This window comes from Pseudoalteromonas sp. 20-MNA-CIBAN-0454 (assembly GCF_040308685.1).
Lineage (GTDB): Bacteria > Pseudomonadota > Gammaproteobacteria > Enterobacterales > Alteromonadaceae > Pseudoalteromonas > Pseudoalteromonas nigrifaciens.
In genome coordinates, this window is the sequence record NZ_JBEOOB010000002.1 from 57,672 (window position 1) to 173,014 (window position 115,343).

Consider the following 115,343-nt stretch of genomic DNA (forward strand, 5'->3'; position numbering starts at 1 on the left):
ACCGCTTGCAACTGCACATACTTAGCTGTACCTAACCCTTTTTGCGCACAAAACTCTTCCATACTGGCATTAAATAAATTGTGTAGCGTTTTGTTTTCATTAAGTAAATGTTGGGCAAGCTCAATCACATTCATACCCGGCAAACCGGTGCGTAAAAATATGGCAAGCAATTCAGCATCACTGAGCGCTTTTGCGCCTTTTTCGATTAGCTTTTCGCGGGGACGCTGCGAATTAGGAAGTGAGGTTAGTTGCATTATTCATCCTTGATAAATCGGCTTATATATTAACTGTAATGCAAATTTGAAAATTAGCCTGTTATTTTCATCTTAAAAGCTTAGCTGTACGGGTCAAGATTTGTTATTTTAGCCCTAATATTAAATAAGGCTGATGGACAACCATGATTAATTTAACTAATAAAAAAATAGTGCTGGGAATTAGCGGCGGTATAGCGGCCTATAAATGCGCAGAACTGGTTAGACGCTTAAAAGAGCATGGTTGTAGTGTTAAAGTAGTTATGACTGAATCAGCAAAACATTTTATAACCCCCTTAACTATGCAAGCTGTGAGCGGTGAAATGGTTGCAGACTCCTTACTCGACCCTTCAGCAGAAGCTGCTATGGGCCATATTGAGTTTGCCAAGTGGGCCGATTTAATTTTAGTTGCCCCAGCCACCAGCAACATTATTGCTAAAATGGCGGCGGGCATTGCTGATGACTTACTCACTACCTTATTACTTGCAACTCCGGCTAAAGTCGCTATCGCACCGGCTATGAATCAGCAAATGTATGCTCACCCTGCTACACAAGCTAATTTAGCCACACTTAAGGCACGTAACGTGCTTATTTGGGGCCCAGGAAAGGGTGAGCAAGCTTGTGGCGATGTAGGCGCTGGGCGCATGCTAGAGCCTCATGAGCTAGTTGCTTTATGTATTGCAAAAGAGCAACCTCAGTTACTTGCAGGTAAAACCATTACCATAACCGCAGGCCCGACCCGAGAAGCCATTGACCCAGTACGTTTTATATCTAATCACAGCTCAGGTAAAATGGGCTACGCACTTGCTGAGGCCGCTTTATTACTTGGCGCTAAAGTTAATTTAATTTCAGGCCCGGTGACTATAAAAGCCCCTGCTGGCGTAAATTTGATCAACATAGAAAGCGCCGAGCAGCTATTAAACGAATCACTCAACTACGCACCGCGCTCAGATGCGTTTATTGGCTGCGCCGCTGTTGCCGACTACCGCGCAGCAACGGTTGCAGCACAAAAAATGAAAAAGCAAGGCGACGAGCTTACCCTTACTTTAGTTAAAAACCCGGATGTAATTGCACACGTAGCTAATTTACAGCAAAACCGCCCTTACACTGTTGGTTTTGCCGCAGAAACACAAAATGTAGCAAACTACGCAAAAGGCAAACTAAAAAATAAAAACCTGGATATGATTTGCGCTAACGATGTATCACAAAGTGATCTTGGGTTTAACGCTGACAATAATGCGCTAACCCTGTACTGGCATAATGAACAGCTTGAATTACCAACAAATAGCAAAACAGCAATTGCGCTAACAGTGATCCAACAGCTCGCTCAGAGAATATAAAAGAGCTGGAAACAAACTGAATAAAACATTAACATGCTAAACACGCGTTTACTTTTAAGAGTTTAAATTTGTTTAATTCTAAATATAAACGCGCCTTAAACATTTGAATCAAAATGACTAGCTCCTGCTAAAAGATAACTAATAAAAAAGGAATGTTCATGCCTGCGACAAAAAGAAGTAATCGCAAAGAGCAAATACTGCAAGCACTTGCACAAATGTTAGAAACCAGTCCCGGCCAGCGTATTACCACAGCAAAGCTAGCCGCTGAGGTTGGTGTATCGGAAGCAGCGTTGTATCGTCATTTTCCTAGTAAAGCACGTATGTTTGAGGGCTTAATAGAATTTATTGAAGACACGCTTTTATCTCGTATAAATCTTATTTTAGAAAACGAAAAAGAAAGCCAAGCCCGCGTTTATAATATTTTACATTTACTGCTAACGTTTGCTGAAAAGAACCCTGGTATTACCCGTATTTTAACCGGCGACGCATTGCAAGGTGAGCAAGAGCGGTTACGTGAACGAGTGCAAAGTTTCTTTGAAAAACTTGAGACCCAATTTAAACAAGTACTACGTGAGAGAAAGCTGCGTGAAGGTAAAAACTTTCAAAGTGACGAGCTAACCCTAGCCAACTTTTTACTTGCCTATGTTGAAGGTAAAATGAATCAGTTTGTACGCAGTAATTTTAGTACTAAGCCAAGCGCACAATTTGAAAAACAATGGCCGGAACTACAAAAAATTTGGTTATAAATTCCAAATTCAACACACGTAACCTTGTGAGCCACGCTTGCAAGGTTTTTAAATTTTCACCTTCAGCCTTTCAACTCTGCTTTACTACCACTTGTCGTATATACTCGAATTATAGACAAAACTCGTTACAATAAAATAACGCTAAAAAACGAGAACCTATAATGAAAACAAAGCTCACCCTTTTAAGCTCTGCGCTTATTGTCAGCGTAGCTAGCACCACAGTTTACGCTAAAGAGTCGCTACAATTTAACGATGTGTTTGATTTTAAATCAGCCAAAGCAACACAACTTTCTGAAGATGGCCGTATTTTATCGCTCAGTGCAACCCCGTATCGTGGTGATGCCACTGGCCAAGTTTACTCGCTAAGCGGTAATAGCTTAATTGCAGAAGTACCGCGTGGTACTAAGCCTGTTATTAATAAAGCTGCTAACTGGGTCGCATTTATCCAAGTACCCACGCTACTAGAACAAGAAACCACGAATAAAAAAGATGCTCTAAAAAACAACCTGGTACTAGTAAATACCCAAACAGGCGAGCAACAAAGTTTTAGTAATGTGAAAGACTATAAGTTATCAAACGATGGAACTTGGCTTGCCTATCGCTTAGATCAAAAAGCAGCTAAAGGCGATGATGAAAAAGCCGAGGATGAAAGTACCAGCACTCATGCTAATAAAAACGATAGCGCCATCACACCAGACAAAGAAGATAAAACCTATCCGCTGGTTATTGTAAATTTAAGCAATAAACGCAGCCACACAATTGCAGATGTATTTAACTACAGTGTTAGCGCAACTAACCAGCAACTATTAGTTAGCCAGAGTTACAGCGATGGTAACAACAATCAAATAGCACTGCTTAATTTAAATGACTTTGTAAGCAGCATACTCATAGATGAGCCTGGTGTTGTGGCCAATAAAATAGCCTGGCACCCGACTGAGGCAAGCGTAGTATTTACGTTAGGTAACTATGTTAACGACGACATGCGCCGTCGTAACTACAGCTTACAACTTTGGCAAAATGAGCAGCTAACAACGATTAACTCCCCCAACAAAGATTGGGGAATAGGTAAAACCGCCGCGTTAATATGGTCTGAAAATGGCGAGCGTTTATATTTTGAAAATCGCCCTAAACTAGCCGCTAAAGTAAAAGCTAAAGAGTATAGCGACGAAGCCTCACTATACGACTTTGACACTATACGAGAGCATAAAGGCTTAAAAGTATGGCATAACAACGACGCGCAAATAAAACCGCGTGAACAGCAGCAGTGGAACGAAAAAAACAAAAACCGCCATTACAGCGCGGTGTACCACATAAATTCGCAAAAAGTTACCCAGCTAAGTACTGTGAGCATGCCAGAGGTTGCGCTTAATCCGCAGCGCGATACATCACTGCTTGGTTATACTGATACCCCATACCTTGAGAAAATAATGTATGGCGGCTTTTTTGCTGACTACTTTGCTGTAAATATTAATACAGGTAAACACACTCCCATTGTTAGTAACTACCCGTTTAAACCAAGTTTGGCACCTAATGGCGAGTTTGCCGCCTACTTTAGCGATAACCATATACAGCTAAAAGATTTAAAAAATAATAAAGTCACTACGCTTACACGTGCAATTCAAGCTACTTTTGCTGATGACAAGCACGACTACCCTTCTGCCCAACCAGGTTATGGTTTTGCCGGTTGGAATCAAGATAGCAGCCAACTACTTGCTTACAGTAAGTACGATATTTGGGCGTTTGATGTAAATAGCCAGCAGGCAAAACGTTTAACTAATGGTAAACAAACCAATACTCAATATCGCGTTATTAAACTTGATAAAAGCCAAGTTGGCTTTAAAAAAGACGAAACATTGCTTATATCGGCTATTAACTTACAAACTAAGCAAAGTGAAATAGCCAAGCTTGATTTAACCACCAACACAGTAACTAAAGTGCTCAGTGGTAATAAACGTTTTGATTTAGTTAAAAAAGCAAAAAATGCCGATAAATACCTATTTACTGAGCAAGCGTATCATCAGTTTCCAGACTTTTATCAAACTGACTTTAGTTTCAGTGCTCCGCAACAAGTGACTACACTTAACCCACAAATAAGTAACTTTGCCTGGGGCGAAAAACCAGAACTCATAAGCTACAAAGGCTTTGATGGCGAAGACTTACAAGGCGTACTAATTAAACCTGCGGGTTACAAAAAAGGCGATAAAGTACCAGTAATGGTGTATTTTTACCGTTATATGAGCCAGCGCATGTACGACTTTCCTAAAATGGAATTAAACCACCGCCCTAACTTCCCTATGTTTACCTCAAACGGTTACGCGGTATTTTTACCCGACATTCGTTTTGAAATAGGCCACCCAGGTAAATCATCAACGCAAACCATGATCAACGCCACGCAAAAGCTCATTGATTTAGGCATTGCTGATAAAAATAAAATTGGTTTACAAGGTCATTCGTGGGCAGGCTATCAAAGTGCCTTTATGATCACTCAAACCGATATGTTTAAAGCGGTTGTATCGGGTGCTCCCGTGTCTAACATGACCAGCGCCTATAGTGGCATTCGTTTAAAATCGGGCTTAGCGCGTCAGTTTCAGTACGAAACAGGACAAAGCCGCATTGGTAAAAACCTTTTTGAAGCGCCAGAATTATACATAGAAAACTCACCGGTATTTTTTGCCGATAAAGTAAACACTCCTATTTTAATTATGTTTGGCGATAAAGACGACGCTGTACCTTGGCACGAAGGGGTACAATATTACTTAGCCCTGCGCCGTGCGGGTAAAGATGCCACTTTTTTACAGTATGAAGGCGAACCTCATCACTTGAAAAAGTTTCCTAATCAAGTCGATTTTTCGATTCGTATGATGCAGTACTTTGATCATTACTTAAAAGGCAAACCCGCCGCAAAGTGGATGAAAGAAGGCGAAGCATTTATACAAGAGTAAAAATAAATGATAAGAACCCCGATAGATTTAAGTCTATCGGGGTTTTATAATTTATTACTACCCACTTTATAATAAATAGACAATACTGAATTAACTAATAATTATTAAGTCGTTATTTGATGCTACATTTTTGGTATAAAGAATTTCCGCAATACCCTAGAGATCATAAGGATTACTGGCGAACACGCTTAATTGCACATTCTTTATTAATCTGCTGCTGCTACTTTTTAATTTTAACCTTACTAAATGTTTTTTATTTTTCGAGTTACGATATTGCACTTATTGATGCCTTAGGACTTATAGCCTCATTAAGTATTTGTATATGGTTTAATAAAACAGCCCAGGTTAGTAAAGCTGCTTGGGTTGTTGCATTAATGATAGTTGGCTTAATAATGCTCTTTATAGTATCGGCAAAGGGTCATGCTCATTCATTATTTTGGGCAACACTTATTCCGCCTTTTACTTTTTTTTTAGTTGGGCGTAATTGGGGAAGTATATTAAGTAGCATTGCTTTTGGTATTTGTGCCTATCTAGTTTACTTACAGCAACAACTATCAATTACCATAGGTTTATCTGCATTATTTAATTTTATTGAAGTGTCTATTGCGCATGTTTTATTATTTAGGTTTTATGAAAAAACGCGTTTTTCGGCTTACTCTCATCTTTCGAAGCGCAATGCCGAAATAAAACAGCTAGCCGAAACCGATAAGCTCACCGGGCTATATAACAGGCAAAAATTTGATTTTGAATTGTCGCAATTACTGAGTGAAAATAATAATGAGCGAAAATCAAATATAGTGATGATTTGCGACATAGATCACTTTAAAAAAGTAAACGATACTTATGGCCATTTAGCGGGTGATAACGTGCTTAGTGAGTTTGCCAATATTTTACAAAACAAGCTTACAAATAGTGCATTAATTGCACGCTGGGGCGGAGAAGAGTTTACTATTATTCTTCGAGATAGCAGCCTAGATAACGCAATTAACGAAGCTGAAGAGCTCAGAGCGTTTATTGCCACTCATTTAATCGATAATAGAGCGTTAACTATCAGTATTGGTATAGCTAAAGCGCATGTTGACGACACTGCTTTGCATCTTTTAGAGCGCGCCGATAAAGCGCTTTATAAAGCAAAATTACAAGGGCGAGATCAGGTCTGTGTTGCTAGCGACAACTTAACCAAAACTCACTATGAAAACACATTAAGTAAATCCGCTGCTATTTAAAAGTTAGCTCTAAAGTATCAGCGGTTAAACCCAATAAACTAAATTAACCTTGTAACTGCTAACTTATTGTTCCTAAAATATTAAGCATACTGCCCAGCAGCAAAACCACAGCTCCACGCATACTGAAAATTATAGCCCCCTAGCCAACCGGTTACATCGGTTACTTCGCCAATAAAATATAAGCCTTGTACTTTTTTTGCTTCGAAGGTTTTTGAGCTAAGTTCATCGGTATCTACACCACCTAACGTTACTTCCGCTGTTCTGTAACCTTCTGTGCCATTTGGTTTAATTTGCCATGCATGTATATAGTTAACTAACTCGTCAATTTGGCTATGTGTTAGCTGGTTAATATTACAATCAGGAATTGCTTTCCCCTCATGAAGAACTTCAATAAAACGTTTAGGTAAAATAGTGGCTAAGCTATTTTTTAACGACTTTTGGGATTGCGTTTCACGCCAATCGGCTAGCTGTTGTCTTAAATCTGTTTCGGGTAATAAATTAATAGTTACCGCCTGTCCGGCGCGCCAAAATGAGCTTATTTGTAATATAGCAGGGCCCGATAATCCTCTATGGGTAAATAAAATGTTTTCTTTAAATGCAGTGCCATCTTCACTAGTAACATCGCATAAAATACTTATACCTGAAAGCGCTTCAAAACGTTCTTTATCGTGCTGATGCAAAGTAAATGGTACAAGTGCCGCCATGGTCGGTAATACTTTTAAGCCAAACTGCTCAGCAATTTTATAGCCAATGGGTGTTGCGCCAAGCTTAGGCATAGTTAAGCCACCTGAAGCAATCACTAACGACTCACAATAAAATGTTTCATGCTCGGTTACTACGCTATAACCAGTTTCAGTTTTTGAAACGCTGATTACTTCGTTACGCAACTTTATAGATACCCCCGCCCACTCACACTCAGTAAGTAAAATATCAACAATGTCTTGAGCATTATTATCACAAAAAAGCTGACCTAGTGTTTTGTGGTGATAGGCTAAACCATGACGATCTACCAGTTCAATAAAGTCATGTTGGGTATAACGACTTAAACATGATTTAACAAAATGAGGGTTGCCACACAAATAATTACTAGGGCTGGCATTTTCGTTGGTGAAGTTACAGCGCCCACCGCCACTAATGAGTATTTTTCGACCTGGCTTTTTGCCCATATCAAGTACTGTAACACTACGGCCACGATATCCTGCTTGCGCTGCACACATTAAGCCTGCTGCTCCCGCACCTATTACTATCACATCTACTTGGGTCATTTATTTATCTCATTAATTTTTTTTGATTATAACAAAATTTATGCACCGGCTGGACATCGAATTGATTATTTTCAATTGCACAACAAATAAAAATAAAAGTATTAATACTCAAATTTAAAACTAGTTACTTATGCTTATATTTATAAATATAAAAAGCACAAAGTAACTACAAACCCGCTAATAACAAGGTTATAACCAAATGAAAGAAGCTAATAAGTAATTAATCTTTCAATTAATTTAACAGATCATTTACCTTTGTACCCACTTCGTGGATTTGTGCTACGAAATAATAAATAAAAACTAAGGATAATCATGACAACAGGTAAATCATTTAAAAAGTGTGCAATAGCCTTTACTATCAGCTCACTATTTGCTGCAACATCGAGTATTGCAACTCCTGCACAAGCAATTGCACCATCAATGGCAGAAACAACAGCTAAATTACAAAATCAAACTGGTTTTGAAACACAATTCATTATTAAATATAAAAATAACACTAATGATTTAGCTAGCTTTGCAGCTACAGACACAGATGTAAGCCAATCGAATATGCAAAATAAAGCGCAGAGCTTTGTTAAAAATTACACCTCTAAAAAAGGCAAAGTAAAAGCGAAGTATATTCGTGCCATGGCACTTAATAATCACCATGTAATGCGTGCAAGTAAAAAGCTAAATGCACAAGAAGCACAGCAATTTATGCAAGAAATGCTTGAATCTGGCAATGTTGAATACATTGAAGTCGATCAAATGCTGCAACCATTTGCAACGCCTAATGATCCACGATTTGACGACCAATGGCATTATTATGAACAAGCTGGCGGCTTAAACTTACCTACAGCGTGGGATACAGCCACTGGTAGCGGTGTTGTTGTTGCTGTACTCGATACAGGCTATCGCCCTCATGTTGATTTAAACGCTAATATTTTACCCGGTTACGATATGATCTCGAATTTATCGGTGGCTAATGATGGCAATGGTCGCGATAGCGATGCCCGCGATCCGGGTGATGCGGTTGCTGCCAATGAATGTGGTACTAACGGTGCACAAAACTCTAGCTGGCACGGTACACATGTAGCGGGTACTGTTGCTGCAGTTACTAATAATGGTGAGGGTGTTGCTGGGGTTGCTTACGGCGCCAAAGTAGTGCCTGTACGTGTACTAGGTAAGTGCGGTGGTTTAACCTCTGATATTGCTGATGGTATTATTTGGGCTTCTGGTGGCAATGTATCTGGGCTACCGGCAAATGCCAATCCTGCAGATGTAATAAATATGAGCTTAGGGGGTAGTGGCTCATGTAGCTCTACAACACAAAGTGCTATTAACACCGCACGTAATAACGGCACAGTAGTGGTAATTGCTGCTGGTAACGATAACGATAACTCAGCAAACTATAACCCAGGCAACTGTAATGGCGTGGTAAATGTAGCCTCGGTTGGCCGTAATGGCGGTCGTGCTTATTACTCTAATTACGGTAGTAATATTGATGTTGCCGCACCGGGTGGTGCGCAAAGTTTTGCTAACGATTCTGAAGGTGTTTTATCCACTTATAACGCCGGTTCGTCAACCCCTTCTAGTGATAGCTACGGTTTTTCGCAGGGTACATCAATGGCAGCCCCCCATGTTGCTGGCGTAGCGGCACTGATAAAACAAGCAAAGCCGAATGCTACTCCCGATGAAATCGAAAATATTTTAAAAACAACCACCCGCTCGTTCCCAGCCACATGTACTAGCTGTGGTACCGGTATTGTTGATGCAGCAGCTGCCGTAGCTGCTGCAAGTGGTGGCACTGCACCACCACCAAGTGGTAATGAACTTCTTGATGGCGAAACTCAAACAGGTTTAAGCGGCGCAACTAACTCAGAAACATTTTATACAATGACAGTGCCCAGTGGCGCAACTAATGTCACTTTCACTATGAGTGGAGGCACTGGTGATGCCGATTTATACGTGCGCTCTGGCAGTAAGCCAACAACCTCTACATACGATTGCCGCCCTTACAAAAGTGGTAACAACGAAGAGTGTTCAATCGATAACCCTACATCAGGTACGTATCATGTGATGCTACGAGGTTATTCTGCCTATTCTGGGATCAGCTTAACTGGTAATATTACAGCAGCTTCGGGCGGGGGCTCAGGCACACCTCAAGCTGGTGGTGGCACTGTAAGCGATGTGAGTGCTAATGCAGGTCAATGGAAGCATTACACACTAGACGTGCCAGCAGGTATGGCTACATTTACAGTAACAACAAGCGGTGGCACAGGCGATGCTGATTTGTTTGTTAAGTTTGGCAGTCAGCCCACGACATCGAGTTACGATTGTCGTCCATATAAAAATGGTAATGCCGAAACCTGTACTTTCTCAAGCCCACAAGCGGGTACGTGGCACTTAAGTGTTAACGCGTATAAAACCTTCTCGGGCTTAACAATTAGCGGGCAATATCAGCCTTAATAAGCAATAATTGCAAAAAGCCGATGTTGCATCAACATCGGCTTTTGTATTTTCAAATCGCTAATTTATTCTATAGCTTTTCTAAAACAGCAGCAGCACGACTAACCACAAATTCTTTTTCTTGCTCTACAAATAAACCGGTTACTACACTATTTTCCACGATCATTGCGTAACGCTTTGAACGCACACCGCCAAACCCTGCCGTATTCATATCAAGGCCTAATGCTTTGGTAAAGCTCGCATCGCCGTCTGCCAGCATGGCTATTTTTTGTGCATTTTGTGATGCCCCCCATGCTTTCATAACAAACGCATCGTTTACCGATACACAATAAATTGCATCAACGCCCTTTGCTTTTATTTTATCTGCCAGAGTAATAAACTCAGGTAAGTGTGCATTTGAACAGGTAGGTGTAAACGCACCGGGGACTGCAAACAATACAACTTTTTTATCTGCAAATAATTCACTGTTAGTCAGTGTTTGCATACCATCGTCGGTTAACTGGCTTAGCGTAACCGAGGGAATAGTTTGACCTTGTACAATCATTATAAATCCTTCATTTTATAAAATAAAACCAGCATACAGCTTAGCACATAGAATTTAGAGCATGATATAAGATGAGCGCTAAAGCTAATTTATTACAACCCCAGGCCCCCTTTAATCGAATGAATTTGTTGTTGTAGCTGATGTCGTATATCATCCACCAACGAGCTCGACTCACTTACTTGCCCCTTCATTTCAGCCATTGACTGACTAAAGTTATCTAATAAATTGCTTTGCTGCTTAGCAAGCTTCATCGCCTCAAACGCTACTTTATTAGCATTTTTTGCATTACTTGCCACCGCTTCCGAATTTAACTTAAGTTCTTGGGCATTTTGCGTTTGCGATTGAGCACCTTGGGTTAATGCTGTTATTTGCGTAGCAACTAGCCGTGAGTTTTCACTCAGTATGGTGAGCTGCCCATTTATCTCGCTCAGCGAGCCTTGCGTTTGCAGTGCCAATTGCCTAACTTCATCAGCCACTACTGCAAAGCCGCGACCATGCTCACCTGCCCTAGCTGATTCTATTGCTGCATTTAGCGCAAGTAAGTTGGTTTGATCTGCAATATTACGTATTACTTCTATAATTTTACTTACGCCTTCAACACCATTAAGTAGCTCTTGTAAGCTTTGTATACTGCGTTCAACCCGTGCCTGTGTATCGGCACTCGCACTTAACATACTTTGCGCAAATCCTAAGCTTTGTTCCATGGCACTAAAGGTACTTTGTGCGTTATCAGCTACTTGTGTATTAATATCATTAACTTGCTCTCCAATCTGCTGAATATCGGTTAGTAAATACTGATTCTGTTCCACTTGCCCATAACTCGTAGTAGTTTGTTGCTCAATCGTCTGTAAGTGTTTACTCATTTGCTGCATAAAAGCATTCACTACTTTTAGCATTTGCGCTCGCTCTTGTGCTTCTATGCGCTGGCGTTCAATTAACTGATTAAAGTATTGGGCTATTTCCCCTACCTCTGTTTTTGGATTGCTACTGACAATATTTTTAAACTCATTCGTTTCAATTAAAAATGCAAACCCGTCGCGCAATCGTCGAAGAGGATTAAGTACCAGATTACGCTGAACAATATAAACACCGCCAGCAAGTATAACTAGCCCACTAATAGCAACACAAAACACCCAAAATACTTGCTGCTTTAAATTATCTTGTTGTGTTTTTAGTGCTTGCTCTGCATTTATCACTGTTTTAGATAAATTACTAAGCTGCGTGCGCAATTCATCGGCCCCCGTCTGTCGTTGTTGTGCCTGAGTTAATGTACTGGTTAAATCCCGAGGATAGCGATTTGGCCAACTACTTAATTCTGATTTAATATCAGTAGCTAAATCTTCACTTTGCTCGTCAATAAATAAACTATACTCATCTACTTTATCCATCACACCTAAGTTTGGTAGCTGCTCTATTTTTGCTGCTAATACATTTAAATTTTTCACGCTTTGTTGCAAACTCTGCTCTACACTCTGCTGATAATCTAGCACCAGTTGATAACTAAATAATGATAAGTTAATCACTTCACTATAATACTCATTGGCCAATTTATAATAACTAAGCGTGTTGTTACTATTATCCGAAGCTGAGCGCGCATAATTAATTAACGAGGATGCCGAACCAGCCATTTGCCTTAGCGCATTATCAAGTAAAGCCGTTTCGTTACCAGAGAGCTTACCCAAGGCTCTATATTTACCGTTTATATCATTATTTAGAGTAATTAACTGCTCAGTAAGTTGTGATTTAAGAGCTGCTGGTAATAGCGTTAACTGTTTTTGCTCTACTTGCGAGATTAAACTTGAGGCTTGTGTTAAGTATTGGCTATCGCCTTGTGCTAAGTAATTACTTAGATAGCTCGCTAGATCAACCATAATCGTATTTTTAAGCTGTCTATATGCACTGTCTTGCTGCTCTAGTTTTAGAAAAGTTTGACTGGCCCAAAGTAGAGTCATAGCTAATAAAACACTTGCGAGAGTTAACAAAACAGCCAGTAAGCGGGTAAATGTAGAGGCGCGCATAAATAAATCCCTAAAATCATATGCGCGTAGAATATTGACTATTTATGACAGTTTAATGGCAAATACGACTAATCGTATTAAATTCATGAGCTGTCAAAGCAACAACAAGAATGTTAACCCAAATAAAAACAATGAGTTATTTTGTGTGGCTATTCCTAGATTCCTTTAACTTCAGCACCTATAGAGTCGGCTATAAGTTCATTTCAACACAATAAGTAAGTTAATAAGTAAGTTAATAAGTAAAAAGGGTTATGTTTTTAATAAGGTTGGCGTTTGTGTTAAAAGGGGGGGATTACAATACTAAAATAGTGCTGTGTTATATAAAATTATTTATAAAAATATAGGCATAAAAAAACCACGTATAAAACGTGGTTTAATCGTATTTATTGTAAAATTAAAGACCTGCGCGCTCTTTAATTATAGTAATTAAGGGCGATCCTGAATGACCGTTCGATTCAGCCCATGATATATCAGCACCATCTTCTAGCGAGCTTTTAGATAAGTTTTTAACTATATATTCACCGCTGTCTAATGCATTACTTGCCACTGCATGACGCAATAAATTATTGCCGTTACAAAATACTGCGTCGTATATATTACGAACTTTCACTCGTGAGCTTTTAAGCTTACTACGTAAACGATTTTTATCATCCGCTGCAATATACTCACAGATAGAAATCGCTAACTGATCATCTGCTTGTGCAGGGGCAGTATATACAAACGAACCGGCTGCAAGCGCAGTAATAACAACTAGCTTTGATAACTTAATCATGGAAAACCCTTTTTATAATACTTTATTCCTATTGGATTAGTTAATATTGTACCAATATGCTCAGTATTTCGCAATAATGTTAAGGGTTTTTATATAAAGTTACAAACTTATGACTATATTGATTTTTTTCATCCGCAGCCATTTGTATTTCATCTTTAACCTGCCAGGTTGCCACTTTTTCGTAATCAGGAAACTGAGTGTCACCTTCAACATCTAAGTCTATAAAGGTTAAATAAAGTCTTTGTGCACTTTCTAAAAATTGTTGATAAATATTTCCACCACCAATGATCATCACCTCTTCCACATCAGCAACTAAATTTAACGCGGCCTCTGGCGTTGTAACAATTTCTATTCCAGTTGCTTGATACTGGCTATTACGGGTAATAATAATATTACGACGCCCAGGTAAAGGCCGTCCAATAGACTCAAATGTTTTGCGCCCCATAATCACAGGTTTACCTGTGGTTACTTTTTTAAAATGCTGTAAGTCTCCAGGTAAATGCCAAGGCATTGTATTATTAAGGCCAATTACACGGTTATTTGCCATTGCAGCAATCATTGAAATTATCACACTAATTATCCAGTATTTATTATTAAACAAAGAAAAAGGAGCATAAGCTCCTTTTATATGTAATTAATTATAATTAACGCTCGTACACAACTTCTACGTCGTAATCATCTTCATTCCACTCATCCCAATCATCATCATCGTCGCTCTTTTTAGCGGCTTTTTGATGATAGGTGTCCCACTTAAACTCAACCTCTTCGTCTGTAGTTTCAACGAATTTCTCTTTTGGCATGCTTTCAAGCAATGTCATTACGTCATGAATTAGTGGTTGAGTATTTGATTTATTAATAGCAGAAATACTGTAAATATTTTCAGTTTCGCCTAGCTCTTGTGCAATTTTTTCACATAAAGCTTTTGCTTCGTCAGCTGGTAATAAATCTATTTTATTAAATACCAACCAGCGCGGTTTTTCTGCTAATTTAGGGCTGTACTGATGTAACTCATTAACAATCGCAAATGCATTATCAACTGGATTTGAGCCATCAACTGGCATTACATCAATAATATGCAGTAATATTCTACAGCGCTCTAGGTGCTTCAAAAATTGAATACCTAAACCAGCACCATCCGATGCACCCTCAATTAAGCCTGGTATATCAGCGATAACAAATGATTTATTCGCTTCAGGACGTACCACACCTAAATTTGGAATAAGCGTCGTAAATGGGTAATCTGCTACTTTTGGTTTTGCTGCCGATACACTACGGATAAAGGTAGACTTACCTGCATTTGGCAAACCTAATAAGCCTACATCTGCTAGTAACAATAACTCTAGTTTAAGGTTGCGTACTTCGCCTTCTGTCCCTAAGGTTTTTTGACGCGGAGCACGGTTTGTACTTGATTTAAAACGCGCATTTCCTAAGCCATGGAAACCGCCTTTTGCCACCAAAATCTTTTGGCCATGTTGGGTTAAATCCCCTAATCCCTCTTGCGTATCAACGTCCATAATACGTGTACCTACAGGCACCATAATAATTAAATCGTCAGACTTTTTACCCGTACAGTTACGGCTGCGGCCATTAGTACCGCGATCTGCTCTATGGAAGCGTTCAAATTGGTAATCAATTAAGGTATTTAAGTTTTCATCCGCTTGTAGATAAACACTACCACCGTCACCACCGTCACCACCGTCAGGCCCACCTTCTGGGATATATTTTTCACGACGGAAAGACACGATACCGGCGCCACCGTCTCCAGCTTCTACGCGAATTTCTACTTCATCTACAAACTTCATGATTACTCACTTTAGGGATTGGCTTGTTAATAACACTATTATATACCCAAGCCAACTTAATACCAATTGGCATAAATATTTGAACCATTTTACGAATTAGATCGCTCTATAACTTCGTTAAAGAGCCCGCTACTTAAACCCATAGGTATAATTGCAGGCTTGGGTATATATTGTAAAATAATGAAAACAAAAAACCCCGCAAAGGCGGGGTTTTTTAACTATCTTACTGATTACTCAGTTACGATAGTTACGTATTTACGGTTTAAAGGACCTTTTTGTTCAAACTGAACTTTACCATCTGCTTTTGCGAAGATAGTGTGGTCTTTACCGATACCTACGTTTGTACCAGGGTGGAAACGAGTTCCACGCTGACGAACAATGATGCTACCCGCTAGAACTGATTCGCCACCAAAACGCTTAACACCTAGGCGTTTGCTTTCTGAATCGCGACCGTTACGAGTACTACCAGCTGCTTTTTTATGTGCCATTTCTAAGTACCTCTAATTAAGCGCTAATGCCAGTGATTTTAACTTCTGTGAACCATTGACGATGGCCCATTTGCTTACGAGAATGCTTACGGCGTCTAAATTTAACAACCTTAATCTTCTCACCGCGACCATGTGAAACAACCTCAGCTGTTATCTTACCACCGTTTACGAACGGTACACCAATCTCGATTTTCTCACCATCAGCAACTAAAAGTACTGAATCAAATTCTACTGCTGCACCAGTTTCAACGTCTAATTTTTCAAGACGAATCGTTTGACCTTCAGTCACACGATGCTGTTTACCACCACTTTGGAAAACCGCGTACATAATTAACTCCGTCTGTGCGCCCTCAAATCGACGCAACTAAAATATTCTTCGATAGGGCGCGAAGTTTACGCTACGGCGTAATAACTAGCAAGCCTATTTTGTAATTAAAATGAATAAAAAGTAGCTGCATTGAGAGCAATTCAATATTTCCCCTATTTTATATTAAATAGCCCTTTTGCCAAGCGCTTTTTCACGATTAGTGAAAATAATTTGCCTTAGCTAAACACACACTACAACGGATAATAAATAAACATAAATTACAGCACACTTTGTACACTAATCAATCAGCTATCTCTCGTATTTAAGTGCTAATTAGCGATGTTAACCGTGTTTTTTCAGGGAATCGTCACAAAATATCGAGCTAGTGCTTTTTTTGTTGTACAATCTGCGCCGTTCACACATAAAAATTGGCTCGGAGATCAATGGATATAAAAGCTATCCAGGCGTTAATCGAAAACGATATGAATGACGTCAATCAACTTATACATGCGCAAATGCGCTCAGATGTGGCGTTAGTTAACCAACTTGGCTTGTATATTGTAAACAGTGGCGGCAAGCGCGTGCGCCCAATGTTGGCAATACTAGCGGCCAGAGCATTGGGTTATCAGGGTAAAGATCATATTACACTTGCAACTATTGTTGAGTTTATTCATACCGCAACACTATTACATGATGATGTTGTTGACGAATCTAACTTACGCCGAGGCACGCCTACAGCAAATGCTGAGTTTGGTAATGCTGCCAGCGTATTAGTGGGCGACTTTATTTACACTCGTTCATTTCAGCTCATGGTTGGCCTTGGTAAAATGCAGGTAATGCAAGTGCTTGCAGATGCAACTAACATTATTGCTGAAGGTGAAGTATTACAGTTAATGAACTGTAATGACCCCGACACCACTGAAGCCAGCTATATGCAGGTTATTTACTCTAAAACCGCTAAGCTATTTGAAGCCGCTACAGGCCTTGCGGCCATTATTACTGAGCAAAACCAAGCCACGCTTGATGCGCTTAACCTATACGGCATGCATTTAGGTACTGCGTTTCAGCTCGTTGATGACGTACTTGATTACAACGCAGATGCAGATCAATTAGGTAAAAATATTGGTGATGATTTAGCCGAAGGGAAACCAACTCTGCCGCTTATTTATGCAATGCAACATGGTAATGAGCAGCAAACACAGCTGATCCGTGACGCTATAGAGCACAGTAATGGCATGGATCATCTTGAAGAAATTTTAGCGGCACTTAAACAAACCAATGCGCTTGAATTTACGATGCAAAAGGCCGAACTTGAAGCCGACAAAGCCATTGCTTGCTTAGACTTTTTAGCTGAGTCTGAATATAAACAAGCACTTGTGAGCCTTGCCCGTATTGCAGTTGATCGCGATCACTAACTTTACTGCCTTTATGTGTAGCTAACCTGGGTGCAGGTTAATTAAATTCCGAGCAATAAAAAAGCCTGCAAACGCAGGCTTTTTTGTTGCTTGATTTTGGCTATTACGCCATGAAATCAACACCTTCTTTGATGTCTTTTTTCAGTGTTTCAAGCATGTCATTTTTTGCTTTTGTTTCAAATGCGCTTAGTTCGCCGTAAGAAAGAATTTCTTCTACGCCGTTTTTACCTAAACGTACTGGGTGTGCAAAGTACTCCGCATCGCCATTTTCAACAGCAACGTACGCGTAATCTACAACGTCTTCACCTTGTAGGCCTTTAACTAAAGACATACAAAAACGAGCTGCAGCTGCACCCATTGATAAAGTAGCAGAACCGCCACCCGCTTTAGCATTTACAACTTCAGTACCCGCATTTTGGATACGTGGAGTAAGTGCTGCAACTTCTTCATCTGTAAAGCTCACGCCTTCAACTTGAGAAAGTAGAGGTAAAATAGTAGTACCTGAGTGGCCACCGATTACAGGAACTTTAACAGTTGCTACGTCTACGCCTTTAAGTTCAGCAACAAATGCTTCTGAACGAATAACGTCAAGCGTAGTAATACCGAATACGCGTTTAGCGTCGTAAGTACCAGCTTTTTTAAATACTTCAGCAACAATTGGTACAGTGCCGTTTACTGGGTTAGTAATAATACCTACTAACGCTTTAGGACAACTTGCAACTATGCCTTCTGCTAACGTTTTGATGATGCCAGCATTTACATTAAATAAATCTGCACGATCCATACCTGGCTTACGTGGCATGCCAGCAGGAATAAGTACGATATCAGCATCTTTAAGCGCTTCATTTAACGCATCAGCGCCAAAGCCAGCTACTTTAACCGCTGTAGGGATATGAGATAGATCAACCGCAACACCTGGAACTACTGGTGCAACATCATATAGTGATAATTCAGAACCAGCTGGTAAGCCTGTTTTTAATAATAAAGACAACGCTTGACCGATACCGCCTGCAGCACCTAATACAGCAACTTTCATTGGAATTCTCCGTGATTTGAGGTAGGAAATATTTATGGCTCTAAGATAAAGAAATTAGCGACTAAAAACAAATTTATCCTGCCTATTTTCGTAATATTTTAGACCATAGTTGTAAAAACATTTGGCCTGAATACAGTAAACTGGCAAGTTAAATAAACAACTGCTGCATAATTATTCGTTTTTGTGTAGAATTTGCGGCATGGATAATAAAAAGCAAATAAAAACTATGCAACCACAAGACAAACAGGAAGCGTTAGTAAAAGCATTTAAAGCGCTTTTAAAAGAAGAAAACTTTGGTTCTCAAGGCGATATAGTAGATTCGTTAAAAGAGCAAGGTTTTGACAATATAAGCCAAAGTAAAGTGTCGCGCATGCTTAGTAAGTTTGGCGCGGTACGAACGCGCAATGCCAAACAAGAAATGGTGTATTGCTTGCCAGCAGAAATGGGCGTACCCACAGCAAAAAGCCCGCTGCGCCAGCTTGTTATTGATATAATGCATAACGAAATGATGATTATTATCCGTACCAGTCCAGGCGCGGCTCAGCTTATTGCGCGTTTACTTGACTCATTAGGTAAAGCCGATGGCGTGTTAGGTACTATAGCTGGCGACGACACTATTTTTATTGCCCCAGCTAAAATATCTGAAATAGACTTAACCCTAGAGCGGGTACGTATTTTATTTGATACGGTTTAGTATTTAAAACATGCGTTATAACTGTTTTAAAAACCCAACTGACGGTGCAAAAAACGCAGACCCCATATCGGCTTGAGTAAAATCAAGCCAATGATCATAGCACTCCCCCTCACCTAAACGACTTTTTAATACCTGTTCAAATGCGGTTCCACTGGCCGAGCAAGTAATTGACAGCATTCCTTGCTCGTAAACATCGCCATAAGGCATGCCTTGATTAAGTAATATTGGCTGGCCTTGCTCATCTTTTAATCCACTGCGTTGTGCATGGCTGGTTTCAAGCGCTGGGGCTATAAGAGTGTTGTCTAAGCGAGTGCGGCCTATTATTTGCTCTTGCTCATCTAGCGATAGATGCTGCCATACGCTTAGATCGTGCTTATAACGTTGCACATGAATATAACTGCCTTGATCCTCAAAGCTACCTGGTTTATTTATTAACGCCGTTGCCCGCTTTTGTCGGCCATGCGGCATTTTGCCACCATAAATAAAACCATTGAAATCGCGACCATCTAAAAATCTAAAATTACGAATTTGTTCCACCAGCTCTACGTCTGGTGCAAATAACTTTAAAATTTGCAGTGCAAATAAATGATTGACGTCTTCGCGGTCTGAACGTATTTGCACAAACAAATCACACGGCTGCACGCTCATTGCGTGTTCATTATGATTTATATTAGGAAAGCTTTGTAGTTCACTGGGGATATACTCTGGCAAAATATGCGGCCAATACTGTGCACCAATAGCCACCATACAAGAAAGCATAGATTCAGAAAACTGATCGCTAAACTCTTCCTCAATAGCGCTTACTTGCTTGAGCTTTGTACGTAATGACTCATCTTGGCCATCAAACACATTAAAAAATAAATGCAAACCGTGTAAGTTTGCTTCAGCACAAATCCCTGATTGCGCTTGTGCCATTGTTATTCCTTAGCTTATAAATAGATAAACACAGCGAATAACAAATTAATTTATGATTCGAAAAAATTCACCGTGTGGGGTTTTATTTTTATTATAGCCTGCTCATTTTGAACAAATGACTGGCCATATTGCGCTGCAACTTCTATTTCTTGTTGTGCAATAACTACAGTGTAAACATAAGCCGAACCAATAAAACGACTGCTTAATATGGTGGCGCGTTCACTATGGCTATCTTTTTTATTGTCGCTCATTAGCTCTATTTGATGAGGACGCACATATATTTTTCCTATATTAGCCTGATGCTGGTGCGCAATAACCGACTCAACTAGGCCAAAAGCGGTTTTATATTCAGTTGCTGTTAACACTTCTGCGCTTAAGTATATGCCCTGACCCAGAAACTCTGCAACCTCCTTTGAGCTTGGTTTAGCAAAAAGCTGTTCTGGGGTGCCCTGTTGAGCTATTTTCCCCTGGTGCATAATAGCCAGCGTGTCTGCAAATGCAAAAGCCTCTTCCTTTGAGTGGGTAACAAATACTGCCGACACTTGTTGAGTTTTAATTATGCGGCGAATATCGGCAATTAATTCAAAGCGTACTTGAGTGTCTATATTCGAAAACGGCTCATCAAGTAATAGTAAACTTGGTTTGTAAGCAAGTGCACGCGCAATCGCCACGCGCTGTTGTTGCCCACCCGATAACTGATGCGGATACCTGTCGGCGCAGCCAACTAAATGCACCAGCTTAAGCATTTCATCAACGCGCTGTTGCTTTTGCTCTTTACTCATTTTACTTAAGCCAAAAGCAATATTATGTGCCACGGTTAAATGCGGGAATAACGCATAATCTTGAAACATCATGCCAATATTACGATGCTCTGGCGAGATAAATGTATTGGCGTTACTCACCAGCTTACCATCGATAAACACGCTTCCTTGTTGCGTTTCTATTAGCCCTGCAATTGCTTTTAAGGTGGTGGTTTTACCACAACCACTGGCACCTAACAAACACACTATTTCGTTTTTACCTATGGTTAAATTTAGCTCGTGAATAACCTTAGTACCGTTATATTGATAGCTCACGCCTTGTAAAATCAAACTACTCATTTAACTACGTTGCTCCATAGAACGGTTAATAAAATACAGAGGGATAAATCCAACCAGCACAATAAATAATGCCGATATAGAAGCCAGCTCTAATTGCTCATCACTCACATACTGAAACACATGCGTAGCTAAGCTTTCAAAATTAAACGGCCTAAGTAACAAAGCCGTAGGTAGCTCTTTCATGCATTCAATAAACACCAGCAAAGCCGCAGTAAGCAACCCGCGTCTAAGTAGGGGTAAATGCACCAAACGTAACGTATGGCCTTGGCTTTTGCCCATAGATTGGCTAGCCATGTCGAGAGAGGGGCTAATGCGTAAAAAGCTCGACTCAATCGCGCCATGTGCTACTGCGTAAAAACGCACTACATAAGCAAAAATAATGGTAAATACACTGCCAGTGAGTAACAAGCCTATATTTAAGTCGTATGGCTCAAGCACACGGTTTACCGTATTTTCTAACAGCGTAAGCGGTAATAGCACCGCAATAGCCAGTACTGTTCCTGGTAAAGCGTAGCCGGTGCTAGCTAATCGCCCCGGAATAAGTGGATAATTTTGCTTGGCTATACGTTGATAAAACACCACTAATACACTAAGTAACAGCGTTACTACGCTTACTACTATAGCTACCTTTAAACTTTGCCACGCATAGCTAAAAAACTCACTACTCCATGCTTGATCAAAATAAACAATCGCGTACTTTATTAACACAGCGATAGGTATAACAAAGGCAACAATTAAAATCACACTGCAAAATAGCGTTGCCAGCCAAGCCGACTTGCCTTTTAATATATAAAGCGCTTCACTATTTATACCCGACTGACGCTCAAACACCGCTTGATTACGGCGACTAAAGCGCTCCGCCATTAAGGCTAAAAACAATAGTAATAACATCACGCCCGATATTTTAGCTGCAGCGGTTAACGAGTAATAACCAAACCAAGTATCGTATACGGCAGTGGTTAAGGTGCTTACAGCAAAGTAGCTTACTGTGGCAAAGTCAGCCATGGTTTCCATACTAATTAGCGCTAGCGCAGCTACAATTGCGCCGCGCGATAACACTAAGCTCACCCTAAAAAAGCTCTGCCACGACGACAGCCCCATTAACTGGCTAGCCTGTACTAACTTAAAAGACTGCTCACGCAAGGCTGTTTTAAAAATTAAATATAAATAGGGATAAAGCACCAGTGCAAGCATTACAATAGCGCCGGGCAAAGTGCGTATATCAAAAAACCAGTAATCATCCGGCGATTGCCACCCAAACCAGTCTCTGAGAGTATTTTGTACTGGGCCTGCGTAATCAAGCAAGTCGGTATAAACATAGGCAATAATATAGGTAGGCATAGCCAGTGGCAGCATTAACGCCCATTCAAACTGTTTTTTACCCGGGAACTGGCAATAAGCGGTTAGCCAGCCAAGTGGTAAGGCAATAGCACAGCTTAGTACACACACACCTAAAATAAGTAATACGGTATTAGAAATGTAATCCCACAGCACTGTATCCCAAAGATGCGAAAACACCTCTGAGTTACCTTGTAGAGATTCAAATAGCAGAAAAAACAATGGGGTCGACAGTAATAATCCTGTCGACCATGCAAAAAGCTGCCATTTAGACAGCTGAAATTTATAAGTCATTTAAAGATCGAATTTCACCTCATCAATTAGCCTTAACGCTAACGGACGATATTTACTAATTTCATCAAGTGGTAAGCTATCTTCTTTAAAGCTTCCCCAAGATGCAACTAAACTTGATAATTCTACGCCTGGCTTAACCGGGTATTCCATATTAATTGAAGCGTACATGTTTTGCGCTTTATTGTCGGTCATATACTCTAGGAGTTTCAAGGCATTTTCAGGGTTTTTAGCGTATTTTGTAATAACTGCACCCGACACATTTATATGCGAGCCGCGATTGATTTGGTTCGGAAAGTTAATATTTACCGCTTGTGCCCATTCTTTTTGGGTTTCATCTTGCAGCATTTTACCTAAATAGTAACTATTGCCAAATGCAAGATCGCACAAACCTTCTTTTACTGCTTTTACTTGCGCTCTATCGTTACCTTGTGGTTTACGCGCTAAATTTGCTTTAACCCCCTCAAGCCATACTTTGGTATCTGCTTCACCATGGTGTGCAATCATGGATGCAACTAAACCCAAATTATACGGATGTTTACCAGAGCGAGTACATATTTGCCCTTTATATTTTGGATCGGCCAAATCTTCATAAGTCAGCTCAGGTAGCGCGCCCACACGCTCTTTTGACGAGTAAACATTACGTACTCGCTTAGTAAGTGCCACCCACTGGCCGTCGCCATCACGAAATGCCGCAGGCACATTGTTATTAATTGCTTCGCTACTAATAGTTTGCGTTAAATCTAAATCTTCAAGTTGGATTAAGGCGCTAAAATTAGACGTTAATACTAAATCGGCTTTGCTGTGTTTACCTTCGCGCTTAACGCGCTCTATTAAGCCTTTATTAGCAAACACTACATTTGTTTTAATTCCAGTTTGTTTGGTAAAGTCATCTAAAATTGGTTTTATTAAAAAAGGCTGTCGAAAAGAATAAATATTAACGGACTCAGTTGCAAAAACGGGTGCCGACACAGCCAAACCAACTACAATTGCGAATACTTTTTTCATATTTCCCACCTGAATAATAACTATTATCAATAATTCTACCGTGCCTTACCCAAAAGTGCACACTTTATATAATCTGATCCTGTTAAAATCGCTAAAATAGAAAACCAACGTAAGACATATCCTACAAACGTGACAGCCAATGATGAAAACACAACATGAAAAACCATAACAAACAAAGTAACCAATTGTTTTAATTAAAGTAAGTTATTTTAACTATTACGACTATAGCAATTAATTAGCAACCTATACTTCTTTAAAATATCGTACCGCCTATAATTAACTTAACAACCAAGCAGTGATGCTTAACGAGTAAATGGAAACGGACAACTTACTCGACCAACCAATGATTTAGGTTACTAATACAAAACGGATTTTAGGACAGGCTCTAGGAGAGCAGCACAATGGAATGTCTTAAAGGATAGCATCTGGATGATGCGTAAAGGATAGCAACAAAGGATTTACGTTGTTTTACAGGATGTTGAGGAAATAAAGGATACAGGCAGGAGCGCCTACATTACATAGAACTAAAAAGTAATATTGTAATAACAAGGATTTGTAAGAATTTGGAGTTGATTAAGTTCAATTGCAGGATGCAGAAAATTAGAAGATTCCGCAAGCGCGCCTAGAGATAGAGCGCGCTTTTCTTTGCCTAAAATAAATTGCTCAATGTATTTGTACAGCGCCTTGAAGTTGTTTTACTGCAAGCCGCCAAGAGCATATAAACGGTTTAAATTTTAATACACACGTATTTTTCTTCTAGGTACTCATTTAACCCTTGGTGCCCCCCTTCACGGCCAAGGCCCGATTGCTTAACACCACCAAATGGCGCTACAGGGTTAGAAATAACGCCTTCGTTTACACCAATCATGCCAAACTCAAGACCTTCGCTAATGCGATAAACCTGCTTAATATTTTGGCTGTAAAAATAAGCGGCTAAGCCGTAAGGTACGTCGTTTGCTAGAGTAAGTACTTCGCTTTCATCATCAAAAGGAATAATTGTTAATACTGGACCAAATACTTCTTCATGGTAAATATCCATGTCGGTAGTGACGTTATTTACAATCAACGGGTTTTGAAAGCTGCCACCTAAATCACTGTTATCACCAATCAATACTGCCCCTTTATCTAGTGCGTCTTGTACTAGCTGCTGTACTTTTTCTTTTGCCTTAGGGTAAATAAGCGGGCCGATATCAACATCTGCTGTAAAGCCATTACCGACTTTTAAAGCAGCCACCTTAGGGGTTAGTTTATTTAGTACCGCATCAATAATATTACGCTGAATAAAGATACGGTTTGCAGCAACACAAGCTTGCCCACTATTTCTAAACTTAGCAGCCATTAACCCCTCAATAGCTGCATCGAGGTCTGCATTATCAAAAATAATGAAAGGTGCGTTTCCTCCAAGCTCCATAGAAGTGCGCTTAATAGTACCTGCGCATTGCGCTAATAACTGCTTGCCTACCCCCGTTGATCCGGTAAAAGTAAACTTACGCACTATCTCAGAGTCGGTTAGTATTTTTCCTACTTTTTTAGCATTTTGCGATACTAAGACGTTAAATGCCCCTTTTTCAAACCCTGCTTGATCGGCTAAATAGGCAAGTGCAATAGCGCATAATGGGGTGTGCTCTGAAGGTTTTAATATAAAACTACAACCGGCTGCATAGGCGGGGGCAACTTTACGCGTAATCATAGCAACAGGAAAATTCCATGGCGTGATCCCTGCAACAACTCCTACAGCCTGCTTAAAGCTGGTTAACCTATGGGTGTTGTCGGTAGCAGGTATAACATCGCCATAGCTGCGCTTAGCTTCCTCGGCAAACCATTTTATAAAGCCTGCGCCGTAATCTATTTCGCCCAATGCTTCTTTAAGTGGTTTACCTTGCTCTTTGGTCATTAACTCTGCAAGCGTTTGCTTGTGTTTTATAACTAGCTCATACCAGCGCATCAAGGTTTCGCTTCGCTGCGTAGCATTGGTTGCTTTTAATTTAACAAATGCGCTTTGAGCTGCAACAATTGCATTATTCACACCCTGCTCATCAATATCGCTTACATCAACAATGCTTTTTTCGGTAGCAGGATCATCAACACTAAAGTGTGTGTCTGTTTTATAAAATTCACCATTAATAAACGAGTCAGAAAAAATAAGATTACTCAAAATAAACCTCCAAATTACGTTTAAGGTGTTAGCTTTTAATGCGTGCCATAGAGCCAAGGCTAACTTTTTAGATAAATCTGCGCGAGGTAAACTCCCGCCTACCCTGCGGTGTACAAACAAAAAAGCCGCTGTATTAAACAGCGGCTTTTATTATATTAATCGTTAAAAGCTAGTGCTCTTCATTAACTATATTAACGTTATACTTAGGTATTTCAACCACTAGGTCTTCATCTCTAATAATTGCTTGGCAACCTAAGCGCGACTCTGGCTCTAAGCCCCATGCTTTATCAAGCATATCGTCTTCTAACTCGTCGCTTTCTTCTAGCGAATCAAAGCCTTCGCGGATCACTAAGTGGCACGTGGTACACGCACATGACTTTTCACATGCGTGAGCAATGCTAATGCCATTTTTAAGGGCGACATCAAGAACCGTTTGACCACTAGGTGCTTCAATTGCAGCGCCATCTGGACACAATTCTGGATGGGGAAGAAAAATAATTTGTGGCATTCTAATCTCTCTTAAATATTGTCTACTGACTGCCCAGTAAGAACTTTTTTAATTGATGCATCCATTCTGCGTGCGGCAAAATCGCTGCTGGCGTTATCCATTTTTTCAATCGCGGTTTTAATCTCGTTTGGTTGCTGCGCATTCTCACGCACTTTTACCAACTCTGCAATTTCAGCTCGTAAATATGCTAGTTGCGCTTCGTCAAGTAAACCACTGTCACTCGCAAGTGATGCCTCTAGTGCTTCAATTACACGTAGTGCTTCTACTTGTTGCTCTTTGAGCATACGCGCTTGCATATCGCCTTTAGCGTTGCTCATTGACTCTTTTAGCATATTAGATACTTGGTCGTCTGATAAACCAAATGACGGTTTAACTTGAATATCTGCTTGTACGCCTGTCGATTTTTCCATTGCCGATACGCTAAGTAAACCATCGGCGTCTACTTTAAACGTAACCCGAATATGTGCAGCACCCGCAGTCATTGGCGGAATACCTTTTAAACTAAACTTAGCAAGAGAGCGACAATCGTCTACCAATTCGCGCTCACCTTGTAGTACGTGCAACGACATGGCTGTTTGGCCATCTTTAAAAGTAGTAAACTCTTGGGCACGTGCTACTGGAATAGTGGTATTACGTGGAATAATTTTTTCCACCAAGCCACCCATAGTTTCAAGACCTAGCGATAGCGGTAATACATCAAGTAACAACATATCTGAATCAGGTTTATTACCTATTAACACGTCTGCTTGCAACGCAGCGCCTAGCGCTACAACGCGATCGGGATCAATTGACGTTAGTGCTTCTTTATTAAAAAACTCACTAACTTGGCTGCGTACTAATGGCATGCGAGTAGAGCCACCCACCATAATTACTTGCAGCACTTCTTCGTTCTCAATACCAGCATCTTTTACAGCACGGCGACAAGAACGAAGCGTTTTTTTAACGAGTGATATCGCAAGCTCGTCAAGTTTTTCGCGGGTCACTTCAACCATGTGTTTCTCATCATCAAACTCAAGCCCAACATTAACAGTTGAGTATTGGCTTAATGCTTCTTTACAGGCTTTAGCTTTATTAATAAATAAGCGCAGTACCGCTGGAGATAAAGTGGTTACACCCGTTTGCTGCTTTAAGTAATCAACAATCAGTGAGTCAAAGTCATCGCCGCCTAGGCTTGAGTCGCCACCAGTAGCTAATACTTCAAATACACCTTGGTGCAAGCGCAAAATTGATATATCGAAGGTGCCACCGCCTAAATCGTAAACAGCAATAATACCTTCTTGACCCGAGTCTAAACCATAAGCAACAGCGGCTGCCGTTGGCTCGTTTAATAATCGCAGTACGTTAATACCTGCAAGTTCAGCGGCATCTTTTGTACTTTGGCGCTGAGCGTCATCAAAGTATGCCGGTACAGTAATAACTGCACCTAATATTTCTTGATTACCAAAGCTTTGTTCTGCACGGGCTTTTAATGCAGCTAAAATATGGCTAGATGCTTTAACTGGGCTGATTTTTCCAGCAGCTGTTTCTATGGCAAGTGCACCATCGTGCTGACAAAATTGATACGGTAGTTGCCCATAGCTTTGTTCTATTTCTGCTTGGGTTTTACCTAAAAAGCGCTTAACTGAAATTAGCGTATTAACGGGATCTTGCGTTGCTGATTTTACAGCTTCGCTGCCTACAGTGATCCCACCCGCCTGATAGCGCACTACCGAAGGAAGCATTGCTTCACCTAAGTCATCTGTTAAGGTGCGTGCTTCGCCACTTTGTACCGTGGCTACCAATGAGTTAGTTGTACCTAGGTCAATACCTATGGCTAGTTTATGTTCATGTGGTGCCGCGCTCTGCCCCGGCTCAGCAATTTGCAATAATGCCATAATATTTTTTAAACTCGCTTTACCTTGCTTTATAAATTAGCAAGTTAGGTGATTAGTCATCAAATAAACTGTCTTCAATACGCTCTAGTTCGTCACGTAGTTTATAAACAAATTTTAGTTTACGAACATTATCTGCAGCAGCTTGGTATTGCTGCTCGTCGTTACTTGCTAATTGCTGTGCAAGTTGTGCACTGTATTGTTCGTTAAGTTGCTTGATTTGCTTTTCAAAATTAGCGATTGCAGTGTCAGGATTGCTCGCTGACGTTAGCTCTTCTAACTCTTCGCGAAGTTCCATTTGCTGCATTAAAAATGCCGGATCTTGCAAGGTTTGTTGCTCAGCACGAATATCGACACCCAACTCACTTAACATATATTCGGCACGCTTTACTGGGTGCTTTAATATTTGTAGTCCGTCGTTAATTTCTGCGGCGCTTTGCACGGCCATTAATTTATCGCGACTGCTGGCGTTGGCATGGCGATCGGGGTGCACTGCACGCTGTAGCTCTAAGTAGTGCTTGTTAACTATTACTAAATCAATATTGTAGTCAACTGGTATTGCAAATAATTCAAAATAGCGCATAACTTCAACCAATAATATTCAGAAATTAATTTCAAAAATAACAAAGCCCTACGTTTATTGGCAGGGCTTGTTTTATACCCAAGTAACTTAGGTATTCAAAACACGTTTAAATTTAAACGGTAAAGCTTTCGCCACAACCACACTCGTCAGCTTGATTAGGGTTAGTAAATTTAAACCCTTCATTCAAGCCTTCTTTAGTGTAATCGAGCTGCGTGCCGTCAATGTAAACTAAGCTTTTAGCATCAACAATTAAGGTAACGCCTTTTGCTACAAATGTTTCGTCGTCGTCGTTTAGCTCGTCAACAAACTCAAGTACATAGGCAAGACCTGAACAGCCCGTCGTTTTAATGCCAACGCGCAGGCCTAAACCTTTACCGCGATTTGCTAAAAATGATTGTACGCGGTTTGCTGCCGCATCTGTCAATGTCACTGCCATGGAACTCTCTTACTTCGCTTGTTTACTTTTATAATTTGCAATTGCTGCTTGAATTGCATCTTCGGCTAAAATTGAACAGTGAATTTTCACTGGTGGTAACTCTAGCTCTGCACTTATATCAGTATTTTTAATAGTCGCTGCTTGCTCTAGTGTTTTGCCTTTAACCCACTCTGTTACCAGTGAAGATGAAGCAATTGCACTACCACAACCATACGTTTTAAATTTTGCATCTTCGATAATACCATCGGCAGATACTTTAATTTGTAACTTCATTACGTCACCACATGCTGGTGCGCCTACCATACCCGTTGCCACTGACGGATCATTTTTGTCTAAAACACCTACGTTACGTGGGTTTTCTACGTGGTCGATTACTTTATCACTGTAAGCCATAATTCTATCCTCACTACCTGCTAGGTATGTACTCGCACTATTATTAGTGGTGAGCCCATTCAACTGAATCTAAATCAATACCTTCTTGATGCATCTCCCAAAGTGGAGACATTTCACGTAGGCGACCGATAGAGTTTTTCATTAACTCAACGGTGTAATCAATCTCTTCTTCGGTGGTAAAACGACCAATACTAAAACGAATTGAGCTATGTGCTAATTCGTCGTTACGGCCAAGTGCACGTAAAACATAAGAAGGCTCTAAGCTTGCTGACGTACAGGCTGAACCTGACGATACTGCAATGTCTTTTACTGCCATTAGTAACGACTCACCTTCAACAAAGTTAAAGCTGATATTTACAATGCCTGGTACTGATTGGTCTTGTGTACCGTTAAAGTACACTTCTTCCATATCACTCATAATACCGTCAATTAAGCGCTTACGTAGGGCGCTTATATGTGCATGGTCTTTTTCGAAATCTTGCTTAGCAACTCTAAACGCTGTACCCATACCCACTAACTGATGCGTAGCAAGTGTGCCAGAGCGCATACCACGTTCGTGGCCGCCACCGTGCATTTGTGCTTCTAGGCGAGCGCGCGGTTTACGACGAACGTAAAGTGCACCAACACCTTTAGGACCATATACTTTGTGGCCTGAGAACGACATAAAATCAACTTTAAGCTGTTGTACGTCAATTAATACTTTACCTGCGCTTTGCGCTGCATCTACGTGGAACATAATTTTACGTTCGCGACACATTTCGCCAATAGTAGCGATATCTTGAATTACACCTAGCTCGTTATTAACATGCATGATGCTTACAAGTACGGTGTCGTCACGCATAGTGTCGGCAAGTTTTTGTAAATCAAGTAGGCCGTTTTCTTCAACGTCCATATAGGTTACTTCAAAACCTTGACGCTCAAGCTCACGACACGTGTCGATTACAGCTTTGTGCTCAGTTTTAGCGGTAATAATATGCTTACCTTTCTTTTTGTAAAACTGTGCTGCGCCTTTTATTGCTAGGTTATTTGATTCAGTTGCACCCGAAGTGAAAACAATTTCACGTGGGTCTGCATTAATTAAATCAGCAACATCGGTACGTGCTTGATCAACCACTTCTTCAGCTTGCCAACCAAACCTATGTGAACGTGACGCAGGATTACCAAAATTACCGTCCATTGTCAGGCATTGCATCATTTCTTTGGCAACACGTTCGTCAACAGGCGTGGTTGCTGCGTAATCTAAATAAATCGGTAACTTCATTTCTCTCTCCGCTGCAGGTCAACCTTAAAGTTGACAGCTTACTTGAATATTTTCCAACTGCTTAATTGCATCATTAACACTGTTATCTTGGCGTAATGCGATTTCTTTCACATCAGATTTCTCTACCAATTCAGCAAGGGTAATATTATCTAAAAATTCTTCTATTCGTGCGCTTAATTCTGACCACAAATTGTGAGTTAAACAGCGCATACCACTTTGGCAACCTATATCACTTTTTTGGCAACGTGTTGCATCAACTGACTCATCTACTGCATTTATCACATCACCAACAGAAATAGCGTCCGCTTTACGCCCCAATAAATAACCACCGCCAGGGCCGCGAACAGAGCTTACCAAACCGTTTTTACGTAAACGGGCAAACAACTGTTCAAGGTAAGACAAAGAAATTTCTTGTCGCTGTGAAATATCAGCAAGGGCAACAGGACCTACACCTGTGTGCAGTGCAACATCCAGCATAGCTGTAACGGCATACCTGCCTTTTGATGTTAACTTCATAACGCCCTCCGCACAAAAGAGTGCAAATTTTAATTACCAGAGTAAATTAGTCAAGTATTAAAACTTAAAACCAGTTCTTAGCTAAACACGTAATACCTGAGTGTTTTACTCAAGTATTACGTCCTATTGTAATTACCTGAGTAATTTAGTCAAGTATTAGCGCGTTATTTAATCGTAGCTTGTTATAACTAATTGCTATAACCATTATTATTTAGGTATCGACTTATTTATAGAGGTTAAAATTCCACGTAAAATGTTCATTTCAGCATCTTCAGGGCGAGCACGATTAAACATACGACGTAACTTGGTCATAACCATGCCTGGGTGCTGCTTAATGATAAACCCAGTATTAAACAGTGTCTCTTCAAGATGCCCGTAAAATAACTCAGTTTGTTTTGAGCTAGGGTAAACGGTGTCATCTTCTTCGGCTATTTTAGGTTGCTGATTTAAAAACGCCATTCGCGTTTCGTAGCATAATGTTTGCACTGCCATAGCTAAATTAAGCGAGCTGTACTCTGGATTTGCCGGAATACATACATGATAATTGCAAAGCTGTAATTCATCGTTGCTCAAGCCGCTATTTTCACGACCAAACACCAAAGCAACCGGGCCATTAACTGCTTCGCTTACTAGCTTTTCACCACATTCACGTGGTTCAACCATAGGCCAAGATAGTGTGCGAGAGCGCGCACTCGTGCCAATAGTTAACGCGCAATCGGCAATTGCATCAGCAACAGTATCAACAATCACAGCATTACCTAAAACATCACTTGCTCCAGCGGCTAATGCACTGGCATGGCTGTCGATTTCACACGCTGGGTCGACTAAATAAAGCTTTGATAAGCCCATGGTTTTCATGGCGCGAGCCGCCGAGCCAATATTACCTGAGTGTGATGTGTTAACTAAAACAACGCGAATATCATCTAAGATCATTGCTGTGCTACTTTGTTTGCTGCAAAAAATTGCGCAAATTCTACCATGTAATTAAAAACACGGCTACGATAAGCGCAGCCGTGAATAGGGTTCAGCTCAAAAGACAAACCATGTTTAGGTTTATATACCAGCTTATTTAAAGCACACACTTAGTGATCGCAAGCCAACACCCTTTACTTATGTCCAAACACTGCGCTGCTTTTATCTTTTATTAAATCAAATAGCAGTAATTAAGCTGTTCCGCCTACTGTTAACTTGTCTATTTTCAAACTAGGTTGACCCACCCCAACAGGGACGCTTTGGCCGTCTTTACCGCACACGCCAACGCCTTTATCAAGCGCAAGGTCGTTACCTACCATAGATATTTGCTGCATTACTTCTGGGCCGTTACCTATTAAGGTTGCGCCTTTAATTGGTTGGGTAATTTTACCGTTTTCGATTAAATAGGCTTCTGATGCGCTAAATACAAATTTACCTGACGTTATATCAACTTGTCCGCCACCAAAATTAGGCGCAAACACGCCTTTTTTAACACTACTGATAATATCTGCTTGGCTGTGCTCACCGCCTAACATGTAAGTATTGGTCATGCGTGGCATAGGTAAATGTGCGTACGATTCACGGCGTGCGTTACCCGTTGGGCTAACGCCCATTAGGCGCGCGTTCATTTTATCTTGCATGTAGCCTTTTAAAATACCGTTTTCGATAAGTACGTTATAGGCCGCAGGTGTGCCTTCGTCGTCTACGTTAAGTGAGCCACGACGATCAGCCATAGTGCCATCATCAACCACAGTACATAGCTCAGACGCTACTTTTTGCCCTACTTTTCCGCTAAACGCCGAGGCGCCTTTACGGTTAAAGTCGCCCTCTAGGCCGTGGCCTACGGCTTCGTGTAATAATACACCTGGCCAGCCATTTCCTAGCACCACTTCCATGGTTCCGGCTGGTGCATCAATGGCTTCTAGGTTCACCTTTGCTTGGCGTACTGCCTCTTCTGCAAACTCCATCCAACGTGGTTTACCCTCTACTAACTCTTTAAAATAACCATAATCTAAACGCGCACCACCACCGGCTCCACCGCGTTCACGACGACCATTTTTTTCAAGTAGTACTGAACAATTTAAACGAATAAGTGGGCGAATATCGGTGGCAAAAGTACCGTCGCTAGCGGCAATAAGTACTTCTTCGTACACGGCCGACATTGAACTTATTACTTGCTCTGCGTCGGGTGCTAGTTCACGAATATAGTTTTCAAGCTCTCGTAACAAATTTACTTTATCGGTATCGCTCATACTTGAAATTGGCTGATGCGGGGCAAACTGCTGCTTTGCAGTTACATCGCTAAATACTTGAATTGATTTATTTTCACCGGCCTCGGCAATACTACGCGCTGCAGTTGCGGCTTTATTAAGTGCTTCAAGGGTGATTGCATCTGAGTACGAAAAACCGGTTTTTTCGCCGCTTACTGCGCGTACACCTACGCCTCGTTCAACATTGTATGAACCTTCTTTTATTAAGCCGTCTTCAAGTACCCATGATTCATGGTGACTTGATTGAAAGTATAAATCAGCGTAATCCACCTTATGTTGATGAATGTAGGCGAGCGTTTTTTCGAGTTCTTCTCGATTTAGCTGGCTGTCGTGTAATAAATGCTGTTCAACCGTATTCATAATAAATGCTCTCTAAATCGTTGATGAGATTGCACTGGCATATCTCGTCGAATTTTGTGTAATTGCTTTAAATCTAACGTGGCGCTTATAAAGCCTGTGCCCGTGGGCAACTCACTTAATGTATCTCCCCAAGGAGACAGAACTATACTGTGGCCATAGGTTTGGCGGCCATTTTCATGTGCTCCATATTGCGCTGCAGCAATCACATAACATTGTGTTTCTATTGCACGAGCCGCCAATAAAGGTTGCCAATGGGCTTGTCCGGTCACTACCGTAAAGGCGCTAGGGACTAATATAACTTCTGCACCTTGGCGTACAAGTTGAGTATATAAAGTACTAAAACGCAGATCATAACATACTGTTAAGCCTATTTTACCAAAGGGAGAGTCGACAACAACAACTTCATTTCCTGCTTGAGTAAAGTCTGATTCTCGATAGCTGGCTGTTGAATCGTCAACTGTTACATCAAATAAATGCATTTTATTGTAGCTGGCAACGAGCTCACCTTGGGCATTAAATAAGTGCGACGCGGCGTAATATTTATTGTCGTTATAAGGTTCTGGCATAGTACCAGCGCTTAACCAAATATTATGCAATTGGCACAGCTCGCTTAACTGCTGCTTATAACGCTCTGCATGCTTAGCCACTTTTAAGGTATCGTTACCCGATTTACTAAACACTAAAAAGGCTTCAGGCAAGCACACTAATAGTGGCCTTGTAGTGGGTAATTGTTGTAACTGATTAACTAGCGTTTGTATGTTTTGCTCAGGATCAACCCCTGAGCACATTTGCAGAGCAATAATTGTCGGAATTGCTTCACTCATAAGGTAGCACTCATTGGCTATTTCTCATTGACTATTTTTCATTGGGTAACGCTCACCTCAGCGTCTTTTAGTTTAAGCTTTGTTGCTGCTTGAGGCTGATTTTGCGCCGCTTGTGGTAGCGTTACTTCACGACTTTTACGGTCAAGTTCTTGTACTTGCGGGTCATTCATTTTACCGGTTACTTTAAAGTTTATTTCGGAAATAACGCGCGCCGAGTGAATCACTTTATCTATAGCAAGCGCAGCAAGGCCGGTAACGGGGTTAACCATCCAAGCTACTATTATAGGTATGCTGGAGGTTACTTGCGGCGCAACCGCTAGGTCGTAGTCTATTTCTAGGGTATTTAAATTAGCATAACCTTTAATGGTTAAGTCGGCTGGTACGCCATCCATTTTAGTATCTTGAGTGTAGGCAATGCCTTTATCAAGCTGCATTGTGCCTTGCATGCTGTTATAAAAAAAGCCTTTGGAAAACACATCTCTAAAATCGAGTTTTAATTTACGCACTAGTGAATCTAGGCTCAGTAACGAGAACACCCGCGCGCCACCATCACTAACCTCGGTTAAATGTCCTTCGCCTAAACGCCAATCAATATTGCCCGACAGACTTGCTACATCAAGGTTATACGGGGCTGCTTGCCATGCAAGATTATAGTTAATGGTTGCGTTTGAATCTTTAATTGCAGTGGTTAAGTCAAACTCATTAAATAATGCGCCTATATCCTCACTTTTAAGCTCACCGCTGAGTTGCGTTTGGCCATTTTGCCACTGCCCATGGGTGCGTAAAATATGATCGTTCTTATCAACCACTAACTCAGAAATAACAAGCCGCTTACCATCCCCCAATAAAGACGCGCTTACTTTACCTAACTGATACTGACTCACCTTACAGTCGCCACATTCAAATTCTATTGCGGGTAGCTGAGTAAGCCAGCTTACGTCATCGGCTGTTTCTGTGCTTGCAACTGGCTTAACGTTTGCAGGTTCAATAAAGTTAACCCTTAAATAATCGCTATTAATTCGAATCGGCTGGCTGGCTTGCGAGATAGGAATTAGCACCCCTGCACGCAACTCTTTAGCATTTAACTTTAGGTATAAATCGTTTTGGGTAGGTGCTAAGCGCATTTCAAAGTCATTAAATTGCACGTCACTAATATTAAGTTTTTCTATATTAGCAAGTACTTCATGCAGTGGTGGCATAACACTAGCTGATGCTTGCTCTGAGCCTTGCTTAGATACATTTATAATTTGCTCAATTAACTCTAGCCACGGAAGAAAATCGGTTTGTGGTAAATTAATACTAACCGCTAAATCTTTTTTATTAAGCCCTAAATCATTTTTACCGATAACAAAATGAGCATTGTTAAAGTGGGTGTTGGCGTTATCTAAAATGGCGTTAAAATAAAATAACTGCTTTATATTAGCGGTAATTAAGTTAGATATATTATCGCCTTGAATAACTGCATTGAGTGGCCATGGTTGCTCGCTGCTTTTAGCATAGTCACCCGGTAAAGTACTGCTTAAACCAATTAATGACGAGGTTACTTGCGCACGATAATCAAACCCTTGTTCGGTAAAGTTAAGCACTAAACCAATATCTGCTGCACTTTTCCCGCTAAGGTAGTTTTTTAATAACCCTTGGCCGCTCGCAATAAGAGTCTCGGCATCTAGCTGTGCTTTTATGTTTATATTGGCGCGATAATCTTGCTCAATACTTTTGCTGTCATAGTTAATATTGAGTGGCATGCCCAACCATGTTGCAGTGGCATTAGTGAGGGTTATTTCATTGTTTTTAAAATGCAGCTCGCCGTTTAAGTTATCCAGTTCAATGCCTGGAGTCGCAATATAAACAGGTAAGTCTATTAAATTTACTTTGCCGCTCACACTTGCACCATTAGCAAATTTAGAACCAATTAACAGCTCTATACCTGCACTAGCTTCGCCTTTACCTTGCACAATTTTAAAAATTTCAGCAAGCGGGCTGGCAAGTGGCGTGGCCGCAAAAAAGTCGTGCATTTTTTCAAGCTCAGCTTGCTTATCTATTTTAACTACTAGCTCATCGGCATGCATTAAATCGCTAATGCTAACGCGTACACTACTGCCCACAGCTAAATTTACTAACTTGCCTTGCTGGCTATAAATATCCATGCGCTCGTTGGCAAAATGTAACTGGGCGCTGGCGTTAGTAACTGCAGGCCAGTCGGGATCAAACTGATAAGTGGCGTTATCTATTTGTGCTAACACATCAAACTGCCCAGAGCCGTCACTAAATGGAAAGCCTGTTAGCGGGCCTGCAAAAAGCACTTGTGCTTTTGACACTTCACCGCCTTTTATAGCGCCATTTAAATAGCTAACTAATTCAGGGCTCATCGCTTTTAAAGGAAAATAATGCCCAGCAATACTCGCGTCGGGTGCAAATGCTTCGGCGTATAAATCTAAACGCGGTTCGTCGCCTAAGCTAAGCTGCATTTCTGCAGCAAAGGTTACTTCATCATTATTAAACCAAATATTGTCACTACTAATGTGCCAAGCATTACTGCGCTTGGCTAAATTGAGCTCTATATTTAATTGCTCATAATCTATATTTTTGCTAAAACTATCACCGGTAATTAGGCTGTTATTTTCACCAAACAGGGTAATTCGCCCGTATTGCTGATTAACCAGAGCACTAACTCGCAGTTCTTGTGCGGCAGGTATTGCGTGCTGCTCTTGCCAGCCAATATTATCGGCTTCAAACCACAGCTGCCATTGCTCACTATGGGTATAGTCTAAGTAAGCTTGCTTTATTTGCCCACTAGGTTGGCGCTGTAAAAATGGCGTTAGGTTATTAAAGTTAGTCAGCTCGGCTAAATCGCTAAGTAGCGCTATATCAACTTGCTGTAACCAAATTTTATTTTGCTTACCCAGCAGTGCCTCAAACTCTAAACTCGGCCAGCTTTTATCATTACTATTAAACGCTAACCCCGTGCTTTTCAACCGCCAGCTTTTTTGTTCAGGAAATAAATGAAATCCCCCTTCGCTTAGGCTCAGCTGTTGTTTTTCTCCAGCCAACTCCCAACGTGCAAAACTAGGTAACCACTGTACTTTAACATCACTCACTAAACCTTGATTAAGCTCTAACCAAGCTTGTAAGTTTATGTTGCTGTGCAGTTGCTGTTTTTCGGTATTAATATATTGCGCTAACCAGTTAGATACATCTACCTCATTAGCTTGCACATACATGTCGCCTGCCATTTTTTCAATAGTATCGCCTTTGAGTGCAATTCGCGCATCAAAACTTCCCACCGAAATACCCGGTAATGCTAAGCTACCGCTACCTAAATGTTGCTTATTTTGATTTTGCCAAACAATATTCTCTAACAGTAACTTGCGCTCAGTACCGTCTTCTAAAATAAAGTTAATGCTGGAGTTTTCTATTGCGAAGTGGCCTGTGTCACCCAAAAATAGCTCTTCTATTAACTCTTTTTGTTCAAACGACACTTCGCCTTCATTTTTGGCAAATAAATTAGCTACTTTAATACTGGTATGAAAGCCATTTATTACAAAGTAGTTTGACTTTAATTGCAGCGTTTTTAAGCTTTCCCACAAGTTAAGCTCTAAGCTGGTTTTAGCTATAGTGAGTGCAATAGGTGCAGTTTGGTTGTCTTTAAATGATAGATTTTCGAGCACTAAAGCAGGCCCGCTACCTTGCCAACTTGCTGAAATAGAGCCGATTGATAAACTAATATCAAACTTGGTATGTAGGTAGTTCTCTATATTATCTTTATAGTCGTTTGCATAAGGTAGGGTATATTTTAAAATAGAAACAGTCACGGCCAGTAACACTAAAATTATGGCACACGTTTGCCATAACTTTCTAAAACAAAAAAAACAGACCGCTTTTGCTTTCATTACATCATTACCACATCAAACTGCTCTTGGCTGTATAAACTCTCAACTTGAATATTGACCTGCTTGCCAATAAATAGTTCTAACTCGGCTAAGTTATGATATTCATCGTTAAGTAATGCTTCACATACCGCTGGCGCGGCATAAACCACAAACTTATCTGCATCGTAAGCACGATTAACCCTCACTATTTCGCGCAGTAATTCGTAGCACACTGTTTCTACTGTTTTTTGTGAACCACGACCAGAACACGCAGGACAAACATCACATAATATATGTTCTAAGCTTTCGCGGGTGCGCTTACGGGTCATTTCTACTAAACCTAATGCCGACAAGCCATTAATATTAGCTTTAGCACGATCTTTTGCTAACGCCGATTCGAGCGAATGCATTACGCGGCGTTTATGATCTTCACTTACCATATCGATAAAATCGATAATAATAATACCGCCTAAATTACGCAGCCTAAGCTGGCGCGCAATAGCAGAAGTTGCTTCAACATTGGTATTAAAAATGGTTTCTTCTAAATTACGATGACCAACAAATGCACCAGTATTAACATCAACCGTGGTCATCGCTTCGGTTTGATCGATAATTAAATAGCCACCCGATTTAAGGGTTACTTTACGATGCAGCGCTTTTTGTATTTCGTTTTCAACATCAAACAAATCAAAAATGGGGCGCTCACCCGGATAATATTCAAGCACTTGCGACAAAATTGGCACAAACTCTTCGGTAAATAATTTAAGCTCTTGGTAGGTTAGTTTAGAGTCAACCCTAATGCGTTCCATGTCTTCGCCCACATAGTCACGTAGCGTTCTAAAAGCAAGGGTTAAGTCTTCATGTAAGATACTGGCTTTACTGGTTTTTTTACGGCGTGACACCACTTTTTGCCACAATTTTTGTAAAAATGCAGCATCGTGCCTTAATTCGGCTTCGCTTGCGCCTTCTGCGGCGGTTCGCACAATAAAGCTGCCGTTTTCATCGCTGTATTCAGCAACGATTTTCTTTAATCTGCCACGCTCTTCTTCTGTTTCTATACGCTGGCTTACGCCAACGTGGGTGGCGTCGGGCATAAACACTAAATAGCGAGAAGGTATGGTAATGTCGGTAGTTAAACGCGCGCCTTTAGTGCCCAGTGGATCCTTTACCACTTGCACCATAATATATTGCCCTTGGCGAACTAACTCACGAATATCTTGTACTTTTTTTATCGGGGTATCGTCAACACCTTCAACAATAGAGGCGCTATTTACAATATCTGAGGCGTGTAAGAATGCAGCTTTTTCAAGGCCTATATCAACAAAGGCGGCTTGCATGCCGGGTAAAACACGGCTAATTTTTCCTAAGTAAATATTACCAACAATCCCTAAATTGCCAATTCGCTCTAATTGTATTTCTTGTAGAACACCGTTTTCTATTAGGGCAACACGGCTTTCACTTGGCGTGACATTAATTAGTAATTCTATACTCATGCTAGCCTCTTAAGAATGTTTGTAATAATTGTTCGGTCTCGTATAAAGGTAAGCCTACTACAGCAAAATAGCTACCCGAAATATGAGTAACAAATCGACCGCCTAAGCCTTGAATGCCATATCCTCCTGCTTTATCTTGTGGCTCGCCACTTTGCCAGTAGGTATGTATTTCATCATCGCTGAGGGTTTTAAAAGTAACATTAGTACTTACTACGCAGCTAAGCACCTTATCTGTTGTTGCAAAAGCAACCGCGGTTAATACCTGGTGAGTATTGCCCGACAAGCGCTTTAATGTATGGGTAAAGTCATTTTCATCACAAGGCTTACCTAGCGATTGATTGTCAATAACCACTACGGTATCGCTGCCTAGCACTGGGCGATCGGTATAACCAAGTGCTACACCCGACTGCGCCTTTAAACGCGCTAAGCGCTCTACATAATCATAAGGTAGTTCATTGGGGAGTTGGCTCTCGTCGGCATCAACACTAAACTGTGTAAATTCGATTCCTAGTTGCGTTAAAAGCTCTTTACGGCGAGGCGAGGCAGATGCCAAATATACGGCGTTGGTCATTATCTGATCCTAAAATGTCTACGGTATTTACGCAGTAATAAAAACACCCATACCCAACTCAACATACCTGTAAGCACAGGCCATAAGTATTGCGGGCTAAAGTACACACCCAATAAAAAGTGATTTAGCCAAAACTGCATTAAGTGATAGAGAGTTAAAAATAAGCCAATTAATAAGCTTTGTTGCCATAGCGAAAAGTTACGGATTTTTTGAAAATTACTGGCGGTAACAAAAATACAGATTGAATAAGTAAGTGAATTAACCCCTAGCGGCGAACCAGAAGCTAAATCTATTAATAAGCCTACAATCCATGCGGTTCCTATATTTAAACGATGTGGCACAGCAAGTGACCAATACATTAATACCAATAGCACCCAGTCAGGACGAAAGGGTTCAAACGAAAACGGTAACGGCATCAAAGCCATTACTAACGCAAAAAAAATGCTCAGTGCAATTAACAACGAATAACGATTAATCATCGCTAACCTGCTCCTGTTGATTTCGCCACAGCACTACTAATAATCTAATACGATCTAGCTGCGCTATGGGTTCTGCATAAACTTGTGCAAACGGCTGGCCTTCATCGCGATTTATTTCAGTAACTACGGCAACTGGGTAGCCCTCCGGAAAGATGCCTCCAAGACCTGAGGTCACTAATACATCGCCAATACGTACATCTAGGCTATGCGGTACATGAGAGAGCTTAACAACATTAATTTTACCTATGCCTTCAACCACTGTACGCACATCGTTACGTAAAATACGTACCGGCGTAGCGTGGGTAGTGTCGGTCATTAATAACACGCGTGAGGTGGTTGAGCCTACTTTGGTAAGCTGCCCTACTACACCCATATCATCAATTACGGCTTGGCTTTCGCTAAGTCCATTGGTGGTTCCTCGGTTTATAACAACTTGATGACTATACGGGTTTGAATGAACTGACAGTACTTGCGCAATAATTTTACGATTTGACGGTTTAGCCGATGAGCCTAATAAGGCGCGCAATTTTTGATTCTCTCTGCTCAAAAACTGGTATTGCTGTAGCTGCTCGCTTTGCAGCATTTGCTTTTTTTTCAGCGCTTCATTTTCGGTAAGTAATTGATCGCGGGTATGTAAGCTTTTTGCACCAAAGCTAAATACTTCGTAGGGTAAATTAGCCACATAAATTAATGGGCTAACCAGTGTATTTAAACTAGTACGAACGTTTGTTCCACCTTCGGTGTACTTATCGCCAATAATCAGTATGACACTCAAAAGCACTGCGACAAAGAGTCGCAGTTGCAAGGAGACGGTTTGTGCAAACATTGATTTCATTAGTCGTAACTAAATACATCACCGCCGTGCACGTCTATCATTTCAAGCGCTTTACCACCACCACGGGCAACACATGTAAGCGGATCATCAGCAACCACAACCGGAATACCAGTCTCTTCCATTAATAAACGATCTAAATCTTTTAGTAATGCACCACCACCGGTTAACACCATACCGTGCGCTGAAATATCTGACGCTAGCTCTGGCGGTGATTGCTCAAGGGCAACCATTACAGCACTAACAATTCCCATTAATGGCTCTTGTAGCGCTTCAAGAATTTCGTGCGAGTTTAATATAAATGAGCGCGGTACGCCTTCGGCTAAATTACGGCCACGCACTTCAATTTCGATTGGTTCATCGGTTTTAAAAGCAGAACCAATTTGATGCTTAATATTTTCAGCAGTAGCTTCGCCTATCAGGCTACCAAAGTTACGACGCACATAATTAATAATTGCCTCGTCAAACTTATCGCCACCAATACGTACCGACGAGGAGTAAACTACGCCGTTTAACGAAATAATAGCCACTTCGGTAGTACCGCCACCAATATCAACAACCATAGAACCTGTGGCTTCTGATACCGGTAAACCTGCACCAATTGCCGCAGCCATTGGCTCTTCAATTAAATACACTTCGCGAGCACCCGCTCCCATTGCAGATTCACGTATTGCACGTTTTTCTACTTGGGTTGCACCACAAGGCACACATATAAGTACACGTGGACTTGGACGCATAAAGTTATTGTTATGCACTTGCTTAATAAAATGCTGTAACATTTTTTCGGTAACATAAAAATCGGCAATTACGCCGTCTTTCATTGGTCGAATAGCTTTAATGTTACCAGGCGTACGGCCTAACATCTGCTTTGCTTCAGTACCTACTGAAGCAACGCTTTTAGGCCCACCAGCACGCTCTTGACGAATAGCAACCACTGATGGTTCGTTAAGTACTATGCCTTCTTCTTTTACATAAATGAGGGTATTGGCTGTACCCAAGTCGATCGATAGATCGTTTGAAAAAATACCACGGAGTTTTTTAAACATGAGGCTGGATGACCTTTGAAATACGTTCTTATTTAAGCTGCTTTCACTTTAATACGCTAATATAATGAGCGATATTAAGCACAGCTGCCTTTGTAATTTAGTTAAAAAAGGAAGCAAAGCTTCCTATTTATCGTTCGCGAACTAAGCGAAAACCTATGTAGTTAGCTCTAAAGTCGGGCGCTAATATTAATCGCGTTGAGGCACGTGCAAGGCTAGGCGCAAAATTCCACGCTCCACCTCTAACCGCAACATCCGACTCACCCGAGTTTTTGTTAGTCCATTCCCATACATTGCCTACGGTATCGTATAAACCAAATGCATTAGGAGAAAATGATCCTACCGGTGCAGCACTCTTGTTTGACCATTGACTACCACACCAGCCACAATTCGCTAAATTTTTACCAATATCGTTACCCCAAGGGTATTCTGTTTGACTACCTGCGCGTGCAGCGTATTCCCACTCAACCTCATTAGGTAAACGAAACTGTTGACCTGTTTGCCCTGACAACCAATCAGCATACGCTTTAGCGTCGCTATAAGTTAAACAAACAGCCGGAAAATCACTTGTTTGCTCAAACCCAGGATTACGCCAATTTAAATTAGCTTCCCATACGGGTTCGCCATTTAAATAATAGGCGCAGCCTTTACCTTGCTCAGCTTGTGTTTTGTAGCCTGTATTAGCAGCAAACTGCTCATACTCACCTACTGTCACTTCTTTGCTTTGCATAGCAAAAGAGTTGGCAATTACTTTTTCAATAACTGGGCGCTCATTGGCTAAACCATTGCCATTAATATCGCCCATTTTAAATTTACCTGCCGGAATAACAACTACCGAAGTTTTTACATTAGCGTTTAATACACTAATGTTGTCGCTAACTTTACGAGTTGTTTGCTCTGGTTGCTCACGCGTGTATGTCGGTGCAGCAATCGACTCTGACTTTTTTACTAAATTGGCATGCACGGTTTGTGCTTTATTTAAATCAACACGTACCTGATAAGGTTTATAACCAAGCTTGCGCACTTCAATATTGTGCACACCTCGCGGTAAGCGGGTTACTAAGCGGGTTGAGCCAAAGCTAACCCCATCAATAAACACTTCGTCGTCGTATACGTTTGAGCGTAGCGTTAATTCTACTGCTTGGTTTTTATCGTTATTAGCAATAACCGAGTTGTTTGTTACCATAGGCTTTACTGCATAACCACGCACTGGTTGCTCGTTTAAACGAGCCGCCGAAACGTTGCCATTATCCGCGTGCTTACTGAATGTTAACTGACTATCTGAAAAAGTTGTGCTGTAAGTAGGCTGATATGTTGCCGCCATGGGCGTGCCGTATTCAGAGCAGTAGCGGTTATCAATGCTTAATAAGTTACATAAACGGCTACTGTTAACTTCACCACGCATAGTAACGCTTAAATTAACGTTATAATTGCCTTGGCCACTAAATGCACTTTTTACCACATGACTACTTAAAATTTGTACCTGAGCACCGGCCAAATTACGTTTGGGTTCAACTAAACGCTCTTCAGTTAAGTTAGCAAATATTTGGTCAACAAAACGCTTAGTCGCTTTTTGTAACCCCATTTGCTGTCCGCGTTGCTCACACGCTGCAAGTGTTTCGGTACGCTTACAATTAATTGTGTGATTAACCTCTAACGTGCCTTCGCGGGTAAATTCGTTACGTAAACGCTCTACTCTGGCGGTAGTTAACTGCTCTTTTAAGCTCTCTAAAGTGTTTAAAAGCGTGTGTTTAGCCACACGAATTTGCTCAATGTCTTTACGGTGGGATGCAATTGCCGCCAACTGCATAGAAATATCATCTTTATTTTGCTTGTGATCGGCCACAGCTTTTTGATAACGCGCCTGAGCAGCGGTTATATCAATGCTAGGATCATCAATTAAACGACGGTACATTTCATTCATCGCGTCGAGTGCTTGGTTTTTTTCTTTATCTAACTCGGTTGAACGTGAACGCAAAAGTTGCAACTGGGTTTGCAGTTGGCTTTCTTCTTTTAAATGTTTATCAAGTATTGTTGTAGATTTGTCATAGTCGATCTGTTTTGTACTAATCTCAGATTCAATTCCAGTTACTGTTGCTGTGTCTTGTGCAAATGCACTACTAGCCAACAAACTAGCTGAAATTAACAGAGATAAAGGAGTAATTCGCATATATTCAGTCCCAAAAAGCGGCAATTATTTGGTCGTTATTATTTTTCTAAAATAAAGCCTTATGCTATGTACTTGAAGCACAAAACACAAGCTTTGTTCAATTATTATCTAAGTTTACAACTATTCACGTGTTTCACGCCAGTAAATAACCCGATCATTCCCTCGAAAGTGGCCAAATTGTCACGGCTAGCGCATTTTAATCCCAGACTCTAGCAGGGTTGAGCGGTAATCATCGTCTAGCCCTGCCATTTTCTTTTTCCTCGCCATACTTGCTGACTTAGATGCATCTTGTTTAAAAAGCGCCATGGCTATCTTTCGCATTACATTAAACATTAATGGCCCTTGAAGTTTGCGTATTCTCGATTCATCTTCTCTGAAGTTCATATCAAGCATCCAATGCATGCTTTCAACCTGCCAGTGACTGCGTACTGCATTGAGTGCTTGCGCTGCATTTAAGTCTAATGAACTTATATACCAGCGTGTTTCAGTGGTATCCGACCCTGCCGACTTATCATGAACTTCAGCCCTGACCTTAATAATACTCGTTAAGCCAGGCCAACGATAATCCTTGCCTAGCCAGCTTTTATCTATAAGTAACTGCTGGCATGTACGTGTTTCAACACGCCCATGTCCTGAGCTTATTTCGGTATGTTCATCACAATTATGCTTAGTTAACCTTTCACGCTCGCACTTGTGCCACCACGCTTCTAGTTCCTTTTGCTGCCTGAATGATTTCCTTTAAGTGCAAGAATATAATCTGCTTTTTGTTGGATGATTTGTTTTGCTATTTCTTGTTGGCATCCCATCGCATCTAACGTAATGATACTGTTTTCAATATCGAGCAGGGTGAGTAATTCTGGTATTGCGGTGATTTCATTTGTTTTATTATCAACAGCCGTCTGCCCAAGCACTAACTGGTGTTGGCAACTCCATGCACTGACCGTGTGTAAGGCACTTTTTCTGTCTTTTGTGGTAAATGAACGCCGTGCGGTTTTGCCATCGATAGCGATGATATCTGCACCTGTAGTTTCAATCAGTGATGATATCCAAGATTGAAATGCCCTTTCTATTTCATTTGCTTTTAACCGACACATGACGCGACTCGAATTCAAGTATTAAGTGCAATAATTAACGCGCCACAGCATTAGCATATTTTGCAGTAATACTGGATCACGCCTTACACGTAAGGACTTTTGATAAAAGTTAATCCGGGTTTTCATATCACAGACTCCGGCTCAGTTAATTGATAAGCCGCACCCAATGCGTAGTAATATTGCGTTTCTAATTGCTGTGCTAGGTCTAGGGTTGGTTTAAAATCAATCACTTTAACTTGTAAAAACTCAGCCAACTCTGCTCTAAGTGTTAGTGACGTCAAATCGTCACACTGTAGCTGAATACTGCGAATAGGTGGCTGCTTCAACTGGCTCTCAAAAAAGTCCATAGAACGCTGAATTTCAAGTCCAAATGCCTCTACCAACTCTTGGCTTTGATCTTTATCTGACATACCCAGTAAGCCATTTAAACGCCGAGTAAGTAATAGCTGCCCATCGCGAATAATTAAAATACGTGGCTCAAAGCTGGCATGCTGCAAATGAGCATGTGGGCGTCTTTACTCGTGCCGAGTAGAGTTACAAGAGTCATTTCCTCTGATGTCATAGTCCGTAAAAGAGGCTTTACCTGCTTAAAACTATCTATAAACGGCAATAACTGCAGCTTACTGGTAATAAACACGTTCATTTTTTTACTTTGCATCGGCAATGTAATTGGATAATCAATAAAATCAGCAACAATATTTTCAGGATCAATATCGACTAGATCTTTCGTTGTCCACGGTAGCGATTGAATGATCTCTTCATCACTTAGTGCGGGTTTTTCTATTTGTACAATTTGATAAAGAGAATGAGGAATAACTAAGTTCACTGCGCACACATCACTACTAACCTGTTGCGTACATAGCGTAATTGCAGCAGTATAGTCATGTTTTTCAGTGATCTCTACACTGTGATATTTGTGTATTTTCCAGTGTCCATACTGTTTTTTTAAACAGACTGCATTAACGGTATTAGCATATGTTGCTACACCCACAACTGTATTTTTATCTAAACTACGCTTGAACAAGGAAAACAGTGAAAACAGTTTTCTTTTCATATAGCTACTATTATTATTAGTCGATGTACTAACTGCCGTACATTTTCATTACTTTGCCAAGTGATTATCATAAACAATGTTAAATAAACTTAAAATAAATGAAAACAACCAAATACAACAAATAGATAGTGATTTATTAAAGCGCAAAAATATATTTTTAGGCGTTAAGCGCGATGATCTACTCCACCCCCTCATAAGTGGAAATAAATGGCGAAAGCTTAAATACAATTTAGCCCAGATGCAGGCGCTTAAAAAAACTGAATTACTCACTTTTGGTGGTGCTTTTTCTAATCATATTCATGCGTGTGCGGCGGCTGGCAAGTTTTTTAATATAAAAACGCACGGGATTATTCGCGGCCCAGAACTAGACCCTAACAATCCTACACTTTTGTTCGCACAGCAATGTGGTATGCAGCTACACCCAATCACACGTATAGAGTACAAACAACGTAGCCAAAGCGATTATTTAACGCAGTTGCAATCGCGTTTCCCTAATGCCTATATTTTACCTGAAGGTGGGACAAATAAACTGGCGCTTGAGGGTTGTAAAGAGCTTGCCCTGAGCTTACCTAAGCACGACTACTTAGTTTGCCCCACAGGAAGCGGTGGCACCTTAGCGGGGCTTATTGAAGGCAGTTCAGTTAATACAACGGTACTGGGAATTGCGGTACTAAAACAAGCTGACTATTTACGCGATGAAATTAAAGCGCTTAGCCCTAAAGCCGCTTCACAAACTAATTGGCAATTATTATGTGATTTTCATGGTGGTGGTTATGGTAAGTTTTCTGCCGAACTTTGGCAGTTTTGCCAATACATGAAAACTGAGCACCAACTGCCATTAGAGCCTATTTATACTGGTAAAATGATGCATGCTTTGTGGCAATTAATTGCGCAGGACTACTTTGCGCCAGGCAGTAAAATTATTGCGGTTCATACGGGTGGGTTACAAGGATTAGATGGTTTAAAATACAGAGGACTTATTTAAAATTAATGAAATACGGTTTGTGTAAAATCAGGCAACAACTGCGTAAAATAAAACCCCTGCGCGGCATCTACCCCTAAAATAGTAAGCATTTGTAGCTCTTGTTTGGTTTCTACGTCACTAGCAAATACCGCTATATTTAATAACTGGCAAGCATTTACAATGTTTTTTACACAACTTTGTTGATGCGTGCTTGCCTCTATTGAGTGCACTAAATCGTAGGCTAATTTAACTCCTAAAACTTGTGGATAATTAACCAGTTGAATAATATGGTCGCTACTTTTAATACCATCAATAATAATCTGATAATTTAGCTTAGTTATTATTTTTAATACGCCTTGTAAACGTATTTGATATTTAAAAAAGTCTGCTGCATTTATTTCAAATTGTAGTTTATGCTCTATTTTAAAATCGCTTACTTGCGTTATTAGCCATTGCCAAAACGCTTTGTTAAACCAATTTTTAGGATGTAAGCTAATGCTAATAATTGCGGCTGAAGTATCTGCTAGTAATAGCTTTTTAACTTTGATGATAATTGCTTGATCAAATAAAAATGCGTCTTGATCATTATCTAGCTGATTAATGCCAGCATTAGCTAGCAGCAACTCATTAGCGCCACCGCGTACTCTAATCAACACTTCATGTTGCAAAATACGCCCACTATCGAGTTCAAATAAAGGCTGAAAATAAATTACAAATTTATTTTTTTTAATGCTTTTTATTATTTGGTTATTCGAAAATATATTTACTCGGCTATGGCTTATTCCCAAGCGATGACAATGCTGTAATGGGCTTTGCTGCGATAAAGTTAACGCAGACTTTGCTTGTTGATAAACCAGTGTTTGATTAGCACTTGCTCTGTAATTACACAGGCCTATTTTTACATTTTTTGCCGTTAAGTGTTTTTGATGCTTTTTACATATTGTTAGTGCACAAAAATTTAAGCGCTCAATGTACAGCTCTAACTTAATGATTGGAATATGCTTTATGGTTACCGCTAAGTTACCCGCACTTAATAATTTAACTGAAATATAGTTTAACGCAGGTAAGTTTTTTGCAAGTAGAATTTTAAAACTAGCTTCTAGATCAGTACTGGGATCAAAATGACAATGACACTCGATCAGGGCAAATATATTATAAGCTGCAGCCGTACTCTCACTCAAAGGGCGATCATTATCTAAAGTATTAGTAGGCGCTGTTTCTGCCTCTATTTTATGCTTTACATTAAACTTTGATTTCAATGACGCTACTCGGGTTGCTAAATGAGCAACCCAGCGAGTTGCCGCTAATATAATTAAATTTAGCAACACAACAAGATGAGCCTTAAAGCGGTTAATAAACTTAAGCTTACCCTTTTGCATAACGCACTCGCTAGTTAAATTACTAGCTAAAGTGTTGTCTAAGATCCCAAGAAGCACAAGGTAATAGTAAAAGTTTAGTATTGCATTTATAGCTAAGAAATAATGTTTATAAACTTCTCTAAATAACTTAAAACGTTATACCTCATTTAGCTCTTGTACTATAAACGTTTTGTGCGGACCCGCAGCCGGAGCGCTAGTAATAGAGTGTAAAAATGCCTCAAGAGCTTTTTTTTCTTTGCTCGTTAACGATAAAGGCTGCAGTATTTTAGATGTTTGTGGTGACAAAGGATCGTTAGGATCTTTATTAAAAACAAAGCCACCAGCATTATAAATATTTAAAACACCCGCAATAGAAGGAAACACACCATTATGCATCCACGGCTTACTATTCATCACATTTCTTAAGCTGGGAGTTTTAAATTTGCCTATATCGTCAGGGTTTTTGGTCACACTATAACGACCAAGATCTTCACGCTTTCGTTTATAGTAAGTTAACCCCAAATTATGAAATTTATTGTCTGAAAAAAGCGCTCCAGAATGGCAATTAATACACCGTGCTTTAGTTCTAAATAAGTGCAGCCCCCACAACGCTTGATCACTGAGTTTTTGTTGTAGCTGTTGCTTTAATTTTTTATCTTGAGTTTCACCAGCCTTTACAAAGTAATCAAAGGCCGAATTGCGCGACACTATAGTGCGTTGGTAGGTAGCAAGAGCTTGGGCAATGCGTGTAGCGGTTATTTCGCTTTGCCCAAATACCTGGCTAAACTTTTTTTGATAAGCTTGATCTTGATTGATCCGCGCTTCTAGCTCTGCAATAGTAAAGTTCATTTCAACGGGATCTTCAACGGGCATTAACGACTGCTGCTCTAAAGTTTGCGCGCGTCCATCCCAAAATAAAGACTGCCAAAATGCTGCATTTTCTATACTTGGTGCGTTACGCTTGCCATTTAACCTATCGTGTCCAAAAGAAAGTTTGCGGCCATCAGCCCAACCTAAATCTCGATCGTGACAACTCGCACAAGCCACTTGCCCAGAGCGAGATAGTTTAGGGTCGTTAAACAACTGCTCGCCTAAACGCATTTTTGCGGCACTAAATGGATTGTTTTTAGGAAATGTTACCTCTGGTAAAAGTGTAATTTCAGCATGGGTAATATCTGCATCTAAATTGGGCTTAGGCCACTGTTCTTGCGGCTTTAAATATTGCTCACGTAACTGAGTAAAATCGATTGAATCTGCATTGGCTAAGTTAAACCAAGTAGCAACAAAAAATAAGATATTAATAAATAATAAGCGCATAAGTTTTTATCGTGTTTTAAGTAAATGTGTGTCAAGTTACGGGGCTAAACCACAGCTATAACAGTAAATAACCAGATCTCTGGATAATAAGTCTATCTCTAGTAGCTACTTTCACCGTTAATTGCACCTGACTAGAGAAATAAAAAAACCTTACAGTTCAATCTGTTAGTAATTAATATTGGCCCCTAGCCAAAACCGACGTCCTAACTCAATGCCTGTATTATACGGGCTAATTTGATAGGTACGTTTATTTAAGATGTTTTCCGCCTCAAAGCTCAAAGTTATTTGGTAGTTATTAGCTACCGCCACAGTGTATTTAACACTGGTATTTAACAGCCAAAATGCAGGGCGTTTTTCAATACGGTACACAGGGTACTCACGGCGATTTGGCGCACATCCATCACAAATATTACTGGCTTCTTTAATTGATTGCGTTTTGCTCGTGGCGTAAATGGCATCTTGCCCACCGTTGTAACGTGCGTAGGCCGATAGCGTCCAATTATCCCACTGCCCACCCCAACTTAAATTGGCAATAACAGGGCGGTTAAAGTCTTGTTTTTCTAACTCCATATCATGTCGAGTTACTAAATAATAATTAGCTTTATTAGTACTTCCGGCAATATCGTGATGATCAGAACGTAAAAAAACCAACTCATTATCATCATACGAAAAATCTAAAAAAGCGTCCCCATCGCCATTAAAAGAGCGCGGTTCACCATCAAATTGCTCGCGACTGGTGGTATTAGTTGCATGCGATACATTAAATTCAACATGTTGATTATTGTAAGTTGCCATCCAAGACAAGGTATAGCGCTGATACCGGCTACTGCCCGAGTTAGCACCAAATAAAGTGGCTTCGCCTACATCGTTAGTGCCTTTTACACGGTTAACCGCATCTTGCTGCTCTCGATACAGCCATTTTAACTCCAGCGTTCCGCCTAGTAATTGATGACGATAAGCAGCCGATAGCTCATCACTAAACGGCGTTTTTAAATCAGAGTAAACATAACGATAGCCGCGGTTGCTTAACTGCGCTTGCCATTGCTGTGGCTGTTGCTGATAAATAGCCCGCACTTCGGTATAGCTAGGCTGCATGGCTTGGTTTAGCTTATAACTAATTGAGTCGTCTGCATAATACCGATTAGCACCGAGCACTATTTTACCTTGATCATTAAATACCGATACGCTGCCACGTAGTCGTGGGGCAAAATTATGGTTTTTAAGAAAATCGTTATAATCGTAACGCACTCCTAAATTTAAACTGTAATTTTGCCATTCAAATTCATTTTCTACATAAGCCGACAATTGATTAAGCTTTACACTAGCTGTTGATTTAGGTGTAATTTGGCGATATTGAAAATACTGCCCTGTTGTAGCGAAGTTATTTTGATAAATTAAAAAGTCATCGGGATTTGATAAATCAAGTGCGTGTCCAAGTTTTGCTTCTATATCTGCCACTGATTGATATAAACGCGTTTCAATACAGTCAAGTGTATAACCTGCACAATCTATTTGCGGCGACACAATAGCGCCATTATATACAATTGCATCTTCTAGGCGGTCAAATACTGAGTTTTGCTGAGCTAACTCATAACCAAACGATAAATTACTATAAGCGCCCAGCCATGTCTTACTGGCAAGCTCGAAATCTTGTTTTAAACTGACCGTTTGTTGTCGCTTTTCTATATCGCCAAAGCCGCCTTCTAAACTGGTAATAGAGCCATCAATATTACCCCAATCTGTACCCGGTATATTTAGCCAAGCATAACGTATCGAACTGGTGTTTTTACTGTTACGGCTGTCGCTATAACCAAGCTGGGTTTTAATATAAGCCCAACTCCTATCTGCTTGCCAAGTAAGTGATGCGTTATTGCCTCCCCCTTCAATGTTGTAATCACTGTTTTTAGCATTTACATCAAAGTAATCACCTTTATAAGGAGCAAATAAAAAGCTAAATGAAAAGTCATCGTTAGCGGTTGCTGCATAATCTAGTTTTACTAAACCGTTATAATTAGTTTGCTGCTGTAGTCGTGTTTGCCCTAATTGCTGTAGGCTCTCTTGTGATTGCGTATATTGAAATTGGCCAATAAACCCCAGCTTATCGGTTAGTGGGGTAGCAATGTAGGTACTTAAATCACGCTTATTAAAAATAGCACTGTTAAGTTCGTTATCGCCACTAAAGTCGGGGGCATAAAGCTTATGATACTCAACCCAATCGTCACTCGTTTGCCGATAACTAATGCCAAATTGCAGTTTATCGCCCGCTTTTCGGGTTTCGGCTTTAACTAGTCCACCAGTAAAATTACCGTATTTTGCCGGTATGTTACTGTCGTATACTTCTAAATGGTCAATTAAATCTAAATTTAAAAAAACAGCTTGAGTGTGACCACTTACATCTTGCGCTAAGTTTTTGTCAAAATTGGCGCTGTCATTATTAAGGTTTGAGTTATTAGATAATCCATCAATTAAATACCCTGTAGCATTACCTTGTGCACCTGCAAGCGACACTTCCGATGGCTTAATATTACTAACCTGATCCGCAGCATAAGCAGTTTCACCATACTGCACACCAGGTAAAACCCCTAAAACATCGTTTAAGTTACCATTACCAAAGCGATAGTCTCGCAGCATTTTTCTGTCAAGGGTATACACCCCTTGGCTACTTACCGAAATAGGGTTTGGTCGCTGCCCTGTTACCTCTATAATTTCGATATTTTCGCTGCAAGTATCAGTATTTTTTTTACATTGTTGATAGTGACTTGTAGCAATTACTTTAGCCGGTGTTTTCTCTGCTGCACTTGCTTCATCTAGCACTGTGCTTTGCGCTGCAGCTGCAACATGCGTGAGCGAAGTACAAGCTAGCGCTATAAATGTTAAATATTGCATTTAATATCGATTCGGATTTAATGGAAACGCATCACTGTCATCGTTGACACCGTCGTTGTCGCTATCTAAGTCTAATTCTATCCCTGAATTAGCAATCATTTGTGCGCTTGCGTGGGCGGTAAAAAAGTTCGCCTTGCCATCGTTATCAGTGTCAACACTGGCAACCTCTGAGCCTATAAAGGCGTCAAAACGGCTCAAACGGCCTATAACATTTGTTGCTATAGCGTCTTTTTCTACTACACCTAAAACTTCTTTTTCTGTTAATTTATAAGCACTTTTAAACATAGTAAGCTGGGCGTATTGATCTGCAAATACAGGCAAATAACGCACTTGTAACTGCAATGAAGCATTTTCTAAGCGCGCCAAATTCCAATCAATAAGCTCTGCCCACATACTTTTAGCTGCAGTAATTAATGAGGCATATTCTGCTTTTGTGCCCGCTACATACAACAGCTGATTTAAGTACTGCTTAAAGTTAATTTTTGATTTGCTAGAGCCATCAAAAAATTTCTCACTAAGAGCAAAACGCTCAGCGAGAGCGACCTTTTCTTCACCCTGTATTACCAGCTGTATATATTGCGCATAATACTGGTTTGCTAAAGCAAACTGACCATTTAAGCCAAGCGCACTACCCAACTTACCAATATCCGTAATTTTTTGTATTAGCGCTTGCTCAGTGTAAGTTGCAATATACTGCTGCACTTTATTAACTAATGGCGCGGCTTTGGCGGTTTGACTTAAAGCTTGGTGATAAGGAATAAGATCGATATTGGCATCAACAACATCCTCTTTAAATACGTTAATACCATCTACTTGGCTGTATTTTGTTAATGCTATTTCGCGGCATGTTTGTAGTGTGTTGGCCGCTTGAGTTTGGTACTTTTCGTCATGTGTAATATTTATAATGGTGAGTAGTTGCTCTAACGCAAGCTGACACCCTGTAGCACCAGTAACAAATACGTGGTTTTTAATATTCTGTGCTAAATATGCTTCAGAGCTAAGTAACTCAATGCCTGTGGCAATAAACTTAGCTGCCGCGTCATAATTCCCTAACTCAATATAAATTCCCGAGGCACCTAGTTTACTCGCATTAAATGCGACTAGCTGAGTAAACAGTGGGCGTAAATTATTAGCATCACGTGTTGCTAAAATTAATTGCAAGCTACTATCTATATCGGCCGAATTACGTACATGTGCTAGCAATTGTGCATCTGCTGCCTTATTTTTAGCTAACTGGTAATGACTACTGTCTTTTTCAAAGGCGCTTAAAAACTTGCTTTCAACATCAAGTGCCGGATAAAGCTGCACAAAGTATGCTGCGGTGTTAATTAAGCCATACGGGTATTCCATGCTGGTTACGTTTGCATATTGATTAGCTGTACGCGGATAATCTGCGTCTATATTAACAACCCCATATAAAGCAAATATATCGGCCAGTACTGACTTGGCTTTTTGTGTTGCATTTAACGCCAGGTAGTTTGCCATAACATTACTCAGCGCTGCTTGGCGTGAGCTAAAATAGGGTTTTCCTTGATTGCCATTTTTATTATTTTTTACATAACTGTAGCCAATCATATTGGCATAACGATACAACCTATCGGCCATACTAAGTGCATAATCGTAGTCGGCTTGGTTTCGAGATTGACGCCAATTATTAACCACATCTTCTACTCGGTCGCGATAACCAAAAAAAAGTAACAAGGCTTGCGTTGTTTGCTCCTCTCCAAGCACTGAGCTAAATAAAATATCGAGAACATTAAAACTAACACTTGCCAATTCAGACTCACCCGCCTGTAAGTAAGACAAAGCTAAATCATTATAAAAACGCTGATCCTCACTATTAAAGGCACTAATTCCTTTGGCTGCAACGTACTCTGCATAAAGGTTTTTTGCTGTTAAACGCAGTTCATTACCCTGCTCGTTATTGCCTTGCTTACTATATAAGGTAGCTACCTCTAACAAGGCAATAGCGCGTATATTATTACGCGCTATTTTATCAACCGAGGTTAAACGTGTAACTTCACTATTTAATCCAGCTTGTGCATAACCTACTGCAAGCGATGCATTTATTGCGCTTAGATTAATATCATTTTGTAACTCGCTTGCAAGTAACTCCGCCTGCTTTAAATGCGATTCATCACTGGCATAGTAGTAATAAGCGCGATCAGCATTAGTCGACAAATTAGTGGTTATAATTAAGCTTTTACTCACCACAGCGCCATTGCCATCTGCAACCGTTAGCTCAAAACTATCCTCTTGATTTTCTAGGCGTGTAGTTTGGTAACTAATTTCGCCATTGCTAGCATTAATAAGCAAAGTGCCATGCTCTGCTGGGCGTGAAATACTATAGCTGAGGGGGTCGTTATCTACATCGGATACATTAACTTTGCCGCGCTTAATTTCACCACCGCTCACAATCACTTTATCGGTATGAATAACTGGTGCATCATTAATTGCTGTAACAACTACCAGCACACGACTAGTAGTTAGGTTTCCACCATCAGATACTGCAACCTGAAAGCTATCTTCGCCATTAAAATTGGCTTTGGGGGTATAGCTAATATGACCACTATTAGCATTAACAGCAACTGCGCCGTTAGCCGCAGCATTTGCTAAATAAAATGTCAGAAGGTCGTTTTCTGCATCGGTTGCGGCAACTATTAAGCTTGCAACACTGTCTTCGTTTAGTTGGATTTGATAATTGGCTTGTGAAAAAATAGGCGCTGAGTTAGCTCCACTACCAGAGCCGCAACCAGTGAGCGCTAATGCTGCAAAGATTATTACTAAAGCTAAACGTTTAAGAGACATGCCTATTTCTCAGATAAAAACCGAAGACGCATGTTAATGCAAACTATTATCAATATCAATCGCTTTAATAATATTAATCTACCCTGAACTCTATTTAAAACCTCATTTTAAAAACAAAAAACCCAGCAGTTACGCTGGGTTTAGATAATATTAAATGCCTAAATTGACACTCTATATTCTATTTATGTATTCGTCAAAAAGGTATGTCGTCGTCAAAATCAATGGTTGGTTCCATTGGGTTAGACGCGCCGCCTTGTGGAGCATTTTGCGGTTTAGGAGCAAAGCCACCTTGCTGTTGTGGTGCACTGCTTTGCTGTGGTGCAAAACCACCTTGTGGCTGCTGATATTGGTTATTTTGTTGTGGTGTAGGAGCCGACTGTGGCTGTGCTGCTGGTGCAGACTGCTGTTGTGGAGTATAACCGCCTTGCTGTTGGTTATTTTGCCCCTGGTTGCTTTGGTAACCACCACTTTGTTGGCCGCCTTGTGATTGGTTATTTTGATAACCACCACTTTGCTGTCCGCCTTGTGATTGATTACCTTGGTAACCACCACTTTGTTGCCCACCTTGCTGGTCGCCACCACGGCTCCCTAACATTTGCATTTGGCCGGTAAAACCGTCAACTACAATTTCAGTCGTGTATTTTTCTTGGCCTTGTGGGTCAGTCCATTTACGTGTTTGAAGTTTACCTTCAACATAAATTTGTGAACCTTTACGGCAATATTCACCAACAATTTCTGCTAACTTGCCAAAAAATACCACACGGTGCCACTCAGTTTTATCAACCATTTGGCCAGTGTTTTTGTCTTTGTAGCTATCTGAAGTTGCTAAGGTGATATTTGCTACACCGTTGCCATTAGGCATATAACGTACTTCAGGATCTTGTCCTAAATTACCAACCAAAATTACTTTGTTCACACCGCGTGCCATGGAACTATCTCCTATAAACGTTAGATTAAACCAGCTACTTTACGTGCTTGGTCTAGGTCAAATTCTTTATCATTAATCTTTAAGTAGCTGCGGCTTTCGTCGCGCACTACAGTTGCTTCTATTACGCCAGGTAAAGCAACTAACAGAGAAGCAAGCGACTGTGCCTGCTCTTCTGAGTCTAATTTGGTCATTAAGCTAATAACTTTACTTTTGGGTGGGACTTGCATTTTCCACGCAATAATAAGCCATATTAACCCAACAAGTGCCGCTGCCGCAAACACCGCTTGCGTTGTTGTGGTTTGTGCTACATAACCGCCAAGCATACCGCCTAAAAAGGCACCTAAAAACTGGCTAGTAGAATACCCACCCATGGCAGAACCTTTTTGGCTTGCTGGTGCAATACGCGATACTAGCGCTGGCATGGTGGCTTCTAAAAAGTTAAATGCAACAAAATACAACAGCATACAAACAGCAATACCTACAATACTGTTAACCCATACCGACATAGCCAGCATGCTCAACATTAACAGTATAACGGAGCCAATAAATGCCTGCTTTTCTTTCTCTTTTTTAATGGCGATTATCATAATAGGCACCATTAATAAAAAAGCTAAAAATAATACTGGGATATATAAATGCCAGTGATTATCGGCCACTAAGCCATCTTTAATAAGCTGACTCGGTAACACTACAAAAATAGTAGTGAGGGTTAAATGTAATAGTAATACGCCCGCATTTAAGCGCGCTAGCTGCGGGTGTTTAATCAATTTTTTAATATCGCTAAAGCTGGCGAGCGTATCGCCTTTAGGAGCTTTATTAACCGCATTAGGTACTAGCATAGTCACTATAAATATGCCGACCATAGCTAATATTGCGGTTAACCAAAATACCCCCGAAATACCCCACGAGGCAGCGACGATTGGCCCAAGTAACATAGCAAACGCAAAGCTCATGCCTATGCTCATACCAATAACAGCCATTACTTTGGGGCGTTGTTCATCGCGGCTTAAATCGGAAGCAAACGCCAGTAATGCACTGGCTATAGCGCCCATACCTTGTAACGCACGTCCAACTGTAACCATTTGAATTGAATCGGCTAATGCCGCTATTACCGAGCCCAGCGCAAACATTAGTAAGCCGCCAACAATAACCTTTTTACGGCCAATTTTATCAGACAATCGACCCATAGGTATTTGCAATACCGCTTGGGTTAAACCATATGCGCCAATAGCAAAGCCTATCCAGATAGGCGAAAAGCCCTCCAATGATTGGCCATAAATAGCTAATACAGGCATCAGCATAAATAAGCCGAGCATTCTAAATGCAAACACACTAGCTAGCGATATAGCAGCGCGTTTTTCTCGTGAATTAAGTGAAGATGCGGTCATTATTTGCGTGATCTTACTGTGTGGAAAATTTAGGCTGAGATTCTACCATAAGCTTACTAATAATTAATCGTCATAAGTAAGGATTTTTCATTGATCATAGATTAATAATGTTACGTATTATGCGATACTGGACAAATAATTTTGGTAATAGACGAGATAGCATGGAAAACATTGAAGTCCGAGGCGCCCGCACGCACAATTTAAAAGACATCAGCCTAACCATCCCACGTGATAAGCTAATTGTTATTACTGGCCTATCTGGTTCGGGTAAGTCTTCGCTTGCATTTGATACTTTGTATGCAGAGGGGCAGCGTCGTTATGTTGAATCACTTTCTGCGTATGCAAGGCAGTTTTTGTCACTGATGGAAAAACCCGATGTAGATCATATTGAAGGTCTTTCTCCGGCTATTTCTATTGAGCAAAAGTCAACATCGCACAACCCGCGATCGACTGTGGGTACAATTACCGAAATTTATGACTATTTACGTTTAATGTTTGCCCGCGTGGGCGAACCGCGTTGCCCAACTCACGACTTACCGTTAGCCGCACAAACTATTAGCCAAATGGTTGATACTGTTTTAGCTCTGCCTGAGGGCAGTAAACTCATGTTGCTTGCACCGGTAATAAAAGAGCGTAAAGGTGAGCATGTTAAGCTCCTTGAGCAATTGGCGAGCCAAGGCTACATTCGTGCCCGTATTGATGGCGAAGTATGTGACCTATCGGATCCACCGCCACTTGATCTACATAAAAAACATACTATAGAAGTAGTTGTAGACCGCTTTAAAGTAAAAGATGGCCAACAACAGCGTTTAGCTGAGTCATTTGAAGCTGCATTAGAAATGTCGGGTGGCGTGGCTAACATAGCTTATATGGATGACAGCAGCGCAGAAGAAATGCTGTTTTCGGCTAATTTTGCCTGCCCTACTTGTGGCTATGCCATGACCGAGTTAGAGCCAAGATTGTTTTCGTTTAACAATCCAGCCGGAGCATGCCAAAGCTGTGACGGCCTAGGCGTACGCCAATATTTTGATCCAAACCGCGTAGTACAAAACCCTGAACTAAGCTTGGCCGGTGGCGCAATTAAAGGCTGGGATAAACGTAGTTTTTATTATTACCAAATGCTACAAGCCGTTGCGCAGCATTATAATTTTGATTTAGATGTGCCATATCAGGATTTAGATAAAACCTCGCAAAAAATCATTTTAGAAGGCTCAGACACTACTAAAATAGCCTTTAGCTACCGTAACGACCGCGGCGATTTGATTACCCGTAATCACGAGTTTGAAGGGGTACTTAATAATATGTACCGTCGCTACCGTGAAACTGAATCAAACTCGGTACGTGAAGAACTAGCAAAGTATCAAACCAGCCAGGCTTGCCCTAGCTGTCATGGCTCGCGTTTACGCCAAGAGTCACGCCATGTATTCATTGGCCAAACTAACTTACCCACTATTACTCATATGAGTATTGGTGAAGCAATGGACTTTTTTGAAGGGTTAAAACTAACCGGACAAAGAGGCCAAATAGCTGAAAAAATATTAAAAGAAATTCGCGACCGTTTATCGTTTTTAATTAACGTGGGTTTAAACTACCTCTCACTCGATAGAAGTGCCGATACGCTTTCGGGCGGTGAAGCACAACGTATTCGCCTTGCAAGCCAAATTGGCGCAGGCCTAGTGGGTGTTATGTATGTACTGGATGAGCCATCAATTGGTTTGCATCAGCGCGATAACGACCGATTATTAAAAACATTGGTGCATTTACGCGATTTAGGTAACACGGTCATTGTGGTTGAGCACGACGAAGATGCCATTCGCGCAGCCGATCACATTATTGATATTGGCCCAGGTGCTGGTGTGCATGGCGGGCATATAATTGCCCAAGGTACTCGCGACGATATTTTAGCCTGTAAAGAGTCGGTTACTGGGCAGTTTTTATCCGGTGTACGTAGAATAGAAATACCTAAATTACGCCACCCCACTAACGATAAATGGCTGGAGTTATTTGGCGCTACTGGTAACAACTTAAAAAATGTTGATTTAAAAATTCCATTTGGCTTAATGACCTGTGTAACAGGTGTGTCTGGCTCGGGCAAGTCTACGCTCATAAACGACACCTTATTTAAGCTTGCGCATACTGAATTAAATGGCGCAACAACTGCCGAAGCTGCTGCGTATAAATCAATTTCAGGGCTTGAGCATTTTGATAAAGTGATCGACATTGATCAGAGCCCCATTGGCCGCACACCACGCTCTAACCCGGCTACTTATACTGGTATTTTTACTGGTATTCGTGAATTATTTGCCGGTACGCAAGAGTCGCGCTCTCGTGGTTATAAAGTAGGTCGCTTTAGCTTTAACGTTAAAGGCGGACGCTGTGAAGCTTGCCAAGGCGATGGCGTAATTAAGGTAGAAATGCACTTTTTACCTGATGTGTACGTGCCGTGCGACGTGTGTAAGGGTAAACGATATAATCGCGAAACCCTTGAAGTACTGTATAAGGGTAAAAATATTCATCAAGTACTCGACATGACAGTGGAAGATGCCCACGACTACTTTGATAAAATACCGGCCATTGCACGCAAACTTAAAACCCTGATGGACGTAGGTTTATCGTACATTCGTTTAGGCCAAGCAGCTACAACGCTTTCGGGCGGTGAAGCACAGCGAGTTAAATTAGCCCGCGAGCTGTCAAAACGCGATACCGGTAAAACGCTATACATACTTGATGAACCAACAACAGGCTTACACTTTGCCGATATTGAACAGCTGCTTGTTGTACTTCATCGCTTGCGCGATCACGGTAATACTATTGTTGTTATTGAGCATAACCTCGATGTTATTAAAACCGCAGATTGGGTTATCGATTTAGGCCCTGAAGGCGGAGCTGGCGGTGGTGAAATACTCATTGCAGGTACACCTGAGCAAGTAGCCGAGTGTGAGCGCTCGCATACTGGCCGTTATTTAAAAGAACTGCTTAAATAACGAGTGCAGCTTAGCTGGGTAGCTGGGTAGCTGGGTAGCTATTCATTTTTTTGTGTATTTGGTGGTTAACTTCTTTTATTAACCGCCAAATACACTAATAAAACAAAAATGCCGCTTTATAAATAAAGCGGCATTTTTATTGATCATTTTAACTAGCAAGGTTTAGCCGCGAGGAATAAAACCGAGTGCATCGTACACAGCTTTTAACGTACCTTCGGCTTGGCTGCTGGCTTTTTCTGCGCCACGCTTCATGATGTTATTAAGGAGTGTTTGATCTTCTCTGATCTCTTTAAAACGCGCTTGAATTGGCTCAATCATTGCCACTACAGCATCTGCAGTGTCTTTTTTCAGATGGCCGTACATTTTGTCTTCGTACTCTGGCACTAAATCTTCAATTGAACGTTTAGTTGCCACACTTAACAAGGTAAGTAAATTTGACACTCCAGGCTTTTCAGCTCGGTCAAAGTAAATACGCGCTTGTTCGTCTGAATCGGTAACTGCTTTTTTCAGTTTTTTCTCAATCTTTTTTGGCTCATCTAACATCATAATAAAACCATTTAGATTTTCATCCGACTTAGACATTTTTTTCAGCGGATCTTGCAAACTCATTACTCGCGCACCAAACTCTGGAATATACGCTTGAGGTATTTTAAATACCTCGCCATACAGGTTGTTAAAACGTGTTGCGATATCGCGGGTTAGTTCAAGATGTTGCTTTTGATCTTCCCCTACCGGCACTTGCTCTGCTTGGTATAATAAAATATCGGCCGCTTGTAATACTGGGTAAGCAAATAAGCCCACGTTAATATTGTGCGCGTGCGTTGCCGACTTATCTTTAAACTGGGTCATACGATTAAGTTCGCCCATTTGTGCATAACAATTTAATACCCAAGCAAGTTGTGCATGCTCTGGTACTTGCGATTGCACAAATAACGCGGCTTTTTCTGGGTTAATACCACAAGCAGTATAAAGCGCTACACCATCTAAAACGCGCGAGCGAAGTAATTCAGGGTCTTGACGCACAGTTACTGCGTGAAGATCTGCAAGCATAAAGTAGCTATCATAGTCTTCCTGTAACTTTAGCCACTGGTTAATAGCGCCAACATAGTTGCCTATTGTCATACCACCGGTTGGCTGCACGCCACTTAAAACTACTGGTTTACTCATGATTTTCCTTTATTTTGCTTAATTAACAGCACTTAGCGCTGTGTAAGAACAGGTATTATATCTAAGAAGTTATCGCATAGGTACTGTGGATTATAGTCCTTAAGGTTTTCACCTTGATTATAACCATAGCTCAGTGCAATAACGTCAATTTTAGCTGCATTGGCAGCTAGTATATCGCTTTTAGAGTCGCCAATCATAATCGCTTTACTGGGCTCAACATTTAGTTTATTACAGGCAAATAACAACGGCTCTGCTGATGGCTTTTTAGCCATGTCATCACCACAAATTATTAGCTCAAAATGACTCGTTAAGGCTAACTTATCCAGTAATTTTTCGGTAAATAAACGATCTTTATTAGTGATCAATGCCTTGGGCATACCACGTAGGGCAGCAAGCCCAGTTTCAACATGTTGGTAAAGTACGCTATATTCACCTACTTGCTGTTCGTAATGTTGGTAAAATAATGTAAATGCTTTATCGCTAAGTGCTTTATCTAAATGCTCACTTATTTGCATTTCGCCACTCAGTGCGCGTTTTACTAATACTTCTATACCATTGCCAACCCAGCTTTCTACTAAGCGCTGGCTAACAATCGGAAATGCTAAGTCGCTCAAAGTAAGATTAAGTGCTATGTATAAATCGTATACACTATCTACTAAGGTACCATCTAAATCAAACAGGGCTAGGTCGTACTTCATTATTTAACACTTCCTAATTGCTCACGCATTTGATCGATAACTTCTTGGTAATTTGGCTGGTTAAAAATGGCTGAACCCGCTACAAACATATCAGCACCCGCCTCTGCAGCAGCGGCAATGTTATCGACTTTTATTCCGCCATCAACTTCTAAGCGTATATTGCGACCCGATTCTACAATACGTTGTTTTGCTTGGCGTAGTTTTTCTAAAGTATGCGCAATAAAGCTTTGCCCACCAAACCCTGGATTAACCGACATTATTAAAATAACATCAATTTTATCCATCACATGATCAAGAAAGCTCAAGCTAGTACCTGGATTAAATACTAAACCAGCTTGGCAGCCATGATCTTTTATTAATTGTAATGTGCGGTCAATATGCTCACTGGCTTCTGGATGAAAAGTAATAATTGAAGCGCCGGCCTCGGCAAACTGAGGAATAAGGCTATCAACTGGTTTAACCATTAAATGCACATCAATAGGCGCTTTAATACCGTAATTTCTAAGCGCTTTACACACCATAGGGCCAATGGTTAAGTTAGGCACATAGTGATTATCCATCACGTCAAAGTGAACCACATCGGCACCCGCAGTAAGTACGCTATCAACATCTTCGCCTAGTTTAGCGAAATCAGCAGATAAAATAGAAGGGGCTATTAAGTATTTTTTTTCTGGGTTCAACATAGTTAATCCGACAATGAATAATATATTGCGTTAATGTAACTTAATTAATGATGTTACCCAAGTAATCGCGACAAATATAATGGCTTAATAAAAATAAAGATTATTGATAAGCCTTTATTTTTATTCGACTTTAGAAGCTAATGCTAAAATTTAAGTTTGTTATTTAAGCAATTTTTGTTATGCTTAAAAAAGGATCAAATTATTAGGTTTAAATCATGCGTGCTTTTAAAACAGGGATATTAATGGCGTCAGCATTTTTGTTTGTTGGAGCGTTAAATTTTATCTCAAGTTCTGAGCAAGATTTAACGGCAATTAACAATTGCCAGCAAAAACAAACAACTTCTACAGATACAGCTGTAAGTGCTTGCCTTAAAATAGTAGATGAATCGTCTTGGTCTTCATGGATAACAGGCGATAGCCGCAGTGCACAGTTTCATTATTTAGATTTATTAGAGTTACTTACAAGCTCTGGTGATTCTAAAAAGCTTCCCTCTTTAAAACCATCATTTTAAACATGCGACAATTTTTTAGCGCCTTACAAAGTGTACTTGCTGCATTTTTTGGGGTGCAATCTAACCATAAACGCCACGCAGATTTTAAACACCACTCGCCAGTTAGCATTATCATAATAGCTATTATGCTTTTTATTGTTTTTATTATTTCGATTTACGCGATTGTTGTTTCGGTGCTAAGTACATAGCCATTAGTTCGCTCACTTTATTACGCGATCCGCCTTTAGGGCTAATAGTACGCTTTACCTGAATTTGATCTAATGTTGCTTGGCTATAAATTTTACGCGTCCATACCGTATCATGGTTAGAGATAAGCACTGGAGTATCGTTTTCAAACGCCGCTTGCTCGGCTAAATTTGCTAAATTTGCTTGATCATCTAAATTAAAACCGCCCTTAGCATACGAGGTAAACGAGGCTGTTTTACTTAAAGGCACATACGGTGGATCACAATAAATAACTGCATTTTTAGGTACTAGTTTAAAAATGTCATCGTAATCAAGGCAGGTAAACGTAGCCTGTTGCGCTTTTTTAGCAAAAAAGTACATTTCTTTTTCGGGAAAATAAGGCTTTTTGTATTTACCAAAAGGTACATTAAAAATACCCTTTAAGTTATACCTACAAAGCCCGTTATAACCGTGTCTATTCATATATAAAAACAGCATTGCGCGTTCGTATATATCGCTACTTTGATTAAATTGCACGCGGTATTCGTAGTAAGCGTCGGGATGATTATTTAAATCCACAAACAGCTTTTTAGCATCACTTATAAACTCATCGGGCGAGTTTTTAAGTTCTTTGTATAAATTAATTAAATCGGCATTAATATCATTAAGAATATAGTGTTTAAAGTCGCTATTTAAAAACACTGAGCCGGCACCAACAAAAGGTTCAACCAAAGTATCAGCCTGCTGGCTAGCTTGCTTTAGTCGCGCGTTAATATCTTCAACTAGACTGTATTTTCCGCCAGCCCATTTAAGGAAGGCTCTACTCTTTTGCTGCATTGGCTCTTTACTTCAATCTGGTGTTGCGCGATTTTACACTAAAGTTGCTTAGTTTACTGATCAACTAATACAATTTCTTGTTTTATTTTGCTTATTTTTTTATAGAAAGGCTTATTTATTTTAACCTCTGCAGACAAAGCGCTCATAGCTAACTTTGCAGCATTCATATCAGTAAAACTACCCACTGTTACCACCCACCAAGTTTTATTGTTTCTTTTAGTTTGATAGGTATGCGCTACTTTTTGTAGTTTATGCTGGCTAATAAATTCAGCACTGACTTGTTGCTGAGTAATCGCTAATAATTGAATAACTGTATTTGTGTCTGGCTGTTGTAAGTACCATGCATTACCTGTGAGTATTTTGCTCTCAACCTGAGCTGAAATATTACTGTGTGGCTGCGTTGCTAATACCTTTGGCTCTACCGATGGTGTATTTTTAGAGCTGGGAATTGTTTGCTTCGCAGTCAGACTTTGCATAATTGCAGGCACATCATTATGCGCTGTTTGTAGCTCAACTATGCTTGCAGGTAAGTTAGGTGACGCTGCAATAACGCTATTGTCGCTAGCTATCGCTAATGGCTGCTGTATTTGCTTAACCGAAATTGCCGTTGTGAGCACTTCAGGCTCAGCTTGCTGATAATATTGTTGCCACCATTGAGTCATGTCTGATTTATATAACAAGCCTATTATTAAAAACAGAATAATTAACATCAAAATTAATAAGTGTAAACGCCAAGATACTTTATCTTTTACAACAACATCCGCTATATGTTCTGTTGCTTGCCAGCTCAGTAATAAATTAGGATTACCCTGAGCCGCAACTATAAAAGCTTGGTAAACTGGGTCTTCATCATAAGGCAGGTCGCTAAAATACCAACGCATTAACTGCTTACTTTCGCCCTGGTTTAATGGCTCTAAGTGAATGTTTATTGCCGCTGCAAAGGCCAGTTTTGACTGCGCAGCAAGCATAATATACAGCGTACTGGGGGAGTTTTTAGCCAGTAGTTCTAACTCTACCTGCAATTCTTCTGATAAGTGCCTGGCGTTATCTAGCACCCATAAACAAGGGCCACAAGCTTGCTGTTGTAATAATTGATAAAAGTTTTCGGATAGGCTCAAGCTATGATCAATTAAAGGTGCATTAAAGCTTTGCTCTAATAGCTCGCTCATTAATTGAATGTCTGTCATTTGCGCTGTTACTTGCACAAATGCTTTATTAAAATCGTTATATTTATCAGTAATAAAAGTTTCGAGTAGGTAGCTTTTACCTAGGCCAGAGGTGCCTAGTAAAACAATCAGGTTTTGTCCGTACTCAAATTGCAGTGCGATTCTATCCACCAATGCCGCACGGCTTGGTAAAATTTGTGGCTGCATTATTGCTCGATTAACGCTCGAACTTGGTCATCTGAAACATCATCCACTAATGCACATTGTCCAAATTGGGTGGGCAGAATAAAGCGGATAGTACCCTTTTTATTCTTTTTGTCTTTACGCATATGCTGCAAAAAATGCTCGCTGGTCATTACCGCCGGGATCTGCGTGGGTAAGCTATATTGCGCAATTAAACCAGAGATACGCGTAACGTCCTCAGCGGTTAAATCTTGGCGTGTATATGCTAGTTTTGCAGCAAGTACCATACCTGTTGCTACTGCTTCGCCATGTAGCCAAACACCGTACCCCATTTGCGCTTCAATTGCGTGCGCAAAGGTATGACCTAAGTTTAATAGTGCTCTTAGGCCTTGCTCTTTTTCGTCTTGAGCTACAATTAGCGCTTTAATTTCACAGCACCTATAAATTATATGCTGTAAACAGGCTTCATCTAATTGCTGTAAACGCTCAACATTTTGCTCTAAGTAAGCAAATAGCTCAGTATCGTAAATCAAACCGTATTTAATCACTTCAGCCATACCGGCTGCAAACTCGCGCGCAGGTAAAGTATGTAATGATTGTGTGTCGATAAAAACGGCTTGTGGCTGATAAAATGCCCCAATCATATTTTTACCTAGTGGATGATTTACCGCTGTTTTTCCACCTACCGACGAATCAACTTGTGATAATAGTGTCGTTGGCATTTGAATAAAGGGAATGCCACGCTGATAACATGCAGCAACAAAACCAGTTAAATCACCAACAACGCCGCCACCTAATGCAATTAAGCAGGTGTCACGACCACAGTTATTTTCGAGTAAAAATGCCGATATTTTTTCAAACCAAGTAAGCGATTTATATTGCTCGCCATCAGGAATAATAAAGTGCAGTGGATTCAATGTTGCTAACTGCGCTAATAAGCCTTGTAAATACAAAGGCGCAATAGTGTCGTTAGTAATGATGATAGGCCGACAATCACCAATGTGATGAACTAGGCGGCCATTATCTTGAAGTGTAGATTGACCAATATAAATAGGGTAACTTCGCTCGTCTAAATTAACAGATAATTCAAGCATGCTTAGCTATTTCCTTTAATATTAGTAATTAAAAATCCAGTTTCTCGATGATTTGGTTAGCAACAACTTTAGCGCTTTGCTCATCAGTGCGTACAACAAAATCAGCCACTTCTTTATATAACGGTTCGCGTTCTTCTGCTAAACGTTCTAATACATCACGAGGTGCTTCTTCTGTTTGCAGTAATGGGCGACGCTTGTCGCGTTGTGTGCGTGCAACTTGTTTTTCAATCGGTGTCTCTAGGTATACTACAATACCGCGAGCCGAAAGCTTGTTTCTAACTTCTTTACTCATTACTGAACCACCACCGGTTGCAAGTACAATACCCTGCATTTCGGTTAGATCGCCAATAACAGATTCTTCACGAAGTCTAAAGCCTTCTTCACCTTCAAGATCAAACACCCAGGCAATATCTGCACCGGTACGGCGTTCGATTTCTTGATCAGAATCAACAAATTCAAGGTGTAATTGGTCAGCGATGTGACGACCAATCGTACTTTTGCCAGCCCCCATGGGGCCAACTAGAAATATATTACGTTTCTCAGCCATATCTTTTAGTACAAACGAACTCTAAAATTTGAAATAAAACCCCGCCTAACGACCTGGCCCCAAAATTAAGGAGAGGATTATCTCAGTAATCGGTTGGGTATTTCAAGTCAATTAGCATAAAAAGCCATATAACGAGCAATTAATCTAAATAATCATCCATTAGTTAACAAAACATTAGCTTATTTTAGGGAGTATTTATTTTTCATGGTTAAAATTTGTGCAATCCAAAGTTGTATTTATCAAATTACTGATAACTTTACTACGTAATGTTATGTAAAACTCACACAGTAAAGCGCAAAATAACACTAGAGTGCACCCGAAGGGCAGCGCATGTTGGTTTTATGCTGCTATCGCATATTTTGGGAAGTAACCACACTGCATATTCTCTACTTAGTAAACTAAGTAGAGTGCTGCAAAATCAATATTCAAATATAATCACGTCCTAATCAACTTGTATCTTAGGAGTGACGAAAATCAGTAGTTCACGCTTTTCGTTAAACTCACTGGTACTTTTAAACAGTCTTCCAATGTATGGAATGTCGCCCAATAAAGGAACTTTTTTGGTCGAATTAATAATTTGCTGTTGAAAAATACCACCCAAAACAACTGTTTGGCCATTTTCTACCAGTACCTGCGTTTCAATTTGTTGCGTATCAATTGCAACCGCAGGGCCTGTTCCGGTCTGTACTGTATCACCTCGGGTATCTTGAGTGATAATTAAATTCAAAATAACTTTGTTATCAGGTGTTATATGCGGTGTTACTTCTAAGCTAAGTACTGCTTTTTTAAAGCTTACTGTTGTCGCACCACTAGAGGCTGATTCAACATAAGGTATTTCGGTACCTTGTTCAATCCTCGCCTTTTGCTGGTTAGCCGCAGTAATTCGCGGACTGGCAATAATTTCACCTTTATTTTCTTCTTCAAGCGCAGTTAGCTCTAAATCAATTAACGTACCATTAGCTAGTTTAGCAATATGCATACCTATGCTAGCTGAAGGATTGGCAACCGGCAGGTTTACATTTAATCTATCAGACAAGCTTGGAATATTACCATTAGAGATGTTTTCAGCCCCCTCTAGGGTGCCTGAAATACCATCGGTTCCTTGCTGATCACTAAAGCCCCAACGTACCCCTAAATCTTCTGTAACGTTGTCGCGTACGGTTACCATGCGCGCTTCAATTACAACCTGCTTTACGGGTATATCTAGCGTTTCGACCATGCGGCGTACGCTTTCGATACTTTTTGCCGTATCTTTCATTAATAATGTATTGGTACGCTGATCAACCGACACACTCCCTCTTGGGGTTATAATGCTGTTAGTGTCCGTTTTTAGTAAATCTGCAAAATCTTCGGCCTTTGCATAATTTAAGCGAATGTACTCGCTGTACAAAGGCTCTAAATCTTCTACTTGTTGCTTTGCTTTTAAATCTTTTGCTTCACGTGCTGCAAGCTCTTCTGATGGGGCTACCATTAAAATAGAGCCATCCATACGCTTATCAAGGCCTTTTATTCTGAGTACCACATCAAGCGCTTGATCCCAAGGCACGCCATCTAAACGTAGCGTTATATTGCCCGTTACAGAATCACTGGTTACTAAGTTAAAGTCGTTGTATCCGGCTATAATTTGCAAGACTGCACGTACCGAAATGTCTTGAAAGTTCAGGGTCATTGGTCGACCTTGATATTCTTTACCACCATCAAGGTAAGCATTTTGGGTTTCGTCTTTCTCAACATTTAAGGTAAAAATATTATCTATTTGCTGATAAGTAAACGTAAATGCTGCGTTTGGCTCAATAACAATTCGGCTCAGGTTATCTTCTTTAAAGGTTTCTATATTGCTTACGATAGTACCAAAATCAAGTACATCTAATTCGTATAATAAATCATCTAAAATATCAGTGTGATGAAACTCTGCAATAATTTTACCGCCACTTTCATGTACTTCTATTGCGGCTTGAGTATCTTGCAAAAATACCAATACTTTAGCTTCGCCCTTTTCACCACGGCGAAAATCAATAGATTGAATACGATTAATGTAACTACCGCCAATGCTATCTGCAGCATCATCAGTCGTTAGCGCTTGCTCGGTTAATGGATTATCAGAGATACGCAGCGAGACCAGATTATTATTAACCTGGGTTTCATAAATTTTCAAACGCTCAAGATGTACCGTTACTTTTAAACCGTTACTTGTCATTACGCTGGTTACATTATTTATTCCAGCCAAATTAACAGCAACATCGGCTAACCCTTGATCTAACTGTGCATTGGTAAACAGCATTTCTATACGCGCTGGGCTATTGAACACTTGAATACTTGGTTGCTGGGTTAATTCTTCATCAAATACCAGCTGTAATTCGGTTTCGCCTTTTAATAATGGATTATAGCGCACGTCATAAAGTAGCGGCTCAGCTACCGCAGTTTTGGCTATTAATAGTGCAAAAATCACTAATAAAGCTGACAATACACGATGAAGCGAACCTACATCCTTATACATATTTGTATGACCTTTTTTGTTATTAATTTGCGCCATCAATTGTCGCCTCTAACATTTCTAATTTAGTCTGACGCTCTTTCCAACAGCCAGATCCATCAGGGATTAATTCTATTAACTCAATATAGTCACTACTCACTTTTTTTACTTTTCCGTCGTAAGCGCCCAAGTAACTCCCTACGGTTACTCTATGCAGCGTTGCATCAGCAGCAGTAATAAGTGCCCATGTTTGGCTATTAGAGCCTAATGTGCCTTTCATCGCTAGGTTATCTAGCGGATATTTTTCTAATGGCTCACGAATTCTATCTGGATCTGGGTGCAAACAGTTTTTAATTTGCGTTAACTTATTTTGTATAATTTCAGGTTGTGGAGCTACAAATGGGCTACGCAATTGACCTGCATTGTATTCAAAATACTCAAACTGAATGAGCTCTGGTATTTTTTCCACTCTGGGGGTTGTACTTGCTTTTACCTGATCAATAAATTCTTTTTGTTCAGAAGTGTCACTATTACAGCCACTCAATAACATTGTAAAAATAGCCACTAAAGGGAGTTTATTCATTATTTAGTCCCCTCTTCGTAGCGATAAGTTTTTGCAATCACACTAAATGTTAACTGCTTTTCTCCAGATGATAAAATAGAAAAGTCATGTAAACTAACAATTCGCGGTAATTGAGCCACTTTACCTACAAACTGACCAAATTCATGGTAGGTCCCTACCACTTCTATTTTTATTGGCAGTTCGGTATAAAATTCTTTTTCAACTTCAGGCAACCAACCAATTTTTAAAAAGGTTAAGCCACTGGTAGTACCCACATAAGATAAGTCATCTAATAAGCCTGGGGTTTCATTAGAGGTTGGTAGGCGTTTTAATAGCTGAGAAAACTTATCTTCCATTTCAATCATTTGCAGCCGATAAATATCTAGTTTACTGGCTACCGCATATTTGGTGCGATAAGTAGTGCGCAGCTCCACCTCTTTGGCTACCGCGTTGTGATAACTGTCTATTTCATCCGAAACTAATAAGCTATAGCTAAAAAACAACACTAAACCCGCAATAAAAGCACCGCAAATAACTTTAACAATAACCGGCCATTCACCTATATTATCAAGTTCTATTTCATTCCAATCTATATCTTTAAAAGCTTTAAAATCAAGGTTCATCATGTACCTCGCCAATTTTATCGAATGGTTTTACATAAAATTCCATATTAAAATCACTCAACAAACGCGACGATTTATCGCCAGCAACAATACCTTGCATTACTGGGCGCTCTAATAAATAAGAACCTTGCACTTCACGTAACAAGGTTGAAAGGCGATTATTTGATTCGCTTTTTCCAAGTACATGAATTTGATTACCGCGTCGCTCTAGCTTAGTTAAATAAACCCCTGCAGGTACTATTTTTGCGACTTCATCCATAATTTGCGTGCCTAAATTACGACTCCTTTGCAGGTTTTCAATTAAGCGCATACGCTGCTGCAGGTTTTCTTTTTTCTTATCTAGCTCTCTAATGTCTCTTATTTCTTTATCTAGCATACTTATTTCTGCACTAAGGTAATTGTTTTTTAGATTTTGACCCTCTTTTAAAGCGCCATAAAATGAGCTCAATAAATACATACTCAAAAAACACAAAACAACAACTGCAATTAATGAAGTAATAAACTTCTTTTTTGAGTCTTCACGCTGTAGTTCACGCCAAGGCAGTAAATTTATATGTGGCATGATGAAAAGCTCCTCAAAGCGAGTCCTGTTGCAATAGCAAATTGCGTGCGATGACGCTGTAATACATTACGGTCAACTCTAGGAGATATTTCCATATTTACAAATGGCTCGGCTACAATTGTGTGTATACCTAACTCTTCGACTAATAAGCGCTCAAAACCGCTAATCATAGCTGTACCACCGGTTAATACAATATAATCTAGCTGATCTTTACCCGTGGTGGTTAAAAACATTTGCACCGCGCGGCGCACTTGTTGTAGCAAGGCTGTTTGAAAAGGTGCAAGTACTTCAAAGGTATAATTTGGCGGTAAGTCGCCGGTTGCTTTACCAATTTCAGCTTCATCAAAGCCTTTATTATAATAAGTAACAATACTATTAGTGTATTGATCGCCACCAAACACTTGGTCGCGGGTATAAATTGTATCGCCCGCTTGCACTACACTTACGAGTGTTAATACCGCGCCAATATCGACAATTGCAACGCACTTATTAAATGCATCACTTGGTAACTGTTGATAGTACACATCCATTGCTCGGCTTAATGCGTAGCTTTCTACGTCAACCACTTTAGCAACTAAGTTAGCCGCTTCTAACGCGCCAACACGTGCTTCAACGCTTTCAGTACGCGCAGCCGAAAGCAATACATTCATTTTACTAGGATCGGCGGCATTGGTTGATAGCTTTTCAAAATCAAGATTAACTTCATCTAATGGATAAGGAATTAAGCTGTCTGCTTCAATTTCAATTTGCGATTCTAATTCAGCGTCACTTAAGGTGACATCCATGAAAATCACCTTGGTGATCACGGTCTGGCCTGAAACAGCCACCGCAGCTTCTTTTAGTGATTTAGGTAATTTTCGTTTTAATTTAGTTATTACATTACCAATTGCTTCAATATCTTGAATAGTACGCTCACTCATGGCGCCTTTTGGCATAGGTTCAATTGCAAGTGCTTCTAATCGAAGCCCAGTGTCTGTTTCACTTAACAGTACAGCTTTGATAGAGTGCGATCCTATATCAATGCCTACCATCATCGGCGATGGCTTTTTAAATAGTTGACTTAGCATGTTTGCAACTTTGCCTTTGTTTTAATAATAAACAAGTTATAATTCTTATCTGAAAAAATACTATTCATTTTTTAATCAATATATACTAGCAGCCTCAACTTGTAATTGGGAGTCCATTTAGGGAAATATCAGTGATTTTATTAAAAAGAACTTTACAATTTTTTATCATTTGCACATTATTTGGACTGATCACTTTGTTCAGCCTTTATTATTACGTTAAACCTGATATCCCAAGTGTGCAAGTTTTAAAAGACGTGCAATTACAAACTCCTATGCAAGTATTCACTAAAGATGGTCTGTTGATCAATCAATTTGGTGAAAAACGACGAATTCCGGTCACAATAGACCAAATACCACAACCCCTCATTAATGCATTTTTAGCCACCGAAGACAGCCGCTTTTATGATCACCTTGGTATTGACCCAATAGGTATAGTCCGCTCTGCGCTTGTACTTATATCTACCGGAGAGAAAAAACAAGGCGCTAGTACTATTACTATGCAGCTAGCACGTAATTTTTTCTTAACCCGCGAAAAAGCCTACATTCGTAAAGTAAAAGAAATTTTTATCGCGATACATATTGAAAACTTATTAAGCAAAAACGAAATTCTTGAGCTGTATTTAAATAAAATTGAATTAGGTAATAGGGCGTTTGGTATTGGTGCAGCAGCGCAAGTTTATTACGGTAAAGAACTAAAAGACTTAACCCTTGCGCAAATGGCAATGATTGCCGGCCTGCCAAAAGCACCTTCAGCGCTTAATCCTATTCGCAATCCAGTGCGTGCTAAAGCGCGTCGTAATGTCGTACTTGGTAGAATGTTGTCTGAACGTTATATAACCCAAAGCGAATATGAAGAGACTATTAATCAACCTATAACGGCCGTTTTTCATGGCGCTGAAATAGATTTATACGCACCTTATATATCTGAAATGGTGCGTGCAGAAATGGTTGCTAAATACGGTATTGATAAAGCGTACAACTCTGGCTTTAAAATATTTACCTCGGTAGAATCCCACGTTCAACAAGCTGCGCAAACGGCTTTAGTAAATAACTTACATAGTTACGATATGCGCCACGGTTTTAGAGGTCCAGAGCGTTTATTATGGGATGCGCAAACACAACCAGCATTAAGCCAAGCACAAATTCTTAACCAGCTAAAAGACGTAAAACAGCTTGGCGACTTACAAGCAGCAGTGGTATTGGCGGTTAACGAAAAAACAGCCGACGTTTTACTAAAAAATGGTGAACTGGCAACACTTACATGGGATAACTTAAAGTGGGCACGTAAATATATTACGCGTTACCGCCAAAGTTTTGCTCCTAAAGCTGCAACTGAAATATTAGTACCAGGTGCACAAATATGGCTACGTAAAAACGACGATAATAATTATTTATTGAGTCAAATTCCTGAAGCCTCTAGTGCCATTGTGTCTTTAGACCCTCAAGATGGCCGTATTAAAGCAATTGTTGGTGGTTATAGTTTTGAGCAAAGCCAGTACAACCGTGCAGTGCAAGCTAAACGCCAAGTCGGCTCAAACATTAAACCCTTTATTTACTCTGCAGCTCTGGAAAAAGGCTACACTTTAGCATCCATTTTAAACGACGCTCCAATTAATCAATGGGATAAAAGCCAAGGTATTGCATGGCGCCCAAAAAACAGCCCTGCAGTTTATAATGGCCCAATTCGTATTCGCCGCGCATTGGCGCAATCTAAAAACGTTATTTCGGTTCGTCTTCTACGTGGTGTAGGCTTGCAACGTACTGCTGATCATTTACTTAAATTTGGTTTTGATAATAAAGACATTAACCGCAGTGAATCTTTAGCGCTTGGTAGTGCTTCCATTTCTCCATTAGAACTTGCTCGTGGTATGAGCGCGTTTGCTAATGGCGGGCATTTAATAGAACCGTATTTTATATCTGAAATTCAAGATGCCTTTGGTACAGTGTTATTTAAAGCAAACCCAGCCCTAGCCTGCGATGAGAACACGCAGCCCCTCGCTATCGAAAATAACAGCAGCCTAACGATAGAAAATACTGAGCAAGGTGAAAAAGCGCAGCAAACAGTGCAATGTGCCCCACGTATTATTTCTAAACAAAATGCTTTTTTAATTGCAGACGCTATGAACAGCGCAATTTGGGGCGGCGGAAGCTGGAGCAATAAAACAGGCTGGACGGGGACTGCATGGCGAGCACAGCGTTTAGGGCGTCGTGATTTATCGGGTAAAACAGGTACCACAAACGATTCTGTTGACACTTGGTTTAGTGGTTTTAACCGCAATGTACTCACCTCAGTATGGGTTGGCTTTGACAACCCTGGCAATACTCTAGGTCGTTCTGCTTATAACAACAACCTTGATAGTGGTCAAATAACAGGGGCTGAATCGGGCGCTAAAACAGCTCAACCGGCATGGAATGAATTTATGAGGGCAGCTCTTGATGGGCAACCAGAAGCGCCAATTGAACCACCTGAAGGATTAGTTTCTATTCGTATTGATTTAGCGACTGGCTTATTAAGCCACAAAAATGATTACACTAGCCGCTTTGAATACTTTGAAAAAGGCACTACCCCAACTAGTTATGTGCTTTCGCAGCCAAGCGATATTTTTGAAGAAAACACCAAAACAGAAGAAGAGCTATTTTAACCATAAGCACATCTCTCATTAGCTAAATGGTTAATTACGCTAAAAGAACGGCAACCTCTTTAGGTTGCCGTTTTTTGTTTTATTTAATTATTACTTTAAGTTTTTTATCAGCCAATATAAGTCAGAATGAACGCCTGCTGCAGTCACTTCCTTACCAGCACCTGGGCCTTGTATAATCAAGGCATTATTGCTGTACCACTGGCTGTTAATAACAAAAATATTATCACCCGGGGTTAAGTTTGCTAATGCGTCATTGGGCGTAACATACGCTAACCCTACTTTGGCCGTTACGCTATCGTGCCCAATACTCAGTAAACCTGTATAACGAAGTACCGCGTTTTGTAATTTTGCATTGCGTGCATGCTCTTCAATAAAAGTGTCGAGCTTATGTTTATTAGCTAAAAAGTCATCCCAGCTACCTAGTGCTAGCTCATCGGGCATTAACGGCGCTAAGGCAATGTCGTTAAGGTCTAATTCAACCCCTAACTCTCGCGCTAAAATAAGTAGCTTACGCTGCATATCTCGCCCCGATAAATCTTCGCGCGGATCGGGTTCAGTAAAACCCATTTGTTGCGCTTCAAGTAATAACTCAGAAAATGCAGTTGCGCCATTATACATACTACATAACCACGATAACGTACCCGAAAAAACACCTTCTATACGTGTTATTTTATCGCCACTGTTTTGTAAATCTGCAAGGGCAAAATTAATTGGTAAACCGGCACCCACACTAGCGTTATAGCGCCAATATAAATTGCGCTGCGCAATATTGTGCTGCAACGCTTTATACCAAGGAGTTGGCGCGGTACCAGCATACTTATTAGCACTAATTAAATGACAATCAAGCGCAACAAAATCTGGGTATAACTGACTAAATTGCTCGCTGGCGGTTATATCTATAACCACTTTATGCTCGTAATCAAGCTGGCCAATAGCGGTTAATAAATCTTGGCTGCTATAGTCAACAGCCTCTAACTGCCATTGGTTCTTCCAGTGCTGTACATTTATGCCGCTGGGATTAAATAGCAGTTTTTGCGAACGTGCTAATCCCACTAACTTAATATTAAAGTCGGTTGATAAGCGTGCTAGCTGCGCCGATAGTTGGCTAACAAATACATCCCCTACGTTACCAAGCCCTGCCACTATTAAGGCAATTTCTTGGCCTTTAGTGATCAGTTTATCGTGCAGCACATTAAGCACATCACTATCAATAAGCTGATCCGTCAGTAGCAATACATAACCACTATCTTGATGCACAAAGCGAGGTTCAATATTATGCAAATTGAGCAACTCGCGTGCCTGAGTACTCAATGAGTTTATATCTTGCTCAGGAGCAACTAGCGCGCAACCATGTAGGTTAGACTCGCTAATATTGGCTCTTCCTGCAAAGTAACTAACTACTTGATGGGTCGCTACTGCCGGTACTATTAGGTAAGTTTCACCCGCGCTACTAAAATGATGCAAACTATGTTGAATAAGCTGGCTAACCTGAGTTACCTCACCCTCAACTAGCCCTTCAACACTAAGTAAATCTATATTTTCTAATGTAGTAATAAAGCGTTTTTGTTTTACACAGCCCTCTTTCACTACATTTGTAGAGCTTGCTTGCACGTCAAAACTACTGCGCACCGCAAGCTTTATATCGGTATTTTTAAGTGGCGATAATGTTTTAGCGTGTAAAACGGGGTTACCTAATCTTGCCAATAAGTTAGCTTGCGCTCTACATACCTTAGCGTATTTAATGGCCTTGTTAACTTTACGTGGGTCGGTACTAAATATCCCTTGTGTATCGGTCCAAATATATACTTGTTTAGCATTGCAATAACTTGCCAATAAGGTTGCACTGTAATCACTACCATTGCGACCAAGAGTGACCGTATCGCCTTGGGTATTAGCCGCAATAAACCCTGTTACCACGTTAATTTTGTGCTGGCTAATAAGCTCACTACACTGCTGTGTATTTTGGCTATGCAATAATTGTCCATCACTTAGCGTAAACAAGCCTCTTGCGTCTTGCATGCATGCAGCAACATTAAGTTGCTGCAAATACGCTGCGAGCAAACGAGCTGACCACAACTCACCATAGGCGAGTAGCGCCGCTTCTTGCAACTGATCAGTACTCGCTAATTTAGCAACTAAACTTAGCTCTTCATTTAGAGTGGTTAAAGCGCTGCGCTTTAAATCGCCCTGCAGTAGCTGCGTTATTAAATCACTTTGATGATTGTTTAATTGCAATACAATATCAGCGAGCGCTTGAGTATCGTGCTGCTGATAACTTTGCCACAGTTTTACTAATGTATCTGTGGTTTTTCCTGCAGCCGATACCACTACACAATCACCGGGCTGAGCTTGCCCTATAATTATTTTTGCAACGCTTTTATAGCGCTCGGCTGAGCTTAAACTCGAACCACCAAACTTATGAATATTATTAGTCATATTAATTACCACAACGCCGGGTGAGCAGCGCTCAATTTAACATTACTACTTGCGCTAGCGCCTGCTTTACCTGCGTTATTGTGCTGACCTGGTTGCACTAAATTAAATACCCGATCAAAGTCTGCTAATAAATCTGCTACATCTTCAATACCTACCGACACACGAATAAGCGTATCGCCAACGCCAGCGGCTAAACGAGCCTCGGCTTCCATTCCTGCATGCGTCATTGTTGCTGGGTGGCATATTAAGCTCTCTACGCCACCTAAAGATTCAGCTAAGCTAAATGTTTTAAGGTTTGTTAAAAATGCAGCTGCGTCATTTACATCACCTTTAATGTCAAAACTAACCATGCCACCAAAACCAAGTTGCTGTGCTTTAGCCAATTCATGTTGTGGATGCGACTCTAGCCCCGGGTAATATACTTGGCTAACAAATTTTGAGCTTTCAAGGTACTTAGCAATAGCTAAGGCATTTTCTTGATGCTGTCGTAAGCGTACATTTAAAGTACGCAAGCCACGCAAAGTTAAGTAACTATCAAACGGTGCCCCCGTTATACCAATATTATTTGCCCACCAAGCCAGTTCTTCACCTAGTTCGTCAGTTGCAGCAATAACCGCACCGCCAACCACGTCTGAGTGGCCATTTATGTACTTAGTGGTTGAGTGCACCACAATATCAACGCCAAATTTAATCGGGTTTTGTAATGCAGGCGATAAAAAAGTGTTATCTGCGGCTACCAAAGCACCGCATTGTTTCGCAATATCGGTTACTGCTTTAATATCAGTTAAACGTAAAATAGGGTTACTAGGGGTTTCTATCCAAATTAACTTAGGTTTGATTACTAAAATTTGCTGCAAACTTTCTGGTTTAGTTAAATCTAACACTTCGAGTTTTAATAGGCCGCGCTTTTGTAATGAGGTAAATAAGCGATAGCTGCCGCCATAACAATCATGGGGGATCACTAACGTATCGTCACTATTAAGCAGCTGAGTGGCTAAGTGTACGGCAGCCATTCCTGTTGCAGTAATAATGCCGCGAGCACCACCTTCGAGTTCGCTGAGTGCTTGGGCTAAAGTATCACGATTTGGATTACCACTGCGGCCATAGTCATATTGACGTTTTGTATCAAAGTCGGCAAACGAATAAGTGGTTGATAAATACAGCGGAGGCACAACCGCGCCATGGTGCTTATCAGCATCGACACCACTGCGAACTGCAATTGTCGCTTTATTTTTTTCACTCATATTTATTACCTGCTTTATTTAGATGTTTAGACGTCTAAAACAGTAATTCATTCAACTTAAGAAGTCAAAACATTTAAACACCTAGCCATCTGTGCAACAAGTATTTGACTAATTTGTTTAAATCGATAGAATTTCACGCATATTCGCGCTATTTTTTAGTAGGGTGAGCAATTAATAATCTGAGGCAACGATACATCTTATGGCAAAATGGAATGGCGAGTATATTCACCCATACGCAGAACACGGGAAAAAATCAGAGCAAGTTAAAAAGATCACCGTTTCGATCCCGCTAAATGTATTAAAAGTACTAACCGATGAACGAACCCGTAGGCAAATTAATAACTTACGCCATGCAACTAATAGCGAGCTATTATGTGAAGCATTTTTGCATGCGTTTACTGGGCAACCGTTACCTAACGATGATGATTTACGTAAAGATAACGCCGAAAAAGTGCCTGAAGAAGTGAAAAAAATAATGCAAGAAATGGGCTTAGAAGTTCCTGTTTTAAACGAAGACTAAACAGCGGCTTTTAAACAAAAAAACCTCAGCCATGCTGAGGTTTTTTTATGGCTATAAATTACACTGAAGTAACTTAATACCGAGCAACATAATGCTGCTTATTCCATATAGTTTGCTGGCAGCTCTATTTGCGCTACGCCTGAAGCAATGGCTGCTAATGCAACTGCTTTAGCAATACGCGGCAATAAACGCGGGTCCATAGGCTTAGGAATAATATACTCTGCACCAAACGCTAGCTTATCGACACCGGCAGCTTTTAGTACTTCTGGCGGAACCGGCTCTTTGGCAATACTACGAATAGCTTCAACTGCTGCAATTTTCATTTCATCGTTAATTTCACTAGCACGCACATCAAGTGCACCACGGAAAATAAACGGAAAACACAACACGTTATTAACTTGGTTAGGGTAATCTGAGCGCCCTGTTGCCATAATTAAATCGCTTCGTGCGCCGTGTGCCAGTGCCGGATCAATCTCAGGGTCTGGGTTCGAACAAGCAAATACGACTGGCTTTGCTGCCATTAATTTTAAATCATCGGCCGATAATAAGTTAGGGCCCGACACACCAACAAATACGTCAGCATCTTCAATTACATCTTGTAATGTACGCTTATCGGTATTGTTAGCAAATAACTGTTTGTACTCGTTTAAATCATCACGGCGAGTGTGAATAACACCTTTACGATCAAGCATATAAATATGTTCACGCAGTGCACCACACTTAATTAATAACTCCATACAAGCAATCGCTGCAGCGCCGGCACCTAAACATACAATAACTGCATCTTCAATATCTTTGCCTTGCACTTCCAGCGCATTTATCATACCTGCAGCCGTTACAATAGCCGTGCCGTGCTGATCATCATGAAAAACAGGAATACTACAGCGTTCAATAAGCGCCTTTTCAATTTCAAAACACTCTGGTGCTTTAATATCTTCAAGGTTAATACCGCCAAAAGTATCAGCAATATTAGCCACAGTATTTATAAAGTCTTCGGTAGTGCGGTGTTTTACTTCAATATCAATTGAGTCAATGCCTGCAAAACGCTTAAACAACAACGCCTTGCCTTCCATTACCGGTTTTGACGCTAAAGGCCCTAAATTTCCTAAACCTAAAATAGCAGTACCATTGGTGATCACTGCAACCAAATTACCTTTACCTGTGTACTTATAGGCATTTACAGGGTCAGCAGCAATTTCACGCACCGGCTCAGCTACACCGGGGCTATAAGCTAAAGCGAGATCATGAGCCGTTTCTGCAGGCTTGGTTAGCTCAATGCTGATTTTACCTGGAACGGGGTGAGAGTGATAATGTAGTGCTTGTTCACGAAAGTCCGACATAACGCGATTATATCCTGCAATTTAAGTTAAAGTGAGAGGGAGTAAAGCGACACTTAACATGCCTTAAAGTACGATACCCTTATTATTTTTAAATTCCAAGCAATATCAGGTCTATCCTGTTATATGCTAGATCTGTTAATTTTAAGCGAATTTTCAGCAACTTCGATAAAAACATCGCTACTTTTCATAAATATAAATTGTGCTAAAAGGCACTTTTCAAGCTTATTTTAGTTAAAAGTATTATTCACAAAACAGCGTTTTTAAAATGTGAATAAAATCAGCTAAAAGCGATTATTTATTCTGCTTTAACAACACATAGCTTCATGTTGGCTACTTTTAGAAACCGAGTTTAAAATTTAGCTATTAAAAATATAGAGAATATTAGGTCATTTGTCTGCAAAGGTTTATGCATACCGAGAATAAGAACAGGAAATAGTTATGCAAAAGCAATAAACTTAAAACTAGCGAGGTTAGGGGGAAGTTAAGGATTTTTAGGCATAAAAAAAGCATCCTAAGATGCTTTTTTTAACTAAATAGCAATAATTACTTTTTGCTACCAAGTGCACCGAAACGCTTGTTGAAACGATCAACACGTCCGCCAGTGTCTAAAATCTTTTGCTTACCAGTGTAAAACGGGTGACACGCAGAACAAACGTCTAGGTGAATATTTTTACACAGAGTAGAGCTAGTTTCGAATTCGTTTCCACATGAACAAGTTGCAGAAATTACTTCGTACTTAGGGTGAATACCTTCTTTCATAGAAACCTCTAGTTAAGGCCGCATCGCTCTCCAAACCCGGAGTCTGGCACCATACGTCGTTAAAACAAATTTATTGGTGGCGGATTTTATCCAACAACCATCAAGCACACAAGCATTAATTAGTATTTTTGCTAAAAAAATAACCATTTTGAGTAAACAAGGTTATTTGGTAGTAGGTTTTTAGCTGTATTTTTAGTACATTAGGGCCAAGTATTAGCACGCCCTCCCCCATTATTTTTTTAACAGTTGAGTTACTATGTATTTTGTTGAAGTTGCTATAAAAGTTCCACTACCGCGCACCTTTGATTATAAAGTAGATAGCCAGCTTGGTGAAGCTTCTGCGCCATTAAAACCCGGAATGCGGGTGTTAGTACCCTTTGGTAATCAACGTAAAGTAGCCGTGGTTTTAGCGCTTAAAACAACAACCGAAGTGCCTGAAAACAAAATAAAGGCAATTTTTGAAATTATCGACGATACGCCAATTTTATCTGCAGAGCACATAGAGTTACTGCGCTTTACTGCCCGTTATTATTGCTACCCGCTGGGTGAAACCATTCATATTGCATTGCCAAGCGCACTACGCCAAGGCGAATCGCCTGATAAAACCAGCATTAATATGGTAGCCCTAACGGAAAAAGGCGCGCTGCTGCCGTCATTAAAAGCTAAGACTCAACTTAATTTACTAAAGCAGCTATCGCAATCAGGCAAGTCGTCATTAACCGAGTTAAAAGCTTTGGGCTTTAGTAAAAAAACCATTGATAGCTTAATAGATAAGGCACTCATAACGCAGTCAATTGAGCATGATAACCACTGGCAAAGTGTAGCCCCAACAGTGGGTAGCAAACCAACACTTAACAAAGAGCAAGCGGTTGCCTGCACCACAATTAATCAAAGCAGCGGTTTTAGCAGCTTTTTATTAGAAGGTGTAACCGGTAGCGGCAAAACAGAAGTGTACTTACAATGTTTAGAAGAAGTACTAAAGCGCGGCGAACAAGCACTAGTATTAGTGCCCGAAATAGGCTTAACCCCGCAAACCGTTAACCGCTTTCGCCGCCGCTTTCCCGACACCCCCATTATGCTTTGGCATTCAGCTTTAACCGATAATGAACGCTTACAAACCTGGCGTTTTTGCGAAAAAGCCAGCTGCGCCATAGTAATAGGCACACGTTCGAGTATTTTTCTGCCATTTTTAAAGCTCGGCATGATAGTGGTTGATGAAGAACATGACTCGTCTTTTAAACAGCAAGACACGCTGCGCTACCATGCCCGTGATTTAGCTGCGTATCGTGCATATCAGCATAAAATTCCGCTTATATTAGGCAGTGCAACACCGGCACTCGAAACCCTGCACAAAGCAATTAATAATAAATACCAACTACTGAGCCTTACTGAGCGCGCGCAAACCGCTACCGATAACCAATTTAAATTACTCGATATGAAAGGTCAGCCCGACCAAGCAGGCATTGCCCATGCCAGCCTTGCTACCATGCGCCAACATTTAAAACGTGGCAAACAAGTGATGGTGTTTTTAAATCGTCGTGGATTTTCGCCCACGTTAATTTGCCATGAATGTGGCTGGTTAAGCGAATGCAAGCGTTGCAGCACCAGTGCCACTTTTCATAAAGCTATTGGGCAAATGATTTGCCATCACTGTGGCGATCAATATCATGTTCCACACCAATGCCCCGACTGCGGTAGCACGCAAATTTTTCCTAATGGTAAAGGCACTGAGCAAATAGAAGAGTTTTTATCGAGTGAATTTCCACAAACCCCTGTTACACGTATCGACCGCGACTCTACTCGTCGTAAAGGCAGCCTTGAAAAAGCACTGGATGAAATAAACCTAGGCGGCGCGCGCATTTTAGTGGGCACGCAAATGTTGGCTAAAGGGCATCACTTTGCCGATGTAAGTTTAGTGGTTATTTTAGACGTAGACAGCGGCTTATACTCCTGTGATTTTAGAGCAACTGAGCATTTAGCCCAACTTGTTACGCAAGTGGCCGGGCGTGCTGGGCGCTCAGGTGAGGCAGGCCAAGTGTTATTGCAAACACATTTTCCTGAGCACCCACTATTACAAGATTTGGTTAATAATGGTTATCAGGATTTTGCTCGCTTTGCACTGCGTGAACGTGAAGATGCAGACCTACCACCAATCACAAATATGGCCATTGTTCGCGCCCAAGGACACAATATAAAACAAGTCGTCGATTTTTTGACAGATTTGGTTCCAGTAAGCGGGGTAACTGGTATACAATTGCTCGGTCCAATACCTGCTCCTCTTGAAAAAGTAGCAGGTATGTATCGTTTTCAATTACACATTCAAGCGCAAGATCGCCGCGTATTGCACCAATATCTTGCGCAAATGGTTGATTATCTAAGCACTAGCAAACTTGCACAAAAAGTACGCTGGAGCCTAGACGTAGACCCTATAGACATGATTTAGGTTAAGGCCAAAATAAAGCTATGGCACAGCACGATTACATTAACAAAAAACCAGCAAACCGCAAAAAAGCGAAATCAGCGCCCGCTAAAAAACCCTTTCCAATACTGTTAGTTTTAATTGTTACTTTATTGGTGGCAGGTTTTGCTTATGGCTTATGGTTTATTAAAAATAACGCCGATCCTGAGCTAGTTGAAAAACAAGCTAACCCTGTACCTACAACTCCTGTAGAAGTTGTTGTACCACGTACGCCTGCGTTTATTAAAGAAATTAGAAACCACGAAATTCAGGTTGAAGTAAAAGAACTTGAACAAAAAGGCCCTTACGTTATGCAATGCGGTTCGTTTAGAACCTACCCGCAGGCTGAATCGCTAAAAGCTAAAATAGCCTTTGCAGGGCTTATTTCTGAAATAAAAGAGACCACAGGCAGCAGTGGCATTTGGTATAAAGTACGCTTAGGCCCCTATAAAACCAAGCGCCAAGCTGAGAGCGATAAAAATAAACTTAAACGTGTAAAAATAGTCGGCTGCGGAATTTGGGGCTGGACTTGAAAATAAACCATTCACCCATATAACCTCTTCATAATCGTTTTTTACGAGTTGCCCCTGCAGCTCGATGATGAGGAATAATATGACTACTATCGTAAGTGTACGCCGCGGCAACAATGTTGTAATTGGCGGCGACGGCCAAGTTTCGCTTGGTAATACAGTAATGAAGGGCAATGCCCGTAAAGTTCGACGCCTCTATAATGGCAAAGTAATTGCTGGCTTTGCCGGCGGTACTGCTGATGCCTTCACCCTTTTCGAACGCTTTGAAAGCAAACTAGAAATGCACCAAGGTAACCTCACTAAAGCCGCGGTTGAAATGGCCAAAGACTGGCGCAGCGATCGCGCTTTGCGCAAGCTCGAAGCACTGCTTGCTGTAGCCGACGAAACAGCCTCTTTAATCATTACCGGTAATGGTGATGTAGTACAGCCAGAAAATGACTTAATTGCCATTGGCAGTGGCGGTAACTTTGCCCAATCGGCAGCAACTGCCTTACTGGAAAACACCGATTTAAGTGCTCGCGAAATAGTAGAAAAAAGCCTAACCATTGCAGGCAATATCTGCGTATTCACTAACGACTTTCAAACTATCGAAGAATTGTAACAGGAACCGCTATGTCTGCTATGACCCCAAGAGAAATTGTTCACGAGCTAGATCAGCACATTATTGGTCAAGCAAAAGCTAAAAAAGCCGTTGCTATTGCACTGCGTAACCGCTGGCGCCGGATGCAGCTAAGTGATGATTTACGTAATGAAGTAACACCTAAAAATATTTTAATGATTGGCCCAACGGGTGTTGGTAAAACCGAAATTGCGCGCCGTTTAGCTAAGCTTGCTAACGCGCCATTTATTAAAGTAGAAGCAACTAAATTCACCGAAATTGGCTATGTTGGTAAGGAAGTTGAAACCATCATCCGCGATTTAGTCGATGTTGCGATTAAAATGACGCGTGAGCAACAAACTAAAAAGTTTAAGCATCGCGCTGAAGAAGCAGCCGAAGAGCGTATTTTAGATGCGCTTTTACCACCAGCTAAAGATCAATATGGCGAAAGCCAACGCGATGACAGCTCTTCAACTCGTCAAACGTTTCGTAAAAAGCTACGTGAAGGCCAATTAGATGACAAAGAAATCGAAATTGATTTAGCTCAAGCACAACCAAACGTAGAAATTATGGCCCCCCCTGGTATGGAAGATATGACCAACCAGTTGCAAAGCATGTTTCAAAACATGGGTGGCGATAAGCGCACTAAGCGGAAGTTAAAAATTAAAGAAGCCTTTAAATTATTAAGTGAAGAAGAAGCCGCTAAGCTAGTTAATCCTGAAGAACTAAAAGAGCAGGCTATTTTTGCAGTTGAACAAAATGGTATTGTATTTATTGATGAAATAGACAAAATTTGTAAACGCGGTGACTCATCAGGTCCAGACGTTAGTCGTGAAGGCGTACAGCGCGACTTACTACCATTAATTGAAGGTTGTACGGTTAGCACTAAGCACGGCATGGTTAAAACTGACCATATGCTATTTATTGCTTCGGGCGCATTTCAAATGGCTAAGCCATCAGACATGATCCCTGAGCTACAAGGTCGCCTTCCTATTCGTGTAGAGCTTGAAGCACTTACTGCTGATGACTTTAAACGTATTTTAACAGAGCCGCATGCATCGCTTACCGAGCAGCAGCGTGAACTGCTTAAAACTGAGCAAGTTACTATTGAATTTAGTGATGATGCAATTGAGCGCATTGCTAAAGCCGCTTGGCAAGTTAACGAAAAAACCGAAAACATCGGTGCTCGTCGCTTACATACGGTAATGGAAAAGCTAATGGAAGAAATTTCATATGACGCTTCAGAGCAAGCCGGAACATCACTGGTAGTTGACGCCGCTTATGTTGAAAAACACTTAGGTGCGCTGGTTGAAGATGAAGACTTAAGCCGCTACATTCTTTAATTAAAATTAGCTGCATAAACAGTTATACTAAAAGCCTCCGCACTGGGGGCTTTTTAATGAGATAAAAATGAAACACGTAACAAAAGTACATTACCACAGCGTTAGCAAAAATTTAGATGTTTACTTTGATGATGACAGCCAAGCCGTATTTAGTTGTGAATTTTTACGTGTGCACTCTCCTTCTGCAGAAGTGCAAGGACATGGCTCAGGGCCAATGAAATTAGTATTCAATAAACAATCCGTTGGTATTAAAAACATTGCTCATGTTGGTCATTACGCACTGCGTTTAGATTTTGACGATGGCCACAATAGCGGGTTATTTAGCTGGCAATATTTTGCAAAACTACAGGCGCAGCAAGCGACTCTATGGGATGAGTATTTAAAGCGGGTTAGTGAGCACAATAACTCTAAAGACAGCGTACCCATAAAGTTTATTCCTTAAACTATACGGGTACTTTATTGCTAAGTTTTAAACCTTAAATTTGTCAATTGCAGCAAAAAGCACTCGTGCTTGCGCTGATACTTCTTCGCTTGTTTGCGCATTGTTAGCAGCGTGCCCTGAGGTGTTTCTGGCAATATCACGAATACTCACCACATTTTTATTTACTTCAGATGCTACTTGGCTTTGTTGATCAATTGCCACAGCAATTTGTGTGCTCATTTCCATAATCGTTTGCACATCTTCGGTTATTGCTCCGAGTAACTCACCAGCTCTATTTGCTTGCGATGCACTTTCATCACCTTGTGAGCGGCACTGATGCATAATACTCACCACTTCTTGAGTGCGCTGTTGTAGAGTATTTATTATACCTTCTATTTCACTTGTAGATTCTTGTGTTCGTTGAGCCAATGAGCGCACTTCATCTGCAACCACAGCAAACCCTCTGCCTTGCTCACCCGCTCTAGCGGCTTCAATAGCAGCGTTTAACGCTAACAAGTTAGTTTGATCGGCAATCGCACGAATAACATCAAGCACAGAGCCTATTGTTTCACCGTCTTTTTCTAATAAAGAAACGACACTTGACGCATGCTCTAAAGAGTCAGACAACCCTCTAATATGCGCGACGGTTGACTCAACCTCACTACGACCTTGTTGCGCACTTAAATTAGTTGATTCTGCTTTTTTAGCAGCAGCTTCGGTATTATGTGAAATATCTTGAATGGTCGCCTGCATTTCGGTCGCCGCAGTGGCCACCATATCGGCTTCATGTAATTGATCTTGCATACCCGAGCTGGTTGCGGCGGTACTTTCTGATAAATTTTCAGTCGCGATATTTAACGCATTTAAAGCCCCATTCACCTCATTTATAAGGTTATTAAAGTCACCAATTAAACTATTAAAATCTTTCGACATAATCGTAATTTCGTCATTGCCAATTTGCTCAATGGTTACTGTTAAATCATTATTGCGTCGAATCTTGTTTATAGATTGGTAAATACGCTCTACAGGTACAATGATAGAGCGACTGGTTAAGTAAACCAGGGTTAAAACTATAATACCCGATATAATAAACACCATAATAGCGACCGACTGTGCTTTAGCTATACTGGCTTCAACTTGCAATTTAGTATCTGCTACTAGCTGCATTACCAACTGATCACTTTGCTCTACACTTTGTTGCATGCGCCCAAGTGCGCCAGAGTCTAGATCAACACCTAATTCAAGCTGCGCTTTTACCAATGTTTGAAAAGCACTTTGATAATTAGACAGTAGGTTTTTTAAATTACTTTTAATGTTTTGACTTAGTGATGAGCTCGTTATTTTTTGCTGTAACGTATCAACATGATCTTGAAAACTTGCTAAATATTTTTCATCCAAACGTAACATAAAGTCTTTTTCGGCACGTCTTAGCTGTAGCATTAGGGTCAATAGCTGGTATTCATCTTGTTGATTGAGCAAACTTTCTACTTCATGCACAGCACTTCGCAGTTGCCCATAAAGCCCATCGTCTTGATGTAAGCCAATACTTTTTTGCAGTCGCACAACCTCATTAAAATCACTATAAAAGCTTTTTATTAAACGCATATAGAGGGTTATCTGCTGTGTATCAATCTCTGAATCTTGCATTTGCGATTGTAATTGAATTATTTGTTTATTTAATTGTGCGTATTCTTGTTCAAATAATGAGAGTGCTTGTGGCTGTTTATAAAACAAAAAGGTTTTTTCATGTGCACTTAACTGCAACTGATGAATGTTTAACTGCTCGGCCTGTTGCGTGATGTTCGTTAACTTTAACGTGGTTTGTGAGCCTGTGATAATTACATATAAAAAAGCCAGCATGGCCAAAGCAACAGTTAAAGCATTTAGCTGTAAACGCCGCTTAATGGTCAAGTTTTGCAAAACAATCATTGTTACACCTTTAAAAATTTAATGAGCAACTCTGTTACTTACACTTATATAACTTAAGCTTTTAACAAAGAAAGAAATACCGAAAAACACTAAAACACCTGCACTGCTGAGCACTTTTTAAAGTGACGTTATTTAGCTTAATTAACCGCGCAATTATTTAGTTGCGGATTATATGCCAGCAATAACTTAAGGCCTATACATTGTATAGGCCAATGATTACAAATTATTTATTAGCCGCCTATTTTGCCTAAATTTACTGCGATTAAGTCGTTGTTATTGCATATAAGGAGGGTATACTGAAGCATAAACTAATGTATCTTTTGAGGATAAAATAATGGATTACAGCACTTCTGACTTATGTGACCACTTTGCCGATGTGGTTGACGTGCTTGAACCTATGTTCATCAACTTTGGTGGCCGACACAGCTTTGGTGGCCGCATTAAAACGGTTAAATGTTTTGAAAATAATGAACTTATCCGTGAATTACTTTCTCAAGATGGTACAGACCTAGTGCTACTTATTGACGGTGGTGGCTCTACTCGTCGTGCGCTTATCGATATTGAACTGGCCGAACTTGCACTTGAAAGCAACTGGCAAGGTATTATTGTTTACGGGGCTGTACGCCACGTAGACGAAATTGAAGAGCTTGATTTAGGCATTCAAGCTATTGCCTCTATTCCGGTTGCAGCAGATAGCCAAGGCGCAGGCGAAGACGGCATTGGGGTTAACTTTGCTGGCGTATCGTTTTTTGATGATGACTTTATTTATGCCGACAGCACCGGCATTGTATTATCTGCAGAAGAGCTAGAACTGGAAATCGTAGAAATATAACGTGGCGCACTATTTAAACGTTTACGATGAAAGCGCGGTTAAGTCGTTTTGCACTAGTCGCGCTAACGAAACCAAAGTATGGCAGTCAATGTCATTACTCGATACCGACGTAAATATACAACAAGCGCTTAGCGATGCCGCACAATTTGGCATGCGCTACGTGTTACTGGGTATTTGTGAAGATATTGGCCCAAAAGCAAACTTAGGAGCCGGGGGTGCAGAGCAAGCATGGCCGGCTTTTTTACAACGTTTTTTAAACCAGCCTTATAATCAATTTATTGCCACGCAAAAAGTACTGTTACTTGGCGAAGTGCACACAGCTGATTTAATGGCGCAAAGCGCTCTACTCGACAACCAAAAACCTGCCCATTTAACACAGTTGCGTGAGTTATGTGAGCAACTTGATCAACGCGTAGAAGCTATATTAAGTTTAATATTTAAAGCGGGGCTTGAACCCATTGTTATTGGTGGCGGCCATAATAATTGCTTAGGTATTATAAAAGCGTTAGCTAAGTATAAAAACACCGCTATTAACGCTATAAATTTTGATCCCCACGCCGACTTTCGAGAATGCGAAGGCCGCCACAGTGGTAATGGCTTTAGCTATGCGTACAGCGCGCAGTATTTAAAAAGTTACCATGTTATTGGCTTGCACGAGCTAAAAAACAATCAAGCTATTATAGATGCGTTAGCCGCTGCTAATTTTACTTTTAATAGCTATCAGTCAATCGCCGTTAAACGTGAAATTAATCTAACTCAAGCAGTGAGCAATGCGCTGAAGAGTTTTGATGCAGCGCCTCTAGGTGTTGAGGTTGATTTAGATAGCATTGCATTTATGCCTGTAAGTGCTTATACCTGTAGTGGTTTTAGCGTAAGTGACGCTGAGCACTTTGTGCATTTAGCTGCAAGCAACCGCCACTCTCACTACTTGCACTTATGCGAAGCAGCTCCTATTCAACATCCCAGCGGGATTGAAGCCGGTAAAGTGCATTGCGGACAAGTTATTAGCGCACTAGTGAATAGTTACCTGCAAGCCAAAGAGTGTGCTTAATTACTTTGCTGCTGCGCTAATTGCCACTGCTTTAACCAGCTCATTAAACCAACACTGCTTAATGGGTGGCCAAAATAATAGCCTTGTGCAGCATAGCCTTTTAGGCTTTTTACAAATTTAAGCTGATCTAGGGTTTCAACCCCTTCAAAAATAACCTTAGTACTTTGTTGATTATGCATTTGCACCATACCAACAACTAGGCTGCGAATATTGTTTTGATTACTAAAATCAGCAGTTAATGCTGGCGCGACTTTAATGTATTCTACCGCTAAACTAGGTAACTTAGAGAGCGAAACGGGGTTATCGCCCAAACCATCAACACACACTTTTAAGCCTATATTATTAAGCCGCGCAATCATGGCTCGCCCTTTGTCATCTAGGTTAGTAAAAATATGTAGCGGGCACTCAACAATTAAATCGCCAGGCCTTAAGTTATGCTCTTTCATAGCACTCGTTACAAATTCTACAAACTCTTCATTGAGCATTTCAGGGCCAAATACATTAATGCTCAATGGCACTGCAAAGCCCTCCATACGCAATGCCATTGCAAGTTCAGCAGCGCGCTCTATAACAAATATAGCCAGTGGGTAAGCAAGCCCTGCAATTCTAATATCATCAATAAAACGACTCGCTGAAAGTATGCCTTGCTTAGGATGCTGCCAACGCAGTAATAGTTCTAAAAACTCAATTTGGCCATTATCATTTACAATAACCGGCTGAAAATACAGCTCGAACTCATTGGTGAAATCAATTTCTGCAAGCTCTTTTAATCGTGCTTGCTGCTCTAACTGCTCGATCATCATTTGTTGATGATAAGCAACCACCTGTTGTTTTGGCTGGCTATCAAGTGCTAAATAAGCCGATTTAATTAAATTGTCAAAGTCTTCATCTTGCTCATTACAATGCACATAGCTTGCTCTTGCGGTCACTTCTATAGTGCAGTTAGCCACATTAAAAGGTTTAAGTGTAGCGCCAAATATTTCGGTAATTATTTTTTCATGCAAGTGTTTATGGCTGGCTAAGTTACAAATAAAGGCAAAATTAAGCCCTCCTAAATGGGTTAGTTTTTCATCGTCCTCTAACGATACAATGCCATCATTATTGAGTAATTCTTTTATTCTATTCGCCGACTGAGCAAGCAGTAAATCACCAAAATCACGCCCAATATGCTGATTAACTTGCTCAAAACCTTCTAAACGAAGAATTACCAACGCCCCTAGTGACGGTGCTTTATTACGCCACGTATTATAACCTTGACGTAATTTTTGTTTATCGGCAAAAGAGGCCAGCGGAGAGCTTTCGATGTAATGTTCAGGTGCTGCTTGCTGCTGCTTCAAGGGCGCTTGATTAAGTGTCTCATTATTAGTAATAAACCCAGTTAATGATAATAACAACACCGCACTAACAATCCAAAACAGTGTAATGCCAAACGCTGCAATGGCTATAAGTAATGCTATAAACAACACCGCAGCAAGTGCACTTAATATAATTAACAGCTTGTTTTTATGTACAATTGCATGCCACAAATTAAAGCCAAAACCTAATGCGAGTAAAGCGCTAAGCCATGCAGCACCACTGCTTAAAATAGCCAACCCTATTAACCCTGTGCATAAGTAGCTTAATCTAGATGCTGTATTTTTTACGCTCAGCAAGGTAGCGATCATCGCCATAAGTAAGGCGCCACTAAAAAAAACCGGCAAGCCACTGTCGCTAATCAAGCTCAAATTAGCACTACTGGTACTGGCTAAAAAATTAAATAAAAGCATAAATATTAAGGCCTACTTATCGGTCTGGGGTAAAGGTGTGACTAAATAAGTTTACCCATAATCCATAAGTTTAACAGTTTATTTACCCCAAACTGGTAACTTAATTGTGCTGGATGGCTTATTTGCCACTGTGCAATGTCGGCCCTCGCACCTACTTTTAAAACTCCGCGGTCTGTTAACCCTAAAGCTTTAGCAGCATTACGAGTTACTCCAGCAAGTGACTGCTCGGGTGTTAATCTAAATAATGTGCATGCCATATTCATCATTAATTGTAGCGAACACAGCGGTGAGGTGCCCGGATTAAAGTCGCTAGCAATCGCTATAGGCACTTTATATTGATTAAGCAAAGCTATTGGCGGAAGTTGTGTTTCTCTTAAAAAGTAAAATGCGCCAGGCAACAATACTGCTACTGTGCCGGCCTGTGCCATCGCTTTTACGCCATCTTCATCTAGGTATTCAATATGATCAGCCGATAGCCCGTTAAATTGCGCCACCAGCTCAGCACCGTGTTGATTAGAGAGCTGCTCGGCATGGCATTTTACTGGCAAGTTATGTTTTTTTGCCGCCTCGAACACCCGCTTGGTTTGGGTATAGCTAAAGCCTACATTCTCACAAAAAACATCAACCGCATCAGCAAGGTTATTAACCACTACCTGATCAAGCATATCGTTACATACTAAATCAATATAGTCATCGCTACGCCCTTTGTACTCTGGTGGTAGCGCATGCGCCCCTAAAAAGGTGGTTTTAATATTAATAGGGTGATGCTCATCAAGTAAGCGCGCCACTTCTAATATTTTTATTTCGTTGGCAGTATCGAGTCCATAACCCGACTTTATTTCTACCGTTGTCACGCCCTCTGCCAGTAACGTATTTAACCTATCTTTGGCGGCTACAAATAACTGCTCATGATCGGCAGCGCGGGTGGCTTTAACTGTACTAGTTATACCGCCACCTTGGGCAGCAATTTGCTCATAACTCACCCCTTGTAAGCGCTGCTCAAACTCCTCTGCTCTAGAGCCTGCAAATACTAAATGCGTGTGGCAATCTATTAACCCTGGGGTTAACCATTGCCCTTTTATACTCAAAGTAGGCGTTGCAAACACATCAAAACTAGGTAAGTTTTTTTGCTCACCTAGCCACATAATTTTTCCATTTTTGATTGCTAAGGCTGCATTTTCTATCGCGCCATAAGGCGCCTCTACAGCACTATCTATAGTGGCAATGTTGGCATCGGTAAGCAGTAAATCAATATCTTCTAATTCATAACCTGGTGTTGCACTTTGCATATTGCGCGCCCTTGTGTTTTTTATAATGACTAAAATATAGTCTAACAACCCGTCTTGTATATACAAGGCAATTATGCCATCTTAATCTTATAGTTTATTTTTAATACAATTAAATACACCATGACAACGCCTAAATTTGCACAAATAAAACAGTTTATAGTTGATAAAATTAGCAGTGCTACATGGCAAGAAAACCAGCGTGTGCCTTCTGAAAACGAGCTAAGCAATCAATTTTCTGTAAGCCGTATGACCGCTCGACGCGCATTAAGCGAGCTAACCGAGGCGGGAATTTTAACTCGCAGCCAAGGGTTAGGCACCTTTGTTGCTAGCTTTAAATCGCAGTCGTCATTGCTTGAAATTAAAAATATTGCCGATGAAGTAAAAGAACGTAATGGTAATTATAGCTGTACGGTTTTGGCGCTTGAGTCGTTACCCGCAATTGCTAGCATTGCCATTGCACTGGGTATTAAAGTTAACAGCACTGTGTATCGCAGTGTATTGCTGCATAACGAAAATGCCAAACCACTGCAAGTAGAGGAACGCTTTGTAAACCCCGCTTTTGCCGCGCAGTACTTACAACAAAATTTTACGCTACTTACTCCACATGAGTACTTATCGAATGTAGCCCCGCTTACCCAAGCAACGCATACGGTGGAAGCCATTATGCCCAATAAACAAATGTGCCAGTGGCTTAACTTATCGAGTCAAGAACCTTGCCTGCAACTCATTCGCCGTACTTGGTCAAGCAACGGCATTGTGAGTTATGCCCGACTTGTTTCACCTGGGAGTAAGTATCGTTTAGGTGGTCACTTAACTTTTAAAAATAATAATTAAAAACTACAACAGGAGTAAATATGAACAATCGACTCGACAACAACCGCACAATACGCGCCCCCCACGGCGATAAAATTAGCGCTAAAAGTTGGCAAACCGAAGCCGCTAAACGCATGTTAATGAATAACTTAGACCCTGACGTTGCAGAGCATCCCCATGCATTAGTTGTTTATGGCGGCATTGGTCGCGCTGCACGTGACTGGCCCAGTTACGACAAAATTATAGCAACTCTCGATAGACTCGAAGATGACGAAACGCTACTCGTACAATCGGGTAAACCTGTAGGGGTATTTAAAACCCACAGTAATGCGCCGCGAGTACTCATAGCTAATTCTAACTTAGTACCGCACTGGGCTAATTGGGAGCACTTTAACGAGCTCGATAAAAAGGGCTTGATGATGTACGGGCAAATGACCGCGGGATCTTGGATTTACATTGGCTCACAAGGCATAGTGCAAGGCACTTACGAAACTTTTGTGGCCATGGCTAAACAACATTTTGCTGGCAGTGCTAAAGGTAAATGGGTATTAACTGGCGGGCTTGGTGGCATGGGCGGCGCACAACCTCTTGCTGCAACTATGGCAGGCTTTTGTGCATTAGTGGTGGAATGTGATGAAACCCGTATCGATTTTAGAATAAAAACCGGTTACGTAGATATTAAAGCCAACAACCTTGAACACGCACTACAACTTATAACTAATGCGTGCGTAAAAGGTGACGCTCTTTCGGTCGGGTTACTTGGTAATGCTGCCGATGTGTTTAGCACTTTAGTTAAAAGTGGCGTTACTCCCGATGTGGTCACCGATCAAACCTCAGCGCACGATCCGCTAAATGGCTATTTACCGCAAGGCTGGAGCATGGAACATGCAGCTAAAATGCGCGAACAAGACCCAAAAGCGGTTGTAACAGCAGCTAAGCAATCAATGGCGGTGCAAGTAAGAGCTATGCTCGCGCTGCAACAAGCGGGCGCTGCTACCACTGATTATGGCAACAATATTCGGCAAATGGCATTTGATGAAGGCGTTACCAACGCGTTTGATTTCCCAGGGTTTGTACCTGCGTATATTCGTCCTTTATTTTGCGAAGGCATTGGCCCATTTAGATGGGTGGCACTGTCGGGCGACCCCGAAGATATTTATAAAACCGATGCCAAAGTTAAAGAGTTAATCCCCGATGACGCACACTTACATAACTGGCTTGATATGGCGCGTGAACGTATTCAGTTTCAAGGCTTACCGGCGCGTATTTGCTGGGTAGGATTAAAAGACAGAGCCCGTCTTGCGCTCGCTTTTAACAACATGGTTAAAAATGGCGAGCTTAAAGCCCCGGTTGTTATTGGTCGCGACCACCTCGACTCTGGCTCGGTTGCTAGCCCTAACCGCGAAACCGAAGCTATGCTAGATGGCTCTGATGCGGTATCTGATTGGCCATTACTCAATGCACTTCTTAACACAGCCAGTGGTGCAACTTGGGTATCGCTACACCATGGCGGTGGCGTAGGTATGGGCTTTAGCCAACATGCAGGCGTAGTTATTGTGGCTGATGGCAGCGACGAAGCAAAACAGCGTATTGCCCGCGTACTGTGGAACGACCCTGCAACTGGAGTTATGCGCCACGCGGATGCAGGCTACGATATAGCAAAAAATTGTGCAAAAGAGCAAAACCTAGACTTACCAATGTTAAACGAGGAATGATCATGCTTGAACTAACTCTCACCCCCGGCTCGCTTGATTTAAACACACTAAGAAAAATTAATAATTCACCGGTAAAATTGAGCCTTATAAAGCATGCCGAGTCGCAAATAGCTGCCAGCGCACAAACAGTGCAAAACGTAATTAACGAGCACCGCACTGTATATGGTATTAATACCGGTTTTGGCTTATTAGCTAACACCAAAATTGCCGATAACGAACTAGAGCTATTACAACGCTCTATTGTACTTTCGCATGCGGCAGGTATTGGCGAGTATATGGATGACAGTACCGTACGCTTAATGATCACCTTAAAAATTAATTCACTGTCGCGTGGCTATTCTGGTATTCGTTTGCAGGTCATTGAATTTTTTATCCAGTTGCTTAATAGCCAAGTATACCCTTGCGTGCCTAAAAAAGGCTCGGTGGGTGCATCGGGCGATTTAGCACCGCTTGCTCATATGTGCTTGCCGTTACTAGCCGAAGGCCACATGCGCCACCAAGGGCAAATAATGAGTGCCGAGCAAGGGCTTAAAATTGCGGGGCTAAAACCACTTACCTTAGCCGCTAAAGAAGGCTTAGCCCTTTTAAACGGCACCCAAGCCTCGACTGCTTTTGCATTACAAGGGCTATTTAGAGCAGAGGATTTATACGCACAAAGCTGCGTAATTGGCGCTATGAGTATTGAAGCGGCCATGGGCAGCCGAGCACCATTTGATGCGCGTATTCATGAAATTCGAGGCCAACAAGGGCAAATAGATAGTGCAGCTATATTTAGAGCCTTGCTAGGTCCACAATCACAAATTAGTGAATCACACGTAAATTGTGAAAAAGTACAAGACCCCTACTCTTTACGCTGTCAGCCACAAGTGCTTGGTGCTTGCTTAACCCAAATTCGCCAGGCGGCAGAAGTTTTATTATGTGAGTCTAACGGCGTAACCGACAACCCGCTGGTATTTGCTGATGTGGGTGATATTATTTCTGGCGGTAATTTTCATGCAGAGCCGGTGGCAATGGCCGCCGATAACTTAGCAATTGCCATTGCTGAAATTGGCGCACTTGCCGAGCGCCGAATTGCTTTACTAATTGACTCTAGCCTATCTAAATTGCCGCCTTTTTTAGTTGAAAATGGCGGCGTAAACTCAGGCTTTATGATCGCCCAAGTAACTGCCGCAGCCCTGGCATCTGAAAACAAATCACTTGCCCACCCAGCTTCTGTAGATAGTTTGCCAACCTCGGCGAATCAAGAAGATCATGTGTCTATGGCCACTTTTGCGGCAAGGCGCTTGAAGGAAATGGCCGATAACACCCAAGGCGTACTTGCTGTTGAATGGTTAGCGGCCGCGCAGGGGTTAGAGTTTAGAAAGCCGCTTACAGCTGCTGCTAAAGTAGAGCGTGCTAAAAGCTTACTGCGCGAGCATGTAAGCTACTACGATAAAGACCGTTACTTTGCCCCCGATATTGAAGCTGCAAATGCGTTATTAAACGCAGGCAAGTTATGCAACTTTATTGAGGGTGACTGCTTAGTATCTTATTAAATTGCGTATTGGTAACTAAACCCTAACGCCTCAATGGCTGAGCCAAGCACTTTGCGCTCAGCCGTATCTGTTCCCGTAAAGCGTGGCATTTCGCCGCCATGTTGTTGGCACTTTTGCGCATAGTAATCGCGCTTACAAGGATGCGACGGGTTAACCACATTATAAATACTCTGCCCTTGATGCCAATGCTCAAGCACCGCAAAAATAGCGTTAATCACATCTTGCTGATGCACCATATTAACGACTTGCTCGGCAGAGGTATTTAGCTCTTTACCTGCAATAAAACGCCCCGGCTCTCTATTGGGTCCAACTAAACCGGCTAAGCGCAGCACTTTACCGTTTTGCTCTAGTACTTGCTCTTCAGCTTCATATAGCTTTATTTGTCGCTCGTTTGTACACGAAATATCGCTGCTTTCGCTATATACACCTGGTTCTTGATCGTACACTCCCGTTGATGAGCAAAGTAAAAAGCCCTTAGCATTCAGTTTTTTTGCCAGTGTAAGTGCTGCCGTTAATGTTTGCGCATAATTGTTTTCACTATGGCGACTACGTGGAGGAATAGCGCACACCCAGTAGGCATTTTGTAAATCAATTTGATGCGTTAACTGGCCATTTTCTAGCAAAAACTGACGTTCAAAATCATGCTCATGCACTGCTGAGCGGTGTGTACCCTGCACTTGCCAACCTGCTTGCTGCGCATTAACGCACAAAGCACTGCCTAGCCAGCCCGCGCCTAGTACCACTAAGTTGTTACTCTGATGATTCAATTTATATGACCCCGTTTATTTAAATGTATAATTCTTAACTCATTTCATAGAGTTCTAAAATTAAATATGCTTAGATATCTGTTACAAAAACAATAACAACATGTGCACTTATGCTAAATAACTTATCATTAAGAAAAAAAATATTATTATTGATTGGCGGAACAATTACTATTTTACTGCTCATTGCCTCTACTTTTTTTGTTAACCATATTGCCAAACTATCCAGAGTTAATATAGAGCGTGAGGCTCAAAGCTACTTACAAAGCGAGCAATTATCAATGCAAAGTTACTTTGCTACATACGGTAAAGTAGTTGCCACCTTTATTAATAATCCGCATTTGGTGAATTTTTTTACCGCGTGGGATAAGCGCGATCAAGCCCTAGAAAATGCCAACGGCTACTTGGCTATAAATCAAGACTTTGTACGCATAAGTGCAAATGATGAAAATATTTTATCTGCTTTTTTTGCCTCAGCCACTACCGGCGAGTACTTTAAAGAAAACGAACGTACTGCATATTATAATGGCGAACCTTACTACGCGTACAAACGAGGTTGGTGGCAAGAAGCAATGCAAATTAATAAGCTTTACGTAGGCCCTATTTCGGTAGACTTAACCACAGGCGATGCCTCAGCAGTTGTACAACAACCTGTTTATAACCCACAAGGCAAATTAATTGGTGTGGGCGGCGTTGACTTACAACTTAATAAAATTAACGACATGGTCGAAAACATTCGCTTTAACGGCCAAGGCTATGGCTTTTTATTAGATGATCAACAAAAAGTTGTGCACTTTTCAAAAGCATCTGGGCATAAACTCTCTGTCACCGACGAAGGCCCTAACGGTAAAGACGGACTCGATGCGCTTGAACAACAATTTAATAATACCTCAGGGTTTAAAACACTTAACAGTGCAATGCAAAATAACCTCGCGGGTAGCCAAACTGTTATGCTTAAAGGCGAGCAATTTTATGTGGTTTATAACCGCCTACAATTAGAGCAGCCTCATTTAGATTGGTATGTGGGTTTATTAATTCCAACCAGTATGATTGAAGCCCCGGTAAATGCTGCGGTTACAACCACTACAACCGCTGTTATCATTATTTTAGTGATTATTTTAGCAATGATTTTATGGGCCACCCATATGATTTCAAAACCAATCACTACACTCACGCATATTATGCGCGACATTGCTTCTGGCGAGGGTGATTTAACCCAAAAAATTAATATTGATAGCCAAGACGAAGTAGGCCAACTGGCTAATCATATGAATACCTTTATTGATAAGTTGCGAGCGATGATGCTAGACACCGCAGCACAAGCTGAGCAATTAAGTGCCGCTGCCGATCAGCTTAAAACGGTATCGCAACAAACGAATTCAGAAATTCAGCAAGAAAAACAACAAGTAGATAGTGTTAGTGCCGCAGTGACAGAAATGGCCACTACCGTGCAAGAAATATCACGTAACGCACAGCAAACAAATACCGCAGCAGAAGAAGTACAAGCAATTACTGCCGATGGTGCAAGCCGCTCAAGCCAAGCACAAAGTGTAATGAGTGCGCTGGCTGAACATATTGGCGAAGCCTCTAAGGTGGTTGCCGGGCTTGAGCAAGAAAGTAATAACATAGGCGCATTGGTTGATGTAATTAACTCAATTGCCGATCAAACCAACTTACTCGCGCTTAATGCAGCCATAGAAGCGGCCCGCGCCGGAGAACATGGCCGCGGCTTTGCCGTTGTTGCCGATGAAGTTCGCTCGTTGGCGAGTCGTACACAAGAGTCAACCGACGATATTCGCAATATGATTACCCGTTTACAGCAAATTGCTCAGCAAGCCTCTAGTATGATGCTACAAGGGCAAAAACAAACCGAGGACTCTGTGTTGCAAACAAAAGAAGTACTTAGCTCACTACAAAGCATTGCCCTGTCGGTAACTAAAGTACAAGATCAAAGTCATCAAATTGCCACCTCTACCGAGCAACAAACGGTAGTAGCAGAAGATATTAATACCAGCCTTAGTGCTATTAATAGTTTAGTTAATAGTACCGCAGAGCATGCACACACACTTGCCAATGAAGCACATGATTTAAGTGACCTTGCAGGGGCATTAAATAAAACGGTAAACCAGTTTAAACTATAAACGCCGGCTACTTATATTTAAGCGCTTGAGGATAAACTTTAAGCGCTTATTCCCCCCCTTGTTTTTAATTTATTCAGCACCATATCTTTGAGTGACTGTTGATATTTCAAAGTGGAAACTTACTTAATATCACTAGCTTTGCTAGCAGTTTTCACCTCGTATAAAAATATATAGCAATTTTATGTACTAGATTAAGTTTTTCTGTTTTTAATCCATATCTTTTTAGTGAGATGGTTTGTTGTTTAGCAGAGTCTGGTATAGTAGCACACGTAATAAACAGTGCTTTTTGAACGGTTTAATACAAAATTGCTAATTAATGTGTCCTCGGTGTTACTTTAAAGAATACATTAATTATCAATTGTTAAAAATGGGTTAGCCGATGTACGGCTGGCAAAAAAATACATTGTAACGGTTTTATCATGATATCTAATTTATTTACCAAGATTTTTGGTAGTCGCAATGACCGCACTATTAAAAACCTAAGAAAGACGGTCGCACTGATCAATGCACTTGAAACGCAATTAGAAGCGCTTTCTGATGACGACTTAAAAGCGAAAACAGCAGAGTTTAGAGAACGTTACGATAACGGACAAAGCCTTGACGACTTACTGCCTGAAGCATTTGCTGTGGTACGTGAAGCATCTAAACGTGTAAATGGCATGCGTCACTTTGACGTACAGCTACTCGGTGGCATGGTACTGCACCAAGGCCGTATTGCAGAAATGCGTACCGGTGAAGGTAAAACACTCACAGCTACATTACCTGCTTACTTAAATGGTTTAACTGGTAAGGGCGTACACGTAATTACCGTGAACGACTACCTAGCTAAACGCGATGCGGAAACTAACCGTCCGTTATTTGAGTTTTTAGGTTTAACAGTAGGCTGTAACGTACCGGGTATGATGCCACAGCAGAAAAAACAAGCTTATGTTGCCGATATTACGTACGGTACTAATAATGAGTTTGGTTTTGACTACCTGCGTGACAACATGGCATTTAGCATAGATGAGCGTGTACAACGTCCATTATTTTATGCTGTTGTCGATGAAGTGGATTCTATCTTAATTGATGAAGCCCGTACGCCCCTTATTATTTCAGGCCCTGCTGAGGACAGCTCAGAGCTATACACTGAAATTAATACCATGGTGCCTTTACTTGAACTACAAGAAAAAGAAGACGAAGAAGGTATTGAAGGCGATGGCGATTTCACTATTGATGAAAAGTCTAAGCAAGTTCATTTAACTGAACGTGGCCAAATTAAAGTTGAAGAGCTACTTACTGAGCGCGGCTTAATTGCAGAAGGCGATTCGCTTTATTCTGCAGCCAGCATTACGCTACTAAGCCATGTTTATGCAGCGCTTCGTGCTCATAAGCTTTATCAAAAAGATGTTGATTACGTTGTAAAAGAAAACGAAGTTATCATTATTGATGAGCACACTGGTCGTTCAATGGAAGGTCGTCGTTGGTCAGAAGGTTTACACCAAGCTGTTGAAGCTAAAGAAGGCGTAAATATTCAAAACGAAAACCAAACGCTTGCATCTATTACCTTTCAAAACTATTTCCGCTTATACGAAACACTTGCGGGCATGACAGGTACAGCCGATACGGAAGCATTTGAGTTCCAGTCTATTTACGGCCTAGACACTGTTGTTATGCCAACTAATAAGCCGATGGTTCGTGATGATCGCGCCGACTTAGTGTACCTAACGCAAGAAGAAAAATACGAAGCTATTTTAGTTGATATTAAAGACTGCCAAGAACGCGGACAACCTGTACTTGTAGGTACTATTTCAATTGAAAGCTCTGAGTATTTATCGCAATTTTTACGCAAAGAAAAAATTAAGCACAACGTACTTAATGCTAAATTTCATGCGCAAGAGGCTGATATCGTATCAGACGCTGGCCTACCAGGCACAGTAACGATTGCCACTAACATGGCTGGCCGTGGTACCGATATTGTACTTGGTGGTAACTGGCACAGCGAAGTTGAAAAGCTTGAAAACCCAACTGATGAACAAATTGCTGAAATTAAAGCTGCATGGAAAATACGCCATGACGCAGTAATTGATGCAGGTGGTTTACACATTATTGGTACTGAACGCCATGAATCTCGTCGTATAGATAACCAATTACGTGGTCGTTCTGGTCGTCAAGGTGATGCCGGTTCAAGCCGTTTTTACTTATCGATGGACGATGCGTTAATGCGTATTTTTGCTGGCGAGCGCATGACTAACATGATGCGTAAACTAGGTATGCAACGCGGTGAAGCTATTGAACATCCATGGGTTAACCGTGCGATTGAAAATGCACAGCGTAAAGTAGAAGCACGTAACTTTGATGTGCGTAAGCAATTACTTGAGTACGATGACGTAGCAAACGATCAACGCCGTGTGGTTTACTCACAGCGTAACGAACTACTTGAAGAAGGCGATATTTCAGAAACTATCACGGTTATTCGTGGTGATGTGCTGAGTAATATTATTGATCAGTACATTGCACCGCAAAGCTTGGCTGAAATGTGGGATGTACCTGGCCTTGAAGAGCGCTTAAAACAAGACTTCTTAATTGAATTGCCAATTACTCAGTGGCTAGCTGATGACAATAAACTCTATGAAGAAAAACTTCGTGAGCGCATTGAAGAGTCGGTTGGGCAAGCATATAAGCAAAAAGAAGAGATGGTAGGCGATTCAGTACTACGTCAATTCGAAAAAGCGATTATGTTACAAAGCCTAGATCAGCATTGGAAAGATCACCTGGCAGCAATGGATCATTTACGCCAAGGTATTCATTTACGTGGTTATGCGCAAAAAAATCCAAAGCAAGAGTACAAGCGTGAATCGTTTGAGCTATTCGCTGAAATGCTAGAAAACTTAAAAATAGATGTAGTAAGTATTTTAAGCAAAGTACAAGTACGCGCCGAAGAAGATGTTGAAAAAGTAGAAGAGCAACACCGTAAAAGTGAAAACGCTCCTCGCGAATATCAGCATGAAGAAGTTGAGCATGTAGGCGGCGAAGCACCACAAAGCGCAACTGTAATGGCACGTAGCGAGCCAAAAGTAGGCCGTAACGATCCTTGTCCTTGTGGCTCAGGTCAAAAATTTAAGCAATGTTGTGGTAAATTAAAATAATCCAATAGTGTAATAAATTTCGTAAAAAGCGGCGCTTGCGTCGCTTTTTTTATGGTGTTTAAGGGAGATAAAATGACTAGTATAATTGTAAATGTGGCTGTTGGCGTAATTAAAAAAAATAACGCTCTGTTTATTTGCAAGCGGGCAAATGATCAACATCAAGGAGGTTTGTGGGAGTTTCCTGGTGGTAAAATTGAAGCCGGTGAAAGTGTATTTAGAGCACTTAAGCGTGAACTTCAAGAAGAGATTGGCATCACTATTTTTAGTTCCAGTGAGTTGCTGACAATAAAACACGATTACGATGATAAAACGGTAAAGCTGAACGTACATGTGGTGAGTAACTTTAGTGGTGAAGCACATGGCGCAGAAGGGCAAGATAATGCTTGGGTAAGTATTGACGAGCTAGATAACTACGAGTTTCCAGCAGCTAACGTCGATATTATTAGCGCTATAAAAGCGAAATATATTTAACGCTTAATATTTGGCTATACTCTTTTAGTAAAATAATAATAACAATAAACCGCCATTATTAGGCAGCTACAAAAAGGCCAGCAAGTTAACACTTGCTGGCCTTTTTAGTTAGATACTTTCTAGTTAGGTACTTTCTAGTTAGGTAATTAAATTACCAAATTTTTACGCGGTCCTCTGGTTTAATATACATTTTGTCGCCTTCTTTAACGTCAAATGCTTTATAAAACTCAGGCATATTCGATAAAATACCAATTACGCGGTAATGACTAGGCGAATGCGGGTCGGTCATTAAGCGGTTACGCAACGCTTCATCACGATACTTACGACGCCAAATTTGTGACCAGCCCATAAAGAAGCGCTGATCGCCAGTGTAGCCATCAATCACTGGAGCCTTAGAGTTACCTAAAGATAGCATATACGCTTTATGCGCAACCGTAAGGCCGCCTAAATCACCAATATTTTCACCTAACGTCAATTCACCATTTACGCCAGCATCAGTAAAAGGTTTGTATTCATTATACTGAGCAACTAAAGCCGCAGTACGCTGTTCAAACTGTTTAAGGTCTGACTCGCTCCACCAGTTACGTAAATTACCGTCGCCGTCGTATTTAGCACCTTGGTCGTCAAAACCATGGCCTAACTCATGACCAATTACCGCGCCAATAGCACCGTAATTTACTGCATCATCTGCTTCTAAGTTAAAAAATGGCGGCTGTAAAATAGCTGCTGGAAACACAATTTCGTTATTTACTGGGTTGTAGTATGCATTCACAGTTTGTGGTGTCATGTGCCACTCTGAGCGGTCTACTGGTTTACCCAATTTGGCAATCATATCGCTGTAAGCCCATTCGCTATAACGAATGTAGTTACCCACTAATTCATCAGGGTTAATCTCTAGTGCTGAGTAGTCTTTCCACTTATCTGGGTAGCCAATTTTAGGTGTAAACTTGTCTAGCTTTTGTTGAGCGGCAATTTTAGTTTCCGGGCTCATCCACTCTAAATTTTCAATCGCAACACCGTAGCCTTTAATTACGTTATCAACCAACTCTCCCATACGCGCTTTCGCTTCTGGTGGAAAGTTCTCTTTAACGTACACTTTACCTAAAATCTCACCTAGCACACTGTTTGAAGCATCAACCGCTTGCTTCCAAAGTGGTGCTTGTTCTTCTACACCACGTAAAGTTGTACTGTAAAAATTAAACTTAAGGTCCACTAACTCTTTATCGAGTAACTGAGCGTAATTACTTACAAAGTGAAACTTAAGGTAATTTTGCCATGTTGCTAAATCGGTGTTTTTATAAATAGTCGCAAATTTTTCAAAGTAGCTCGGCTGGCTAATAATTAACTCTTCGGTGTTTATGCCTATCGCTTTAAAGTAACTAGCAAGATCAAAGTCACCCATTAGTTTATTTGCTTGTGCAAGGCTCATTTTATTATAAGACTTGGTTGCATCACGGCTCTCTACTCGACTCCACTGCGCCTCAGCAAGGTTTTTTTCCAGCGCTAATACATTTTTAGCCACAGCCTCTGTATTTTCAACCCCTGACTTGGCTAATATTTTAGCAATGTAAGCTTGATAAGAAGCACGAATTTTAGTGAACTTTTCATCATCTTTTAAATAATAATCACGATCGGGTAAACCTAACCCAGCTTGATACGCATACAATGCATTTTCGCTGGAGTTTTTAGCGTCATTATTTACATACCAACCAAATGGCAAGTCGCCGCCTTTAATCTGTAATTGCGCCATTAAAGTAACTAAATCTTTTTTACCTTTAACGGCGTCAATACTTGCCAATGATGGCTCAAGTGGCTGGATGCCAAGTTCTTCGCGCGCTTCTTCTGCCATGTAGCTATTATAAAATGCCGCTAACTTAGCTTCATCACTGCCTTTTTCAACATTGCTATTTGCTGCCGCACTTTCAAGTACTGTTTTCATCGCCTTTTGCGACTCGTCATATAATTGCGAAAACGAACCATAGTTAGATTTATCGCCAGGAATTTCGGTTTTAGCTAGCCATTGACCATTTACATGGTAATAAAAGTCATCTTGAGCACGTACCGATTTATCCATATTTTCCAGCTCAATACCTAAGGCAAAAGGAGCTGGAACTGGAGCGCTAACCGCGGGAGTTTCGTTTACTTTAATTTCTTGTTGTTCACCACAACCAACCAACCCAAGTGCCAGCGCAATACCTGCGGCGGTCATTGTTATTTTAATCATAAGGATTCCGTTTGTTAGTTAAAATAAATACCTATTTCATTAATATTCAAATACCAGCAGCATAAAGCTGCGTAATGACATTTTATGTACTTTTACTTAATGAAATAAGCATCAACTGCAACCTAATTAATAGGCGTATTAAGTAGCTATCATAAACCCCATTGGGGTAACAATAAAATTGAATATGTAACAAAGTATTTTAATGCGATGAGTGACCCACATAGTGCTATCAATAACTATGTGAGCTTATAAACGAGTTATTAGCAGCTAGGTTTTACGCTTTGCGTGCAGCGCTAAACGCTCTAACTTTTCTTTTAGCGAAGGGGGGGCTGAGGCGGCTATGGCATTTAAATAATCGGCTGTTTGTTCGCTCATTTTACGAGAATTAGTTATTGGGGTATTAATGGTTTTACTTACTGCGCCCAAGCGTTGTGTTGCTTGTGGATTAGCGGTAATTTTTATTTGCCCAAGCTCTGCCATGCCCGCGGCTCTAAAATGCGAGAGCATATCCATTTTTAAGTAATTTAGTCTAAGCGCAATAGGCGCAGATACCGCTTCGATCATTAAAGTACCATCGCGGTAGTTACTCACGCGGCATTTATCACCCAGTTTGGGGCCTAAAAAGTCTTTAAGTAAGGTTTGCTGGGTATCGAGTGCTTGGCTTTTACCTGCATAAGCCGACAAGCGGTTATTCAGTCCAGCCATAATGTCAGTTAATGGTTTTGGCGCATACCTGTCTTTAGCCATTTAACACCTCGTAAAAACTCAATAATGCGGTTACTCAAATCGAAATAACCCTCGACTTGAGTATACACTGAGCGCAGTGACTAAGCGCCCGCTATTTGCATTTGTTCAATTAACACAGAGCCAGTTTGAATGCCACCACGGCGCTCTATGTCGCCACCAATAGCTGATATTCCTTTAAACATATCTTTTAAGTTACCGGCAATGGTAATTTCGCTTACTGGATATTGGATTTCGCCATTTTCTACCCAAAAACCAGCCGCACCACGCGAGTAATCACCAGTTACTGTATTTACGCCCTGCCCCATTAGCTCTGTTACTAATAAGCCTGTACCCATGGTTTTAAGTAGCGCGGTTAAATCGTTATGTGTTTGCTCAACTAACCAGTTATGTATACCGCCAGCGTGCCCTGTTGGTGTCATATTCATTTTACGCGCAGCATAGCTTGCAAGTAGGTAAGTTTGTAACTCGCCACCTTGAATGATTTCTCTATCAAAGGTTTTAACACCTTCGCTGTCAAACGGCGACGATGCGAGCCCTTTGAGTATATGCGGACGCTCGGCAATATTTACGCAATTGCTAAATACTTGTGTACCTAGGCTATCGAGTAAAAAACTCGATTTACGATACAGCGCACCACCACCAATGGCCGACACTAAATGGCCAAATAATGAATTAGCAATGTCAGCTCTAAATATTACTGGTACTTTCATGGTGCCTAATTTTTGGCTATTTAATTTAGCTAAAGTTTCGGCTGCGGCTTCAAGCCCCACTGCTGCGGCATCATTTAAACCAGCTTGATCGCGTGCTACGGTGTAAGCAGAGTCGCGTTGCATTTGCTCGCCATCTTTACCAATTACCATAGTACTTATGCTGTGGCGAGTACGCGGAAAACCGGCAATTAAACCATGGCTATTGCCATAAACACGCAAACCTTGGTGCGATGAAAAACTTGCGCCGTCTGAGTTAACAATGCGCTCATCCGCATTTAACGCTGCTTGCTCTGCAGCATGACAAAACTCAATACCTTGCTCTGGGCTTACATCCCATGGATGGTATAAATCGAGATCTTTGGGTGCAAACTCAAGTAGCTCTTTATCTGCAACACCGTTAAAAGGGTCGTCTGAGGTGAATTTTGCAATATCAATGGCTTTTTCAACCACAGTGCGTAGCGTTTTAGGGCTTAAATCTGCGGTAGACGCAGAGCCTTTATTATTACCTACATACACACTAATGCCTAAACCGCCATCTTGGTTAAACTCAATGGTTTCTACTTCGCCCATGCGAGTGCTAACCGACAGCCCTGAAGTGCTAGACATAGCCGCTTCTGCCGCTGTGGCACCGAGTTTTTTCGCATGCTCGAGCACTGCTGCTACCGCATCTTTTACTTGAGATATTTGAGAATAAATTGGATCGTGTTGTTGGCTTTTCATAAATTAAGTCCTGAGCCTTGAAGGCAATGTTGCACACATTTTTTATATTTAAATGCTAACACACTCAATGCATCACATCAGCTAATATTCCTCTGTATGATAATCATGTATAATGGCAGAAGTTATTTTTATTTAAGAGCACCCCATGGCGAAGAAAAAAAGCAAGCCTGCTGATATTGAAGAAGAAATTGAATATGTCTCAAAAACCGAACTGAAGCGTGAAGCACAAGAATTTCATCAGTTAGGGACTGAAATTGCCAAAATGGGTAAAAAGCAGCGTGAGCGCTTGCCATTAAATGATGATTTAAAAGCCGCAATGGTTGTTGCCGATAAAATTAGCAATAAAAGCGATGCTTATCGTCGTCATTTAAACTACATAGCTAAAACACTGCGCACCGTAGAGAACATCGATGCTATAAGATCAATTATCGATGTTATGCTTAATAAAAATAACCAAGCTGAAGTGTTGGTCAAAAAAATTGAGCAATTACGTGCAGACCTAATTGAACAAGGTGATGACCTAATCAATGAGACTATAGAGCAGTTCCCATCGCTTGATCGTCAACAAATGCGCCAGCTAGTTCGTAATGCAGCTAAAGAAGCGAAAGATGAAAAACCTGGTAGAGGTTACAAAGAGCTATTTCAATATTTGAAAGATGCCCATCAAGTTACTTACTAACAGATTAAAAAATATACTTTAAAAAGGTGCTACGGCACCTTTTTTTGTTGTAGATCAACCCGCCCTGCTAAACATTTTTTTATAATCAGCACCTAAATAATATACCAAGGTGCGCGTGATGATTAAACTTCCAAAATGGGATCAAACCCTAATAAATAAATATAATGTGTCTGGCCCACGTTATACATCGTACCCCACGGCACTGTCGCTAACTGAGGGCTATCAACAGCAAGACTTACTCAGTGCGATTGAGTCATCAAACAGCCGTGCATTGTCTTTATATATACATATTCCGTTTTGTAGTCAGCTTTGTTATTACTGTGGCTGCAATAAAATTATTACTCGCCATCAGTCAAAAGCCGACACCTACCTTGATTTTTTAGCCATAGAAATTGCAGCCCAAGCGCCTCTATTTAAAGACTACACCCTAGAGCAACTACATTTAGGCGGTGGTACACCTACCTTTTTAACTACGCAGCAAATGAGCCGTTTAGTTAAACTTTTGGAGCTGCACTTTAATTTTACCGACGCCACTGAGCGTGGTATTGAAATTGACCCTCGATCGCTTGCCGATAACATGTTGGTTGATTTAAGTAACTTAGGTTTTAACCGCGTATCATTTGGTATTCAAGACTTTAATGATGAAGTGCAGCTAGCAGTAAACCGTCCGCAAAATGCCGATACAGTAAAGCAGTTAATCACCCAAGCCCGTGAATTAGGGTTTAAATCGATTAATGCCGACATGATTTACGGCCTCCCATTGCAAACGCCACAAAGCTTTAAACAAACCATAGAGCAGTTGCTTGAGCTTAGCCCTGATCGTGTTTCGGTATTTAATTATGCTCACCTTCCAGAGCGTTTTGCAGCACAACGTAAAATTAAAGATGCCGACTTACCCAGTGCACACAACAAGCTAACTATGTTTAAAAACACCTTAGAGCAAATGACTCAAGCCGGTTATCAATTTATTGGTATGGACCATTTTGCTAAAGTTAATAACGAACTCGCTGTGGCACAAAATGCGGGGCAATTACACCGTAACTTTCAAGGGTATACTACCCACGGAAACTGCGATTTATTAGGTTTAGGGGTTTCATCTATATCGCAAATTGGCACTGCCATTTTACAAAATCAAAAAGAGTTAAAGCATTATTATCATAGTGTAGAAACGCAAAGCGGCTGTGCCATCACCAAAGGCATGCACTTAAGTGCCGATGATGTAATACGCGCTGATGCAATTAAACAGCTTATATGCCAGTTTGAGTTAGATATGGAGGCATTTAGTGCCAAACATGCACTTAACTTTAACCACTACTTTGCTGATGCACTAACGGCAATTGAGCCTTTAATTGCTGATGGGATGCTCACTATTGAAAATAATATGATTAGTGTCACTGCTAGAGGTAATTTATTTATTCGTATTATTTGTATGTGCTTTGACGCTCACTTACAAAAACAGCTAAATGCAACGCGTTTTTCTCGGGTTATTTAACCCTCAGCCCGAGTAGTAAATTTAAAACGAAAAAGCAGACCTGAGGTCTGCTTTTGTATTTTGTGCTTTAAATTATTTAAACGCTGATTAATTAAATACCACGTTTTCGCTGCCAGGGGCGGCTTTAAACTCAATAATAATTTTAGCGCAGTCAGCTATAATCTCATCTTTATGTGTCTCTTCGGCACGCCAGCGAGCTGTATCTAACTTAAATATTTCTTTTTTGGTATATTTTTTACGCGCATCATGAGTCGGCATTTCTTTAACTACTTGGTACATTTTATAAATGCCCGAGTATTTTGTCGTTAAATCTTGCTCGTCTTCAAAACCATATTGCGACATAAGTACCCAAATACGTAAACAGCCTTCTGAAAACTCACACTGCTGTTCATGCATTGCACGCGCGATTAAATGAATGCTGTCGGCTAATTTGGCGTTACGCTTTAAACGTGACTGCTTAAGCTTTTGCTGTTGCTCAGCCTGCTTTTTAACAATCAGTTTTTTTTGCGCGCTTAACTTATAAAGCAACTGACCCGCATAAAATGCTAAGCCCACTATAATAGCAGCACCTACAAATAAGGCTAAGATCACCGCTGTACTCATTTAATAACCCTTATTACTTGTCTTCTTCGTCTAACCATTCGTTAGCAAGATCGTTCGATAAATACTGATCGAAGTCTGAATTACTTTCTTCGCTAAAGTCATCTTCAAACTCTTCTTCATCTTCATCCTCGATACCAAGCAATTTACACAATGCTTGATGACGAGCAATACGACTATTAAAGTACTTAGCATCTTTACCCGTTAGCATTTCGCCATTTTCATGACGCTCTACTAATTTAAGTAAGCGCTCATCATTTTCAAGTGCTTCTAGCTCTTGCTCAGGCGTAAACTCTGGCTCTGCTGACTTTTTAAGCTCAACAGTTGGCTTTAAGTTACGTTTTATTTCTACTTTAGGTGCAGCTGCAACAGCTATTAATGGCACAGGTTTTTTACTGCCAATGCGTTTATCTTTAGTTCCCGTGTTACTTTTTTGGCTATCATCATTTAATAGCTCAGGGGTATTACGAGATCCAGGCTTAGCACCTTTGGTTTTTTTAACACGTTGCTCTTTTAATGCACGCATTTCTTTAAGCTTATCTTGGCTTAAACGTACTGGTCCATTTGCTGGGCTTTTGCGTGACTTTTTAGTTCTACTCATATCTTGATCATCTCACTTAAGAGGTTTTGGGCGAGGCGCAAATCAATGGGCATCGCAATGCTGGCCTAGCCAGAAGAATTCAGTTTGCGCTTTAGAGGCTGGGTTTCTCTATTTAGCGCTTAAAACAGCTTACTGCTCGTTTTTAAACGGTGGCTATTGTAACAGGACAAATAAAAAGGCGGTAGAGAAAACATCTCTACCGCCTACTAATCTGAGCGCCATTATCTGGACACTTCTCCCTTCGACTTTTTAGTCTTTATTATTGTTATTATTTTTACCTATCCCTATTATTATTATTTTTACCTTCCGTGTAGCATTCCATTTTGTTTTTATTATTAAACTTCCATGAGTTTTTATTATTTTCGGTCTTCCTAACGCTTTTTTGTTATTTCCTTTGCTAGCACCAATTTGTGCTATGTAGTCGTGTCGCGCTACTGTCCTTATAGCTTATTCCATTTTGTTATTGTTTTTTGCGACAGGGGTTAATGTACCTGTTAATAATTTTGTTACAACTAATTTATATATCTTTTATTAAAAGGATTATAACAAAAAACACAAAAACCATTAAATTACATCAAGTTAACAATTTAATGGTTTTTAAAATAAGACTTATCTCACAGCTATGCATGGTCAATGTCTTACATGAATAAAGACTGTAAAAGTAATTTTAAGCACAAAAAAAGCAGCCTAAGCTGCTTTTTTGTACATATTGTAGTTTATTACATTAATAATAATTAAATAAATACAACTTTAGTGTAAGCCACCTAAGTACTGCGAAAGTACTTCAATGTCTTTATCTGTTAATTTCTTTGCAATATCTTGCATCACACCATTTAAATCATTTTGGCGTGTGCCATCACGAAATTTTTCAAGTTGCGCTTTAACGTAACCTGGATGCTGAAAAGAAACTTTTGGAAATTTTGCAAGTGACGAGCCATTACCACGAGGGCCATGACATGCAGCACATCCTGGAATACCACGATCTGCATCACCTGCTTTGTAAAGTATTTTACCGGTTTCAACTACGTCTTTAGGCGTAGCTTCTTCGCTCATGTTTAGTGATGCAAAATAAGCCGACAAATCTTTCATATCCTGTTCGCTTAATGGCATAGCCATTGCGCTCATAACCGGATCCATACGACCTTTTTTGCCACCTGAGGTCATACCTAGTT

94 protein-coding genes and 2 pseudogenes (2 of these 96 cut by a window edge) are annotated in these 115,343 nt (G+C 40.7%); 28 read left to right on the plus strand and 68 right to left on the minus strand.

Annotated features, from left to right (window positions below):
• Nucleotides 1–254 carry the 5' end (the start) of a RadC family protein gene (radC, locus tag AAEZ22_RS01310; protein ID WP_011329290.1) on the minus strand. Its footprint begins 421 nt before the window's first position, so only the first 254 of its 675 coding nucleotides appear in the window; the start codon lies at nt 252–254; the stop codon falls past the left edge of the window.
• A 143-nt stretch (nt 255–397) separates the two neighbouring features.
• Here radC and coaBC point away from each other — a divergent pair, with 143 nt between their 5' ends.
• The 4 genes from coaBC (at nt 398) to AAEZ22_RS01330 (ending at nt 6,505) form a co-directional block, all read left to right on the plus strand.
• Entirely contained in the window at nt 398–1,591 is a 1,194-nt protein-coding gene (coaBC, locus tag AAEZ22_RS01315; RefSeq protein ID WP_086997701.1) for a bifunctional phosphopantothenoylcysteine decarboxylase/phosphopantothenate--cysteine ligase CoaBC, read from the plus strand.
• A 158-nt stretch (nt 1,592–1,749) separates the two neighbouring features.
• The gene (gene slmA / locus AAEZ22_RS01320; RefSeq protein WP_011329292.1) at nt 1,750–2,337 is read left to right on the plus strand and encodes a nucleoid occlusion factor SlmA; all 588 of its coding nucleotides are present in this window, start codon (nt 1,750–1,752) and stop codon (nt 2,335–2,337) included.
• Between the two features lie 161 nt (nt 2,338–2,498).
• On the plus strand, nt 2,499–5,279 hold the full coding sequence (locus AAEZ22_RS01325; RefSeq protein ID WP_352295850.1) for an alpha/beta hydrolase family protein: 2,781 nt from the start codon (nt 2,499–2,501) through the stop codon (nt 5,277–5,279).
• 119 nt (nt 5,280–5,398) lie between these two features.
• A complete protein-coding gene (locus AAEZ22_RS01330; protein ID WP_179806931.1) occupies nt 5,399–6,505 on the plus strand; it encodes a GGDEF domain-containing protein in 1,107 nt (368 codons plus the stop codon).
• A gap of 80 nt (nt 6,506–6,585) precedes the next feature.
• Here AAEZ22_RS01330 and AAEZ22_RS01335 read toward each other — a convergent pair whose 3' ends face one another.
• Nucleotides 6,586–7,770 (minus strand): BaiN/RdsA family NAD(P)/FAD-dependent oxidoreductase, encoded by a 1,185-nt coding sequence (locus AAEZ22_RS01335; RefSeq protein WP_011329295.1) that lies wholly within the window; start codon nt 7,768–7,770, stop codon nt 6,586–6,588.
• Nucleotides 7,771–8,082: 312 nt separating this feature from the next.
• Here AAEZ22_RS01335 and AAEZ22_RS01340 point away from each other — a divergent pair, with 312 nt between their 5' ends.
• Nucleotides 8,083–10,218: a S8 family peptidase gene (locus AAEZ22_RS01340; RefSeq protein ID WP_011329296.1), complete on the plus strand. Its 2,136-nt coding sequence runs from the start codon at nt 8,083–8,085 to the stop codon at nt 10,216–10,218.
• 70 nt (nt 10,219–10,288) lie between these two features.
• Here the strand turns inward: AAEZ22_RS01340 and AAEZ22_RS01345 are convergent, their stop codons facing one another.
• From AAEZ22_RS01345 to rplU, 7 genes are all read right to left on the minus strand, one after another.
• On the minus strand, nt 10,289–10,762 hold the full coding sequence (locus AAEZ22_RS01345) for a peroxiredoxin (RefSeq protein ID WP_011329297.1): 474 nt from the start codon (nt 10,760–10,762) through the stop codon (nt 10,289–10,291).
• A gap of 92 nt (nt 10,763–10,854) precedes the next feature.
• Nucleotides 10,855–12,780, minus strand: a complete 1,926-nt coding sequence (locus AAEZ22_RS01350) for a methyl-accepting chemotaxis protein (protein WP_350628384.1) — start codon at nt 12,778–12,780, stop codon at nt 10,855–10,857.
• A gap of 394 nt (nt 12,781–13,174) precedes the next feature.
• Nucleotides 13,175–13,552 (minus strand): DUF3718 domain-containing protein, encoded by a 378-nt coding sequence (locus AAEZ22_RS01355; RefSeq protein ID WP_011329299.1) that lies wholly within the window; start codon nt 13,550–13,552, stop codon nt 13,175–13,177.
• Nucleotides 13,553–13,631: 79 nt separating this feature from the next.
• Nucleotides 13,632–14,123 (minus strand): type 3 dihydrofolate reductase, encoded by a 492-nt coding sequence (gene folA / locus AAEZ22_RS01360; protein WP_172459222.1) that lies wholly within the window; start codon nt 14,121–14,123, stop codon nt 13,632–13,634.
• A 73-nt stretch (nt 14,124–14,196) separates the two neighbouring features.
• A complete protein-coding gene (gene cgtA / locus AAEZ22_RS01365) occupies nt 14,197–15,354 on the minus strand; it encodes an Obg family GTPase CgtA (RefSeq protein ID WP_011329301.1) in 1,158 nt (385 codons plus the stop codon).
• Nucleotides 15,355–15,584: 230 nt separating this feature from the next.
• Nucleotides 15,585–15,842, minus strand: coding sequence for a 50S ribosomal protein L27 (gene rpmA / locus AAEZ22_RS01370; RefSeq protein ID WP_002957747.1), 258 nt, complete (start codon nt 15,840–15,842; stop codon nt 15,585–15,587).
• 16 nt (nt 15,843–15,858) lie between these two features.
• On the minus strand, nt 15,859–16,170 hold the full coding sequence (rplU, locus tag AAEZ22_RS01375; protein WP_006794538.1) for a 50S ribosomal protein L21: 312 nt from the start codon (nt 16,168–16,170) through the stop codon (nt 15,859–15,861).
• Between the two features lie 422 nt (nt 16,171–16,592).
• Between rplU and ispB the strand changes: the two genes are divergently transcribed.
• On the plus strand, nt 16,593–17,564 hold the full coding sequence (gene ispB, locus AAEZ22_RS01380) for an octaprenyl diphosphate synthase (RefSeq protein ID WP_011329302.1): 972 nt from the start codon (nt 16,593–16,595) through the stop codon (nt 17,562–17,564).
• 103 nt (nt 17,565–17,667) lie between these two features.
• Here the strand turns inward: ispB and mdh are convergent, their stop codons facing one another.
• Complete coding sequence (gene mdh, locus AAEZ22_RS01385; RefSeq protein WP_011329303.1) at nt 17,668–18,600, minus strand: malate dehydrogenase; 933 nt, start codon at nt 18,598–18,600, stop codon at nt 17,668–17,670.
• A gap of 226 nt (nt 18,601–18,826) precedes the next feature.
• Between mdh and argR the strand changes: the two genes are divergently transcribed.
• The gene (gene argR, locus AAEZ22_RS01390; RefSeq protein WP_041454781.1) at nt 18,827–19,294 is read left to right on the plus strand and encodes a transcriptional regulator ArgR; all 468 of its coding nucleotides are present in this window, start codon (nt 18,827–18,829) and stop codon (nt 19,292–19,294) included.
• A gap of 15 nt (nt 19,295–19,309) precedes the next feature.
• Here argR and AAEZ22_RS01395 read toward each other — a convergent pair whose 3' ends face one another.
• From AAEZ22_RS01395 to AAEZ22_RS01515, 26 genes and pseudogenes are all read right to left on the minus strand, one after another.
• Complete coding sequence (locus tag AAEZ22_RS01395; RefSeq protein ID WP_352295854.1) at nt 19,310–20,209, minus strand: Dyp-type peroxidase; 900 nt, start codon at nt 20,207–20,209, stop codon at nt 19,310–19,312.
• A gap of 50 nt (nt 20,210–20,259) precedes the next feature.
• Nucleotides 20,260–21,309: an ABC transporter ATP-binding protein gene (locus tag AAEZ22_RS01400; protein ID WP_352295857.1), complete on the minus strand. Its 1,050-nt coding sequence runs from the start codon at nt 21,307–21,309 to the stop codon at nt 20,260–20,262.
• Nucleotides 21,310–22,941, minus strand: coding sequence for an ABC transporter permease (locus AAEZ22_RS01405; protein ID WP_011329307.1), 1,632 nt, complete (start codon nt 22,939–22,941; stop codon nt 21,310–21,312).
• Entirely contained in the window at nt 22,942–23,946 is a 1,005-nt protein-coding gene (locus AAEZ22_RS01410; RefSeq protein ID WP_011329308.1) for a Fe(3+) ABC transporter substrate-binding protein, read from the minus strand.
• A 727-nt stretch (nt 23,947–24,673) separates the two neighbouring features.
• Nucleotides 24,674–26,101, minus strand: coding sequence for an NAD-dependent succinate-semialdehyde dehydrogenase (locus tag AAEZ22_RS01415; protein ID WP_182683885.1), 1,428 nt, complete (start codon nt 26,099–26,101; stop codon nt 24,674–24,676).
• 169 nt (nt 26,102–26,270) lie between these two features.
• Nucleotides 26,271–26,609: an ISC system 2Fe-2S type ferredoxin gene (gene fdx / locus AAEZ22_RS01420; RefSeq protein WP_011329311.1), complete on the minus strand. Its 339-nt coding sequence runs from the start codon at nt 26,607–26,609 to the stop codon at nt 26,271–26,273.
• Nucleotides 26,610–26,620: 11 nt separating this feature from the next.
• A complete protein-coding gene (hscA, locus tag AAEZ22_RS01425; RefSeq protein ID WP_352295861.1) occupies nt 26,621–28,483 on the minus strand; it encodes a Fe-S protein assembly chaperone HscA in 1,863 nt (620 codons plus the stop codon).
• A 52-nt stretch (nt 28,484–28,535) separates the two neighbouring features.
• A complete protein-coding gene (gene hscB, locus AAEZ22_RS01430; RefSeq protein ID WP_352295864.1) occupies nt 28,536–29,063 on the minus strand; it encodes a co-chaperone HscB in 528 nt (175 codons plus the stop codon).
• 112 nt (nt 29,064–29,175) lie between these two features.
• A complete protein-coding gene (iscA, locus tag AAEZ22_RS01435) occupies nt 29,176–29,499 on the minus strand; it encodes an iron-sulfur cluster assembly protein IscA (protein WP_011329314.1) in 324 nt (107 codons plus the stop codon).
• Between the two features lie 9 nt (nt 29,500–29,508).
• Nucleotides 29,509–29,892 carry a Fe-S cluster assembly scaffold IscU gene (gene iscU, locus AAEZ22_RS01440; protein ID WP_011329315.1) on the minus strand — a complete coding sequence of 128 codons (384 nt, stop codon included), beginning with the start codon at nt 29,890–29,892 and terminating at the stop codon, nt 29,509–29,511.
• Between the two features lie 43 nt (nt 29,893–29,935).
• The gene (locus AAEZ22_RS01445; protein ID WP_011329316.1) at nt 29,936–31,153 is read right to left on the minus strand and encodes an IscS subfamily cysteine desulfurase; all 1,218 of its coding nucleotides are present in this window, start codon (nt 31,151–31,153) and stop codon (nt 29,936–29,938) included.
• Between the two features lie 24 nt (nt 31,154–31,177).
• Nucleotides 31,178–31,669: a Fe-S cluster assembly transcriptional regulator IscR gene (iscR, locus tag AAEZ22_RS01450; RefSeq protein ID WP_011329317.1), complete on the minus strand. Its 492-nt coding sequence runs from the start codon at nt 31,667–31,669 to the stop codon at nt 31,178–31,180.
• 207 nt (nt 31,670–31,876) lie between these two features.
• Complete coding sequence (trmJ, locus tag AAEZ22_RS01455) at nt 31,877–32,602, minus strand: tRNA (cytosine(32)/uridine(32)-2'-O)-methyltransferase TrmJ (protein ID WP_011329318.1); 726 nt, start codon at nt 32,600–32,602, stop codon at nt 31,877–31,879.
• A 230-nt stretch (nt 32,603–32,832) separates the two neighbouring features.
• Complete coding sequence (gene tldD, locus AAEZ22_RS01460) at nt 32,833–34,272, minus strand: metalloprotease TldD (protein WP_352295867.1); 1,440 nt, start codon at nt 34,270–34,272, stop codon at nt 32,833–32,835.
• On the minus strand, nt 34,269–35,096 hold the full coding sequence (locus AAEZ22_RS01465; protein ID WP_192531540.1) for a carbon-nitrogen hydrolase family protein: 828 nt from the start codon (nt 35,094–35,096) through the stop codon (nt 34,269–34,271). The genes tldD and AAEZ22_RS01465 overlap by 4 nt, the downstream gene beginning before the upstream one ends.
• A 38-nt stretch (nt 35,097–35,134) precedes the next feature.
• Nucleotides 35,135–38,986 carry a YhdP family protein gene (locus AAEZ22_RS01470; protein ID WP_011329322.1) on the minus strand — a complete coding sequence of 1,284 codons (3,852 nt, stop codon included), beginning with the start codon at nt 38,984–38,986 and terminating at the stop codon, nt 35,135–35,137.
• On the minus strand, nt 38,986–40,458 hold the full coding sequence (gene rng, locus AAEZ22_RS01475; RefSeq protein ID WP_011329323.1) for a ribonuclease G: 1,473 nt from the start codon (nt 40,456–40,458) through the stop codon (nt 38,986–38,988). The genes AAEZ22_RS01470 and rng overlap by 1 nt, the downstream gene beginning before the upstream one ends.
• Nucleotide 40,459: 1 nt before the next feature.
• Entirely contained in the window at nt 40,460–41,029 is a 570-nt protein-coding gene (locus AAEZ22_RS01480) for a Maf family protein (RefSeq protein ID WP_011329324.1), read from the minus strand.
• On the minus strand, nt 41,029–41,508 hold the full coding sequence (gene mreD / locus AAEZ22_RS01485) for a rod shape-determining protein MreD (RefSeq protein WP_089368784.1): 480 nt from the start codon (nt 41,506–41,508) through the stop codon (nt 41,029–41,031). The genes AAEZ22_RS01480 and mreD overlap by 1 nt, the downstream gene beginning before the upstream one ends.
• Nucleotides 41,501–42,343 (minus strand): rod shape-determining protein MreC, encoded by an 843-nt coding sequence (gene mreC / locus AAEZ22_RS01490; RefSeq protein ID WP_172459221.1) that lies wholly within the window; start codon nt 42,341–42,343, stop codon nt 41,501–41,503. Before mreC ends, mreD begins: the two co-directional genes overlap by 8 nt.
• Entirely contained in the window at nt 42,343–43,386 is a 1,044-nt protein-coding gene (locus tag AAEZ22_RS01495; protein WP_011329327.1) for a rod shape-determining protein, read from the minus strand. Before AAEZ22_RS01495 ends, mreC begins: the two co-directional genes overlap by 1 nt.
• A 127-nt stretch (nt 43,387–43,513) precedes the next feature.
• Nucleotides 43,514–45,553: an SUMF1/EgtB/PvdO family nonheme iron enzyme gene (locus AAEZ22_RS01500; protein WP_182676588.1), complete on the minus strand. Its 2,040-nt coding sequence runs from the start codon at nt 45,551–45,553 to the stop codon at nt 43,514–43,516.
• A gap of 120 nt (nt 45,554–45,673) precedes the next feature.
• A pseudogene (locus AAEZ22_RS18755) lies at nt 45,674–45,730 on the minus strand (hypothetical protein); the annotation flags it as partial.
• 9 nt (nt 45,731–45,739) lie between these two features.
• Nucleotides 45,740–46,656: pseudogene (locus AAEZ22_RS01505) on the minus strand (ISAs1 family transposase); the annotation flags it as partial.
• Between the two features lie 113 nt (nt 46,657–46,769).
• Nucleotides 46,770–47,144, minus strand: a complete 375-nt coding sequence (locus AAEZ22_RS01510) for a type IV pilus biogenesis protein PilM (protein WP_352295872.1) — start codon at nt 47,142–47,144, stop codon at nt 46,770–46,772.
• The gene (locus tag AAEZ22_RS01515; RefSeq protein ID WP_352295875.1) at nt 47,111–47,701 is read right to left on the minus strand and encodes a hypothetical protein; all 591 of its coding nucleotides are present in this window, start codon (nt 47,699–47,701) and stop codon (nt 47,111–47,113) included. The genes AAEZ22_RS01510 and AAEZ22_RS01515 overlap by 34 nt, the downstream gene beginning before the upstream one ends.
• Before the next feature lie 76 nt (nt 47,702–47,777).
• Between AAEZ22_RS01515 and AAEZ22_RS01520 the strand changes: the two genes are divergently transcribed.
• Entirely contained in the window at nt 47,778–48,686 is a 909-nt protein-coding gene (locus AAEZ22_RS01520) for a 1-aminocyclopropane-1-carboxylate deaminase/D-cysteine desulfhydrase (RefSeq protein ID WP_011329345.1), read from the plus strand.
• Nucleotides 48,687–48,688: 2 nt separating this feature from the next.
• Here AAEZ22_RS01520 and AAEZ22_RS01525 read toward each other — a convergent pair whose 3' ends face one another.
• The 6 genes from AAEZ22_RS01525 to AAEZ22_RS01550 all read right to left on the minus strand — a co-directional run bounded on the left by AAEZ22_RS01525 (nt 48,689) and on the right by AAEZ22_RS01550 (nt 59,350).
• Nucleotides 48,689–49,993 carry an EAL domain-containing protein gene (locus AAEZ22_RS01525; RefSeq protein WP_352295878.1) on the minus strand — a complete coding sequence of 435 codons (1,305 nt, stop codon included), beginning with the start codon at nt 49,991–49,993 and terminating at the stop codon, nt 48,689–48,691.
• A 186-nt stretch (nt 49,994–50,179) separates the two neighbouring features.
• Entirely contained in the window at nt 50,180–51,340 is a 1,161-nt protein-coding gene (locus tag AAEZ22_RS01530) for a cytochrome-c peroxidase (RefSeq protein WP_352295881.1), read from the minus strand.
• Between the two features lie 165 nt (nt 51,341–51,505).
• A complete protein-coding gene (locus AAEZ22_RS01535) occupies nt 51,506–54,226 on the minus strand; it encodes a TonB-dependent receptor plug domain-containing protein (RefSeq protein ID WP_352295884.1) in 2,721 nt (906 codons plus the stop codon).
• Nucleotides 54,227–57,034: an Ig-like domain-containing protein gene (locus tag AAEZ22_RS01540; RefSeq protein WP_352295887.1), complete on the minus strand. Its 2,808-nt coding sequence runs from the start codon at nt 57,032–57,034 to the stop codon at nt 54,227–54,229.
• Nucleotides 57,035–57,227: 193 nt separating this feature from the next.
• Nucleotides 57,228–57,962 (minus strand): single-stranded DNA-binding protein, encoded by a 735-nt coding sequence (gene ssb / locus AAEZ22_RS01545; RefSeq protein ID WP_197181829.1) that lies wholly within the window; start codon nt 57,960–57,962, stop codon nt 57,228–57,230.
• Between the two features lie 20 nt (nt 57,963–57,982).
• Complete coding sequence (locus AAEZ22_RS01550) at nt 57,983–59,350, minus strand: MFS transporter (RefSeq protein ID WP_058374257.1); 1,368 nt, start codon at nt 59,348–59,350, stop codon at nt 57,983–57,985.
• A 161-nt stretch (nt 59,351–59,511) separates the two neighbouring features.
• Here AAEZ22_RS01550 and uvrA point away from each other — a divergent pair, with 161 nt between their 5' ends.
• On the plus strand, nt 59,512–62,334 hold the full coding sequence (uvrA, locus tag AAEZ22_RS01555) for an excinuclease ABC subunit UvrA (protein WP_182677587.1): 2,823 nt from the start codon (nt 59,512–59,514) through the stop codon (nt 62,332–62,334).
• A gap of 162 nt (nt 62,335–62,496) precedes the next feature.
• On the opposite strand, the gene trpS is transcribed toward uvrA, so the two are convergent.
• From trpS to rpe, 3 genes are read right to left on the minus strand one after another with little or no spacing between them, the layout of a single operon-like run.
• Nucleotides 62,497–63,501, minus strand: coding sequence for a tryptophan--tRNA ligase (gene trpS / locus AAEZ22_RS01560; protein WP_011329353.1), 1,005 nt, complete (start codon nt 63,499–63,501; stop codon nt 62,497–62,499).
• A gap of 32 nt (nt 63,502–63,533) precedes the next feature.
• A complete protein-coding gene (locus AAEZ22_RS01565; protein ID WP_011329354.1) occupies nt 63,534–64,199 on the minus strand; it encodes a phosphoglycolate phosphatase in 666 nt (221 codons plus the stop codon).
• On the minus strand, nt 64,199–64,882 hold the full coding sequence (gene rpe / locus AAEZ22_RS01570) for a ribulose-phosphate 3-epimerase (RefSeq protein ID WP_352295890.1): 684 nt from the start codon (nt 64,880–64,882) through the stop codon (nt 64,199–64,201). Before rpe ends, AAEZ22_RS01565 begins: the two co-directional genes overlap by 1 nt.
• A gap of 215 nt (nt 64,883–65,097) precedes the next feature.
• Between rpe and AAEZ22_RS01575 the strand changes: the two genes are divergently transcribed.
• Together AAEZ22_RS01575 and AAEZ22_RS01580 are read left to right on the plus strand one after the other, a co-directional pair.
• Nucleotides 65,098–65,394: a hypothetical protein gene (locus tag AAEZ22_RS01575; RefSeq protein WP_182683870.1), complete on the plus strand. Its 297-nt coding sequence runs from the start codon at nt 65,098–65,100 to the stop codon at nt 65,392–65,394.
• Between the two features lie 2 nt (nt 65,395–65,396).
• Nucleotides 65,397–65,582 carry a DUF2970 domain-containing protein gene (locus AAEZ22_RS01580; RefSeq protein ID WP_041454590.1) on the plus strand — a complete coding sequence of 62 codons (186 nt, stop codon included), beginning with the start codon at nt 65,397–65,399 and terminating at the stop codon, nt 65,580–65,582.
• Here AAEZ22_RS01580 and AAEZ22_RS01585 read toward each other — a convergent pair.
• The 9 genes from AAEZ22_RS01585 to AAEZ22_RS01625 form a co-directional block, all read right to left on the minus strand.
• A complete protein-coding gene (locus AAEZ22_RS01585) occupies nt 65,539–66,396 on the minus strand; it encodes a Dam family site-specific DNA-(adenine-N6)-methyltransferase (RefSeq protein ID WP_011329357.1) in 858 nt (285 codons plus the stop codon). The genes AAEZ22_RS01580 and AAEZ22_RS01585 overlap by 44 nt on opposite strands.
• A 53-nt stretch (nt 66,397–66,449) precedes the next feature.
• Nucleotides 66,450–67,769: an AAA family ATPase gene (locus tag AAEZ22_RS01590; protein ID WP_352295893.1), complete on the minus strand. Its 1,320-nt coding sequence runs from the start codon at nt 67,767–67,769 to the stop codon at nt 66,450–66,452.
• Nucleotides 67,769–68,839, minus strand: a complete 1,071-nt coding sequence (aroB, locus tag AAEZ22_RS01595) for a 3-dehydroquinate synthase (RefSeq protein ID WP_011329359.1) — start codon at nt 68,837–68,839, stop codon at nt 67,769–67,771. The genes AAEZ22_RS01590 and aroB overlap by 1 nt, the downstream gene beginning before the upstream one ends.
• 28 nt (nt 68,840–68,867) lie before the next feature.
• Entirely contained in the window at nt 68,868–69,386 is a 519-nt protein-coding gene (aroK, locus tag AAEZ22_RS01600; RefSeq protein ID WP_008466255.1) for a shikimate kinase AroK, read from the minus strand.
• Between the two features lie 442 nt (nt 69,387–69,828).
• On the minus strand, nt 69,829–71,919 hold the full coding sequence (locus tag AAEZ22_RS01605) for a type IV pilus secretin PilQ (protein ID WP_089368803.1): 2,091 nt from the start codon (nt 71,917–71,919) through the stop codon (nt 69,829–69,831).
• Nucleotides 71,906–72,442, minus strand: a complete 537-nt coding sequence (locus tag AAEZ22_RS01610; protein ID WP_352295896.1) for a pilus assembly protein PilP — start codon at nt 72,440–72,442, stop codon at nt 71,906–71,908. Before AAEZ22_RS01610 ends, AAEZ22_RS01605 begins: the two co-directional genes overlap by 14 nt.
• Nucleotides 72,442–73,044, minus strand: a complete 603-nt coding sequence (locus AAEZ22_RS01615; RefSeq protein WP_011329362.1) for a type IV pilus inner membrane component PilO — start codon at nt 73,042–73,044, stop codon at nt 72,442–72,444. The genes AAEZ22_RS01610 and AAEZ22_RS01615 overlap by 1 nt, the downstream gene beginning before the upstream one ends.
• Complete coding sequence (locus tag AAEZ22_RS01620; RefSeq protein ID WP_011329363.1) at nt 73,034–73,606, minus strand: PilN domain-containing protein; 573 nt, start codon at nt 73,604–73,606, stop codon at nt 73,034–73,036. Before AAEZ22_RS01620 ends, AAEZ22_RS01615 begins: the two co-directional genes overlap by 11 nt.
• A complete protein-coding gene (locus AAEZ22_RS01625) occupies nt 73,594–74,673 on the minus strand; it encodes a pilus assembly protein PilM (RefSeq protein ID WP_011329364.1) in 1,080 nt (359 codons plus the stop codon). The genes AAEZ22_RS01620 and AAEZ22_RS01625 overlap by 13 nt, the downstream gene beginning before the upstream one ends.
• A 131-nt stretch (nt 74,674–74,804) precedes the next feature.
• Between AAEZ22_RS01625 and AAEZ22_RS01630 the strand changes: the two genes are divergently transcribed.
• Complete coding sequence (locus AAEZ22_RS01630) at nt 74,805–77,315, plus strand: penicillin-binding protein 1A (RefSeq protein WP_011329365.1); 2,511 nt, start codon at nt 74,805–74,807, stop codon at nt 77,313–77,315.
• 90 nt (nt 77,316–77,405) lie between these two features.
• On the opposite strand, the gene metL is transcribed toward AAEZ22_RS01630, so the two are convergent.
• Together metL and metB are read right to left on the minus strand one after the other, a co-directional pair.
• A complete protein-coding gene (metL, locus tag AAEZ22_RS01635; protein ID WP_352295899.1) occupies nt 77,406–79,751 on the minus strand; it encodes a bifunctional aspartate kinase/homoserine dehydrogenase II in 2,346 nt (781 codons plus the stop codon).
• A gap of 5 nt (nt 79,752–79,756) precedes the next feature.
• Nucleotides 79,757–80,995: a cystathionine gamma-synthase gene (gene metB / locus AAEZ22_RS01640; protein ID WP_011329367.1), complete on the minus strand. Its 1,239-nt coding sequence runs from the start codon at nt 80,993–80,995 to the stop codon at nt 79,757–79,759.
• 199 nt (nt 80,996–81,194) lie between these two features.
• On the opposite strand from metB, the gene metJ reads away from it, so the two are divergent.
• Nucleotides 81,195–81,515, plus strand: a complete 321-nt coding sequence (gene metJ, locus AAEZ22_RS01645) for a met regulon transcriptional regulator MetJ (RefSeq protein ID WP_006793094.1) — start codon at nt 81,195–81,197, stop codon at nt 81,513–81,515.
• A gap of 98 nt (nt 81,516–81,613) precedes the next feature.
• Here the strand turns inward: metJ and AAEZ22_RS01650 are convergent, their stop codons facing one another.
• Both AAEZ22_RS01650 and rpmE read right to left on the minus strand, forming a co-directional pair.
• Nucleotides 81,614–82,855: a malic enzyme-like NAD(P)-binding protein gene (locus AAEZ22_RS01650; protein ID WP_011329368.1), complete on the minus strand. Its 1,242-nt coding sequence runs from the start codon at nt 82,853–82,855 to the stop codon at nt 81,614–81,616.
• Nucleotides 82,856–83,398: 543 nt separating this feature from the next.
• The gene (rpmE, locus tag AAEZ22_RS01655; RefSeq protein WP_011329369.1) at nt 83,399–83,614 is read right to left on the minus strand and encodes a 50S ribosomal protein L31; all 216 of its coding nucleotides are present in this window, start codon (nt 83,612–83,614) and stop codon (nt 83,399–83,401) included.
• A 256-nt stretch (nt 83,615–83,870) separates the two neighbouring features.
• Here rpmE and priA point away from each other — a divergent pair, with 256 nt between their 5' ends.
• The 5 genes from priA to AAEZ22_RS01680 all read left to right on the plus strand — a co-directional run bounded on the left by priA (nt 83,871) and on the right by AAEZ22_RS01680 (nt 88,985).
• The gene (priA, locus tag AAEZ22_RS01660; protein ID WP_011329371.1) at nt 83,871–86,057 is read left to right on the plus strand and encodes a primosomal protein N'; all 2,187 of its coding nucleotides are present in this window, start codon (nt 83,871–83,873) and stop codon (nt 86,055–86,057) included.
• A gap of 20 nt (nt 86,058–86,077) precedes the next feature.
• Nucleotides 86,078–86,605, plus strand: coding sequence for an SPOR domain-containing protein (locus tag AAEZ22_RS01665; RefSeq protein ID WP_011329372.1), 528 nt, complete (start codon nt 86,078–86,080; stop codon nt 86,603–86,605).
• A gap of 79 nt (nt 86,606–86,684) precedes the next feature.
• Nucleotides 86,685–87,203 carry an ATP-dependent protease subunit HslV gene (gene hslV / locus AAEZ22_RS01670; RefSeq protein WP_011329373.1) on the plus strand — a complete coding sequence of 173 codons (519 nt, stop codon included), beginning with the start codon at nt 86,685–86,687 and terminating at the stop codon, nt 87,201–87,203.
• Nucleotides 87,204–87,214: 11 nt separating this feature from the next.
• The gene (gene hslU / locus AAEZ22_RS01675) at nt 87,215–88,543 is read left to right on the plus strand and encodes an ATP-dependent protease ATPase subunit HslU (RefSeq protein WP_011329374.1); all 1,329 of its coding nucleotides are present in this window, start codon (nt 87,215–87,217) and stop codon (nt 88,541–88,543) included.
• A gap of 67 nt (nt 88,544–88,610) precedes the next feature.
• Nucleotides 88,611–88,985 (plus strand): gamma-butyrobetaine hydroxylase family protein, encoded by a 375-nt coding sequence (locus AAEZ22_RS01680; protein WP_011329375.1) that lies wholly within the window; start codon nt 88,611–88,613, stop codon nt 88,983–88,985.
• A gap of 27 nt (nt 88,986–89,012) precedes the next feature.
• Here AAEZ22_RS01680 and AAEZ22_RS01685 read toward each other — a convergent pair whose 3' ends face one another.
• Nucleotides 89,013–90,893: a methyl-accepting chemotaxis protein gene (locus tag AAEZ22_RS01685; RefSeq protein ID WP_352295902.1), complete on the minus strand. Its 1,881-nt coding sequence runs from the start codon at nt 90,891–90,893 to the stop codon at nt 89,013–89,015.
• Between the two features lie 334 nt (nt 90,894–91,227).
• Here AAEZ22_RS01685 and rraA point away from each other — a divergent pair, with 334 nt between their 5' ends.
• Nucleotides 91,228–91,725, plus strand: coding sequence for a ribonuclease E activity regulator RraA (gene rraA / locus AAEZ22_RS01690; protein ID WP_352295905.1), 498 nt, complete (start codon nt 91,228–91,230; stop codon nt 91,723–91,725).
• A gap of 1 nt (nt 91,726) precedes the next feature.
• Nucleotides 91,727–92,776, plus strand: a complete 1,050-nt coding sequence (locus tag AAEZ22_RS01695; protein WP_192531520.1) for a formimidoylglutamase — start codon at nt 91,727–91,729, stop codon at nt 92,774–92,776.
• On the opposite strand, the gene AAEZ22_RS01700 is transcribed toward AAEZ22_RS01695, so the two are convergent.
• Nucleotides 92,773–94,542 (minus strand): EAL domain-containing protein, encoded by a 1,770-nt coding sequence (locus AAEZ22_RS01700; RefSeq protein WP_372811821.1) that lies wholly within the window; start codon nt 94,540–94,542, stop codon nt 92,773–92,775. The genes AAEZ22_RS01695 and AAEZ22_RS01700 overlap by 4 nt on opposite strands.
• Nucleotides 94,543–94,583: 41 nt before the next feature.
• Nucleotides 94,584–95,831 carry an imidazolonepropionase gene (hutI, locus tag AAEZ22_RS01705; protein WP_352295909.1) on the minus strand — a complete coding sequence of 416 codons (1,248 nt, stop codon included), beginning with the start codon at nt 95,829–95,831 and terminating at the stop codon, nt 94,584–94,586.
• A gap of 120 nt (nt 95,832–95,951) precedes the next feature.
• Between hutI and hutC the strand changes: the two genes are divergently transcribed.
• From hutC to hutH, 3 genes are read left to right on the plus strand one after another with little or no spacing between them, the layout of a single operon-like run.
• Nucleotides 95,952–96,665, plus strand: a complete 714-nt coding sequence (gene hutC / locus AAEZ22_RS01710) for a histidine utilization transcriptional repressor HutC (protein ID WP_192531518.1) — start codon at nt 95,952–95,954, stop codon at nt 96,663–96,665.
• A 20-nt stretch (nt 96,666–96,685) separates the two neighbouring features.
• Nucleotides 96,686–98,359 (plus strand): urocanate hydratase, encoded by a 1,674-nt coding sequence (gene hutU, locus AAEZ22_RS01715; protein ID WP_182683861.1) that lies wholly within the window; start codon nt 96,686–96,688, stop codon nt 98,357–98,359.
• A 2-nt stretch (nt 98,360–98,361) separates the two neighbouring features.
• Nucleotides 98,362–99,894 (plus strand): histidine ammonia-lyase, encoded by a 1,533-nt coding sequence (hutH, locus tag AAEZ22_RS01720; RefSeq protein WP_352295912.1) that lies wholly within the window; start codon nt 98,362–98,364, stop codon nt 99,892–99,894.
• On the opposite strand, the gene AAEZ22_RS01725 is transcribed toward hutH, so the two are convergent.
• Entirely contained in the window at nt 99,891–100,661 is a 771-nt protein-coding gene (locus tag AAEZ22_RS01725; RefSeq protein ID WP_041454596.1) for an NAD-dependent epimerase/dehydratase family protein, read from the minus strand. The two genes, hutH and AAEZ22_RS01725, sit on opposite strands and share 4 nt — an antisense overlap.
• Before the next feature lie 110 nt (nt 100,662–100,771).
• On the opposite strand from AAEZ22_RS01725, the gene AAEZ22_RS01730 reads away from it, so the two are divergent.
• The 3 genes from AAEZ22_RS01730 to mutT all read left to right on the plus strand — a co-directional run bounded on the left by AAEZ22_RS01730 (nt 100,772) and on the right by mutT (nt 106,398).
• Nucleotides 100,772–102,799 carry a methyl-accepting chemotaxis protein gene (locus AAEZ22_RS01730; protein ID WP_089368817.1) on the plus strand — a complete coding sequence of 676 codons (2,028 nt, stop codon included), beginning with the start codon at nt 100,772–100,774 and terminating at the stop codon, nt 102,797–102,799.
• A gap of 419 nt (nt 102,800–103,218) precedes the next feature.
• Nucleotides 103,219–105,927, plus strand: a complete 2,709-nt coding sequence (gene secA / locus AAEZ22_RS01735; protein WP_011329386.1) for a preprotein translocase subunit SecA — start codon at nt 103,219–103,221, stop codon at nt 105,925–105,927.
• A gap of 72 nt (nt 105,928–105,999) precedes the next feature.
• Nucleotides 106,000–106,398, plus strand: coding sequence for an 8-oxo-dGTP diphosphatase MutT (gene mutT, locus AAEZ22_RS01740; protein ID WP_011329387.1), 399 nt, complete (start codon nt 106,000–106,002; stop codon nt 106,396–106,398).
• A 151-nt stretch (nt 106,399–106,549) separates the two neighbouring features.
• Here mutT and AAEZ22_RS01745 read toward each other — a convergent pair whose 3' ends face one another.
• From AAEZ22_RS01745 to pmbA, 3 genes are all read right to left on the minus strand, one after another.
• The gene (locus AAEZ22_RS01745; RefSeq protein WP_352295915.1) at nt 106,550–108,622 is read right to left on the minus strand and encodes a M13 family metallopeptidase; all 2,073 of its coding nucleotides are present in this window, start codon (nt 108,620–108,622) and stop codon (nt 106,550–106,552) included.
• Between the two features lie 267 nt (nt 108,623–108,889).
• A complete protein-coding gene (locus tag AAEZ22_RS01750; protein ID WP_011329389.1) occupies nt 108,890–109,369 on the minus strand; it encodes a DUF721 domain-containing protein in 480 nt (159 codons plus the stop codon).
• An 80-nt stretch (nt 109,370–109,449) separates the two neighbouring features.
• Entirely contained in the window at nt 109,450–110,799 is a 1,350-nt protein-coding gene (gene pmbA / locus AAEZ22_RS01755) for a metalloprotease PmbA (protein ID WP_011329390.1), read from the minus strand.
• Nucleotides 110,800–110,944: 145 nt separating this feature from the next.
• On the opposite strand from pmbA, the gene yjgA reads away from it, so the two are divergent.
• Together yjgA and hemN are read left to right on the plus strand one after the other, a co-directional pair.
• A complete protein-coding gene (gene yjgA / locus AAEZ22_RS01760) occupies nt 110,945–111,478 on the plus strand; it encodes a ribosome biogenesis factor YjgA (RefSeq protein WP_011329391.1) in 534 nt (177 codons plus the stop codon).
• A gap of 118 nt (nt 111,479–111,596) precedes the next feature.
• Nucleotides 111,597–112,970, plus strand: coding sequence for an oxygen-independent coproporphyrinogen III oxidase (gene hemN / locus AAEZ22_RS01765; RefSeq protein WP_352295918.1), 1,374 nt, complete (start codon nt 111,597–111,599; stop codon nt 112,968–112,970).
• Between the two features lie 87 nt (nt 112,971–113,057).
• Here the strand turns inward: hemN and AAEZ22_RS01770 are convergent, their stop codons facing one another.
• The 3 genes from AAEZ22_RS01770 to AAEZ22_RS01780 all read right to left on the minus strand — a co-directional run.
• A complete protein-coding gene (locus AAEZ22_RS01770) occupies nt 113,058–113,573 on the minus strand; it encodes a DUF2489 domain-containing protein (protein ID WP_011329393.1) in 516 nt (171 codons plus the stop codon).
• A 13-nt stretch (nt 113,574–113,586) separates the two neighbouring features.
• Complete coding sequence (yihI, locus tag AAEZ22_RS01775; protein ID WP_011329394.1) at nt 113,587–114,171, minus strand: Der GTPase-activating protein YihI; 585 nt, start codon at nt 114,169–114,171, stop codon at nt 113,587–113,589.
• A gap of 750 nt (nt 114,172–114,921) precedes the next feature.
• Nucleotides 114,922–115,343, minus strand: partial view of a c-type cytochrome gene (locus AAEZ22_RS01780; RefSeq protein ID WP_011329395.1) — the 3' portion only. It continues 211 nt past the right edge of the window; 422 of the gene's 633 nt are visible here — the last part of the coding sequence; its start codon lies off the right edge, out of view; it ends in the stop codon at nt 114,922–114,924.

Bases quoted from the DNA above. Each gene is read 5' to 3' on its own strand.
- coaBC (WP_086997701.1), top strand. From the start codon at position 398: ATGATTAATTTAACTAATAAAAAAATAGTGCTGGGAATTAGCGGCGGT.
- slmA (WP_011329292.1), top strand. From the start codon at position 1,750: ATGCCTGCGACAAAAAGAAGTAATCGCAAAGAGCAAATACTGCAAGCA.
- AAEZ22_RS01325 (WP_352295850.1), top strand. From the start codon at position 2,499: ATGAAAACAAAGCTCACCCTTTTAAGCTCTGCGCTTATTGTCAGCGTA.
- AAEZ22_RS01330 (WP_179806931.1), top strand. From the start codon at position 5,399: ATGCTACATTTTTGGTATAAAGAATTTCCGCAATACCCTAGAGATCAT.
- AAEZ22_RS01335 (WP_011329295.1), bottom strand. From the start codon at position 7,770: ATGACCCAAGTAGATGTGATAGTAATAGGTGCGGGAGCAGCAGGCTTA.
- AAEZ22_RS01340 (WP_011329296.1), top strand. From the start codon at position 8,083: ATGACAACAGGTAAATCATTTAAAAAGTGTGCAATAGCCTTTACTATC.
- AAEZ22_RS01345 (WP_011329297.1), bottom strand. From the start codon at position 10,762: ATGATTGTACAAGGTCAAACTATTCCCTCGGTTACGCTAAGCCAGTTA.
- AAEZ22_RS01350 (WP_350628384.1), bottom strand. From the start codon at position 12,780: ATGCGCGCCTCTACATTTACCCGCTTACTGGCTGTTTTGTTAACTCTC.
- AAEZ22_RS01355 (WP_011329299.1), bottom strand. From the start codon at position 13,552: ATGATTAAGTTATCAAAGCTAGTTGTTATTACTGCGCTTGCAGCCGGT.
- cgtA (WP_011329301.1), bottom strand. From the start codon at position 15,354: ATGAAGTTTGTAGATGAAGTAGAAATTCGCGTAGAAGCTGGAGACGGT.
- rpmA (WP_002957747.1), bottom strand. From the start codon at position 15,842: ATGGCACATAAAAAAGCAGCTGGTAGTACTCGTAACGGTCGCGATTCA.
- rplU (WP_006794538.1), bottom strand. From the start codon at position 16,170: ATGTACGCGGTTTTCCAAAGTGGTGGTAAACAGCATCGTGTGACTGAA.
- ispB (WP_011329302.1), top strand. From the start codon at position 16,593: ATGGATATAAAAGCTATCCAGGCGTTAATCGAAAACGATATGAATGAC.
- mdh (WP_011329303.1), bottom strand. From the start codon at position 18,600: ATGAAAGTTGCTGTATTAGGTGCTGCAGGCGGTATCGGTCAAGCGTTG.
- argR (WP_041454781.1), top strand. From the start codon at position 18,827: ATGCAACCACAAGACAAACAGGAAGCGTTAGTAAAAGCATTTAAAGCG.
- AAEZ22_RS01395 (WP_352295854.1), bottom strand. From the start codon at position 20,209: ATGGCACAAGCGCAATCAGGGATTTGTGCTGAAGCAAACTTACACGGT.
- AAEZ22_RS01400 (WP_352295857.1), bottom strand. From the start codon at position 21,309: ATGAGTAGTTTGATTTTACAAGGCGTGAGCTATCAATATAACGGTACT.
- AAEZ22_RS01405 (WP_011329307.1), bottom strand. From the start codon at position 22,941: ATGACTTATAAATTTCAGCTGTCTAAATGGCAGCTTTTTGCATGGTCG.
- AAEZ22_RS01410 (WP_011329308.1), bottom strand. From the start codon at position 23,946: ATGAAAAAAGTATTCGCAATTGTAGTTGGTTTGGCTGTGTCGGCACCC.
- fdx (WP_011329311.1), bottom strand. From the start codon at position 26,609: ATGCCACAAATTATTTTTCTTCCCCATCCAGAATTGTGTCCAGATGGC.
- hscA (WP_352295861.1), bottom strand. From the start codon at position 28,483: ATGGCATTATTGCAAATTGCTGAGCCGGGGCAGAGCGCGGCACCACAT.
- hscB (WP_352295864.1), bottom strand. From the start codon at position 29,063: ATGCGCTATTTTGAATTATTTGCAATACCAGTTGACTACAATATTGAT.
- iscA (WP_011329314.1), bottom strand. From the start codon at position 29,499: ATGGCAGTGACATTGACAGATGCGGCAGCAAACCGCGTACAATCATTT.
- iscU (WP_011329315.1), bottom strand. From the start codon at position 29,892: ATGGCTTACAGTGATAAAGTAATCGACCACGTAGAAAACCCACGTAAC.
- AAEZ22_RS01445 (WP_011329316.1), bottom strand. From the start codon at position 31,153: ATGAAGTTACCGATTTATTTAGATTACGCAGCAACCACGCCTGTTGAC.
- iscR (WP_011329317.1), bottom strand. From the start codon at position 31,669: ATGAAGTTAACATCAAAAGGCAGGTATGCCGTTACAGCTATGCTGGAT.
- trmJ (WP_011329318.1), bottom strand. From the start codon at position 32,602: ATGATCTTAGATGATATTCGCGTTGTTTTAGTTAACACATCACACTCA.
- tldD (WP_352295867.1), bottom strand. From the start codon at position 34,272: ATGAATACGGTTGAACAGCATTTATTACACGACAGCCAGCTAAATCGA.
- AAEZ22_RS01465 (WP_192531540.1), bottom strand. From the start codon at position 35,096: ATGAGTGAAGCAATTCCGACAATTATTGCTCTGCAAATGTGCTCAGGG.
- AAEZ22_RS01470 (WP_011329322.1), bottom strand. From the start codon at position 38,986: ATGAAAGCAAAAGCGGTCTGTTTTTTTTGTTTTAGAAAGTTATGGCAA.
- rng (WP_011329323.1), bottom strand. From the start codon at position 40,458: ATGAGTATAGAATTACTAATTAATGTCACGCCAAGTGAAAGCCGTGTT.
- AAEZ22_RS01480 (WP_011329324.1), bottom strand. From the start codon at position 41,029: ATGACCAACGCCGTATATTTGGCATCTGCCTCGCCTCGCCGTAAAGAG.
- mreD (WP_089368784.1), bottom strand. From the start codon at position 41,508: ATGATTAATCGTTATTCGTTGTTAATTGCACTGAGCATTTTTTTTGCG.
- mreC (WP_172459221.1), bottom strand. From the start codon at position 42,343: ATGAAATCAATGTTTGCACAAACCGTCTCCTTGCAACTGCGACTCTTT.
- AAEZ22_RS01495 (WP_011329327.1), bottom strand. From the start codon at position 43,386: ATGTTTAAAAAACTCCGTGGTATTTTTTCAAACGATCTATCGATCGAC.
- AAEZ22_RS01500 (WP_182676588.1), bottom strand. From the start codon at position 45,553: ATGCGAATTACTCCTTTATCTCTGTTAATTTCAGCTAGTTTGTTGGCT.
- AAEZ22_RS01515 (WP_352295875.1), bottom strand. From the start codon at position 47,701: ATGAAAAGAAAACTGTTTTCACTGTTTTCCTTGTTCAAGCGTAGTTTA.
- AAEZ22_RS01520 (WP_011329345.1), top strand. From the start codon at position 47,778: ATGTTAAATAAACTTAAAATAAATGAAAACAACCAAATACAACAAATA.
- AAEZ22_RS01530 (WP_352295881.1), bottom strand. From the start codon at position 51,340: ATGCGCTTATTATTTATTAATATCTTATTTTTTGTTGCTACTTGGTTT.
- AAEZ22_RS01535 (WP_352295884.1), bottom strand. From the start codon at position 54,226: ATGCAATATTTAACATTTATAGCGCTAGCTTGTACTTCGCTCACGCAT.
- AAEZ22_RS01540 (WP_352295887.1), bottom strand. From the start codon at position 57,034: ATGTCTCTTAAACGTTTAGCTTTAGTAATAATCTTTGCAGCATTAGCG.
- ssb (WP_197181829.1), bottom strand. From the start codon at position 57,962: ATGGCACGCGGTGTGAACAAAGTAATTTTGGTTGGTAATTTAGGACAA.
- AAEZ22_RS01550 (WP_058374257.1), bottom strand. From the start codon at position 59,350: ATGACCGCATCTTCACTTAATTCACGAGAAAAACGCGCTGCTATATCG.
- uvrA (WP_182677587.1), top strand. From the start codon at position 59,512: ATGGAAAACATTGAAGTCCGAGGCGCCCGCACGCACAATTTAAAAGAC.
- trpS (WP_011329353.1), bottom strand. From the start codon at position 63,501: ATGAGTAAACCAGTAGTTTTAAGTGGCGTGCAGCCAACCGGTGGTATG.
- AAEZ22_RS01565 (WP_011329354.1), bottom strand. From the start codon at position 64,199: ATGAAGTACGACCTAGCCCTGTTTGATTTAGATGGTACCTTAGTAGAT.
- rpe (WP_352295890.1), bottom strand. From the start codon at position 64,882: ATGTTGAACCCAGAAAAAAAATACTTAATAGCCCCTTCTATTTTATCT.
- AAEZ22_RS01575 (WP_182683870.1), top strand. From the start codon at position 65,098: ATGCGTGCTTTTAAAACAGGGATATTAATGGCGTCAGCATTTTTGTTT.
- AAEZ22_RS01580 (WP_041454590.1), top strand. From the start codon at position 65,397: ATGCGACAATTTTTTAGCGCCTTACAAAGTGTACTTGCTGCATTTTTT.
- AAEZ22_RS01585 (WP_011329357.1), bottom strand. From the start codon at position 66,396: ATGCAGCAAAAGAGTAGAGCCTTCCTTAAATGGGCTGGCGGAAAATAC.
- AAEZ22_RS01590 (WP_352295893.1), bottom strand. From the start codon at position 67,769: ATGCAGCCACAAATTTTACCAAGCCGTGCGGCATTGGTGGATAGAATC.
- aroB (WP_011329359.1), bottom strand. From the start codon at position 68,839: ATGCTTGAATTATCTGTTAATTTAGACGAGCGAAGTTACCCTATTTAT.
- aroK (WP_008466255.1), bottom strand. From the start codon at position 69,386: ATGGCTGAGAAACGTAATATATTTCTAGTTGGCCCCATGGGGGCTGGC.
- AAEZ22_RS01605 (WP_089368803.1), bottom strand. From the start codon at position 71,919: ATGGCGCAAATTAATAACAAAAAAGGTCATACAAATATGTATAAGGAT.
- AAEZ22_RS01610 (WP_352295896.1), bottom strand. From the start codon at position 72,442: ATGAATAAACTCCCTTTAGTGGCTATTTTTACAATGTTATTGAGTGGC.
- AAEZ22_RS01615 (WP_011329362.1), bottom strand. From the start codon at position 73,044: ATGAACCTTGATTTTAAAGCTTTTAAAGATATAGATTGGAATGAAATA.
- AAEZ22_RS01620 (WP_011329363.1), bottom strand. From the start codon at position 73,606: ATGCCACATATAAATTTACTGCCTTGGCGTGAACTACAGCGTGAAGAC.
- AAEZ22_RS01625 (WP_011329364.1), bottom strand. From the start codon at position 74,673: ATGCTAAGTCAACTATTTAAAAAGCCATCGCCGATGATGGTAGGCATT.
- metL (WP_352295899.1), bottom strand. From the start codon at position 79,751: ATGACTAATAATATTCATAAGTTTGGTGGTTCGAGTTTAAGCTCAGCC.
- metB (WP_011329367.1), bottom strand. From the start codon at position 80,995: ATGAGTGAAAAAAATAAAGCGACAATTGCAGTTCGCAGTGGTGTCGAT.
- metJ (WP_006793094.1), top strand. From the start codon at position 81,195: ATGGCAAAATGGAATGGCGAGTATATTCACCCATACGCAGAACACGGG.
- AAEZ22_RS01650 (WP_011329368.1), bottom strand. From the start codon at position 82,855: ATGTCGGACTTTCGTGAACAAGCACTACATTATCACTCTCACCCCGTT.
- rpmE (WP_011329369.1), bottom strand. From the start codon at position 83,614: ATGAAAGAAGGTATTCACCCTAAGTACGAAGTAATTTCTGCAACTTGT.
- priA (WP_011329371.1), top strand. From the start codon at position 83,871: ATGTATTTTGTTGAAGTTGCTATAAAAGTTCCACTACCGCGCACCTTT.
- AAEZ22_RS01665 (WP_011329372.1), top strand. From the start codon at position 86,078: ATGGCACAGCACGATTACATTAACAAAAAACCAGCAAACCGCAAAAAA.
- hslV (WP_011329373.1), top strand. From the start codon at position 86,685: ATGACTACTATCGTAAGTGTACGCCGCGGCAACAATGTTGTAATTGGC.
- hslU (WP_011329374.1), top strand. From the start codon at position 87,215: ATGTCTGCTATGACCCCAAGAGAAATTGTTCACGAGCTAGATCAGCAC.
- AAEZ22_RS01680 (WP_011329375.1), top strand. From the start codon at position 88,611: ATGAAACACGTAACAAAAGTACATTACCACAGCGTTAGCAAAAATTTA.
- AAEZ22_RS01685 (WP_352295902.1), bottom strand. From the start codon at position 90,893: ATGATTGTTTTGCAAAACTTGACCATTAAGCGGCGTTTACAGCTAAAT.
- rraA (WP_352295905.1), top strand. From the start codon at position 91,228: ATGGATTACAGCACTTCTGACTTATGTGACCACTTTGCCGATGTGGTT.
- AAEZ22_RS01700 (WP_372811821.1), bottom strand. From the start codon at position 94,542: ATGCTTTTATTTAATTTTTTAGCCAGTACCAGTAGTGCTAATTTGAGC.
- hutI (WP_352295909.1), bottom strand. From the start codon at position 95,831: ATGCAAAGTGCAACACCAGGTTATGAATTAGAAGATATTGATTTACTG.
- hutC (WP_192531518.1), top strand. From the start codon at position 95,952: ATGACAACGCCTAAATTTGCACAAATAAAACAGTTTATAGTTGATAAA.
- hutU (WP_182683861.1), top strand. From the start codon at position 96,686: ATGAACAATCGACTCGACAACAACCGCACAATACGCGCCCCCCACGGC.
- hutH (WP_352295912.1), top strand. From the start codon at position 98,362: ATGCTTGAACTAACTCTCACCCCCGGCTCGCTTGATTTAAACACACTA.
- AAEZ22_RS01730 (WP_089368817.1), top strand. From the start codon at position 100,772: ATGCTAAATAACTTATCATTAAGAAAAAAAATATTATTATTGATTGGC.
- secA (WP_011329386.1), top strand. From the start codon at position 103,219: ATGATATCTAATTTATTTACCAAGATTTTTGGTAGTCGCAATGACCGC.
- mutT (WP_011329387.1), top strand. From the start codon at position 106,000: ATGACTAGTATAATTGTAAATGTGGCTGTTGGCGTAATTAAAAAAAAT.
- AAEZ22_RS01745 (WP_352295915.1), bottom strand. From the start codon at position 108,622: ATGATTAAAATAACAATGACCGCCGCAGGTATTGCGCTGGCACTTGGG.
- AAEZ22_RS01750 (WP_011329389.1), bottom strand. From the start codon at position 109,369: ATGGCTAAAGACAGGTATGCGCCAAAACCATTAACTGACATTATGGCT.
- pmbA (WP_011329390.1), bottom strand. From the start codon at position 110,799: ATGAAAAGCCAACAACACGATCCAATTTATTCTCAAATATCTCAAGTA.
- yjgA (WP_011329391.1), top strand. From the start codon at position 110,945: ATGGCGAAGAAAAAAAGCAAGCCTGCTGATATTGAAGAAGAAATTGAA.
- hemN (WP_352295918.1), top strand. From the start codon at position 111,597: ATGATTAAACTTCCAAAATGGGATCAAACCCTAATAAATAAATATAAT.
- AAEZ22_RS01770 (WP_011329393.1), bottom strand. From the start codon at position 113,573: ATGAGTACAGCGGTGATCTTAGCCTTATTTGTAGGTGCTGCTATTATA.
- yihI (WP_011329394.1), bottom strand. From the start codon at position 114,171: ATGAGTAGAACTAAAAAGTCACGCAAAAGCCCAGCAAATGGACCAGTA.